This is a genomic window from Streptomyces sp. Sge12 (assembly GCF_002080455.1).
In the GTDB taxonomy this organism is placed as follows: Bacteria; Actinomycetota; Actinomycetes; order Streptomycetales; family Streptomycetaceae; genus Streptomyces.
The window spans coordinates 1020665-1136007 of sequence record NZ_CP020555.1 but is presented as its reverse complement, the minus strand read 5'-3'; the positions used below and the strand labels follow the sequence as shown (position 1 = coordinate 1136007).

The 115343-nt window shown below is 71.5% G+C and carries 104 protein-coding genes and 3 pseudogenes (2 of these 107 running past the window's edge); 55 read left to right on the top strand and 52 right to left on the bottom strand.

Translation table 11 applies throughout. From position 1 onward, the window contains the following. The 4 genes from B6R96_RS05275 to B6R96_RS37940 form a co-directional block, all read left to right on the top strand. Positions 1–375: the 3' portion of a succinate dehydrogenase gene (locus tag B6R96_RS05275; protein WP_081521776.1), read on the top strand. 330 nt of this gene lie to the left of the window's left edge; only the last 375 of its 705 coding nucleotides appear in the window; its start codon lies off the left edge, out of view; the stop codon is at positions 373–375. A gap of 2 nt (positions 376–377) precedes the next feature. Then, positions 378–2381, top strand: a complete 2004-nt coding sequence (locus tag B6R96_RS05270; protein WP_081521775.1) for a fumarate reductase/succinate dehydrogenase flavoprotein subunit — start codon at positions 378–380, stop codon at positions 2379–2381. After that, positions 2378–3124, top strand: a complete 747-nt coding sequence (locus B6R96_RS05265) for a succinate dehydrogenase/fumarate reductase iron-sulfur subunit (RefSeq protein WP_081521774.1) — start codon at positions 2378–2380, stop codon at positions 3122–3124. The genes B6R96_RS05270 and B6R96_RS05265 overlap by 4 nt, the downstream gene beginning before the upstream one ends. 118 nt (positions 3125–3242) lie before the next feature. Next, a complete protein-coding gene (locus B6R96_RS37940; protein ID WP_081521773.1) occupies positions 3243–3893 on the top strand; it encodes a histidine phosphatase family protein in 651 nt (216 codons plus the stop codon). 3 nt (positions 3894–3896) lie between these two features. Here the strand turns inward: B6R96_RS37940 and B6R96_RS05255 are convergent, their stop codons facing one another. From B6R96_RS05255 to B6R96_RS05245, 3 genes are all read right to left on the bottom strand, one after another. Further along, complete coding sequence (locus B6R96_RS05255; RefSeq protein WP_081521772.1) at positions 3897–4223, bottom strand: hypothetical protein; 327 nt, start codon at positions 4221–4223, stop codon at positions 3897–3899. A gap of 10 nt (positions 4224–4233) precedes the next feature. Then, complete coding sequence (locus B6R96_RS05250; RefSeq protein ID WP_081521771.1) at positions 4234–6654, bottom strand: excinuclease ABC subunit UvrA; 2421 nt, start codon at positions 6652–6654, stop codon at positions 4234–4236. A 119-nt stretch (positions 6655–6773) separates the two neighbouring features. Continuing rightward, positions 6774–7784 carry an LLM class flavin-dependent oxidoreductase gene (locus B6R96_RS05245; protein WP_081521770.1) on the bottom strand — a complete coding sequence of 337 codons (1011 nt, stop codon included), beginning with the start codon at positions 7782–7784 and terminating at the stop codon, positions 6774–6776. Positions 7785–7843: 59 nt separating this feature from the next. On the opposite strand from B6R96_RS05245, the gene B6R96_RS05240 reads away from it, so the two are divergent. Then, positions 7844–8335 (top strand): phosphatase domain-containing protein, encoded by a 492-nt coding sequence (locus tag B6R96_RS05240; RefSeq protein WP_081521769.1) that lies wholly within the window; start codon positions 7844–7846, stop codon positions 8333–8335. A 36-nt stretch (positions 8336–8371) separates the two neighbouring features. Here B6R96_RS05240 and B6R96_RS05235 read toward each other — a convergent pair whose 3' ends face one another. Then, positions 8372–8587: a dodecin gene (locus B6R96_RS05235; protein WP_030387528.1), complete on the bottom strand. Its 216-nt coding sequence runs from the start codon at positions 8585–8587 to the stop codon at positions 8372–8374. Between the two features lie 164 nt (positions 8588–8751). Here B6R96_RS05235 and B6R96_RS05230 point away from each other — a divergent pair, with 164 nt between their 5' ends. The 3 genes from B6R96_RS05230 to B6R96_RS05220 all read left to right on the top strand — a co-directional run bounded on the left by B6R96_RS05230 (position 8752) and on the right by B6R96_RS05220 (position 12036). Further along, positions 8752–10014: an extracellular solute-binding protein gene (locus B6R96_RS05230; protein WP_081524987.1), complete on the top strand. Its 1263-nt coding sequence runs from the start codon at positions 8752–8754 to the stop codon at positions 10012–10014. Positions 10015–10192: 178 nt separating this feature from the next. Next, positions 10193–11044 (top strand): GNAT family N-acetyltransferase, encoded by an 852-nt coding sequence (locus B6R96_RS05225; protein WP_037860513.1) that lies wholly within the window; start codon positions 10193–10195, stop codon positions 11042–11044. Then, positions 11041–12036, top strand: coding sequence for a lysophospholipid acyltransferase family protein (locus B6R96_RS05220; RefSeq protein ID WP_159396286.1), 996 nt, complete (start codon positions 11041–11043; stop codon positions 12034–12036). Before B6R96_RS05225 ends, B6R96_RS05220 begins: the two co-directional genes overlap by 4 nt. On the opposite strand, the gene egtD is transcribed toward B6R96_RS05220, so the two are convergent. The 4 genes from egtD to egtA are packed head-to-tail and all read right to left on the bottom strand — an operon-like array spanning position 11919 to position 16343. Continuing rightward, positions 11919–12893, bottom strand: coding sequence for an L-histidine N(alpha)-methyltransferase (egtD, locus tag B6R96_RS05215; protein ID WP_081521768.1), 975 nt, complete (start codon positions 12891–12893; stop codon positions 11919–11921). The two genes, B6R96_RS05220 and egtD, sit on opposite strands and share 118 nt — an antisense overlap. Beyond that, complete coding sequence (egtC, locus tag B6R96_RS05210; RefSeq protein WP_081521767.1) at positions 12890–13648, bottom strand: ergothioneine biosynthesis protein EgtC; 759 nt, start codon at positions 13646–13648, stop codon at positions 12890–12892. The genes egtD and egtC overlap by 4 nt, the downstream gene beginning before the upstream one ends. Further along, positions 13648–15033, bottom strand: a complete 1386-nt coding sequence (gene egtB, locus B6R96_RS05205; RefSeq protein WP_081521766.1) for an ergothioneine biosynthesis protein EgtB — start codon at positions 15031–15033, stop codon at positions 13648–13650. The genes egtC and egtB overlap by 1 nt, the downstream gene beginning before the upstream one ends. Beyond that, entirely contained in the window at positions 15030–16343 is a 1314-nt protein-coding gene (gene egtA / locus B6R96_RS05200) for an ergothioneine biosynthesis glutamate--cysteine ligase EgtA (protein WP_081521765.1), read from the bottom strand. Before egtA ends, egtB begins: the two co-directional genes overlap by 4 nt. Before the next feature lie 107 nt (positions 16344–16450). On the opposite strand from egtA, the gene B6R96_RS05195 reads away from it, so the two are divergent. Beyond that, positions 16451–17284: a TIGR02452 family protein gene (locus B6R96_RS05195; RefSeq protein WP_081524986.1), complete on the top strand. Its 834-nt coding sequence runs from the start codon at positions 16451–16453 to the stop codon at positions 17282–17284. Between the two features lie 61 nt (positions 17285–17345). Here B6R96_RS05195 and B6R96_RS05190 read toward each other — a convergent pair whose 3' ends face one another. From B6R96_RS05190 to B6R96_RS05170, 5 genes are all read right to left on the bottom strand, one after another. Then, complete coding sequence (locus B6R96_RS05190; RefSeq protein WP_081521764.1) at positions 17346–17810, bottom strand: type II toxin-antitoxin system PemK/MazF family toxin; 465 nt, start codon at positions 17808–17810, stop codon at positions 17346–17348. A gap of 64 nt (positions 17811–17874) precedes the next feature. Continuing rightward, positions 17875–18537 (bottom strand): O-methyltransferase, encoded by a 663-nt coding sequence (locus B6R96_RS05185; protein WP_081521763.1) that lies wholly within the window; start codon positions 18535–18537, stop codon positions 17875–17877. 115 nt (positions 18538–18652) lie between these two features. Continuing rightward, a complete protein-coding gene (locus B6R96_RS05180; protein ID WP_081521762.1) occupies positions 18653–20059 on the bottom strand; it encodes an amidase in 1407 nt (468 codons plus the stop codon). Positions 20060–20120: 61 nt separating this feature from the next. Continuing rightward, positions 20121–20816, bottom strand: coding sequence for an alpha/beta fold hydrolase (locus tag B6R96_RS05175; protein ID WP_081524985.1), 696 nt, complete (start codon positions 20814–20816; stop codon positions 20121–20123). Between the two features lie 105 nt (positions 20817–20921). Then, on the bottom strand, positions 20922–22196 hold the full coding sequence (locus tag B6R96_RS05170) for an MFS transporter (RefSeq protein WP_081521761.1): 1275 nt from the start codon (positions 22194–22196) through the stop codon (positions 20922–20924). Between the two features lie 293 nt (positions 22197–22489). Between B6R96_RS05170 and B6R96_RS05165 the strand changes: the two genes are divergently transcribed. The 8 genes from B6R96_RS05165 to B6R96_RS05130 all read left to right on the top strand — a co-directional run bounded on the left by B6R96_RS05165 (position 22490) and on the right by B6R96_RS05130 (position 32061). Next, a complete protein-coding gene (locus tag B6R96_RS05165) occupies positions 22490–23536 on the top strand; it encodes a LacI family DNA-binding transcriptional regulator (protein ID WP_081521760.1) in 1047 nt (348 codons plus the stop codon). 283 nt (positions 23537–23819) lie between these two features. Beyond that, complete coding sequence (locus B6R96_RS05160) at positions 23820–25019, top strand: thiolase family protein (RefSeq protein ID WP_030387513.1); 1200 nt, start codon at positions 23820–23822, stop codon at positions 25017–25019. A 164-nt stretch (positions 25020–25183) separates the two neighbouring features. Then, positions 25184–26623: an aldehyde dehydrogenase family protein gene (locus tag B6R96_RS05155; protein WP_081521759.1), complete on the top strand. Its 1440-nt coding sequence runs from the start codon at positions 25184–25186 to the stop codon at positions 26621–26623. Positions 26624–26715: 92 nt separating this feature from the next. Beyond that, positions 26716–27141, top strand: coding sequence for a thioredoxin family protein (locus tag B6R96_RS05150; RefSeq protein WP_081521758.1), 426 nt, complete (start codon positions 26716–26718; stop codon positions 27139–27141). A gap of 41 nt (positions 27142–27182) precedes the next feature. Further along, complete coding sequence (locus tag B6R96_RS05145) at positions 27183–28610, top strand: dihydrolipoyl dehydrogenase family protein (RefSeq protein WP_081521757.1); 1428 nt, start codon at positions 27183–27185, stop codon at positions 28608–28610. 222 nt (positions 28611–28832) lie between these two features. Next, positions 28833–29372, top strand: coding sequence for a hypothetical protein (locus tag B6R96_RS05140; protein ID WP_081521756.1), 540 nt, complete (start codon positions 28833–28835; stop codon positions 29370–29372). A 110-nt stretch (positions 29373–29482) separates the two neighbouring features. After that, positions 29483–31204 carry a hypothetical protein gene (locus tag B6R96_RS05135; RefSeq protein ID WP_081521755.1) on the top strand — a complete coding sequence of 574 codons (1722 nt, stop codon included), beginning with the start codon at positions 29483–29485 and terminating at the stop codon, positions 31202–31204. Between the two features lie 92 nt (positions 31205–31296). Continuing rightward, a complete protein-coding gene (locus B6R96_RS05130; RefSeq protein ID WP_081521754.1) occupies positions 31297–32061 on the top strand; it encodes a metallophosphoesterase in 765 nt (254 codons plus the stop codon). On the opposite strand, the gene B6R96_RS05125 is transcribed toward B6R96_RS05130, so the two are convergent. Then, the gene (locus B6R96_RS05125; RefSeq protein WP_081521753.1) at positions 32034–32327 is read right to left on the bottom strand and encodes a DUF2087 domain-containing protein; all 294 of its coding nucleotides are present in this window, start codon (positions 32325–32327) and stop codon (positions 32034–32036) included. The two genes, B6R96_RS05130 and B6R96_RS05125, sit on opposite strands and share 28 nt — an antisense overlap. A 43-nt stretch (positions 32328–32370) precedes the next feature. Then, on the bottom strand, positions 32371–32898 hold the full coding sequence (locus B6R96_RS05120; RefSeq protein WP_081521752.1) for a 2'-5' RNA ligase family protein: 528 nt from the start codon (positions 32896–32898) through the stop codon (positions 32371–32373). Positions 32899–33279: 381 nt separating this feature from the next. Between B6R96_RS05120 and B6R96_RS05115 the strand changes: the two genes are divergently transcribed. Next, on the top strand, positions 33280–33729 hold the full coding sequence (locus B6R96_RS05115) for an SRPBCC family protein (protein ID WP_081521751.1): 450 nt from the start codon (positions 33280–33282) through the stop codon (positions 33727–33729). A gap of 257 nt (positions 33730–33986) precedes the next feature. Here B6R96_RS05115 and B6R96_RS05110 read toward each other — a convergent pair whose 3' ends face one another. Continuing rightward, entirely contained in the window at positions 33987–34262 is a 276-nt protein-coding gene (locus B6R96_RS05110) for an isoamylase early set domain-containing protein (protein WP_081521750.1), read from the bottom strand. A 326-nt stretch (positions 34263–34588) separates the two neighbouring features. On the opposite strand from B6R96_RS05110, the gene B6R96_RS05105 reads away from it, so the two are divergent. After that, positions 34589–34915 carry a hypothetical protein gene (locus tag B6R96_RS05105; RefSeq protein WP_237291326.1) on the top strand — a complete coding sequence of 109 codons (327 nt, stop codon included), beginning with the start codon at positions 34589–34591 and terminating at the stop codon, positions 34913–34915. Positions 34916–35083: 168 nt separating this feature from the next. Next, the gene (locus B6R96_RS05100) at positions 35084–35245 is read left to right on the top strand and encodes a hypothetical protein (RefSeq protein ID WP_030663595.1); all 162 of its coding nucleotides are present in this window, start codon (positions 35084–35086) and stop codon (positions 35243–35245) included. A gap of 353 nt (positions 35246–35598) precedes the next feature. Here the strand turns inward: B6R96_RS05100 and B6R96_RS05095 are convergent, their stop codons facing one another. Both B6R96_RS05095 and B6R96_RS05090 read right to left on the bottom strand, forming a co-directional pair. Further along, entirely contained in the window at positions 35599–36018 is a 420-nt protein-coding gene (locus B6R96_RS05095; protein WP_107475466.1) for an STAS domain-containing protein, read from the bottom strand. A 50-nt stretch (positions 36019–36068) separates the two neighbouring features. Further along, complete coding sequence (locus tag B6R96_RS05090; RefSeq protein WP_443069883.1) at positions 36069–36749, bottom strand: HSP18 transcriptional regulator; 681 nt, start codon at positions 36747–36749, stop codon at positions 36069–36071. A 102-nt stretch (positions 36750–36851) separates the two neighbouring features. On the opposite strand from B6R96_RS05090, the gene B6R96_RS05085 reads away from it, so the two are divergent. The 7 genes and pseudogenes from B6R96_RS05085 (at position 36852) to B6R96_RS05055 (ending at position 42644) form a co-directional block, all read left to right on the top strand. Continuing rightward, entirely contained in the window at positions 36852–37286 is a 435-nt protein-coding gene (locus tag B6R96_RS05085; RefSeq protein WP_081521747.1) for an Hsp20/alpha crystallin family protein, read from the top strand. Positions 37287–37414: 128 nt separating this feature from the next. After that, positions 37415–37780, top strand: a pseudogene (locus B6R96_RS05080) (DUF2267 domain-containing protein); the annotation flags it as partial. Between the two features lie 51 nt (positions 37781–37831). Continuing rightward, on the top strand, positions 37832–38296 hold the full coding sequence (locus tag B6R96_RS05075; RefSeq protein ID WP_081521746.1) for a DUF2267 domain-containing protein: 465 nt from the start codon (positions 37832–37834) through the stop codon (positions 38294–38296). A gap of 117 nt (positions 38297–38413) precedes the next feature. Beyond that, entirely contained in the window at positions 38414–39319 is a 906-nt protein-coding gene (locus tag B6R96_RS05070) for a SigB/SigF/SigG family RNA polymerase sigma factor (protein ID WP_081521745.1), read from the top strand. A gap of 170 nt (positions 39320–39489) precedes the next feature. Beyond that, complete coding sequence (locus tag B6R96_RS05065) at positions 39490–40692, top strand: PP2C family protein-serine/threonine phosphatase (protein WP_081521744.1); 1203 nt, start codon at positions 39490–39492, stop codon at positions 40690–40692. A gap of 269 nt (positions 40693–40961) precedes the next feature. Continuing rightward, the gene (locus tag B6R96_RS05060; RefSeq protein WP_081521743.1) at positions 40962–41348 is read left to right on the top strand and encodes a hypothetical protein; all 387 of its coding nucleotides are present in this window, start codon (positions 40962–40964) and stop codon (positions 41346–41348) included. A gap of 111 nt (positions 41349–41459) precedes the next feature. Further along, entirely contained in the window at positions 41460–42644 is a 1185-nt protein-coding gene (locus B6R96_RS05055) for a zinc-dependent alcohol dehydrogenase (protein ID WP_081521742.1), read from the top strand. Positions 42645–43260: 616 nt separating this feature from the next. Here the strand turns inward: B6R96_RS05055 and tal are convergent. Continuing rightward, a pseudogene (gene tal / locus B6R96_RS05050) lies at positions 43261–44379 on the bottom strand (transaldolase); the annotation flags it as partial. Positions 44380–44715: 336 nt separating this feature from the next. Here tal and B6R96_RS05045 point away from each other — a divergent pair. Continuing rightward, positions 44716–45129: an STAS domain-containing protein gene (locus B6R96_RS05045; RefSeq protein ID WP_081521740.1), complete on the top strand. Its 414-nt coding sequence runs from the start codon at positions 44716–44718 to the stop codon at positions 45127–45129. After that, entirely contained in the window at positions 45129–45710 is a 582-nt protein-coding gene (locus B6R96_RS38740) for a DUF6296 family protein (protein WP_335755474.1), read from the top strand. The genes B6R96_RS05045 and B6R96_RS38740 overlap by 1 nt, the downstream gene beginning before the upstream one ends. A gap of 81 nt (positions 45711–45791) precedes the next feature. Here B6R96_RS38740 and B6R96_RS05035 read toward each other — a convergent pair whose 3' ends face one another. Then, complete coding sequence (locus tag B6R96_RS05035; RefSeq protein WP_081524983.1) at positions 45792–46328, bottom strand: helix-turn-helix domain-containing protein; 537 nt, start codon at positions 46326–46328, stop codon at positions 45792–45794. Positions 46329–46412: 84 nt separating this feature from the next. Between B6R96_RS05035 and B6R96_RS05030 the strand changes: the two genes are divergently transcribed. Then, positions 46413–47270 carry a class I SAM-dependent methyltransferase gene (locus tag B6R96_RS05030; protein WP_081521739.1) on the top strand — a complete coding sequence of 286 codons (858 nt, stop codon included), beginning with the start codon at positions 46413–46415 and terminating at the stop codon, positions 47268–47270. Between the two features lie 245 nt (positions 47271–47515). Here the strand turns inward: B6R96_RS05030 and B6R96_RS05025 are convergent, their stop codons facing one another. The 6 genes from B6R96_RS05025 to B6R96_RS05000 all read right to left on the bottom strand — a co-directional run bounded on the left by B6R96_RS05025 (position 47516) and on the right by B6R96_RS05000 (position 51783). After that, the gene (locus tag B6R96_RS05025) at positions 47516–48166 is read right to left on the bottom strand and encodes a hypothetical protein (RefSeq protein ID WP_030387504.1); all 651 of its coding nucleotides are present in this window, start codon (positions 48164–48166) and stop codon (positions 47516–47518) included. Further along, positions 48163–48600, bottom strand: a complete 438-nt coding sequence (locus tag B6R96_RS05020; RefSeq protein ID WP_081521738.1) for a DUF6114 domain-containing protein — start codon at positions 48598–48600, stop codon at positions 48163–48165. The genes B6R96_RS05025 and B6R96_RS05020 overlap by 4 nt, the downstream gene beginning before the upstream one ends. After that, a complete protein-coding gene (locus B6R96_RS05015; protein ID WP_081521737.1) occupies positions 48591–49223 on the bottom strand; it encodes a DUF6230 family protein in 633 nt (210 codons plus the stop codon). Before B6R96_RS05015 ends, B6R96_RS05020 begins: the two co-directional genes overlap by 10 nt. A gap of 107 nt (positions 49224–49330) precedes the next feature. Then, positions 49331–50137 carry a MerR family transcriptional regulator gene (locus B6R96_RS05010; RefSeq protein WP_234437742.1) on the bottom strand — a complete coding sequence of 269 codons (807 nt, stop codon included), beginning with the start codon at positions 50135–50137 and terminating at the stop codon, positions 49331–49333. Between the two features lie 28 nt (positions 50138–50165). After that, positions 50166–51362 (bottom strand): methyltransferase, encoded by a 1197-nt coding sequence (locus tag B6R96_RS05005; protein ID WP_081524982.1) that lies wholly within the window; start codon positions 51360–51362, stop codon positions 50166–50168. A 70-nt stretch (positions 51363–51432) separates the two neighbouring features. Beyond that, positions 51433–51783 carry a tetratricopeptide repeat protein gene (locus B6R96_RS05000; RefSeq protein ID WP_053702561.1) on the bottom strand — a complete coding sequence of 117 codons (351 nt, stop codon included), beginning with the start codon at positions 51781–51783 and terminating at the stop codon, positions 51433–51435. A gap of 105 nt (positions 51784–51888) precedes the next feature. On the opposite strand from B6R96_RS05000, the gene B6R96_RS04995 reads away from it, so the two are divergent. Beyond that, positions 51889–52854 (top strand): pirin family protein, encoded by a 966-nt coding sequence (locus B6R96_RS04995; RefSeq protein WP_081521736.1) that lies wholly within the window; start codon positions 51889–51891, stop codon positions 52852–52854. Positions 52855–53399: 545 nt separating this feature from the next. Continuing rightward, a complete protein-coding gene (gene uvrA / locus B6R96_RS04990; protein ID WP_081521735.1) occupies positions 53400–55868 on the top strand; it encodes an excinuclease ABC subunit UvrA in 2469 nt (822 codons plus the stop codon). Between the two features lie 19 nt (positions 55869–55887). Here the strand turns inward: uvrA and B6R96_RS04985 are convergent, their stop codons facing one another. Continuing rightward, complete coding sequence (locus tag B6R96_RS04985; RefSeq protein ID WP_237291325.1) at positions 55888–57531, bottom strand: PucR family transcriptional regulator; 1644 nt, start codon at positions 57529–57531, stop codon at positions 55888–55890. 718 nt (positions 57532–58249) lie between these two features. Here B6R96_RS04985 and dnaK point away from each other — a divergent pair. The 10 genes from dnaK (at position 58250) to B6R96_RS04935 (ending at position 70905) form a co-directional block, all read left to right on the top strand. Continuing rightward, entirely contained in the window at positions 58250–60151 is a 1902-nt protein-coding gene (gene dnaK / locus B6R96_RS04980) for a molecular chaperone DnaK (protein ID WP_081521733.1), read from the top strand. A gap of 8 nt (positions 60152–60159) precedes the next feature. Then, on the top strand, positions 60160–60768 hold the full coding sequence (locus B6R96_RS04975) for a nucleotide exchange factor GrpE (protein ID WP_081521732.1): 609 nt from the start codon (positions 60160–60162) through the stop codon (positions 60766–60768). A 6-nt stretch (positions 60769–60774) separates the two neighbouring features. Continuing rightward, complete coding sequence (locus tag B6R96_RS04970; RefSeq protein ID WP_081521731.1) at positions 60775–61722, top strand: DnaJ C-terminal domain-containing protein; 948 nt, start codon at positions 60775–60777, stop codon at positions 61720–61722. Beyond that, complete coding sequence (locus tag B6R96_RS04965; protein WP_031147454.1) at positions 61722–62129, top strand: chaperone modulator CbpM; 408 nt, start codon at positions 61722–61724, stop codon at positions 62127–62129. Before B6R96_RS04970 ends, B6R96_RS04965 begins: the two co-directional genes overlap by 1 nt. Then, positions 62120–64759, top strand: a complete 2640-nt coding sequence (clpB, locus tag B6R96_RS04960; protein WP_081521730.1) for an ATP-dependent chaperone ClpB — start codon at positions 62120–62122, stop codon at positions 64757–64759. Before B6R96_RS04965 ends, clpB begins: the two co-directional genes overlap by 10 nt. Beyond that, positions 64756–65214, top strand: a complete 459-nt coding sequence (gene trxA / locus B6R96_RS04955; RefSeq protein WP_031147458.1) for a thioredoxin — start codon at positions 64756–64758, stop codon at positions 65212–65214. The genes clpB and trxA overlap by 4 nt, the downstream gene beginning before the upstream one ends. A gap of 71 nt (positions 65215–65285) precedes the next feature. Continuing rightward, the gene (locus tag B6R96_RS04950) at positions 65286–65549 is read left to right on the top strand and encodes a UBP-type zinc finger domain-containing protein (RefSeq protein ID WP_031147460.1); all 264 of its coding nucleotides are present in this window, start codon (positions 65286–65288) and stop codon (positions 65547–65549) included. Further along, positions 65549–67306: an FAD-dependent oxidoreductase gene (locus B6R96_RS04945; RefSeq protein ID WP_081521729.1), complete on the top strand. Its 1758-nt coding sequence runs from the start codon at positions 65549–65551 to the stop codon at positions 67304–67306. Before B6R96_RS04950 ends, B6R96_RS04945 begins: the two co-directional genes overlap by 1 nt. Positions 67307–67438: 132 nt before the next feature. Next, positions 67439–68572: a hypothetical protein gene (locus tag B6R96_RS04940; protein ID WP_203351591.1), complete on the top strand. Its 1134-nt coding sequence runs from the start codon at positions 67439–67441 to the stop codon at positions 68570–68572. A gap of 158 nt (positions 68573–68730) precedes the next feature. Beyond that, the gene (locus tag B6R96_RS04935) at positions 68731–70905 is read left to right on the top strand and encodes an FUSC family protein (protein ID WP_081521727.1); all 2175 of its coding nucleotides are present in this window, start codon (positions 68731–68733) and stop codon (positions 70903–70905) included. On the opposite strand, the gene B6R96_RS04930 is transcribed toward B6R96_RS04935, so the two are convergent. From B6R96_RS04930 to B6R96_RS04915, 4 genes are read right to left on the bottom strand one after another with little or no spacing between them, the layout of a single operon-like run. After that, positions 70879–71421, bottom strand: coding sequence for a phosphate-starvation-inducible PsiE family protein (locus B6R96_RS04930; RefSeq protein WP_081521726.1), 543 nt, complete (start codon positions 71419–71421; stop codon positions 70879–70881). The genes B6R96_RS04935 and B6R96_RS04930 overlap by 27 nt on opposite strands. Next, positions 71409–72188 carry a hypothetical protein gene (locus B6R96_RS38625; protein WP_081521725.1) on the bottom strand — a complete coding sequence of 260 codons (780 nt, stop codon included), beginning with the start codon at positions 72186–72188 and terminating at the stop codon, positions 71409–71411. Before B6R96_RS38625 ends, B6R96_RS04930 begins: the two co-directional genes overlap by 13 nt. After that, positions 72179–72607, bottom strand: coding sequence for a hypothetical protein (locus B6R96_RS04920; protein WP_081521724.1), 429 nt, complete (start codon positions 72605–72607; stop codon positions 72179–72181). Before B6R96_RS04920 ends, B6R96_RS38625 begins: the two co-directional genes overlap by 10 nt. Position 72608: 1 nt before the next feature. Next, the gene (locus tag B6R96_RS04915) at positions 72609–73463 is read right to left on the bottom strand and encodes a methyltransferase domain-containing protein (RefSeq protein ID WP_081524981.1); all 855 of its coding nucleotides are present in this window, start codon (positions 73461–73463) and stop codon (positions 72609–72611) included. Positions 73464–74209: 746 nt separating this feature from the next. Here B6R96_RS04915 and B6R96_RS04910 point away from each other — a divergent pair. Next, complete coding sequence (locus tag B6R96_RS04910) at positions 74210–78589, top strand: ATP-binding protein (protein ID WP_159396284.1); 4380 nt, start codon at positions 74210–74212, stop codon at positions 78587–78589. After that, positions 78586–80043: a lipase family alpha/beta hydrolase gene (locus B6R96_RS38515; RefSeq protein WP_107475465.1), complete on the top strand. Its 1458-nt coding sequence runs from the start codon at positions 78586–78588 to the stop codon at positions 80041–80043. The genes B6R96_RS04910 and B6R96_RS38515 overlap by 4 nt, the downstream gene beginning before the upstream one ends. Positions 80044–80159: 116 nt before the next feature. Here the strand turns inward: B6R96_RS38515 and B6R96_RS04900 are convergent, their stop codons facing one another. From B6R96_RS04900 to B6R96_RS04840, 13 genes are all read right to left on the bottom strand, one after another. Further along, positions 80160–80813: a M15 family metallopeptidase gene (locus B6R96_RS04900; RefSeq protein WP_081521722.1), complete on the bottom strand. Its 654-nt coding sequence runs from the start codon at positions 80811–80813 to the stop codon at positions 80160–80162. Positions 80814–80869: 56 nt separating this feature from the next. Beyond that, a complete protein-coding gene (locus tag B6R96_RS04895) occupies positions 80870–82066 on the bottom strand; it encodes an MDR family MFS transporter (RefSeq protein WP_203351766.1) in 1197 nt (398 codons plus the stop codon). A gap of 76 nt (positions 82067–82142) precedes the next feature. After that, on the bottom strand, positions 82143–82931 hold the full coding sequence (locus tag B6R96_RS04890; RefSeq protein WP_081521720.1) for a thioesterase II family protein: 789 nt from the start codon (positions 82929–82931) through the stop codon (positions 82143–82145). Continuing rightward, a complete protein-coding gene (gene argH, locus B6R96_RS04885; protein ID WP_081521719.1) occupies positions 82928–84436 on the bottom strand; it encodes an argininosuccinate lyase in 1509 nt (502 codons plus the stop codon). Before argH ends, B6R96_RS04890 begins: the two co-directional genes overlap by 4 nt. Beyond that, positions 84433–85734 (bottom strand): ATP-grasp domain-containing protein, encoded by a 1302-nt coding sequence (locus B6R96_RS04880; RefSeq protein ID WP_081524979.1) that lies wholly within the window; start codon positions 85732–85734, stop codon positions 84433–84435. The genes argH and B6R96_RS04880 overlap by 4 nt, the downstream gene beginning before the upstream one ends. After that, positions 85731–86789 (bottom strand): PLP-dependent cysteine synthase family protein, encoded by a 1059-nt coding sequence (locus B6R96_RS04875; protein WP_237291323.1) that lies wholly within the window; start codon positions 86787–86789, stop codon positions 85731–85733. The genes B6R96_RS04880 and B6R96_RS04875 overlap by 4 nt, the downstream gene beginning before the upstream one ends. Continuing rightward, the gene (locus B6R96_RS04870; protein ID WP_107475675.1) at positions 86782–87681 is read right to left on the bottom strand and encodes a GHMP family kinase ATP-binding protein; all 900 of its coding nucleotides are present in this window, start codon (positions 87679–87681) and stop codon (positions 86782–86784) included. The genes B6R96_RS04875 and B6R96_RS04870 overlap by 8 nt, the downstream gene beginning before the upstream one ends. Then, on the bottom strand, positions 87678–94913 hold the full coding sequence (locus B6R96_RS04865; RefSeq protein WP_081521718.1) for a non-ribosomal peptide synthetase: 7236 nt from the start codon (positions 94911–94913) through the stop codon (positions 87678–87680). The genes B6R96_RS04870 and B6R96_RS04865 overlap by 4 nt, the downstream gene beginning before the upstream one ends. A 33-nt stretch (positions 94914–94946) precedes the next feature. Then, complete coding sequence (locus B6R96_RS04860) at positions 94947–96212, bottom strand: ATP-grasp domain-containing protein (RefSeq protein ID WP_081521717.1); 1266 nt, start codon at positions 96210–96212, stop codon at positions 94947–94949. Positions 96213–96244: 32 nt separating this feature from the next. Beyond that, a complete protein-coding gene (locus B6R96_RS04855) occupies positions 96245–97402 on the bottom strand; it encodes a GNAT family N-acetyltransferase (RefSeq protein ID WP_081521716.1) in 1158 nt (385 codons plus the stop codon). After that, the gene (locus B6R96_RS04850) at positions 97399–98040 is read right to left on the bottom strand and encodes a cysteine peptidase family C39 domain-containing protein (protein ID WP_159396283.1); all 642 of its coding nucleotides are present in this window, start codon (positions 98038–98040) and stop codon (positions 97399–97401) included. Before B6R96_RS04850 ends, B6R96_RS04855 begins: the two co-directional genes overlap by 4 nt. Before the next feature lie 23 nt (positions 98041–98063). Next, positions 98064–99353 carry an MFS transporter gene (locus B6R96_RS04845; protein ID WP_081521714.1) on the bottom strand — a complete coding sequence of 430 codons (1290 nt, stop codon included), beginning with the start codon at positions 99351–99353 and terminating at the stop codon, positions 98064–98066. Next, positions 99338–100327, bottom strand: coding sequence for a D-alanine--D-alanine ligase family protein (locus tag B6R96_RS04840; RefSeq protein ID WP_159396282.1), 990 nt, complete (start codon positions 100325–100327; stop codon positions 99338–99340). The genes B6R96_RS04845 and B6R96_RS04840 overlap by 16 nt, the downstream gene beginning before the upstream one ends. A 382-nt stretch (positions 100328–100709) precedes the next feature. Here B6R96_RS04840 and B6R96_RS04835 point away from each other — a divergent pair, with 382 nt between their 5' ends. The 3 genes from B6R96_RS04835 to B6R96_RS04825 are packed head-to-tail and all read left to right on the top strand — an operon-like array spanning position 100710 to position 102973. After that, positions 100710–101231: a helix-turn-helix domain-containing protein gene (locus B6R96_RS04835; RefSeq protein WP_237291322.1), complete on the top strand. Its 522-nt coding sequence runs from the start codon at positions 100710–100712 to the stop codon at positions 101229–101231. After that, positions 101228–101746, top strand: a complete 519-nt coding sequence (locus B6R96_RS04830) for an ImmA/IrrE family metallo-endopeptidase (protein ID WP_081521712.1) — start codon at positions 101228–101230, stop codon at positions 101744–101746. Before B6R96_RS04835 ends, B6R96_RS04830 begins: the two co-directional genes overlap by 4 nt. Positions 101747–101755: 9 nt before the next feature. Further along, positions 101756–102973 carry an MAB_1171c family putative transporter gene (locus B6R96_RS04825; RefSeq protein ID WP_081521711.1) on the top strand — a complete coding sequence of 406 codons (1218 nt, stop codon included), beginning with the start codon at positions 101756–101758 and terminating at the stop codon, positions 102971–102973. A gap of 346 nt (positions 102974–103319) precedes the next feature. Here B6R96_RS04825 and B6R96_RS04820 read toward each other — a convergent pair whose 3' ends face one another. Beyond that, a complete protein-coding gene (locus B6R96_RS04820) occupies positions 103320–103979 on the bottom strand; it encodes a response regulator (protein ID WP_081521710.1) in 660 nt (219 codons plus the stop codon). Further along, positions 103976–105232, bottom strand: a complete 1257-nt coding sequence (locus B6R96_RS04815; RefSeq protein WP_203351590.1) for a sensor histidine kinase — start codon at positions 105230–105232, stop codon at positions 103976–103978. The genes B6R96_RS04820 and B6R96_RS04815 overlap by 4 nt, the downstream gene beginning before the upstream one ends. A 133-nt stretch (positions 105233–105365) precedes the next feature. On the opposite strand from B6R96_RS04815, the gene B6R96_RS04810 reads away from it, so the two are divergent. From B6R96_RS04810 to B6R96_RS04795, 4 genes are all read left to right on the top strand, one after another. Next, on the top strand, positions 105366–106277 hold the full coding sequence (locus B6R96_RS04810) for an ABC transporter ATP-binding protein (protein ID WP_081521708.1): 912 nt from the start codon (positions 105366–105368) through the stop codon (positions 106275–106277). After that, positions 106274–107191, top strand: a complete 918-nt coding sequence (locus B6R96_RS04805; protein ID WP_081521707.1) for an ABC transporter permease — start codon at positions 106274–106276, stop codon at positions 107189–107191. Before B6R96_RS04810 ends, B6R96_RS04805 begins: the two co-directional genes overlap by 4 nt. 223 nt (positions 107192–107414) lie before the next feature. Next, entirely contained in the window at positions 107415–107906 is a 492-nt protein-coding gene (locus B6R96_RS04800) for a hypothetical protein (protein WP_081521706.1), read from the top strand. Then, positions 107903–108223 (top strand): transcriptional regulator, encoded by a 321-nt coding sequence (locus B6R96_RS04795; protein WP_079406923.1) that lies wholly within the window; start codon positions 107903–107905, stop codon positions 108221–108223. The genes B6R96_RS04800 and B6R96_RS04795 overlap by 4 nt, the downstream gene beginning before the upstream one ends. Before the next feature lie 506 nt (positions 108224–108729). Here the strand turns inward: B6R96_RS04795 and B6R96_RS37630 are convergent. Both B6R96_RS37630 and B6R96_RS04780 read right to left on the bottom strand, forming a co-directional pair. Next, on the bottom strand, positions 108730–109299 hold the full coding sequence (locus B6R96_RS37630) for a hypothetical protein (RefSeq protein WP_203351589.1): 570 nt from the start codon (positions 109297–109299) through the stop codon (positions 108730–108732). A gap of 479 nt (positions 109300–109778) precedes the next feature. Next, positions 109779–110480 (bottom strand): DUF4232 domain-containing protein, encoded by a 702-nt coding sequence (locus B6R96_RS04780; RefSeq protein ID WP_081521705.1) that lies wholly within the window; start codon positions 110478–110480, stop codon positions 109779–109781. 427 nt (positions 110481–110907) lie between these two features. Here B6R96_RS04780 and B6R96_RS38510 point away from each other — a divergent pair, with 427 nt between their 5' ends. After that, positions 110908–111030, top strand: coding sequence for a hypothetical protein (locus B6R96_RS38510; RefSeq protein WP_257789485.1), 123 nt, complete (start codon positions 110908–110910; stop codon positions 111028–111030). Between the two features lie 250 nt (positions 111031–111280). Further along, complete coding sequence (locus B6R96_RS04775; protein ID WP_081521704.1) at positions 111281–111577, top strand: DUF2188 domain-containing protein; 297 nt, start codon at positions 111281–111283, stop codon at positions 111575–111577. Between the two features lie 27 nt (positions 111578–111604). On the opposite strand, the gene B6R96_RS04770 is transcribed toward B6R96_RS04775, so the two are convergent. Further along, on the bottom strand, positions 111605–111904 hold the full coding sequence (locus tag B6R96_RS04770) for a hypothetical protein (protein WP_081521703.1): 300 nt from the start codon (positions 111902–111904) through the stop codon (positions 111605–111607). 483 nt (positions 111905–112387) lie between these two features. Between B6R96_RS04770 and B6R96_RS04765 the strand changes: the two genes are divergently transcribed. Continuing rightward, complete coding sequence (locus B6R96_RS04765; protein WP_030387455.1) at positions 112388–112837, top strand: hypothetical protein; 450 nt, start codon at positions 112388–112390, stop codon at positions 112835–112837. Positions 112838–113159: 322 nt separating this feature from the next. Here the strand turns inward: B6R96_RS04765 and B6R96_RS04760 are convergent, their stop codons facing one another. After that, entirely contained in the window at positions 113160–113468 is a 309-nt protein-coding gene (locus B6R96_RS04760) for a hypothetical protein (protein WP_081521702.1), read from the bottom strand. A 53-nt stretch (positions 113469–113521) separates the two neighbouring features. Beyond that, positions 113522–113719 (bottom strand): annotated as a pseudogene (locus B6R96_RS37920) (IS110 family transposase); the annotation flags it as partial. Between the two features lie 308 nt (positions 113720–114027). On the opposite strand from B6R96_RS37920, the gene B6R96_RS04750 reads away from it, so the two are divergent. Further along, on the top strand, positions 114028–114501 hold the full coding sequence (locus tag B6R96_RS04750) for a nuclear transport factor 2 family protein (RefSeq protein ID WP_081521701.1): 474 nt from the start codon (positions 114028–114030) through the stop codon (positions 114499–114501). Between the two features lie 770 nt (positions 114502–115271). On the opposite strand, the gene B6R96_RS04745 is transcribed toward B6R96_RS04750, so the two are convergent. Beyond that, positions 115272–115343, bottom strand: the final stretch of a protein-coding gene (locus B6R96_RS04745; protein ID WP_053173478.1) for a fatty acid desaturase family protein. It continues 1047 nt past the right edge of the window; 72 of the gene's 1119 nt are visible here — the last part of the coding sequence; its start codon lies off the right edge, out of view; its stop codon occupies positions 115272–115274.

Below are 115343 nucleotides of genomic sequence, written 5' to 3'. Positions count from 1 at the left end.
GCCCACAAGCGCCGCCGCGCGAGCTACGCCACCCGCACCATGCGCTGGGGCGGGATCATCCTCGGCCTGTTCATCGTCTGGCACCTGCTCGACCTGACCACGCTCACCGTGAACGAGCGCGCTTGGGCCGGCCACCCGTACGAGAACGTCCTGTCCACCTTCTCCACCTGGTACGGGAACACGATCTACATCGTGGCGATGGCCGCCCTCGGCCTGCACGTCCGGCACGGCTTCTGGAGCGCGGCGCAGACCCTCGGCGCCGGCAGCGCCCGACGCGACCGGACCCTGAAGTTCCTGGCCAACGGGCTGGCCCTCGTCCTCTTCGCCGGCTTCGTGTCCGTCCCCGTAGCCGTCATGACCGGAGTGGTGAACTGACCATGAGCGACCCGCAGCACGCCCAGCGACCCACCCCGCAGCACGACCACACGCCCCACCCCCGCTTCGCCGGCTACACCACCGGTGAACCCGTCGCCGACACCAAGGCCCCCGAGGGCCCGATCGCCGACCGCTGGGACCGCCGCCGCTTCGAGGCGAAGCTCGTCAACCCGGCCAACCGCCGCAAGCACACCGTCATCGTCGTCGGCACCGGCCTGGCGGGCGGCGCGGCCGGCGCGACCCTCGCCGAACAGGGCTACCACGTCGTCCAGTTCTGCTTCTCCGACTCCCCGCGCCGCGCCCACTCCATCGCCGCCCAGGGCGGCATCAACGCCGCAAAGAACTACCGCAACGACGGCGACTCGGTGCACCGCCTCTTCTACGACACCGTCAAGGGCGGCGACTTCCGCGCCCGCGAGTCCAACGTCCACCGCCTCGCCCAGATCTCCGTCGAGATCATCGACCAGTGCGTGGCCCAGGGCGTCCCCTTCGCCCGCGAGTACGGTGGCCTCCTCGACACCCGTTCCTTCGGCGGCGTCCAGGTGTCCCGCACCTTCTACGCCCGCGGCCAGACCGGCCAGCAGCTCCTCCTCGGCGCCTACCAGGCACTCTCCCGGCAGATCGCCGCCGGCAACGTCGAGATGCACGCCCGCACCGAGATGCTCGACCTGATCGTCGTGGACGGAGTGGCCCGCGGCATCGTCGCACGCGACCTGATCACCGGCGAGATCTCCACCTACTACGCCGACGCCGTGGTGCTGGCCAGCGGCGGCTACGGCAACGTCTTCTACCTCTCCACCAACGCCATGAACTCCAACGCGACCGCCGTCTGGCGGGCGCACCGGCGCGGCGCGTACTTCGCCAACCCCTGCTTCACCCAGATCCACCCCACCTGCATCCCGCGCACCGGCGACCACCAGTCCAAGCTCACCCTGATGAGCGAGTCCCTGCGCAACGACGGACGCATCTGGGTCCCCCGGGCGAAGGGCGACACCCGCGCCGCGGCCGACATCCCCGAGGCGGAGCGCGACTACTACCTGGAGCGGATCTACCCCTCCTTCGGCAACCTCGTGCCCCGCGACATCGCCTCCCGCGCCGCGAAGAACGTCTGCGACGAGGGCCGCGGCGTGGGCCCCGGCGGCCAGGGCGTCTACCTCGACTTCGCGGACGCCATCCGCCGCATGGGCCGCGACAAGGTCTCCGAGAAGTACGGGAACCTCTTCGACATGTACGAGCGGATCACCGCGGAGAACCCGTACGAGGTCCCGATGCGGATCTACCCCGCCGTGCACTACACGATGGGCGGCCTGTGGGTCGACTACGACCTCCAGACCACCGTGCCCGGCCTGTTCGCGATCGGCGAGGCCAACTTCTCCGACCACGGCGCCAACCGCCTCGGCGCCTCCGCCCTGATGCAGGGCCTCGCCGACGGCTACTTCGTACTCCCCTCCACGATCAACGACTACCTGGCCCGCCACCCGCACCGCGACACCGTCGACGACACCCACCCCGAAGCCGTGTCCGTCGTGCACGAGACCCGCGAGCGCCTCACCAGGCTCCTCGCCGTCGACGGCGACCGCACCCCCGACTCCTTCCACCGCGAGATCGGCGAACTCATGTGGGAGTACTGCGGCATGGCCCGCAGCGAGGAGGGCCTGCGCAAGGCACTCGAGCGCATCCCCGAGATCCGCGAGGAGTTCTGGCGCCGCATCAAGGTCCCCGGCCGCGGCGAGGAGTTCAACCAGTCGCTGGAGAAGGCCAACCGCATCGTCGACTACCTCGAACTCGCCGAGCTGATGTGCCTCGACGCGCTCCACCGCGCCGAGTCCTGCGGCGGCCACTTCCGCGAGGAGTCCCAGACCCCCGACGGCGAGGCCGCCCGCCAGGACGAGACCTTCTCCTACGCCGCGGCCTGGGAGTTCACCGCCACCGGCACCGCCCCCGTCCTGCACAAGGAAGACCTCGTCTTCGAGTACGTCCACCCCACCCAGCGGAGCTACGCATGAAGCTCACCCTGCGCGTCTGGCGCCAGCGCGGCGCCGACGCCCCCGGCCACATGGCCTCGTACGAGGTCGACGGCATCTCGAAGGACATGTCCTTCCTGGAGATGCTCGACACCCTCAACGAGGACCTCATCCTGCGCGGCGAGGACCCGGTCGCCTTCGACCACGACTGCCGCGAGGGCATCTGCGGCGCCTGCAGCCTCGTCATCAACGGCGACGCCCACGGCCCGGAGCGCACCACCACCTGCCAGCTCCACATGCGGTCCTTCGCCGACGGCGACACCATCGACGTCGAACCCTGGCGGGCCGCCGCCTTCCCGGTGGTCAAGGACCTCGTCGTCGACCGCGGCGCCTTCGACCGGATCATCCAGGCCGGCGGCTACATCACCGCACCCACCGGCGCCGCCCCCGAGGCGCACGCCACCGCCGTGCCCAAGGCCGAAGCCGACTACGCCTTCGAGCACGCCGAGTGCATCGGCTGCGGCGCGTGCGTCGCGGCCTGCCCGAACGGCTCCGCGATGCTCTTCACCTCCGCCAAGGTGAACCACCTGAACGTGCTCCCGCAGGGCTCGCCGGAGCGCGAGACCCGCGTGCTGGACATGGTGGCCCGGATGGACGAGGAGGGCTTCGGCGGCTGCACCCTGACCGGCGAGTGCGCCACGGCCTGCCCGAAGGGCATCCCGCTCCCCTCGATCGCGGCGATGAACAAGGAGTGGCTGCGGGCGGTGCGCAAGGGCCCCCGCTGACCCGAGGCCCGGGCCGCCGCCTCCTCGCGGCCCGCGCACGTGCGCCGATCGGCTGACCGGCGCGGCCCGCACCGCGCCGCACCCCGCCGCCACCGGGGCCGTGGGGGACAGTGACCCCATGTCAGAAGCCCCCGCAGGGTCCGGACCGCGCCGCCGCACGGTACTGGCCGCCGCCCTCGCCCCGCTGGCCGCGGCCGGGTGCTCCGGCGGGGAAGCCCCCCGCACCCCGGCGCCCGGCGCGCAGGCCGGGCCCAAGGACGCCCTGATCATGGTGATCCGGCACGCGGAGAAACCGTACGCCGGTGACGTCGGCCGGGACGCAGACGGCGAGGACGACCCCGGCTCGCTGGCCGGCCGCGGCTGGCGCCGCGCCGAGGAGCTCCCGCGCCTGTTCCCGCCGGCCCGCGGCTCCTCGCTGCCCCGCCCCGCGGTGGTCTTCGCGGCCGGCGGGAAACAGGGCGCCCCCGCGCGGTGCCGGCAGACCGTGACGGCGCTGGCCGCCGCGCTGCGCACCCCCGTCCGTACCGAGTTCGCCGTCGGCGCCGAAGCCGCCCTCGCACAGGCCGCGACGGCCGCGGCCATGCCCGTACTCGTCTGCTGGGAGCACACCGGGATCCCCCGCCTGGTCCGCGCCCTCGGCGCCGCCGAGGTCACCGGCACCCCGGCCACCTGGCCCGACCGCCACGACCTCGTCTGGATGTTCACCCGCAGCCGGGGGCAGTGGAGCTTCCGCGAACTGCCGCAGCACCTGCTCCCCGGCGACGCCTGAGCATCACCAGCGGCTCAGTTCGTTCCCCTCGGAGTCCTCGACGATCGTCACGCTGCCGTTCGCCCAGACCACCAGCATGTCCGCGCAGTACTGCACTTCGAACGGTTCATGGGGTGACCGCGTACCGGACCAGGGCCGGTCGCCGTCCGCCGTACCGATGGTGATCACGGTGACCTTCTCGCCCGGCTCCACCCATTCCTCCGAGCCCCAGGGCTCGAGGACCAGCGACAGCCGATTCCGCCCGTCGTTCGTGATCGGAAGCCGCGCGACCGGCGCCGCCTCGGGAATCGGCAGAGCCGGAGCCTGCGCTCCCAGTCGTTTCCGGAACATGCCACCCAGCCTAGGCCTGCCCGGACGCCCCCTCCCGGTCGGTCCCGAGGGCCCGCGCCAGGTACGGAGCGGTGCGGCTGTCCGCCGACCGGGCCACCTGTGACGGAGTACCGGAGGCGACCACCCGGCCGCCCGCCGTGCCGCCGCCCGGGCCCAGGTCGATCACCCAGTCCGCGCCCGCCACCACCTCCATGTCGTGCTCCACGACCACCACCGAGTGCCCGGCGTCCACGAGGCCGTGCAACTGCCGCAGGAGCACCCGTACATCGGCCGGATGCAGCCCGGTCGTCGGCTCGTCCAGCAGGTACAGCGTGTGGTCCCGGCGCAGCCGCTGCAGCTCCGTCGCCAGCTTGATCCGCTGCGCCTCGCCGCCCGACAGCTCGGTGGCCGGCTGCCCCAGCCGCAGGTAGCCCAGCCCGATCTCCTCCAGTGCCCGCAGGCTCCGGGCAGCCGCGGGAACCTCCGCGAAGAAGGCGCCCGCCGACTCCACCGTCAGGCCCAGGACCTCCGCGATGTTCAGCCCCGCGTAGCGGACCTCCAGCGTCTCGGCGTTGTACCGGGCGCCCGCGCACTCGGGGCACGGGGCGTACGTACTCGGCAGGAACAGCAGCTCGACCGAGACGAAGCCCTCGCCCTGGCAGGTCTCGCACCGGCCGCCCGGCACGTTGAAGGAGAACCGGCCCGCCTTCCAGCCGCGCGCCCGCGCCTCCGGTGCCGCCGTGAACAGCTTGCGCACGACGTCGAACAGCCCGGTGTACGTGGCCAGGTTGGACCGCGGGGTCCGGCCGATCGGCTTCTGGTCCACCTCCACGAGCCGCCGTACGGGGAAGTCCGCGTCCGCGAGCCGCTCGCCGACCTCCCGGGCCAGCACCTGCCCCACCAGCGTGGACTTGCCCGACCCCGACACCCCGGTGACGGCCGTGAACACCCCCAGCGGGAACTGCGCCTCCAGGTCCCGCAGGTTGTGCCGGTCCACCCCGGTCAGCCGCACCGTCCCGGTCGCCGGGCGCACGGCCCGCGGCGCACCGGCCGTCTCCCGCGCCGCGAAGAGGTGCCTGGCCGTCGCCGACTCGGCCACACCGGCCAGGTCCTGCGGCGGCCCGCTGTGCAGCACCCGCCCGCCGTGTTCCCCGGCCAGCGGCCCCACGTCCACCAGCCAGTCCGCGTGCCGCACCACGTCGAGGTGGTGTTCCACGACGAAGACCGTGTTCCCGGCCTCCTTCAGCCGGTCCAGTACGCCGAGCAGCGCCTCGGTGTCGGCCGGGTGCAGCCCGGCCGACGGCTCGTCCAGTACGTACACCACGCCGAACAGCCCCGACCGCAACTGTGTGGCCAGCCGCAGCCGCTGCAGCTCGCCGGCGGACAGGGTCGGCGCGGTCCGGTCCAGGCTCAGGTAGCCGAGCCCGAGCTCGGTGACGGGCCCGATCCGGGAGCGCAGGTCCTCGGCGAGCACCCGCGCGGCCTCCCCGTCCAGGGGCGCGGAGGCCAGTACGGCGTCCAGGTCGGTCAGCGCCAGCGCCGCGAGCTCCGCGATGCTCCGCCCCGCGAAGGTGACGGCGAGGGCCTCGGGCCGCAGCCGCCGCCCCTCGCAGGCCGGGCACGGGGAATCGGCGAGGAACTTCTCCGCGCGGGCCCGCAGGGTGGCGCTCCTGCTGTCGGCGAAGGTCCGCATGACGTAGCGGTGGGCGCTCATGTACGTACCCTGGTAAGGGCGTTGGATCCGGTCGGCATCCCGCACCGGGTGCACGGTCACCACCGGCTGGTCCTCGGTGAACAGGATCCACTCGCGGTCCTTCGCCGGCAGCTCCCGCCAGGGCCGGTCCACGTCGTGGCCGAGGGTCTCCAGGATGTCCCGCAGGTTCTTGCCCTGCCAGGCGCCCGGCCATGCGGCAATGGCACCCTGACGGATCGACAGTCCCGGATCGGGGACGAGGAGCTCCTCGCTGGTGCGGTGGATCCGGCCCAGCCCGTGGCAGGAAGGGCAGGCCCCGGCGGCGGTGTTGGGCGAGAAGGCGTCGGAGTCGAGGCGCTCCGCGCCCGGCGGATAGGTCCCGGCCCGCGAGTAGAGCATCCGCAGGGAGTTGGACAGCAGGGTCACCGTCCCGACCGAGGAGCGCGAGCCGGGGGAGGAGCGGCGCTGCTCCAGCGAGACGGCCGGTGGCAGCCCGGTGACGGAATCCACCTTCGGCGCGCCGATCTGGTGGATGAGACGGCGGGCGTACGGGGCCACGGACTCGAAGTAGCGGCGCTGGGCCTCGGCGTAGAGCGTGCCGAAGGCGAGCGAGCTCTTCCCGGACCCGGAGACCCCGGTGAACACGGTCAGCGCGTCGCGCGGAATGTCCACGTCGACGCCGCGCAGATTGTGCTCCCGGGCGCCCCGGACCCGTACGTAGGGGTCGCCGTGGGCCGAAGAGGCAGAGGGCTGGTGCATTCGTCCCAGTTTAGGGCCCTGCCGACGGAGGCCGGGCCCCGGGGCCCGGCTGCCTCAGCAGGATCGCTCGGCGATGGCACCCGACCCGAGGGGTGCTCCAGGTGGTCGGGCGCGGTTCCTCACAGCGGGTCTGCCGGGCCCCGGATTCCGGTGAGGCGGGCCAGGCGGGCGTAGGAGTCCAGGAGGGCCGTGCGGTCGAAGGTGGAGGTGGTGACCAGGAGTTCGTCCGCGCCGGTTCGCTCCGCGACCTCGGCGAGCTGCTCCGCCACCTGGTCCTCCGTGCCGTGGATGTGGCCGGTGAGGGCGCCCTCGTAGAGCTCGCGCTCCTTCGGGGTCATCTCCAGCGCCTCGATCTCCTCGGCGGGGCGCAGCGGCGGGAAACTGCCCCGGGTGCGGGAGTGCGCGAGGGACCAGGCCTCCGGGATCAGGATGCGGCGGGCCTCCTCCGCGGTGGCCGCGACCGCCACCGTGCCCGAGACCACGACGTACGGCTCCGCGCCGTGGGCGGAGGGCCGGAACTCCTCGCGGTACGCCCGGACGATCTCGCTCACCCGGTCGCGGGACCGCAGGTCGCCCACGACCAGCGGCAGCCCCGCCCGGGCGGCGATCCGGGCGCCCTCGCCGGTGGCCAGGACGTAGGCGGGGATGCGCAGCCCCTCGGCGGGGTGGGCGTGCACCTCGGGGTGGGCGCGCTGGGTGCCGTCGAGCCAGCCCAGCAGTTCGGTCAGCTGCTCCTCGAAGCGGTCCGCGTCACCGGTGTCGCGGCCCAGGGCGCGCCGGATGCCGCCCGTGAAGCCGACCGAGCGGCCGAGCCCCATGTCGATCCGGCCGGGGAAGAGCGATTCCAGGACCCCGAACTGCTCCGCGACCACCAGCGGCTGGTGGTTGGGCAGCATGACCCCGCCCGTGCCGACCCGGATGCGGGCGGTCGCTCCGGCGACGGCGGCGGCCAGGACCGTCGGCGCGGAGCCGGCGACACCGGGCACGCTGTGGTGTTCCGACACCCAGAAGCGGTGGTAGCCGAGCTGCTCGGCCGTCCGGGCCAGCTCCACGGTGTCGCGCAGGGCCTGCGGGGCCGGGTGGCCCCGGCGGGTGCGCGACCGGTCGAGTATCGAGAGTTTTCGGATCACACAGGACTCAACGCCGGGCGGCCGCGAGGATTCCCGTACGGCTCTCCTACGCTGGCGCAATGAGCGAGCACACCACCCGGCCGCTGGCCGTCTTCGACCTCGACAACACCCTGGCGGACACCGGTCATCGCCAGCACTTCCTGGAGCGCCGGCCCCGGAACTGGACGGGCTTCTTCGCCGCGGCCCCGGCCGATCCGCCGCTCGCGCGCGGGGTCGCGCTGGCCGTGGAGAGCGCGGCCGACTGCGAGGTGGTGTACCTGACCGGGCGCCCCGAGCGGTGCCGCGCGGACACGCTGGACTGGCTCGCCCGGCACGACCTGCCCGAGGGCCGGCTGTTCATGCGCGGCAACCAGGACCGGCGGCCGGCCCGTACGACCAAGCTGGAGGTGCTGCGGCGGATCTCCCGCGGCCGGGAGGTGCGGATGCTCGTCGACGACGACGAGCTCGTCTGCCGGGCCGCGCGCGCCGCCGGCTTCCGGGTGGTCCTGGCCGACTGGGCGGCGGACGCGCCGGAGCTGGAGACCGCCCAGGAGGTCGACGGCCGTACGTGAACCGGGAGGACCGGGAGGGGGGAAGGCCCGGGGGCCTCAGTCCTCGCCGTCGAGGCGGAAGCCGACCTTGAGCGCCACCTGGTAGTGGGCGATCTCCCCGTTCTCGATGTGCCCGCGTACCTGAACCACCTCGAACCAGTCCAGATTCCGCAGGGTCTGGCCCGCCCGGGCGATTCCGTTGCGGATGGCCTGATCGATGCCCTCGTGGGAGGTGCCGACGATCTCGGTCACCCGGTACGTGTGATTGGACATGGAAGTCTCCCGACAGTGGGTGGCTTTTGCCTGGTTCTACGGTGCCCCAGTAAGTCCGGCTGCGCGAACTTTGGGCGAACAATCCCGAGCGAAAGACCCTTGACCGGCCTATTGGTCTATGCCAATTTCGAGCCATCTGAGATCGAGCCCAGAAGGTGACCCTCTTGAAGATGCGCTTGCTCGCCGTGTGCACCGCCCTCGCGGCGACTGCCGCCCTCACGGGCTGCAGCCAGTCGGCCGACCCGGCCGGAGGGCCGCGAAAGGTCACGCTCTGGCTGATGAAGGGCAGCGCCTCGGAGGACTTCATCGGCAAGTTCACCGCCGCGTTCGAGCAGGAACACCCCGGCACCGACCTGGACGTCAGGATCCAGGAGTGGACGGGCATAGGCGACAAGGTCAACGCCGTCCTCGACGGCACGAGCAAGGAGCGCGCCGACGTCATAGAGGTCGGCAACACCCAGGTCGCCAAGTACATCGAGACCGGCGGCCTCGAGGAGCTCACCCTCGAAGGACTGCGCGAATGGGGCAGCAAGGACTGGCTCAAGGGCCTCGCCGAACCGGGAACCATCAACGGCGCCCAGTACGGGGTCCCCTGGTACGCCGCCAACCGGGTGGTCATCTACCACAAGGACCTCTTCGCCGGCGCCGGCATCAAGACCCCGCCCCGCAACCGCCAGGAGTGGATCCAGGCCACCCAGAAGCTCGACAAGGGCGACCAGCAGGGCATCTACCTCGCGGGCCAGAACTGGTACGTCCTCGCCGGCTTCATCTGGGACGAGGGCGGCGAACTCGCCGTCGAGACCAGCGGCAAGTGGGTCGGCGCCCTCGACGACGACAGGGCGCTGGCCGGCATGGACTTCTACAAGCAGCTCCAGGCCCTCGGCGACGGCCCCGAGGACGCCGACGAGGAGACGCCCCCGCAGTCGCAGGTCTTCGCCCGCGGCGGGGTCGCCCAGATCATCGCCCCGCCCGGCCAGGTCGCCGAGATCGAGGCGGCCAACCCCGCCCTGAAGGGCAAGCTCGGCTTCTTCCCGATCCCCGGGAAGACCTCCGACAGGGCCGGCGCCGTCTTCACCGGCGGCTCCGACCTGATCATCCCGGCGCGGACCGGGCAGCGGAAGGGCGCCGTGGACGTGATCACGGCCCTCGTCAGCGAGAAGTGGCAGACCGAGCTCGCCCGCACGATGAGCTATGTGCCCAACAAGACCACCCTCGCGCACGTCGTCGAGGGCAACGAGGGCGCCGCCGCCATGGCCCCCGGCGCCGCCCAGGGCCGCGCCACCCCGACCTCCGCCCGCTGGGCCGAGGTCGAGGCGAAGAACCCGATCAAGCCCTTCATGACGGCCGTGCTCACCGGGCGCGACGCCAAGCAGGCCGCCCGGGCCGCCTCCGAGGAGATCGGCAAGGTACTCAGCTCCGACCGCTGACGCGGCAATACCCGCCGGGACGGCGGTACCGCCGGGACGGGGGTACCGCCGAGTTCAGCGTCCGCACATCCGAGGGCCGCTGAGCGGTCATGTCGAATCCAGCCGGTCACGGAAGAAGTAAAGGAGCCAGGCCACGCACCTGCGGGCCCGGCCCTCCGTGCCCGGATCAGGAGCCGCCATGACCATCGCACCCCTGTCCCCGTCCCCCCTCACCACCCCGCCGCTGTCCCCGTCGGCCGCACCCTCCACCCGCCTCGCCCCCGCCAGGACCCCGAGCCCGGCGCCCGGCGCGCCGGCCGAGGGCCCGCGCTACGCCGTCCGCCTCGCCCGCGACGAGGACGAGGTGCGCGCCGCCCAGCGGCTGCGCCACCAGGTCTTCGTCGGCGAGCTCGGCGCCCGCCTCGACTCGCCCGAGCCCGGCCTCGACGCCGACGCCTTCGACGCCTACTGCGACCACCTCCTCGTCATCGACGAGGAGGCCGAGCAGGTCGTCGGCACCTACCGGCTGCTGCCCCCGGAGCGCGCCGCCGTCGCGGGCCGCCTCTACTCCGAGGGCGAATTCGACCTCTCGGCCCTCGCCCCCATCCGCCCCGACCTCGTCGAGGTCGGCCGCTCCTGCGTCCACCCCGACCACCGCAACGGCGCCGTCATCGCCCTCATCTGGGCCGGCCTCGCCCACTACATGGACCGCACCGGGCACAACTGGCTCGCCGGCTGCTGCTCGATACCGCTCGCCGACGGCGGGGTCCTGGCCGCCGCCACCCGCGAGACCGCCCTGACCCGCAGCCTCGCCCCCGAGGAGTACCGCGTCACCCCCCACCTCCCCTGGAGCCCCGAGGGCATCACCTTCCCCGACCGCATGGAGCTGCCCCCGCTGCTGCGCGGCTACCTCCGCCTCGGCGCCTGGGTGTGCGGCGAGCCCGCCCTCGACGCCGAGTTCGGCTGCGCCGACCTGTACGTGCTGCTCTCCCTGCGCCGGACCAACCCGCGCTACCTCAAGCACTTCCGCTCGCTCGTCCCGGGCGCATGAGCGTCTGGCTGCCCACCTCGCCCTGCACCCCCGAGGCCTGCGCCGGCCACGAGGGGGACAGCGCGAGCGTCCCGCACGCGGTGCTCAGACTCGCCGCCGCCGTCGCCCTGATCCTGCTGGGGATCCTGGGCGCCCCGCCGGTCCGGCTGCTGCCGGCCGGCCCCCGGCACCGGGTGGTACGGGCCTGGTCCACCGCGCTCGTACGGGCCTTCGGCATACGGATCACCGTGCACGGCAGCCCGGGCCCCGGCGGCGGCCGGCTCCTGGTCGCCAACCACATCTCCTGGCTGGACATCCCGCTCGTCGCCGCCGCCCTGCCCTGCCGGATGCTGGCCAAGAGCGACATCCGGACCTGGCCGGTCCTCGGCCGCCTCGCGGGACGGGCCGGCACCCTGTTCATCGAGCGCGACCGGATCCGCGCCCTGCCCGCCACCGTCGAGGCCATGACCGGCGCCCTGCTGGCCGGCGACCGCGTCACCGTCTTCCCCGAGGGCTCCACCTGGTGCGGGCGCGCCCAGGGCACCTTCCGCAGGGCCGCCTTCCAGGCGGCCCTGGACGCGCGGGTTCCCGTACAGCCCCTGCGGCTCACGTACCTGCTGTGCGACGGGGGTCCGGCCGGAGCGCCCGCCTTCGTCGGGGACGATCCGCTGACGGCCTCGCTGTGGCGGATCGCCCGGGCCCGCGGGGTCCGGGCCGAGGTCAGGCTGCTGCCGCGGATCCCGCCGGGCCGGTACGCGCACCGGCGGGACCTCGCGGCAGCAGCTCAGCGGGCGGTCGTCGGCGCCTGGACCGGCCCCATCGGGACCGGCCCCATCGGGACCGGCCCCATCGGGACCGGCCCCACCGACCCGAACCCGCTACCGGGCATTCCCGCTCAGCCGGCCACCCCGTCGGCGACCGACAAGGACAGCGCGAAGCGGCCCGCCGTGTCCGTCCACCACTGGGTCAGCTCCAGCCCGGCCGCGGCCAGCTCCTTGCGCACGCCCTCCTGACGGAACTTCGCGGAGACCTCCGTCAGGATCTCCTCACCGGCCGCGAACGGCACCACCAGGTCCAGCGCCCGGATCTTCACCACCAGGTCCGACCGCGCCCGCAGCCGCATCTCGATCCACTCCTGCTCCTCGTTCCACACCGCCACGTGCGTGAAGTCGGCCGTGTGGAAGTCCGCCCCCAACTCCCGGTTGATGACCGCCAGCACGTTCTTGTTGAACTCGGCCGTCACCCCCCGCGCATCGTCGTAGGCCGCCACCAGCACGGCCGGGTCCTTCACCAGGTCGGTACCCATCAGCAGCGCGTCCCCGGGCGACAGCATCGCCCGTACGGACGCCAGGAACACCGCCCGCTCCGGCGGCAGCAGGTTCCCGATCGTCCCGCCCAGGAACACCACCAGCCGGGGCCCGGGGGACTGCGGCAGTTGCAGCGCGCGGGTGAAGTCCGCCAGCAGGGCGTGCACCCGCAGCCCCGGATGCTCCGCGATCAGCGTCTCGGCCGCCCCCCGCAGCGCGCTCTCGCTGACGTCCACCGGGACGTAGGTGTCCAGCGCGGGCATCGCCTCGATGAGGTGCCGGGTCTTCTCCGAGGACCCGGAACCCAGCTCCACCAGGGTGCGGGCACCGCTCTCCGTGGCGATCTCCCGCGCCCGCTCCAGCAGGATCTCCCGCTCCGCGCGCGTCGGGTAGTACTCGGACAACCGGGTGATCTCCTCGAAGAGCTCACTGCCCCGTGCGTCGTAGAACCACTTGGGCGGCAGCAGCTTCGGGGTGCGGGTCAGCCCGTGCAGCACGTCCGTCCGCAGCGCCGACTCCGCGGCGTGCTCGTCGAGCGTCCGGGTCAACTGAAAGTCGTTCACGGGGAGTTCTCCTTGAGCGGGGTCAGTTCGACCCGCGTACGGGTGGCGGTCAGCAGGGTCCGGTCGGGCACTTCGCGCCACCGGGTGTCGTCGTCGTACGGCTCGGAGGCCACCACGGTGCGCCGCCGCTCCGGGTCGGCCAGGTACCAGAGCGAATCGCCCCAGGCCGTCGCGGCGATCGCGGCGCCGTCCGTGAGCAGCAGGTTCAGCCGGGAATCCGGCGCGGCCGTGGCCAGCTCCCGCACCGGCTCGGCGAGCGCCGTGCCCAGGTCGTCCCCGGACCGCAGACGGTGCAGGACCAGCGCCCAGATCAGCGCCGAGTCCGTGCGCGCGGCCAGCCGGAGCAGCTCCGCGGCCGACAGGGAGGCCGCGAGCGGTGCGGCGGAGTCCGGCCAGTTCCGCACCGACCCGTTGTGGCTGAACAGCCACGGCCCGTCCGAGAACGGCGCGGCGGCCGCCTCCCCGTCCGCCCCGGGGTTCGTGGCGTCCCGTACGGCGGCCAGTGCGGCCCCGGTCCGGACCACCCGGGCGAGATCGGTGAAGGTCAGGTCGCCCCAGATCGGCCCGGACCGCCGGTAGCGGGCGGGCACCGGGTCGTCCTGCGCGTACCAGCCGATGCCGAAGCCGTCGGCGTTGACCGTCCCGGACACCTGCCGGCGCGGCTCCCAGGACTGGCGCACCAGTGAGTGCTCCGGCTCGCTCAGCAGCTCCCCGAGCGCCACCACCGGGCCCAAGTAGGCCAGATGACGGCACATCAGACGTCCCTCGCGGTCCGGAAGCCGGAGAAGATCTGCCGCCGCACCGGAAGGTCCCAGTTGCGGAAGGTGCCCCGGCAGGCCACCGGGTCCACGGCGAAGGAGCCGCCGCGCAGCACCTTGTGCTCCGGGCCGAAGAACACCTGCGAGTACTCCTTGTACGGGAAGGCGCGGAACCCGGGGTACGGCAGGAAATCGGAGGAGGTCCACTCCCACACGTCGCCGATGAGCTGGCGCACCCCGAGCGGGGAGGCACCGGCCGGGTAGCTGCCCGCGCGCGCCGGACGCAGGTGCCGCTGGCCGAGGTTGGCGTGTGCGGGGGTCGGGTCGGCGTCGCCCCACGGGTAGCGGGTGGAGCGGCCGGTCGCCGGGTCGTGCCGGGCGGCCTTCTCCCACTCCGTCTCCGTGGGCAGCCGCCGCCCCGCCCAGCGGGCGTAGGCGTCCGCCTCGTACCAGCTGACGTGCAGCACCGGCTCCTCCTCCGGCACCGGTTCGACCACCCCGAACCGGCGGCGCAGCCACTGGCCGGCCTCCCGGTGCCAGAACAACGGGGCCTCGATGGAGTGCTCGCGGATCTGCTCCCAGGCCGCCGGCGCCCACCAGCGGGGGTCGCGGTAGCCGCCGTCCGCGATGAAGGCCAGGTACGCGGCGTTCGTCACCGGCACGGTGTCGATCCAGAAGGCCGCGGTGTCCCGGACGTGCGCCGGCCGCTCGTTGTCCAGGGACCACGGCTCGGCCGAGGTGCCCATGGTGAAGGGGCCGCCGGGGACGAGGACTTCGGCGGCGCCCGGTGGATCGTAGGGGGCGTCCGGTTCCGGTGCGGTCAGGACGGGGACCCCGCGGCGCAGCTGATGGGTGATCAGCATGGTTTCGTCGTGCTGCTGTTCGTGCTGGGCGATCATTCCGAAGGCGAAGCCGTCGTCGAGCAGCGTGCTGCCCTCCAGTGGGGTCTTCTCCAGCAGGTCGAAGACCCGGCCGCGCACCTCGGCCGCGTACCGGCGGGCCTCGTCGGGACCGAGCAGCGGCAGCTTGGGCCGCTCGGCGCGCGGGTGCTCGAAGGCGTCGTAGAGCGGGTTGATCTCGGGGCGCATCGATTCGCGTCCGGCGACCCGGCGGAGCAGCCAGAGCTCCTCCTGGTTCCCGATGTGTGCCAGGTCCCAGACCAGTGGGGACATCAGGGGGGAGTGCTGGGCGGTGAGGTCCTCGTCGGTCACGGCGTCGGTGAGGCCGGCGGTCCGTGCGCGTGCCGCGGTCAGGGCGGCGGCCGCCCGCTCCCGCAGGGCGGAGGCGGAGACGGAGTCGGATCCGGAGGCGGATCCGGAGGCGGATCCGGGGTCGGAAGGGGATCCGGTGGGTTCGGTGGGTTCGGTGCGGGCGGTGGTCATCGGCGGGCCTCTTTTCCGGTGAGCACCTCGGTGGACTCGTCGTCGGCCGGACATCGGCCGCGCAGTACGTAGCGTTCGGCGAAGGCGCCGACCACCTCCTGGACGTGCCGGCTCGCGCCCAGCCGGGGCAGGGCCTCGGCGGCGGCCCGGAAACAGGCCTTCGCGGAGGCCCGCAGCTCGGGATCGGCCAGACCGTTGCGAGCCGCCGACCGCCAGAGCGGATTGCGGGGCGCGGGCCGGGTGCCGTAGGTGTCGGCCAGCCCCTTGGCCACCCGGTACGCGGTCTCGGCGGCCTCCGGGTCGTCGAACAGCGCGTGCACGACCGCCACCGGGACCAGCCAGCCGTCGTCACCCGGCTGCGCGTCGATCATCCGCAGTTCCAGGTGGCCGCGCGGCCGGACCGGTGGGAACAGCGTGGTCAGGTGGTAGTCCAGGTCCTCGGCCGTGGGCGCCCGCAGCGCGGGGTGTCCGCCCGTGCGCAGCCAGTCGCGGAAGGTCGTACCGCGCGGGGATTCCCACGGGTCGTCGCCCTCGTACGACCGGACGCACATGACCTCGGTGTCCAGGGCCTGCCGTGTCCACGCGGTCCGGGGATCCACGTCCAGGGGCGGGGCGAGCGCGCGCCGGGAGTCCAGGTCGCTCCAGATGCCCTGGCGGGCACAACGCCAGCCGGCGTACGGGCCCTCGTGCGCGGGGGAGTTGGCGAACGAGGCCACCATGACCGCGCCCAGCAGGTGCGCCAGCCGCCAGCGCCGGCCGTGGCCGAGCACGCCCGGCTCCTCGTACCCGGCGTCCACGCAGACCTGCACGGAGGCGGAGGCGCGCATCATGGCGCGCCCGGCCGGGCCGGTGCGGTCGAAGTAGGCCTCCATCGCGTCGTACCGCGGGCTGTGGAGCAGCCGGCGGTAGGGGAGGCGGGGATCACGGCCGAGGCCGCGCAGGACCAGGCCCTGGCTCAGCAGGGCGGCGCGTACGGCGGTGAGGTCGGCCTGCAGACCGTCCACGCAGCCCGTGAGGGAGGTGGCGGGGGCCGAGCTGAGTTCGAGCTGGCCGCCCGGTTCGACGGTCAGCCGGGAGTTCAGGGGCAGTGCGCGGGCCGCGGTGTGGGCGGCGCGCAGCCGTTCGGGGGGCAGGGGCTGCTCGGGGCGCTCGGCGTCCAGGACCAGCCATTCGAGTTCGGCGCCTATCAGGCGCGGCGGGCCGGTCTTGAAGCAGATGCCGTGGAGGAGCTCCTCTGCCTGCGTCTCGCTGATCGAGGGTGGAGGGATCGGGTCGGGCGCGGGCGGGGGAACGGATGAGTCCTGGGACATGACCGGGTCCTCGTCTCCTGTCGTCGGCCGTGACATCACCCGTGCCTACCCCTCCTCGCGGCACAAATTCCTTTGCCGCCGGGAATCGAACGGTGGAGCATGACGGCGTGAGCAGCAGATTGCGCGAGATCGCGCGGGAGAACGCGCAGATCCTGGCGGCCGGGGGGTACCGGACGCGGTCGGGACGGCAGGTCGAGCTTGCCGCCGCCCTGGCGGAAGCCAAGGCCGGAACCAGGATATATGGACCAAACCGGGTCATTCCAGATGAGCGACTCGTTTCCGGCGGCGGTGTGACGGTCGTCGAGGTCACGGGAGAGAGCAGCACGGTCGCCGCCCGCAGGCTCGCGACCGCCACCGCGGCCGACCCGGATCCCGCTCCCGTGGCGGTCCTGAACTTCGCCTCGGCCCGTAATCCCGGGGGCGGTTACGTCCGCGGGGCCAAGGCCCAGGAGGAAGCGCTGTGCCGCGCGTCGGCGCTGTACGAGACCCTCCTCGAAGCCCCGGAGTACTACGAGATCCACCGCGCGGAACGCAGCACCTTCTACACCGACCGGGTGATTCACTCGCCCGGCGTCCCCGTTTTCCGCGACGACCGGGGCGGGCTGCTGGAGACCCCCTTCCGGGCCGGTTTCCTCACCTCTCCGGCACCGAACGCGGGCACGATCCGGCGGCAGGAACCGGAGCGGGTCGCCGAGATCCCGGGGGCGCTGGCACGGCGCGCGGAGCTCGTGCTGGAGGTTGCGGCCGTGCACGGCTACCGGCGGCTGGTGCTGGGCGCCTGGGGCTGCGGGGTGTTCCGCAACGACCCGGAGCAGGTGGCCGAGGCCTTCCGCGGGCTGCTGGCGGACCGGTTCGCCGGGGTCTTCGAGCGGGTCGTGTTCGGCATCCTCGACCCCGCCCCCGCCACCCGCGAGGCCTTCGCCCGGGCGTTCCCGGCCTGAGGTCCGGCGGGGCCCGGGGGGCCCGGGGGCGGCGCCGGCCGCTCCCGGGGCCGTACGCGCCCTACTGCCAGCCGTAGCGTTCGCGCAGGCGGTCCACGACCAGGCCGAAGCGGCCCCGGTCCAGCGCGCAGGCCTCGCGGCGCATCCCCGACTCGTGCACCCGCAGCACCCGGTCGACGTCCACCCAGGACTCGCGCCCGGCGCTGTCCCACGGGCCCGTCCCGATCGGCACCCACTCCCGGTCGTGGTCGTGCCGCTTGCTCGACAGCTGCACGGCCAGCAGGGTGCGCCCGCCCGCCTCCCGGGCGACGACCAGCACGGGGCGGTCCTTGCCGCGGCCGTCGTTCTCCTCGAATGGCACCCAGGTCCAGACGATCTCGCCGGGGTCGGGATCGCCGTCGGGGTCCGGGGCGTACTCGGTGCGGACCCGGCCGATGGCGCGCGGGTCGGCCTCGGCGGTCGCGGTGTCGCCGTCGCGCCCGGGCTGCTCGGTCCGGCCGTTGCTGTGGTGGGAAAGTGCCGTCATCCGGGCGAGGGTACTGGTTGCGGAGCCCGTGGCGGAGGAGGCGAGCGGGCGACCGCGTCACGGGTCAGTCGGTGACCAGGGCCAGGACGAGGCCGTCGTAGCCCTTGCCGCCGACCGTCTGGAGGGCGGTGGCCGTCAACCGGGGGTGTTCGGCGATGAGTTCCGTGAACCGCCGGACGCCCCGGACGCGCGGGTCGGAACTGTCCGCGTCGACCACGGCGCCGTCGCGGACGACATTGTCGCCGATGATGACGCTGCCGGGCCGGGTCAGTTCGACGGCCCACCGCAGGTACTCGGGGTTGGACGGCTTGTCGGCATCGATGAACACCAGGTCGAACGGTGCCTCGTCGGCGAGGCCCGGCAGCAGGTCGACGGCGCGCCCGCGCCGGATCTCGACGACGGCGTCCAGCCCGGCCCGGGTGATGTTCGCGGCCGCGACGTCGGCGCACCGCGCGTCGACCTCCAGCGTCACCAGCCGGCCGTCGGCGGGGAGCGCGCGGGCCAGCCAGATGGTGCTGTAGCCGCCCAGGGTGCCGATCTCCAGGACGCGGCGGGCGCCGCGGATGCGGGCGAGGAGGTGGAGCAGCTTGCCCTGGTTGGGGGCCACTTGGTGGGCGGGCAGGCCGGCGGCCTCGGAATCGGCGGCCGCGGCGACCAGGGCCGCGTCCTCGTCGACCAGGAGACCGTCGAAGTAGTCGTCGACGGCCGTCCACGTCTGCTGAGCCATGGGTCGCCCTTCTGGATGGTGAGGTGGCGCGGGTTGGTTCCCATTCGGAACTTATATGACGGCGAGGATTTTCAGCAGTGTGTTGAAGTGAGGTGTGGCGCCTGCGCGGCCGGCCCTAACCGGCCGGCCGCAGGGCGGCCCAGTCCTCCGCCGCCTCCACCTGCGCGGCCAGGCCCAGCAGCAGCGGCTCCGAGTGCGCCGGGCCCAGCAGTTGGGCCCCCATCGGCAGGCCGTCGGCCGTGAGGCCCGCCGGGATGTTCACCCCGGGCCACCCCAGAACGTTCCATGTCCAGGCGTACGGGCAGGCGGCGATCATCGCCCGGTCCGTGGCCAGGGCTCCCAGCCCGGCCAGCGCGCCGATCCGCAGCGGCGGCGTGGCCGTCGTCGGGGTCAGCACCACGTCGAAGCGGTGGAAGATCTCACTGACCCGCTGCTGGAGCGCCGTCTCCGCCCGGCGGGAGACCCGCAGGGCGAGCCCGCCCAGGATGCGGGCGGTCCGTACGGCCTCGTGCGTGCGGGGATCCAGCAGCGCCGGATCCGGCACCCGCGCCACCCAGTCCCGTACGCCGCTGGTCGCGCGGGGTACGAAGGTCAGCCCGATCGGGCCGTAGCGGGGGTCCTCCGGGATCACCTCGTGGCCCAGCGACTCCAGCCGCGCGGCCAGCCGCTCCACCGCCGAACGCACCTCCGGATCGAGGGATTTGGGCGTCGCCGTGAAGGCCGTCCCGAAGGAGAGCGCGATCCGCAGCCGGCGGGGCGTACGGCCGGCCGCCTCCACGGCGCGGATGCGCGCCGGGCGGTGCAGGTCCTCGGGATGCGGGCCGCTCGCCGCGTCCAGCAGGAGCGCGGCATCCGCCACGGTGCGCGCCAGGACCCCGTTGACCGTGAGCCCGTGGAAGGACTCCGGCTCCGGCCAGGTGGAGATCCGCCCGCGCTGGGGTTTCACCCCCACCAGGTGCGTCCAGGCCGCGGGAATCCGGACCGATCCGGCCCCGTCGGAACCGAGGGCGGCCGGGACCAGGCCCGCCGCCACGGCGGCCGCCGAGCCGCCCGAGGAACCGCCGGGCGTGTAGGCCCGGTTCCACGGATTGCGGGTCTCGCCGAAGGCCCCGCCCTCGGTGAAGGGCCACTGCCCCAACTCCGGCGTCTGGGTCTTGCCGACGATCACCGCGCCGGCCGCGCGCAGCCTCCGTACCGCCTCGCTGTCGGCGGTCTTCGGGGTGAAGGTCCCCGCGCAGCCGAAGGCGGTCGACTCCCCGGTCACATCCATGTCGTCCTTGACCGCGAGGGGCACCCCCAGCAGCGGAAGCCGCTCGCCCGCGGCCAGCCGCCGGTCCGCCGCCTCCGCCTCGGCGAGCGCGGCCTCGGTCCGTACGCTCCGGAAGGCGTTGAGCTCCGGCTGGGACGCGACGATCCGGCGCAGCGCCTCCTCGGTCAACTGCCGGGACGTGACCGTCCCTTCGGTGAGCGCGCCGACCATGTCCAGCAGGCCGGAGGCCGTCGGGACAGCTGTGTCCGACATCGTGAACCACTCCCCATTACCGATCGGTAGGGAGACCGTAGTGGGGAGTGGTCGCGCAGTTCTAGAGCCAACCCTCCAGGGAGGCCATGAACCCGTCGAAGTCGTCCCGGTGGATGGTGTGTCCGGCCCCCGGGACCGACCGCACCTCGAAGCCGCGGCTCGCCAGCAACTGCGCCCGCTCCTCGGTGATCAGGGTGCTCGGGTCGGCGAGCTGCACGAGCGAGGGGACCGCCGGCGCGGACGGCATCAGGTCGGCGCCGACCAGCGGGGCCAGGCTCAGTGCGGTCTGCTCGTCCCAGACCGCCAGGGTCTCCCGTTCGATGTCGACGTCGATCTCGTCCCAGCGCGGGCTCATCGCCCGCATCTGCTCCCTGGTCGCCGATTTGAACTGCGCGAACAGCTCCGGACCGAATCCCTCGCCGGGGGCGGCCAGGTGCCACGCAGGGTCGGAGTACACCGCCCGGGCCGGGCGCAGCCGGTCCACCGCGAGCGACAGGGTCAGGCCGCCGAGGGAGTGGCCGAGGGCGAGTTCGGCGCCGGCCGGCAGGGTCTCGACCACGTCGTCCGCGTAGAGCGCCGGGCTGTATGCGCCGCGGCCGCTGGCGCCGTGGCCCCGCAGGTCCACGGCGATGACGCGGTAGCCGCGGTCGGCGAGGGCGGGGCCGACCCGGCGCCAGGTCCGGTGGTCGGCCATCATGCCGTGGATCAGGAGGGCGACGCGGTCGCCCTCGCCCCAGGTTCGGGTGTGCAGTCGCACGGTGGTGTTGCCTTTCTTCACGGCTCTTGACGGCGAATTTCGGTCGAAGGTACGGACCAGGAGGTGCGCGTTCGGGTGCGGGTGCGGGTGCGGCGCGGGTGCGGGTCAGCGCACGCTGCGGATCGGCTTCACGGCCAGGGCCCCCGCCACGGCCAGCACGGCCGCGACGACGAACAGCGCGGTGTACCCGCCGCTGATCGAGACGACCAGGGAGGCGATGAAGGGCGCGATGATCTGCGGGCCGGCGTTGGCGATGTTGAGCACGCCCATGTCGCGGGCGGCGTCCTCGGCCTTGGGCAGCACCATCGTCACCAGCGCCGTGTCCACGGCCATGTAGCAGCCGAACGCCAGCCCGTTGACCACGGCGAAGGACAGCATGGCGGTCCAGCTGGTCGACACGGCCGGGATGACGAGCGCGACGGCCGACAGCAGCGCGGAGGCGCCGACGAAGAGCTTGCGGCGGTCGAACCGGTCGGAGAGGTAGCCGCCGAGCACCGTGGAGACGACCATCGCCACGCTGGTCAGCGGCATCAGGACCGCCACCGCGGCCTCCGGCTTCATGCCGTCGGGCAGCGCGGTGTGGTCCTGCAGGACGTAGAGCTGGTAGCCGCTCACGGCGAAGTACCCGAGGACGAGCAGCGCCCGCCCGATGAAGGCCCACCGGAAGTCGTGGTCGCGCAGCGCGCTCGTGAAGGCGGCGAGCTGGGCCTTGACGGGCATCGGGGCGCGGGCCGGGAGCCGCTCCTCGTGGCCGCAGGCGGTGAACAGGACGGCCGCGCCCGCCACGAGCGCGCCGAAGACGAGGTATCCGGTGCGGTAGTCCTCGGCGAAGGCGGCGCCGATCAGGGCGCCGAGGGCGGAGCCGAAGGGCAGGCCGAGGCCCACGGCCGCGGAGGCCTTCCCGCGGGCGTCCAGGGGTACCCGGTCGGGGACCACAGAGGTGATGGCCGCCTGGTAGACGTTCATGACGGCCTGTCCGAGGCACCAGGCGATCGTGATCAGCAGGATCGTGTCGGCGAGGCCGAGCAGGAACATCGCCGGGACGGCGGCGAGTCCACCGCCGAGGATCCAGGGGTTGCGCCGTCCGCTGCGGTCGGACAGGGCGCCGGCGACGGGGTTGAAGACCGTGGCGAAGATCGCCGATACCCCCGCGATCAGGCCGAAGTTCGCGACCTTGGCCGCCGGGTCGATGTCCTCGACCTGGAGGGCCAGCAGGACCCCGGCCACGCCGATGTAGAGGGCGTACATGGCGCTGTTGCCGACGAGCAGCAGGGGCAGCAGGCCGCGCCGTGCGGGGCCGGGCCCGGGGCCGGCCCCAGCCCCGGGGGACGTGCCGGTGGTGGGGGCGGCGGAGCCGGCGTCGGAGGAGGAAAGGGCCACGGTGCCCTCCTGGGCGGATGAGGGTGGACGGGGGAGGTACGGCCTGGTGGAGGCGGTGGTGCAAGCGGTTCGCGGTGGGGCAGGGGTGCGCGCCGCCCCGCCGCGACGGCGGGGGTGCGACGGAGCGCGACGGGGCGGCGGCACGGCGGGGTGCACGGCGTCGACACATCGGCCGAAGGGGGATGTGACACCGTGGTTACACGTGTCAATGACTCGTGTAACCACTGTGTAGCATTCGTTTCCGGCCAACCGCTAGACCTCGTACGCAATCGGTCTGGAAAGATGCCACGGCAATGTCTCAGTCATCGAAATCGCCGCAGCCGCCGACCCCGGCCTCCGGATCGACCACCCCGCCGCCCCCCGTTCCGACGAGCGCCGACGTCGCCCGCCTCGCCGGTGTCTCGCGCGCGACGGTTTCGTACGTCCTGAACAACGCCGAAGCCGTGCGCATCAGCGAACCGACCCGGCGCAAGGTCCGTGAGGCCGCCGAGGAGCTCGGCTACGTCCCGCACGCGGCCGCCCGCAGCCTGCGCGCGGGACACACCAGGATCGTCCTGCTGCCCACCTCACACGTGCCGATCGGGCCGCTCTACAGCACCTTCCTCAACGAACTCCAGTGGGCGCTGCGCCGTCTCGACTACACCGTGGTGCAGTACGGGAGCCTCGGACTCAGCGGGGACGAAGCCGTACGGGCCTGGGCGGAACTGCGCCCGGTGGCGGTCCTGTCCCTCGGCGAGATCTCCCTCTCCGCCCGCAACGTGGCCACCCTCAAGCGGGCCGGGGCCCGCGCGGTGATCACCATGGGGCCGGTCGGCGTGCCCGGGGCGCACGCGCTCGTCATGGACCAGCAGGAGGTCGGCGTCCGGGCCGCCGCCCACCTCGTCGAGCGCGGACGCGGGCGGATCGGTGTGGTCGTCCCGGAGGAGGAGGGCTTGGAGCTGTTCTCCGTACCCCGGCTCAATGGCGCCCGTTCGGTGGAGGGCGCCGAGGTCTCGGCCCTCCCGATGGCCTACTCCGAGGAGTCGGCCGCAGCCCTCGCGGCCCGCTGGCGCGGGCTCGGGCTGGACGCCGCCTTCGCGTACAACGACGAGTACGCGATGCTGCTGATGCGGGCCCTCCAGGACGAGGGGCTCCGCGTCCCCGAGGACGTGGCCGTCGTCGGCGCCGACGACCTGCTCATCGGGCGGCTGCTGCGGCCGAGGCTGAGCACGGTGCGCCTGGAGATGCCGACCGGCGCCCATCTGGCCTCGCTGGTGGACCACGCGGTGCGCGAGCCGTCCGAGGTCACCGAGCGGCACGACCTGATGGCGGCCGCCGCCATTCCCCGGGAGTCGACCTGACGGTGCCCGCGCCCCGGCCCCGGCCGACGGTGCCGCGCCCAGACTGACGGTGCCCGCGCCCGACCACGACGGTGCCCGCGCCCGACCACGACGGTGCCCGCGCCCGGGCCGTGCCGGTCGGGAGCCCGTCGGCCCCGGGCCGCACCGGGGAGCCGTTGACAGGCGGTGACGTGCGGACGGAGACTTCGGGCGCGCCCCACCGGGCGTGCCCGGCGGCGTGCCCCGGTGCCCACACCGGCACCGATGCGCCGCCGCCCGTACGGATCCGCCCAGGAGAGCCCCCATGAGCATCCGCACCGTCCGCGACGTGTACGTCGTCGACGCCGTCCGCACCCCGATCGGCAAGTTCGGCGGCGCCCTCGCCGGGGTCCGGCCGGACGACCTGGCCGCGCACGTCGTGCGCGCGCTCGTGGAGCGCACGCCCGACCTCGATCCGGCCCGTATCGACGACGTCGTCTTCGGTGACGCCAACGGCGCGGGCGAGGACAACCGGGACGTGGCCCGCATGGCGGTCCTGCTGGCGGGGCTGCCCGTGAGCGTCCCGGGGGTCACCGTCAACCGGCTGTGCGGGTCCGGGCTCGAAGCCGTGGTCCAGGCCGCCCGCGCCATCGCACTGGGCGACGCCTCCGTGGCGATCGCGGGCGGGGTCGAGTCGATGAGCCGCGCCCCCTGGGTCGTGCAGAAGCCGGAACGGGCCTTCCCGGCCGGCCACCAGCAGATGTGGTCCACCACCCTGGGGTGGCGGATGACCAACCCGCGGATGCCCGAGGAGTGGACCGGCTCGCTCGGCGAGGGCGCCGAACTCGTCGCCGACAAGCACGGCATCACCCGTGAGGCACAGGACGCCTTCGCCCTGGAGAGCCACCGCAAGGCGGCGGCCGCCTGGTCCGCCGGCCTGTACGACAACGAGGTCGTCCCGTACCCCGGCGTGGACCTGGTGCGCGACGAGTGCATTCGGGAGGGTTCCACGCCCGAGGCGCTGGCCAGGCTGAAGCCGGCCTTCCGCTCGGACGGCACCGGGACGGTCACCGCCGGCAACGCCTCCCCGCTCAACGACGGTGCCGCCGCTCTGCTGTTGACCGACGAGGAGGGCCTGGCGGCCACCGGCCGGGAGCCGCTCGCCCGGATCAGCGCCTCCGCCGTCACCGGGATCGAGCCCCAGCTCTTCGGCCTCGGACCGGTGGACGCCGTCGGCCGGGCGCTCGCCAAGTCCGGCCGCGGGCTCGCCGATCTCGCCGCCTTCGAACTCAACGAGGCTTTCGCGGCGCAGGCGTTGGGGTGCCTCGCGGCCTGGCCCGAGCTCGACCCGGCCGTGGTCAACCCGCGCGGCGGCGCCATCGCCATCGGGCATCCCCTCGGCGCCTCCGGCGCCCGGCTGGCCGGCTCGGTCGCGCACCAGCTGGCGGCGGCGGGTTCCGGCACCGGTATGGCGGCGCTGTGCATCGGGGTCGGGCAGGGCATCGCGCTCGTCCTGGAGCGCTGACCCCGACGCGCCCCACCCGCCCCACCTGGGGGTCGATCGTTTCCGGTCAGCGGCCGTTCTCAACTGCCCAATAACTGAACAGAAGTGGAGCCTCCGGTCTGGCACGATGGCGCGTGCTGCCGCCCCCCGCCACCCCGCCCATCCCCACCCGGAGGCCCCGCGCCATGCCGCTCCTCGACCCGACGCTCTGGCAGGACGGACCCACCCTCACCGGCGGCGCCGCCCCGGTCGTCGAACCCGCCACCGGCCGCACCCTCGCCACCATCGACCTCGCGGCGCCCGCCGATGTCGCGGAGGCCGCCGTACGGGCCCGCGCGGCGCAGCGGGACTGGGCGCGCGCCACCCACCCGGAGCGGGCGGCCGTGCTGCGCCGCGCCGGGGACCTGTTCACCGCCCACGCCGACGAGCTGCGCGATTGGCTGGTCCGCGAGTCCGGCTCGATACCCGGCAAGGCCGACTTCGAGCTGCACGTCGCCGCGCAGGAGTGCTACGAGGCGGCCGCGCTGGCCTCCCGCCCCACCGGGCAGGTGCTGCCGAGCGAAGCGCCCCGGCTGTCCTTCACCCGCCGGGTGCCGGCCGGAGTGGTCGGGGTCGTGGCCCCCTTCAACGCCCCACTGATCCTGTCCATCCGCTCGGTCGCGCCCGCGCTGGCCCTCGGCAACGCGGTGCTGCTCAAGCCCGACCGGCGCACCGCCGTCTGCGGCGGCCTCGCCCTCGCCGCGGTCCTCGCGGCGGCCGGACTGCCGTGCGGGCTGTTGCAGGTCCTGCCCGGCGGCGCCGGGACGGGCGCCGCCGTGGTCGCCGACCCGCGGGTCCGGGTGGTGTCCTTCACCGGATCCACCGCGGCCGGCCGGTCCGTCGGTGAACTGGCGGGCCGTCACCTCAAGCGGGTGCACCTGGAGTTGGGTGGCAACTCGGCGCTCGTCGTGCTCAGCGACGCCGACATCGAGTCCGCCGTCGCCCAGGCCTCCTGGGGCTCCTTCTTCCACCAGGGCCAGATCTGCATGACGGCCGGGCGCCACCTCGTCCACGCCTCCCTCTACGACGAGTACGTCGAGCGGCTCGCCGTACGGGCCGAGGAGCTCGCCGTGGGGGACCCGTACCGCGAGCAGGTCCACCTGGGCCCGCTGATCGACCGCGCCCAGCTGGAGCGCGTACACGCCCTGGTGGAGGCCAGCACCGAGCGGGGTGCCAAGCTCGTCGCCGGCGGCACGCACCGGGACCTCTTCTACCGGCCGACCGTCCTGGCGGGCGTCACCGACGACACCCCCGCGTACACCGAGGAGGTCTTCGGCCCCGTCGCGCCCGTACGGTCCTTCGCGACGGAGGAGGAGGCGGTCGCACTGGCCTCGGCGGGCCCGTACGGCCTCTCCCTAGGGATCGTGACCCGGGACGCGGCGCGCGGGCTCGACCTGGCCGAGCGGATCCCGACCGGGATCGCGCACGTCAACGACCAGACGGTCAATGACGAGGCCGTCGCCCCGTTCGGCGGAGTCGGCGCCTCCGGCACCGGCGCCCGCTTCGGCGGCGAGGCGAACCTGGACGCCTTCACCGAGCTGCGCTGGACCACGGCCCGCAGCACCCCGGCCGCACACCCGTTCTAGGGAGTGTCCTGCCCGTCCCCCTCCGGGGCGGAATGCACGGGACAGGTCGTTCGTTCAAGGAGCAGACGGCTCAATCAGGAGGTCTGGAAACCGTGGCTACAGTCGAGCTCACCAAGGAAAACTTCGACCAGACGGTCAGCGAGAACCCGTTCGTGCTGATCGACTTCTGGGCGGGCTGGTGCCGGCCGTGCCTGCAGTTCGCCCCGGTCTACGAGCGGGCCTCCGAGGCGCACCCGGACCTCGTGTTCGCCAAGGTGGACACCGAGGCGCAGCAGGAGCTGGCCGGGGCCTTCCAGATCACCTCGATCCCGACGCTGATGATCGTCCGGGACCAGGTGGCGATCTTCGCGCAGCCCGGCGCACTGCCGGAGGCGGCGCTGACGGACCTCATCCGGCAGGCACGTGATCTCGACATGGACGAGGTCCACGCCAAGATCGCCGCGGAGCAGAAGGGCGCCGAGGGCACCGGAGGAGCCGGAGGAGCCAGTACGGAGGCTCCCGGCACGCCGGAGGCCTGAGGATCCGCCGCAGCGGCGGGCCGACGGAGACACTGGTCCGTATGACTGAAGCGGTGGAGTACGACGTAGTGGTCCTCGGCGGGGGCCCGGCCGGCGAGAACATCGTCGACCGGACCCGTGCCGCCGGACTGAGCACGGCGCTCGTCGAGAGCGAACTGGTGGGCGGCGAGTGCTCGTACTGGGCCTGCGTCCCGAGCAAGGCGCTGCTGCGCCCGGCCCTGGCCCGGGCCGACGCCCGCCGGGTGCCCGGGCTGGCCGGGGCCGTCCAGGGCCCCCTGGATGCGGCCGCGGTGTTCGCGCACCGCGACTACTGGACCGGTGACTGGAAGGACCAGGGGCAGATCGACTGGATCGAGTCCACCGGGGCCCACCTGTACCGGGGCCACGGCCGGCTCTACGGCGTCCGTAAGGTCGCCGTCACCAGTTTCGAGGGCGAGCACCACATCCTGTCCGCCCGGCACGCGGTGGTCGTCGCCACCGGCAGCCGGGCCGTGATCCCCGACCTGCCCGGTATCGCCGGGGCCCGCCCCTGGACCAGCCGCGAGGCGACCTCCGCGAAGGAGGTCCCGGGGCGGCTGCTGATCGTGGGCGGCTCGGTCGTGGCCGTCGAGATGGCCACCGCCTGGCAGGCCCTCGGCTCGCAGGTCACCGTCCTGGCGCGCGATTCCGGGCTGCTGCCGCGGATGGAGCCCTTCGCGGGGGAGCTGGTGGCGGACGCGCTGCGCGAGGCCGGGGCGGAGGTCCGTATCGGGGTGTCCGTCGAGGCGGTCGTACGGGACGGCTCGACCGGGCCCGTCCGCGTGGTCCTGGAGGGCGGCGAGACGCTGGAGGGCGACGAGCTGCTGATGGCGACGGGCCGCGCGCCCCGGACCGAGGACATCGGCCTGGACACCGTCGGGCTCCCGGCCGGGAAGTGGATCGATGTCGACGACACCTGCCGCGTGCCCGCGCACGACTGGCTTTACGCCGTCGGGGACGTCAACCACCGCGCGCTCCTCACCCACCAGGGCAAGTACCAGGCGCGTGTCGTCGGAGCCGTGATCGCCGCCCGCGCGGCCGGCACCCCGCTGGACACCGAGCCCTGGGGCGAGCACACCCCGACCGCCGACGTCCGCGCCCTCCCGCAGGCGGTCTTCACCGATCCGGAGGCCGCGGCCGCGGGCCTGACCCTGGCCGAGGCCGAACGGGCCGGGTACCGGGTGCGGGCGGTCGACTACGACATGTCCAAGGTCTCCGGTGCCGGGCTGTACGCCGACGGCTACCGGGGGCGGGCGCGGATGATCGTCGACCTCGACCGCGAGGTGCTCCTGGGAGTCACCTTCGTCGGACCGGGGGCCGCCGAGATGATCCACGCGGCCACCATCGCGGTCGCCGGAGAGGTCCCGATCCGGCGCCTGTGGCACGCGGTGCCGTCCTTCCCGACCATCAGCGAGATCTGGCTGCGGCTGCTGGAGACCTACCGGGGGTGAGGACCGCCCCGAGGGGCGCACGAGGACACGGCCCGGCTGCGCCCCACGGCGCGGCCGGGCCGTGTCGTTGCCGGCCGCCGCCCGTACCGGCGCGCGTACCAACAGTGTTGACCGACCGTCACGGAATCGGAGATGGCGCAAAGCAGGCGTGCAACCTTGATCGATATTAGGTTAGCCTTACCTCAGTTTTGCGACCTCCTGTGCCTGAAAGGTGTTCCAGTGATGCGTGCTGCCTCCCTGCCCCGTACCGCCGCCCGCGCGGCCGTCGCCGCCTCCGCCGCCGTCGCGATCGCCGTCGGCGCGGCCGGCTCCGCCTCGGCCGCCACTTCGACGCGTACGGTCACCGACGGCGCCACCACCTTCAACCTCAGCCTCACCGCGCCGTCCACCGCCGCCGCGGCCGGCCAGAACGTCACGGTCACCGGCAGCGGTTACAACACCGCCAAGGGCATATACGTCAGCCTCTGCGCCGTGAGCGGCGCACCGGGTGCGAACAAGCCCACCCCGTGCCTGGGCGGTTCGGACCAGTCGGGCACCACCGGCGCCTCGCACTGGATCAACAACGTCTTCGGCGGGACCCTGGCCAACACCTCCACGTTCGGCCCCGGTGGCACCTTCAGCGTCACCATCCACGTCAAGGCGGACCTGGGCGGCGGTCAGATCTGCGGCGAGACGGTCGAGTGCGCCATCGTCACGCGCGCCGACCACTTCAACTCCTCGAACCGGAAGTACGACGTTCACGTCCCGGTGACCTTCAACTGATCCGATCCGCCGATCCGATCCGCCGATCCGATCCGCCGATCCGATCCGCCGATCCGGTGCGCGACCAGCCCGGCCGGGGACCGACTCCCCGGCCCGTCGACGAGGAAGCCATGACACCCCGACACCCCCTCACCCCCGGTCGCGCGGGCGCCGCCTCCGCCGCACTCGCGCTCGTACTGGCCTCGGCCGCCACCGGAAGTCCCGTATCGGCAGCCGGGGGTGAGGGGGCCGACGTGCCCGCGGGCACCGTCGCGTACCGGTCGGTGGCGCAGTTCGCCGGCGCGGGCAAGCCCCGTGACCTGCTGCTGCACCCGGACTCGAAGAAGCTGTACGTCGGCTCGGACGATCTGCCCGACACCGCCGACGTCAACGAGAGCGGATTGCACGTACTGGACCCCGCCGACGGCAAGGTGCGCAGCACCGTCGGCCAGGCGCCCGGACCCACCGGGACACTCGGCCGGCGGGCGGTGCGCCAGCTCCTCGCGCCGCTGCCCGGTGACGGGGCGGTCTTCTCCTATCCACTGCGCGGCATCGGCACCGCCAAGGACGGCGACGCCGCCGCGGCGGGGGCGTGGGTGACGGGTGCGGCCGTCACCCACGCCACGGCCGGGCTCACCCCCTCGACGGTGCTGGTCGCGCAGGGATCCGTGCTCTCGGAGGTGGAGATCGCCACCGCGGCCGTGAAACGCTCCGTCACGCTGGAGGGCGGCGACGGCTTCGCGGTGGACGCGGCGCGCGGCGCGGTGTGGTTCACGGACTTCGGCAACCGCCGCATGTACCGGGTCGACACGGCCGCCTTCACGGTCGCCGCGACCGTCGAACTCCCGGCCGGCGAGGGCTTCGCCGGGTTCACGGAGGTGGACCCCGAGACCGGCGCGGTGTGGGTCGGACTGGACACCTCCGTCGTCGTCCACGACGCGACGGGCAAGCGGCTGGGCATCCTCAAGGGCGGCGCCGACATGCCCCGCGCGGCGAGTTTCGACACGGTCACGCACGAGGCGTTCGTGGTGTGGCAGGACGCGGGCGACAGCTCGCAGCCGGGCAGCGACAACAACGGAAGGCTCACCGTCCACCGCGCCCGCGACCTCCAGGAGGTCGCGAAGCCGGTCGTACTGCCGGGATTCCACACCCAGTTGGGCAGCGCGGCCCTGGCCGTGGAGCCCGGTGGCGCGGTCGTCTTCGTCTCGGACCCGGTCGCCGGGAAGATCACGCGACTGGAACGGGCAACCTCCCCACGGGTCACCAGGGACCCGGCGGACCGGGCGGTCACGGCCGGTACGCGGGTGTCGCTGACGGCGGAGGCCGAGGGGCCCCCGCGGCCCACCGTCGCCTGGCAGGTCAGTACGGACGCGGGCCGGACCTGGCAGGCGGTGGAGGGCGCGAGCTCGCCGACGTACTCCTTCACGGCGGCCGTCTCCGACAACGGCCGCCGATACCGGGCGGAGTTCGCCAACGATGCCGGTACGGTCCACAGCGCCGCAGCCACCCTCACCGTCACCATCGCGGACACCACGACGGGCGGCACCGGATCCACCGGCGCGACGGGCAGTACGTCGGTAGGCTCCGACGGCGGCTCCGACGGCTCCGCCAACGGGTCGGTCGGCGGGTCGGCCGCGACGGGCGGCGGCGCGGGCACCCCCAGCACCTCCGGCACCGTCGGCGGCGCCGGTTCGGCCGGCGCCACGGTCGGCGGCCGTACGAACGCCACCGCCACCGGTGGTGCGCTCGCCTCCACCGGAGCGGCCGTGGCCTCCCTCGCCGGGAGCGCCGTCGTACTCACGGCTGCCGGCTGGCTGCTGATCCGCCGTGCACGGCGGCGCGCCGACGGCTGAGCGGGCACAACCAGCCCCAGGTGGGCGGCGGTTCGGCGTGTTGAATGGGTGTCCGTCCGCTCTCTCGACCGGAGACGAAGGAGACACCGCACGTGATCGTGATCGCCCACCTCAGCGACGTCCATCTCGACGGTGGCAGGCGCGCCGCCGACCGCACCCGCGCCGTCATGGAGTACCTCGACGCACTGCCCCACGACCTGGACGCCGTGCTCGTCAGCGGGGACATAGCCGACCACGGCAAGGACGCCGAGTACGAGCAGGCCGCCGAACTACTGCGCTCGCGCCACCCGCTGGTGGTCTGCCCCGGCAACCACGACGAGCGCGCCGCGTTCCGCCGCGGCCTGCTGGGGGAGGCGTCCGCCTCCACCGCGCCCGTCGACCAGGTGCTGCGCGGCGAGGGCTTCGTCCTCGCCGTGTGCGACTCGTCCGTTCCCGGCGCGGACCACGGCCTCCTGGAGGACTCCACCCTGGCGTGGCTGGACGGCGTACTGACCGGCACCCCGCGGCAGACCCCGGTCCTGGTCGCCTTCCACCACCCGCCGGCCCCGCTGCACACCCCGTACGTGGACGAGATCCGCCAGTTCGGGGAGGAGCGGCTCGCGGCACTCGCCGAGCGCCACCCGCACCTGACCGCGTTCCTGTGCGGGCACGCCCACACCGCCGCGGCCACCACCTTCGCCGGGCGGCCGCTGCTGGTGGCGCCCGGCGTCGTCTCCACGCTGCGGCTGCCGTGGGAGACGCAGACCGGCCCCGACCACCACGTCCACCTCGGCGAACCGCCGGCGCTCGCCTTCCACGTGATCGGTGACGACGGCCGGCTGACGACCCACTACCGGGTGGTCGTCGACCGGCGGTAGCAGCTGCCGTCGCGGGTCCGTGTGAGCAGACCCGAGGTGATGAGGTAGCGCCGCAGCGCCGAGGAGTCCTCGTGCACGGTGTGCAGCGCCTCGTTCACCTCGGGTTCGGAGTACCCCCGTCCCTCCTCGAAGAGGGTCTGCGCGAGGTGGACGAGCACCTGCTCGCGCCGCGCGACCTTGCGGGGGATCGCGGTGAGGCGCCCGCCGGAGAAGAGGTCGTTGACGTCCCGGGTACGGGCGGGCTGCTGTTCAGTGCTCTGTGCCATGTGTGGAAGACTCCCCCGGCGCCGGCGCGGGGGCAACGCAATTTCAGCGGCCGTCCGGGACGCCGAGCGGCGCGGTCAACCGCGGCCGCCAGCCTTCCTCCGTCAGCACCACCAGCTGGACCGCTGCCGCGCGGGTGCGCAGCGGCAGCAGGCTGCCGACCGCAGCGCGGACGTGTGCGGAGGCCGCCGGGTCGTCCGCGCCCATGGCGACGGTGACATGAGCCGCGGGCTCTGCCCCGAAGCGGCCCCCGTACGGGCGCAACCCGGGCCACCGGGCGCGGAACGCATCGACGATCGGCTGGAGTTCCGCAACGGTGACGCCGACGAAGCCGGACGCCGTCACGAGCTCCTCCAGGACCAGGTCGGCAGCCGGAAAACGCGCCGCCAGGGTACGCACGCTGCGCTCGTCCCGACCGGTCAGCGCCGGCTCCGGCACGAACGGGTAGAGGAGCGAGACGTGCGCCGGCACCCCATGGCGCACGAGGGCCGGATCGATACGCCGCGCCGCATCGAGGAGCGGAGCGGCATCGGGCAGGAGAATGACGACGGCAGTGGTTCCCGGCTCTGGCACTCCGTCATCATCGCAGGCCCCCGAGGACGTGAGTGTGTGGCTGCAGGCGGACGCCCCGGCCCGACAGGGAGCTGGGCCTGCCCGGTACGTGAGGCGCGCACACCCGCAGAAGGACGGCGATGGAAGGCCGTGGCGCGCGTGGGGCGCGTGTGCCCGCCCCGGTTGGTCGGCTCTTTCGTACCAGCCCTTCAGGGTTTCGCCCGGGTCGCGACTGCTGGGGGCTGCCTGGTCCGGGAAGTGGGCTCGTTCGGGGAGTCACGACCTGGTTGGCGGGGCAGGCGCGCGACGGGAGGGCACGGATACGGGTGCCCCTTCGGGAGTCGGGCAGTCCCGAGACCGCCCCGCTCCCGCTTCACCACCCCCGATCGAAGGAGACAGGTCATGTCACATGTCAAGGAGTCCATCGAGGTCGATGTTCCGGTCCGTACGGCGTACGACCAGTGGACGCAGTTCGAGTCGTTTCCGCAGTTCATGGATGGGGTGGAGCGGATCGAACAGCGCACGGACACGCTCACGCACTGGGTGACGAAGATCAGCGGTGTCGAGAGGGAGTTCGACGCGGAGATCACGGAGCAGATCCCGGATACCAAGGTGGCGTGGGTGACCGTCGGAGGCGAGAGCGAGCAGTCCGGCCTGGTGACCTTCGAGTCCATCGATCCCACCCATACGCAGGTCACGCTGATGATGGACTTCGATCCCGAGGGGATGGCGGAGAACATCGGCGACAAGCTCGGCTTCGTCGACCGACAGGTCAAGGGTGATCTGAAGCGCTTCAAGCACTTCATCGAAGACCGAGGCACCGCCACCGGACAGTGGCGGGGCCAGGTCTGACAGTACCCACCGAACCCGCCCCTGCACGGGCGGGTTTCCCCGGGGACAGAGCCGGGCGGCCGCCGCGCAGGACACGCGCGGCGGCCGCCTGCGCGCTGGGTCGAGGGGGGGCAGATCCTCAGTCGGCCGGAGCGGCCGGACGTCGGCGAGGTGCTCCTTGAGGGCGGGTCACGGTACTGATCTCCGGCCTCTCGCGCAGATGATGCAGGGCGGCAAGCGAACTCTCCGGAAGAGCGATCGGGTGGCCGGCAAGCCGCTCAGGTGTGGAGGCGGCTGTTGGTGCCGTCGTGGCTGTCTGCGTGCTCGTCGTCGAACCAGCAGTCGCCGGCCGCGAGGTAGCGGAAGGAGTGTGTGCTGTTGGCGGGGAGGGCGACGGTTGCGGCGCGGGTGCCGTCCCCGCGGGGCTCCAAGGGGTGAGCGGCCGGGTTCCAGTGGTTGAAGTCACCGACCACGCTCACGGGCCCGTCCGGTGTGTCCTCGGGCAGGACGAACGTGACCTTCGTACGGCCCTTGAGCTGCTTGCGTTCGAGCACGGAAATAACTCCAGCCACGAGGATGGGGACTCGGCCTGTGCATCCTCGCGCCGACGCGCATGTCGTGCGGCGGCACAGCGCCGTGGGCTGGGCGCAGGTCACCCGGGTGGCCGCGAGCCGCCCGCCACCGGGCCTGACCCGACCTCCGCTGTCGACGCTGTGCAGCACGACTACCAGCGCCGCATGGTTCCCCCTGCCCGAAGGCCGGCCGGCGGACCGCCCGCAGGTACGGCAGTCTGCACGCGGGTTGTTCCGACGGGTGGTGCCGCCGATGGTGGTGTCAGTGGCGGCTCGTAGGGTGCGCTGGTATACGACGAGGGGGTTCCATGGGTTTTTCCGGTCATCTGGTCTTTGCGTGCAGCGAGCGCCCACTGCTGGAAGCACCCCTGTTCAACAGCACCGATCCAGGGCTGAGGGACGACGTGCATGAGTGGCAGCCGCGATCGGGCGGCTGGCAGACCCTGCAGCTGGAACAAGGCATCTGGGAGGACGAGTACCTGGCCACCTTGGTCGAATGGACCGGTGCACCGGCCTGCGTCGCCGACGTCTCCGACAGCAGCGTCGCCCTCGTGACCGGCCTGGACGCCAACGGGAACCGCTGGCAGGCATGGCTCAACCTGGACAGAAGAACTGTTCGACGCGCTGCTGGATGAGCTGGGCTTCCCTGAAGCCGCCCACTTCGCACCGCAGCCGTGATTCTCGGCGGGGCGCCCCGGGTACGGCCCAGTTCTGCTGCCCGCCTGCACGGATAAGAAACCCGTAAAAGTCATGTGCATGGCCAGGCAGAGGCCGGGCAGGCGGTGCTTCGGAGGTTGATAACTATGGTTCCCCTGCTTCTCGTTCTTCTGCTCGTTCTGATCCTGTTCGGTGCCGGCTTCGCGGTGAAGATCCTCTGGTGGGTCGCGCTGGCGGTGCTGGTGCTGTGGCTGATCGGTTTCGTCGCCCGTCCCAAGGGCGGTAGCGGCCGCTGGTACCGCTGGTAGTTCTCTCGGCGGCGGCCCAGCCGCCGGCCTCATGGCCTGCCACCCCCCATCACGACGGGGGTGGCAGGCCATGGCCGTGTCTCGGCCCTGCAGCGGGAACGGGCCAGCTGCGGACCCGCCATACGCGCGCACGGACCGAAAACGGGTGAGGGCGCGCATCGGGGGTACGCGGGCTGTGGCCGGGCCGGTCGTCGTGACGCAGCAGGGAACCTGCTCACCTCCACCGATCGGCGGCCGTCCCGGTCCGTTCCGTCGGCCGGCCCCGGAGTGGAAGGGGGGTGACAGCAGCCGGGGAACCGGTTCTGGGCGGGCGCCGACGAATCCGCCCTCACCGCCGCAGCCGTCGGATCCGCTCAGGCCACCGTTCCTCGGCGGCGTGGTGAGGTCCGAGCGTCGGCCGCAGGTGTGCCGGTCGAGGCGGGCAGATCGTCTTCTCGAGGGAAGAGGGAAGCTGCGCCGGCTATCTCCAGCAGGCGTTGCAGCTGAGGAGCCGGGTTCGCCAGGTGGACCGCGGCGCCGGCCTTCACCGCTTCCAGCCGAGCGGCGAGGAGCGCGTTGAGCCCCGAGGAGTCGCAGAAGGTGATGCGGCTGCAGTCGGTGACGATGCGATCGGCTTGCGGGGCGCTGACGTGCGCGAAGGCGTAAGCCAGAGCGCGGCTCAGCAGCGGTGCGGTTGCGATGTCGATCTCGCCGACGGGCCGGACCGCGACCGCGCGGCCGACGATCTCGACGACGGGTTCTGCACCGGTCTCCCGGTCGGGTCGGTCGGACACGGGGTACCTCCTCGGTTGCGGCCTGCACGCGTTGGGCCCGAAATCGGCGCTCAGGAGTTGCGCTGGTCGTTGCTGTCCCGGCGGAGCCGGTCGGTGTGGCGGGTCATGGTGTCAATACGGTCGGCGAGTTCGGCGTCGTCCGGCCCGAGATGGGGTCGGGTGCCGGCCAAGGGGCCGACCAAGAGGGCGGCGTCGTTGTCGGCGAGGGCCATGTTGAGCTCGCCGACGGCTCCCCCGGCGCTCGGGGGGAGGTCGGTGAGGGAGACGACCTGTCCTGCGAGGCGGCGCAGGTCTGCTGCGTTGTCGCGGGCCCAGGCGGTCACGGTGCGGTCGGCCGCCCGCGAGTCGCGGGTGGCCTGTACTCGCTGTTCGCCTGTGCTCCCGGCCGCGCCGGGGCGCAGCCGCAGGTAGCGGCGTTCGGCGGCCTGCCGGCTGGCGACCCCCAGAGGCCCGGCGAGTTCGGCCCAGCTGGCGCCCTGGCTGCGGGCGGTTTCGATCAGAACGCTTTCCCAGCCGGTGAGCTGTTCGCGGACCTCGCGGAGCATCAGCAGGGCGGCCAGGGCCTGCTGCGGACCGAAGGGTCCGGTCGTCGGTGCGCCGGGGGAGGGCTGATGGGCGTCCGCGACCGCCTGGTGGATGGTCTGCAGCGCCGCGGCGGCATCAAGGGCGCGGACCGGCGGTCCGGGGGAAGAGGTCTCGTGCACAGCGCCCTCCAAAGGCATGTCATCCATCCGGTGACATTCTGCTTGTCATCGTCTGGATGACATGTTACAACGGAAGCACGTTGAAGCGCATTGGCAGTTTCTGCCTGAACCAACTGGAGGTGTTTCGCGATGTTGATGCGCACCGACCCGTTCCGTGAGATGGACCGGATCGTCCAGCAGCTGTCGGGTGGGGCCGGGACCTGGTCGAAGCCGTCCGCCATGCCGATGGACGCCTACCGCGAGCGCGACGTGTACGTGATCGCCTTCGACCTCCCCGGGGTCAGCACCGACGCGATCGACATCGACGTCGAGCGGAACATGCTGCGGGTGAAGGCCGAGCGCCGCCCCGCGGCGAAGACGGAGAACGTGCAGATGGAGCTCTCCGAGCGGCCCCTGGGTGTCTTCTCCCGCCAGATCGTCCTGGCCGACACCCTCGACACCGAGCACATCCAGGCCGACTACGACGCGGGTGTCCTGACCCTGCGCATCCCGATCGCCGAGCGCGCCAAGCCCCGCAGGATCAGCATCGGTGGCGCGGCCGACCGCAAGCAGATCTCCGGCTGAACCTGCCCGCATCAGCCGGCAGCGGAGGGCGGGACGAGCCGACCCCCCTCCGGCACTCGCCCTCCGCTACCCCTTGGAACCTTCACCCCTCCCCGTAGGTGACGTGATGCCGATACGCAGGGAGTCGCCACGTCCAGGAACGCGGCGAGTACAGGACAGCGGAGGAAGCCGATCGCGCTGCCCGCGTCGTCCTGGCCCTGCTGGGCGCACACCCGGTGGGTACCGTGCGGGCCGAACTCGCCGCCCGGCTCCCCGAAACGTACGCCCTGATCCTCCTGAACCCGTTGCAGGCCGCGGAGCTGCTCTCGCCCGACCGGTTCGTCCGCGCGACCGCGGCCCGGATCGAGGGCGCCACCGAGAAGACAGCCCTGTGGGACATCGGCGCGGTGCTGTCCACCACGGCCGCCGCCGCGGGCGACGTCCTTGTGCGTGAGGCCCTCCTGCAGCTCCCGCCCGGCTACGACCTCCTCTTCGGCCACTCCCGGCACACCTGACCACCGCCGGCCGAAGGCCGGACCCTTCGCAGAGAAAGGGCAACCGCAGCCATGTACGACCAGCCTCGAGCGAACCCGTCCCGGACCGCCATGACGTTCGACCGGATGCTGGAACGCGTGCGCTACGAAGGCGCCTACCCCACCCGCGAACGCGCCGCGGAAGCCGTCCACCAGGTCCTCGCCGCCCTTGGTCGCCGGCTCACCGGCGAGGAACGCGTCGACCTCGCCCAGTGCCTGCCCGTCGAGGCCGCCCTCACCCTGACCGCCCAGATCCCCGACACCGAACACGTCACCGGCTGGGGCTTCGTCAAGGACCTGGCCGAACGCACCGGCGCCACCCCGGCCACCACCCGCTGGAACACCGGCGCCGTACTCACCGTCGTCGCACGCCTGGCCGGCCCCGACCTCCTGGCCCGCATCCTGCGCCGACTTCCCAGCGGCTTCGCCCTCCTCTTCGGCCAGGCAGAACTACGCCAGCCACAGCCACAGCCCCAGCTGCAGGTTGCGGCCGCCTGAAGCGCGCCGGCCCGCGATGCTGCAATCGGACCCACGAACTGAAGTCCGTCTGATTGGGATTCCGTTTGTGTGGGCACACGGCCCCGCAGGCCATTCGTTCAGGGGAGGAACGGTTTCATGTCTCACATCGCCACGACCACAACTTCGGCGCAGGGCACGGTCCCGGACGCCGTGCCCCCCACCGCCGAATGCCTCGCGGCGCCCTTGCCGCAGATCACCAACGCGCGCGAGATGGCGCCCGCGGACGCGCGCGAGATGTCGCGTCTGTTCCTGGCGCGTCTGAAAGAGCTCGAGGAGGGAACTCGCGAGTACCAATACGCGCGCAACACCCTGATCGAGATGAACATCTCCCTCGTCCGCTTCGCCGCCCGCCGTTTCACCGCCCGCATCAACGCCGGTATCGAGCTCGACGACGTCATCCAGGTCGGCACAATCGGCCTGATCAAGGCAATCGACCGCTTCGACCCCGACCGCGAGGTCGAGTTCTCCACCCTCGCCCTCCCGTACATCACCGGCGAGATCAAGCGGTACTTCCGCGACACCACCTGGGCCGTGCATGTCCCCCGCCGCTTGCAGGAACTGCGCGTCGAACTCACCAAGTGCCAGGAGACACTCACCGAGGTACGCGGACGCACCCCGAGCGTCAAGGAGATCGCCGCGCACCTCGAGCTCCCCGAAGAGGACGTCATCGAAGGGCTGGTCGCGGCCAACGGCTACACCAGCGCCTCCCTGGACTCGACCGCCGGCACCATGGAACGCCCGGCTGCCCACTGCGAGGGAAGGCCGCTGGCGGACACGGTCGGCGACATCGATCCGGCGATCGCTCTTTTCGAGGACATCCATACCCTCGCGCCGCTCCTGCGCGAACTCGACGGGCGCGACCTGCAGATACTCCGGATGCGTTTCGCCCAGGAGATGACCCAGGCCGAGATCGGTGGCGAACTCGGCCTCTCGCAGATGCAGGTTTCTCGCCTCCTCACCCGCATCCTGACCCGCCTGCGCAGCGGCATGCTCGCCGCCTAGACAGGTCGTGCGCCGCAGTCGCCCGCCGGCACGGGGGAGACGGTTCCCCTGTCGCTGCCGGACGAGCATCGCTGCCCGCCGCCCGACCCGCGCCCACAGCGCGCGGACATGGAGCGGGGCCGGGACCGTGGTTTCACGGGAAGGAGTCTTGTAACCCCCGGGAGGCTGATGTGGCGGATGATCGGATCGGACTGGCCGATGTGCTGGCGGCGGCGGAGGCGGCCGCGCCGGTGGACTCCCTCGATGTCGTGGCGCGCAATCTGCGGGACCGGTTCGGGGCGCAGTCCGTGTCGTTCCTGTTCGTCGACGTGGTGGGCCGACGCCTGCTGCGCGTTCACGACACCGCAGCCACCCACCATGAGGAGCGCGCCGGAGAGGTCCCCCTCCCCGGATTCAGCGCGTACGACGAGGTCCTGCGCAGCCAGCGCCTGGTACTGGCCGCGGACGGCGAGTTCGGGCACAGGGTCCTCGCCCCGGTGACGAACCGGGGCGACACCATCGGTGTCCTGGAACTCTTCCTCGCCGACGTCACCGCGGACGTGCTGGAGCAGGTGGGGGAGGCCGCGCACGCGCTGGCGTACATCATCGTGACCGACCGCCGCTTCACCGACCTCTACCACTGGGGAAACCGCACCGCGAAGGTGAGCCTCTCGGCGGAGATCCAGCGACAACTCCTTCCCACGGCTTCTTCCTGCGAAGCACCGCAGTTCGCCCTCGCCGGCGCCCTGGTCCCGGCCAGCGACATCGCCGGCGACACCTACGACTACAGCCTCGACACCGGCACCCTGCACCTGTCGATCACCGACGCCATGGGCCACGACGTCAATGCGGCACTCATGGCCACCCTCCTCGTCAACGCATCCCGCGGCGCCCGCCGCGCCGGGGTGGACCTCGCCGAACAAGCCCGCCAGACCCACCAGGCCCTCCTCGACCACGGCCGGCACAGCCTCGCCACCGGCCAGTTGCTGCGCATCGCCCTGGACGGCGCCACCGCCCGGCTCGTCAACGCCGGCCACCCCTGGCCGCTACGACTGCGCGACGGCGTGGTCGACGAACTGCGCCTGGCGGTGAACCTCCCCTTCGGCCTCCCCGAACAGGGCTCGTACCAGGTCCAGAACCTCGACCTGCGCCGTGGCGACCGCCTTCTGCTGCACACCGACGGCATGCAGGAACGCGAAGCGGAAAGGGTCGACCTGCCCGCCCTGCTGCGCAAGACCGCCGCCGAGCACCCCCGCGAGGTCGTACGCACACTGGTCGGCGCGGTCGTCGACGCCTACGACGGCCGCCCGCCCAGGGACGACGCCACCGTCCTGTGCCTGGACTGGTACGGGCCCCGTACCGGAAGCGGCCCCACCGGCCCTGCGGACGCCTGACCCTGCACGCGACCGAGCCCTCCCGAGCAGGGCCCGGACCACGGCCGCCTCACACCCGCCTGGCGGGAAAACGTTCCCGGGCGGGGTGGGCGGAGAAGCCCGTACCGGAATGAACTCCCACGGTGGCCGGTAGGGCGGCCGATCGCGGGTAGGGGCCGGGCATGACTGCCATCCGAACCCGCGCTGCGGGCCAGCGGAGGGATTGATGCGTCCAGCTGGACGGCTTGTGCGCCGTCCAGCTAATCCAGCTGAAGACAGCAGGTCAAGCTATGGCCAAGCATCCGAAGTCGTCCGACCCCTCGCAGGAGGGAACGAGCCGGTTCAAGGGGACCGAGCAGCACGGTTGGTCGCCGGACGTGGACGAGACCAAGCAGCAGGACAATCCAAGCGCCCACCGCTCATTCCACGCGGAGGAATACGCCCCTGCCAAGGGGCCCGGCCGGACCGTTTCCAAGCAGGAAGCGGGCAATCCCCACGGCCGGCCTTCCAGGAGCACGGGCAAGCGGGGTGAGGAACAGGAGAAGGGCTCCGGTGACCAGGGGATGCACGACCTGGGCCCGAAGGGCCGCTCGCGGCGTCCCAGCGGAACCAAGGACGCCTCAGCCACCACCGGGGTCGACCCTCAGGACCCTCGCGGCTCCCGCAGCGCGGGATAGCCGCTGCCACAGGCTGCTGAAGGCTGGCCCACCCCCCTGAGGGCAGCCGCCCGGTGGAGGCACGCGGCGCAGTGCGCGACGCCCGGGTCGAGGTACCGGCAAGGAGGCTTCATGAGGGCACTCACCTGGCACGGCAAGCGCGACGTGCGCGTCGACACCGTGCCCGATCCGAAGCTCCACGACCGGGATGATGTCATCATCAAGGTCACCACCACCGGCCTGTGCGGCTCCGACCTCCACCTCTACGAGGTCCTCGGCGCTTTCCTCGACCCCGGCGACATCCTCGGGCACGAACCCATGGGGATCGTCGAAGAGGTCGGCCCGGACGTGACCGCCGTGAAACCGGGCGACCGAGTGGTCATTCCCTTCAACATTTCGTGCGGCACGTGCTTCATGTGCGGCGCAGGCCTGCACTCACAATGCGAGACCACCCAGGTCCACGCGTACGGAACCGGCGCGTCCCTCTTCGGATACACAAAACTCTACGGTCAGGTTCCCGGCGGCCAGGCCCAGTACCTCCGCGTCCCCTTCGGTAACACCCTCCCCATCCGGGTCCCGGACGGGCCCTCCGACGAACGCTTCGTCTACCTCTCCGACGTCCTGCCCACGGCCTGGCAGGCCGTCGAATACGCGGCTGTCCCGCCCGGCGGAAGCATCGCCGTCCTGGGTCTCGGACCCATCGGAGACATGAGTACGCGCATCGCAGCCCACCGCGGCGCCGGCACGGTCATCGGGATCGACCTCGTACCGGAACGCCTGGAACGCGCCCGGCGGCGCGGCACCCGTGCCCTTGACCTACGCGAGTACGGCGACGACCTGACCGACGTGGTCCGCGGCCTCACCGGCGGGCGGGGACCCGATGCGGTCATCGACGCCGTCGGCATGGAAGCCCACGGCAACCGCCTCGCCTCCGCGGCCCAGGCCGTGACCACCCGGCTGCCCGACGCCCTCGCCGCCCCGATGATGAAACACGCCGGAATCGACCCACTCGCCGCCCTCCACACGGCGATCGACCTGGTCCGACGAGGCGGCACCATCTCCGTGTCCGGGGTCTACGGCGGCGCGATCGACCCGCTGCCCCTGCTGACCATGTTCGACAAGCAGCTCCAGCTCCGCATGGGCCAGGCCAACGTCCACCGCTGGGTGGGCGACCTCCTGCCCCTGCTGACCGACGAAGACCCCCTCGGCGTGGACGACTTCGCCACGCACCGCCTGCCCCTGGAGCACGCTCCGGATGCGTACGCGATGTTCCAGAAGAAGCAGGACGGCGCCGTCAAGGTCCTCTTCCTCCCGTGATCGCGAACGAGCGCCCCACCATCGGCACTTCCACGTTGTCGTGGCCTGCGCGACGTGCGGTGCCTTCGGATCACGGTGTGGGCGAGGACCGGGCGTGCAGGACCCGCATGACTGCCGCGCTTCGCAGTTCTTCCAGCAGCCCTGCCTGCTGGTGGGCGCGCTCCAGCAGCGTGTCGAGGGCCGCGGCGGAGAGACGGTCGTCGGTGTCGGCCAGGGCCCGGAGGGTCCGCCAGCCCGCCGCCTTGCCGTGGACGGCCACGAGCATCGACTCGGCTTCCACGATGTCGCTGAGCGGGGAGCGGGAGATCACGTGGCCGTTGGGCTTGAGGCGGCCTGCCTTCTCCGCGAGCCAGCCCATGGCGACCTTCGAGTGGCTGACGGGCACGCCCAGGTCAGCCATGATCTGTGCCAACGAGGTCCGGTCCTCCTCGGCCCGTCGGGCCAGGCCGGAGAGCACTTCGCCGTCCTCCTCGCCTGCGCTCGCCCTCGCGGCCCGGCGGAACAGCTCCAGGCCGCCGGTTGCGCCGGAGTAGTGGTCGTTGAGGTAGATGGCCATCAGACCGGCGCGATCGGGACCAGCGCTACGCCCCCCGTCGTCGTTGCCGACCCGGTCGTCCTTGGCGGCCATCGCGCGCTCCACCGACGCACCGAGCTCCTCCCAGCTGCGCTCGAACTTGCCCAGGCCTTCGCGTTCCAGCGTGTCGGTGACGTCCCGAAAGTCGACGCCGGCCTGTTCCAGTGCTTCGAAGTGGGCGGCGGCGGCCGCGAATTCGTCTGCCGCCACGGGCGGTCCGGGGAGGGCGCCGTGGTCGGCGTACGCGGCCAGCGTGGCGCCCGGCATGGTGTTCACCGTTCCGGCGATGACGAGTTCGCTGACGTACCTCGTGTCGGGGTAGGCGGGGTCCTTGACCCCGGTGGACGCCCACAGCGGGCGCTGCATACGCGCTCCGGCCGCGGCAAGGACCTGCCAGCGCGGAGCCAGAAGCATCTGCTCGTATGCCTGGAACGCCAGGCGGGCGTTGGCGATCGCGGACTTTCCCCGCAGCGCCCGGGCCTCCGGCGTGCCGAGGGCATCGAGCCTGCGGTCGACTTCGGTGTCGACGCGGGAGACGAAGAACGAGGCGACCGAGTGGATGTCCGCCAGGGAGCGTCCGGCGGCGTGGGCCTGTTCCAGACCGCTCTGGTACGCGTCCATCACCTCGCGGTAGCGGTCCTGGGAGAAGATCAGTGTGACGTTGACGCTGATGCCCCCGGCGATGGCGGCGGTGATCGCCTCCAGCCCCGTGCTGGTGGCCGGGATCTTCACGAACAGGTTCGGCCGGTCGACGGTCTCCCACAGCGTGCGGGCCTGCTCGCTGGTGGCGGAGGCATCCTGTGCCAGGCGCGGATCGACTTCGATGGAAACACGCCCGTCAACGCCACTGGTGCGTTCGTGGACGGGAGCGAAAACGTCGCAGGCGTCGCGGACGTCGTCGGTCGTGAGGGCGAGGACAGCGTCGTCGACGCCGGCACCCGCGGCCCCGAGGCGGCGGAGCTGCACGGTGTAGCGGTCGCCCTTGGACAGGGCCGAGGCGAAGATCGTCGGGTTCGTCGTCACCCCGACCACGTGTTTGTCGTTGATCAACCCTTCGAGCTCACCGCCGGCCAGAAGCTCCCGGGACAGGTCATCGAGCCAGACCGAAACCCCTGCGGCGGACAGAGCGGCAAGCCGGTCGGTGGCGGTGGAACCGGACATGGACGACCTCCAGGAGAGTGCGGCGCCGCCGGCTGATCACGCTGCGGCGCCCGGCACCGTTCCTTTCGCGTCTGCCCGTCACATCCCTCATCACGCACGCGGCGCATGGCCAGGACGCCGCCACAGGATCCGGAAGGTCCGAAAGGCTCCTCGGCCACGCTTCGGTGCGGCATATGTGCGTGTATGTGAGTGGAGTGGGGGAAGAAGCGGGTTGTGCCGCAGCCCATCGGGAGCCGCAGGTAACCAGAGGCTCAGCCTGCCGCGGCGCACCAGGTCGCTCGCCTGCCGTTCCGGTACGAAGCGGTGGGCGAGGGTACGACAGCAAGGAGGCCGGTCATGACGGCCGCAACAGCCCGAAGCGCAAGCACTGCTCAGCACGCCGTCGCCCACCCGGTTCCCTGTGTGATCCGCGTGCACGGGGTGATGGACCTGGACCACTCGGCAGAGCTGAGCGACGCTCTCCGCACCGGGATCGAGCTCGCCCACAAGGAGCGCCGTACTGACCTGGTCGTGGACCTGACGCACTCCTCGTTCTGCGATTCGTCCGGCCTCGGTGTCCTCTTGCAGGCGCGTTCGGCGGCAGCCGATCAGGGGCTCACTGTGCGACTGGCGGCCCCCAGCCATCAAATGCTGCGCCTGCTCGAGCTGACCGGCATCACAGAAGTCTTTCCCCTCCTCCCGGCTTGTCCGGCGGCTGCCGCGGTGGTGGCGGGCCGCGTTGTCCCCGCGACGATCGGCCCGTCGCGCTGATGCCGTCTACGAGATCGCGGCGGACGTGGCGCGAGATGCGACCTCAGTCATCCCCCTTCCCGCAGGCTCGACACCGGGCTCGACAAGGGGCAACCGCACAGGCAGGAAGCACCATGGGAGAAAAGGCTCGACGCACGGACCAGGATTCCCCGCGGTATTCGCCGCTCCAGCACCAGGGCGGTATGGCCGATGACCACGGCCGGCTACCAGGATCCCCGTCCAGAACGGCGACGGGGACGGCGGCACTGCCGGCGGATCCTGAGCGCGTCCGTGACGCCAACACCCGGGAACACCGCGCGGGCGGACCCGACAATGCGCACCGGACCGGCGCGCGCCCCGCCGAACCAGGAGATCGACCTCGCCAGAGATACGAGCTGGCCTTCCCCGACGGGTTCGACGGTGCCCAGGACCGTGTGGTGGTGAGCATCACCGGCCGCACGGGAGCGGGCGGCCACCCCGTCTACGAGGATGCCTCCGGCATCATCCAGGCGGAGATCAGCGACCGGGCCGAGGTACGGATCCTGACCACGGGGGCCCTCCAGGAGCTGGCCCACGGGGTGACGGCGCACCCCCTGGTCTGACCACCGCGGCCGTGGGCCCGGCGCCCTGGGAGGGTGTGCGCGAGGTACTGGCCGGGGGTGTTGTCGATGCCGGTCGGCGGTTCAGGTACCGAGGTGGCTGCGCTGCCCGTTGTGGTCGAGGATGATCAGGATCTCAGCGGGGCCGCGGTCACTGCGCAGGGCGTGGGGGGTCATGGTGGAGAACGAGGCGGCGTGTCCGGCCTCGACGCGGATGACGCGTTCGCCGAGGTAGAGGACCACCGTTCCGGACAACACGGTGAACCAGTCGCGACCGGGGTGGACGCCCAGGTCGTCGGGGCCGATGTCGCCGGCCTGGTCGGTGATGCGCATCTTGCCCACGGTCAGGCCGTGGGGCCCGTCGTCCTTGCTGAGCAGCCAGGTCGTCAGGCCGCGGCGCTCGTCGCGCTCGGGCCGGATGACGACATCGGAGTCGTCGGGGGATTCGACGAGCTCGTCGAGGGACCTGCCCAGCGCCTCGGCGATCGCGGTGAGCTGATCGAGACTGAGGCGCCGGTGACCGGTCTCGATGCGGCTGAGCTGGGAGGGGCTGATGCCCGCCCGCTCCGCAAGGTTGTCCAGTGACCAGCCCCGCGCCTTGCGCAGGGACCTGATCCGCATCCTGACGGCGGCGTCCAACGTCGTTTCTTGCTCCACCGGCAAGACCATATGCGATGGTGGCAAGGGCCGTTCTACCGTCGAGGCATGAACACACACCAAGACGCTCACGGCCACATCGGGCACGAGCAGGCGGCGGATTCCGCCGTCGCGTTGGCGAAGCTGCTGGTGCTGGACGGCGAGGTCCTGGCTTCCTACTTCTCGGAACTGACCGGCCGGCTCGCCGAACTCGCCGACCCCGTTCCGGCCCGGATCCTGGATCTGGGCAGCGGTCCCGGCACCGGCAGCTTCGCACTGGCCCGCCGGTTCCCGGCGGCGCACGTGACGGCGGTGGACATCTCTGGGCAGATGCTGCACCGCGTGAGCGAGCAGGCCGCTGCGCACGGGGTCGCCGACCGGATCAGCACGGTCGAGGCGAACATCGACGAGTCCTGGGCCGAGATCGGTGAGGGCGGGCCGTACGACCTGATCTGGGCCGCCGCCTTCATGCACCACGTGGCCGACCCCGCCCGCACCTTCGCCCGGGCTTTCGATCAGCTGCACCCGGGCGGGCTCATCGCCGTCACCGAGATGGACTTCTTCCCCCTGTACCTGCCCGAGGACACCGGCGTCGGCCGCCCCGGTCTGGAGACCCGCCTGCACGCCGCCACGAACACCCGGCCGCCCCACGAATGGACCGGCCACCTCCGGGATGCCGGGTTCACCCTCCAGGAGCGGCGCCCCTTCGACATCCGCCTCGACGCCACGCAGGCAGGCCCGTCCCTGAGCGCCTACGCCCAGGGTTCGCTGGCCAAACTGCGCTCCCACGCCACGGAAGTCCTCGACGCGGATGACCTGGCCGCCCTGGACGTCCTGCTGGACGAAGAGCACCCGCACAGCGTCGCGCGGCGTCATGACCTGAGCGTGCGCACCACCCGCACCACGTGGATCGCCCGCCGCCCCTGAACCCACAGGACAGTGCGCCTGGTGACGGGCAGAGACGCCCGACGGCCAACGAGGGGAGTTCGGGGGTTCGCGGGGACTCGAAGCTCGGATGGTCGTCGAGTCGGCGGGGCGGGCCCGATGTACCCACCCACCGGGGCTCTGTCGTGCTCCCGGGCGACGTGCTGGAGGCAGACAGATCCTGAGCGGCCCGCCCGGTCCCGGACTGCTCCGGGAACGGACGGGCCAGGGGGTGCCGGTCGGCCGGGTCAGGGGCCGACGGTGATCTGCTGCGCCGGATCGGTGGTGTCGGTCACCTTGTAGACCGCGTTGAAGACGGACGTGGTGGCACTGGTCGGGCAGCCGAACCCGCCGGTGACCGTGACCGGCACGGAGGCGTTGGTGAAGGTCAGGGTCGACGGAGCGCCGTTGGACCAGGTGCCGCCGACGGTCGCCGGGGCGGTGGGGGCGGCGGTGACCGTGCAGGAGGCGAGACCGCTCGTCTGGACCACCAGACCGCCCACCGGCAGGCCCATGGTGGTCGTGATCGGGGCGCCGTTCTGCATCGACACCGACCAGGCGCCGCTGGTAGTGACGGTGGGTGTCACGCCCCACATGCTCGAGGTGCACGAGCTGTACGTGGGCGCCGATATCGGCGCCGATACGGGCCCGGCCGGGTTGCTGTTGCCGGGGGCTCCCGGCACGCTGCCGGTGGCGGCGGAGACCGTACAGGTGATGGTGACGGAACCGGCCTTGAAGGTGGCCTTCCCGCTGAGGGTGGCCTTGAACGCGTGCCCGGCCGGGGTGACGGTGGTCGACCCGGCCAGCGGTAAGGGTGCGGCGGAGGCGGTGACCGAGGCGAGCGCGATGGCTCCGGCGACGGCCGTCCCGAGGGCGAGCGCGGTGCGCGTACGGCTCATGGCTGTGCTCCTTGGGGATCGTGGTGCGGGGTGGGGGGAGGGGATGCGGCCACGGCGGACTCCGCTTTCCCGGCACGCCGGTCGGCGTACGGCTGCCAGGCGAACATCAGGCCGCCGCCGAGGATGCCGAGCAGGGTGCCGATCAGGAACCCGCCGAGGTTCGACAGGACCAGAGCGGCGGTGGCGATCAGGGTGGTGAGGACACCCACGAGAGAACGCTGAGGGGGAGAGAACCAGGCGGTGAGCCCGAGCACGATCATCACGATGCCCATCAGGACGGACGGGATTCCCGCCACGCCCTGCTGGAGCATGATCTTCAGCGGTGCCAGCGGCAGGACGCAGATCCACGACCCGGCCAGGATCGCGAACAGCCCGCCCCAGAAGGGTCTGCTGCGTCGCCACCGCCGCCACCGCTGCCAACGGCTCAGAAGCATTCCTTCTTGCCCTTGCTGACGTTCATGCTGAGGCCGGAGAGCTTGAAGGTGCCGGCGTTCGTCGCCCACGCCGTCTGCTGGAGATCGGTGATGCTGACCGTGTCGGCCTGCTGGGCGAAGAGGTCCTGCATCCCCTGGGCCTCGGCCGGGCCCTTGTCGAGGGTGGAGGCGTCGCGCCCGATCTCGATATTGCTGAAGACGGCGTCGCCCGAGAGCTGGGTGGCGTCGACGAAGAGGTTGCTGGCCTCCACCGGGGTCTTCTTCCCGGCGGTGAGGTTCAGCGAGATGTCCCCGATCACCGGGAGCGAGGTGACCACGGACTGGCAGAGGCTGTGGAGCTTGGCCTCCCTGATGGCGGTGACCGCCACCGGGATGAGCTCCTGGCGGGCGTTGACGTCCACGCTGCCGTATTGCGCGAAGCCCTCGCCCTCCAGGCTGCTCGCCGAGACCTTGAACTGCTGTCCCGACACGGCGAACGAAGCGGCCAGTACGCCCTGCGCGAGGGCGATGCCGAGGCCGGCGGTCACGGCCACGGCGGGGAGGGTCAGGACGGCGAACCGGCGCCAGCGCACACGCCCGGAGTCATCGTCGGAAGGGTCGGATAAATGCGGGGAACCGGTCATGGCTGCGTCCCTTATATCGGCTGTGCACCGTTGTTACCGACGAGTTGAATGTAAGAGTGCCAATGGGGGTTGGCAAGGTTGTGCGAGCGCACCCTTTGAGCCGACTCCTACTGCTCCGTACGCAGCAGTTCGGCGACCTCCGTATCCACCCGCCGGGCCATCGCCCGCGCGAACTCCGAGGTCACCACCTCGCCGGCCACCGGCCGCAGCGCCGCCACCGCGGCCGTGATGTGCTGAAGCTGCGTGGCCGAAAGCCGTTCCAGGCCCTCCAGGCCGTCCGGACCCGCCGCATCGATCACATAGCGCCGGAACAGCCCCACGAACCGGTCCGCCACCGCCGCGGCCTGCGCCTGCACGAACTCCCCGGCATCCAGGATTTCCACGAGCGGCACCCCCTGCCGCACCAGCGTCAGGGTCGCCTCCAGCAGCCGCCGGTTGGGGTAGGTGACCAGGTCGCCGTCGATCGTCACGTAGCCGAGCTCGGCCGCCCGCCGGGTGTCGTCGGCCGTCGCCGTTGGGCCGAACAGCTCCCGCAGTTCGGCCCGGGACAGCGTCACCGGTTCCTCCTGGACCCAGTCCCGGGTCATCTCCCGTTCCAGGCCCAGCAGTTGGGGCAGGCCGCCGCCTTCCTCCCACGCGTGCAGCAGCTCGGCGATGCCGTTGACCGTGTAGCCGCGGCCCAGCAGGTCGCTGATCAGGCGCAGCCGGGTCAGGTGGTCGTCGGAGTACCAGGCGATCCGGCCCTCCCGCCGCGGCGGCGGCAGCAGCCCGCGCTCCTGGTAGTAGCGCAGGTTGCGCACCTTGACGCCGGCCGCCCGGGCCACGTCTTCCCGGCGGTAGCGTGCGCCACGGCCTGCGCCCTCGCCCGTGCCGCCGCTCCCGCCACCGCTCTGGTTCTCCACCTGGCTGCTCACGCGCCAGAGTGTAGGACGTACCGGCAGGTCACATGGGGCGGGGACGATCCTGCTTGACCGCCCGCAGGACCACGAACTTCGGCTCGCTCGCGACGACTTCGCTGTTGCCGAAGAGCCGGCGCAGATGGGTGTGGTAGCCCATGTGCCGGTTGGCGACGATCCACAGCTCGCCGCCCGGGCGCAGCACCTTGCGCGACTGCGCGAACATCCGCAGCGCCGTCGCGTCCGTCGTGGCCTGGTGGGAGTGGAAGGGCGGGTTGCTCAGCACCAGGTCCACGGAGCCGGGGGAGAGCATCGCGACCCCGTCGCCGACGTGGAACTCGGCGGTGCGCCGCCCCTCGCGGACGTTCGCCCGGTAGGTCTCCCGTGCCGAGGCGACCGCCTGGTAGGACTCGTCGGTGAACACGACCTCGGCGTCCGGGTCGTGGACCTGGACGGCCGTGCCGACGACGCCGTTCCCGCAGCCCAGGTCCACGACCCGGGCACCGTCGGTGTTGGTCGGCAGGTTCTGCAGGAAGAAGCGGGTGCCGACGTCGAGCCGGTCGGCGCAGAAGATCCCGGCATGGTTGACGACGGACAGGCCGGAGCCGGAGCCCGCGTCCTCGTCCACCGTGTACGTCAGCGGCCACGGCCCGGCGGAGGTGGGGCGGGTCGCCCCGGGCGTGCCCGGCGTGCAGAAGATCAGCCGGGCCTTCTTCTCGGCGAGCGAGGTCTTCGTCGGGCCGAGGATCTTCTCGAAGAGGCGCAGCGTGGAGGTGTGGATCTCCTTGACCATGCCGGTGCCGACCACGACCGTACCCGCGTGCACGTGCGGGGCCAGGCGGTACAGCTGGTCCTCCAGCAGCGCGAGGCTCTTGGGCACGCGCACCAGCAGGACGTCGATCCGCTCCGGTGGCGGGTCCTGCGTCGTCAGCAGGGTCACCGTCGACTTCGAGGTCCCGATGCCCGCCCGGTCCAGGTTCGCGGCGGTGGCGGAGCGGGTCAGCGCGGAGTCGGTGATCTGCGTCGGGCGGTACGCGGCGAGCGCCGTCGTGAGCGTCCCCCAGCGGTCCCCGAGCACCGTGATCCGGCCGGCGGAGGCGGCCAGGTCCACCGGTCCCCGCTCTCCGGTACCGGAGTCGAGGTGGCGCAGCAGGTACTCGTCCGCGGCGTCCCAGGCACGGAGCCGGTCGCGCGGGTCCTCGGGGAAGCGGGTGAGCTCGTAGGAGCCGAAGGGTGTGGTCAGGCGGTTCATATGCGACCCAGGCTATCGGAGCCGGAGGCCCGACCCCGCATGCGCGGGGCCGGGCGGCGCACTACTCCGGGAACTCGCCCGCCATGGCGGCCGCCATCCGCAGGTGGGGGCGGGCCTCGGCGGCCCGGCCCAGGCGCTCCAGGGTGCGACCGAGCATCAGCTGTGCGTAGTCCTCCACCGGCCAGCGCTCCAGGATGGCGCGCAGCTCGTGCTCGGCGCGGGAGAGCTGGGCGGAGTGGTAGTAGGCGCGGGCCAGCAGCAGCCGGGGGGCCAGCTGCTCGGGGGCCTCGGCCGCCAGCCCGCCCAGAATGCGGGCGGCCGTCGTGTACTCCTTCGCGTCGAAGAAGAGCTGGGCGCGCGCCCAGCGCTCGGCCGCCGTCCCGTGCTCGAAGTACGCCGTCGGCGCGTTCATCGCTTCCCTTCCGCCGTTCAGGTGGTCCGTCCGCTGCCTCCAACACGCCCTGGCCGTGGAACATTCCGCTCTCCGGCGCCGCCCGCACGGGGCTAGGTTGTCCACATGAGCAATCTCGATCGCCAGCCCGCTCTCTCCGCCTGCGGCGGCCGCGGCTTCGTCGTGGCCGAACCGGTGCGCGAGCTCCTCAGCCCGCGCACGGTCAAGCTCGGTGAGTCCACCGAGGTCCGCCGACTCCTGCCGAACCTGGGCCGCCGCATGGTGGGCGCCTGGTGCTTCGTGGACCACTACGGCCCGGACGACATCGCCGACGAGCCCGGCATGCAGGTCGCACCGCACCCGCACTCCGGCCTCCAGACGGTGAGCTGGCTCCACGAGGGCGAGGTGCTGCACCGCGACAGCGTGGGCAGCCTCGAGACGATCCGGCCCCGGGAGCTGGGCCTGATGACCTCCGGCCGCGGCATCAGCCACTCGGAGGAGAGCCCGCGCCCGCACGCCCGCTTCCTGCACGGCGCCCAGCTGTGGGTGGCCCTGCCGGACGCCCACCGGAACGTGGAGCCCCACTTCCAGCACCACGCCGACCTCCCGCGGGTGACGGCCCCGGGCCTGACGGCGACGGTCATCCTGGGCACCCTGGACACGGCCACCTCGCCGGGCACGGCGTACACCCCGATCGTGGGCGCGGACCTCACCCTCGCGTCGGGCACCGAGACCCGCCTCCCGCTGGACCCGGACTTCGAGTACGCGGTCCTGTCGATGTCGGGCGAGGCCCACGTGGACGGCGTCCCGGTCCTCCCGGGCTCGATGCTCTACCTGGGCTGCGGCCGCACGGAACTCCCCCTGCGCGCCACGTCGGACGCGGGCCTGATGCTCCTGGGCGGCGAGCCGTTCGAGGAGGAGATCGTGATGTTCTGGAACTGGATCGGCCGGAGCAACGAGGAGATCGTCCAGTTCCGCAAGGACTGGATGGAAGGCACCCGCTACGGCGAAGTAAAGGGCTACGACGGCCCTCCGATCCCCGCTCCGCAGCTCCCGCCGGTACCCCTGAAAGCACGCGGTCGGGTGCGCTGACCTGCACCTCTATGGAGTAGCTGACTTTGGTGACAGTTCGTCAGCTCGCTTCATCGTTTCCGGGGGTCGTGAAGGAGTCCTGGGCGGGGGCCTCGGACGCGGTGCGACGGGTTGTACGGAGCGTAGGCGTCAGAGGTTTCGTCGCATGGCCTGGATGCAGCGGCTGCCTGCGGCGTTCGACTGGTCACTCGGGTAGGCCGCTCCGACATTCATGCCGCTGTCGGTGTCTATCGAGTGTGGTCGTCGGCCTCGGATCGCGCATACGAGACGATGCGCCGCGTGCAGCATGCCGAGCGCCATGCGAAGGCGGTGCGCGCGCCAGTAGGCGCCGGCCCTGTCGTGCCAGACGCATTGCCTGCCCGCCCGCCCGCCCGTCCATCCAGGGCGCCGGTATCCCCGACGTAATGCCGGTGGGGCCGGTCAGGTCCGCATGCGGCTGTTGGGTCCATTGGAATGGAGCCAATGACCCCGGACGCTCGTATGAGCGGGGCCCCGGTGACGGCGCCTGTCGCGCGGTTCCCGGCGCGATCAGGTAATCAGGAACGGTGAACGAGGACGCGATCGACCCCTTCGTGCATGTCCGGGGTGCCAGCGAGAACAACCTGCGGAACATCGACGTCGACGTTCCGCGGGACGCGATGGTCGCCTTCACCGGCGTCTCCGGCTCGGGCAAGTCCTCGCTCGCGTTCGGCACGCTCTACGCGGAGGCCCAGCGGCGCTATTTCGAGTCCGTGGCACCGTACGCCCGAAGGCTGTTGCAGCAGGTCGGTGCACCGCACGTGGAGGAGATCACCGGACTGCCCCCGGCCGTGGCCCTGCAGCAGCGGCGCGGGTCGCCCAGCTCGCGCTCGACGGTCGGTACCCTCACCACGCTGTCCAATCTGCTGCGCATGCTGTACTCCCGCGCCGGCACCTATCCCCAAGGGGCGGCCCGGCTGGAAGCCGAGTCGTTCTCACCCAACACCACGGCCGGCGCCTGCCCCGAATGCCACGGACTGGGCGTCGTGCACGACGTCGCCGAGGACCTGCTCGTCCCGGACCCCTCGCTGAGCATCCGCGAGGGGGCGATCGCCGCCTGGCCGGGCGCCTGGCAGGGAGCCAACCTGCGCAGCGTCGTGAGCGGCCTGGGGATCGACATCGACCGGCCGTGGCGCAGGCTCAGGAAGAAAGACCGGGACTGGCTGCTGTACACCGACGAGCAGCCCTCCGTGTACATCGAGCCGGAGGAGGACCGCGTCGACTACGGCTACCAGGGAAAGTTCTGGAGCGCCCGCAAGCACGTCATGCACGTCCTCACCGACTCCAAGAGCGAGAAGATGCGCGAACGGGCGCTCCGGTTCGTCAGGAGTGTGCCCTGCCCCGAGTGCCACGGCAGTGGACTGCGGCCCGAGGCGCTCGCCGTGACCTTCGCCGGACGTTCCATCGCCGAGATCAACGCGATGCCGCTCACCGAGGTCGTGGGGCTGCTGCGGCCCGTCGCGCAGCGGTCCGAGGCCGACGCCACCACCTCGACCGCCCGATCCGGGGAGACGACCGAGGTCGCGGTCCGGATCTGCGGCGATCTGGTCGCGCGGGTCGACGTACTGCTCGACCTGGGCCTCGGATATCTCGGCCTCGGGCGCCGCTCGACGACCCTGTCGCCCGGCGAGGCGCAGCGCCTGCGGATCGCCACCCAGCTGCGCTCGGGGCTGTTCGGCGTCGTCTACGTCCTCGACGAACCCTCCGCCGGCCTGCACCCGGCTGACGCGGAACCGCTGCTGGACGTGCTGGACCGCCTCAAGGCGGCGGGCAACTCGCTGTTCGTCGTGGAGCACGACATGGACGTCGTACGGCGGGCCGACTGGGTGGTCGACATCGGCCCCGGCGCGGGCGAGGGCGGCGGGCGCGTGCTGTACAGCGGCCCCGTCGCCGGTCTGGAGCAGATGGCGGAGTCGGCCACGAGCCAGTACCTGTTCGGGCGCGCCCAGCCGCTCGACCACCGCCCGCGCACCCCGCAGGGCTGGCTGCACCTGAGCGGCGTCTCCCGCCACAATCTGCACGACGTGTCCGTCGACGTACCGCTGTGCGTACTGACGGCGGTGACGGGCGTGTCCGGTTCCGGAAAGTCGACCCTGGTGACGCAGGTGCTCGCCGAGGTCGTCCGCGGCCACCTCGGACTCGCACCCGAGGGGCCCGATGAGGCGCAGCTGGTCGTTGACGTCCAGGACGCGTCGGGGGTCGAGTCGTTCGACCGGCTGGTCCGGGTCGACCAACGGCCCATCGGCCGAACTCCCCGTTCCAACCTGGCCACGTACACGGGGATGTTCGACGCGGTGCGCAAGCTGTACGCGTCGACGGACGAGGCAAAAGCGCGCGGCTACTCGGCCGGGCGGTTCTCCTTCAACGTGCCCGAAGGACGGTGCGAGACCTGCCAGGGCGAGGGATTCGTCGCGGTGGAACTGCTCTTCCTGCCCGGCACCTACGCACCGTGCCCGACCTGCCAGGGAGCCCGGTACAACGCCGAAACGCTGGAGGTCACCTACTGCGGCAAGAACATCGCGGACGTGCTGGGGCTTTCCGTCGACGCCGCCGCTGCGTTCCTGTCCGCCGTCCCGGCCGCCTCCCGCAGTCTGGAGACGTTGCGCGAGGTGGGACTGGGGTACCTGCGGCTGGGGCAGCCCGCGACGGAGCTCAGCGGTGGTGAGGCGCAACGCATCAAACTGGCCACCGAACTCCAGCGGGCCCGCCGCGGCCACGCGCTCTACCTGCTCGACGAGCCGACGGCGGGGCTGCACCCCGCGGACGTCGCGCTGCTGCTCCGACAGCTGCACAAGCTCGTCGACGCCGGCAACACGGTCGTCCTCGTGGAGCACGACCTGGACACGATCACCACCGCCGACTGGGTCATCGACCTCGGGCCGGGCGGCGGCGACGCGGGCGGGAGGGTGGTCGCGGCAGGCCCGCCGGCCAAGGTGGCGAAATCCCGCCGCAGCATCACCGCGCCCTACCTCGCGGCCCGGCTCGCGCGCGGGTGATCGATCTGCCGCATCGCGTTCAACGACGCCGTTCTCCTGCTTGTTCGCCCAGCACGATCTTCCACACTCGGGTCGCCACCTGGAGGTTGAGCCGGTCCTCGACGTCGGCGAGGTCGTTGCCGCTGATGTCGCGGATGCGCTGGAGCCGATAGCGCAGCGTGCTGCGGTGGATCGCGAGGGATTCGGCGGTCTCGTCGTAGTTGCCGCCGCAGTCGAAGTACTGGGACAGCGTCTCCACCATGGCCGTGTGGTGCCGGGAGTCGTAGTCGATCAGCTGCCCGAGCCACTCGTGGACGAACGTCTCCAGTTCCCGGTAGTCGTTGCCGGGTCCCAGGATGCGGTAGAGGCCCAGCTCGTCGAAGAACGTCGTGCCGTAGTGCTCGCGGGAGTGCCGGCGCACTTCCAGGGCGCGCTGCGCCTCCTGGTAGCGGTGGGGGATGTCGGCCAGGGAGTCGCAAGGCGGGCTCACCCCGATGGTCCCGGACCGTGTCCCGGTCTCCCGGGCGAGCGCCTCGTACAGCGCGCGGGCGTGCGGCCTGTCGTCGGTGACCAGGACCACGTGGTCGGAACGCCGGGTCAGCAGCGAGTGCATGCCCACGGCAGAGGCCGCCCGGCCCACGGTCTGCGCGAAGGGACCGTCCGCGGTCCGGTTCGACCACTGCACCACGACGACGTAGTGGCGGCGGTGCAGGTCGTGTCCGACTGCCTCGGAACGGGCGTAGGCGCTCGCCTCGTCCGTGCCTGTCAGAAGGTCGTCGGCCAGCTCGCGGTGCAGCTTCGACTCCACTTCGGCCAGATTGCGCAAGTGCGCCAGCTCCGGGGCGAGTGACGCGGCGCCGTCCTCCAGCGCGCGCAGGGTGTGATCGTCGGCCTCGCGCCGGGCGTCGACCAGGGCCAGCACGCCCAGGATCTCGCCGTGCGGGCGGACCAGGGTGACCAGCCGGTCCTTCACGCGCACCGGCCCGGCCTGACGGCCGACGGCGCACAGCATTGCGTCCTGGCGCACGGGGTCCGGTTCGGGATAGGGGTCGGGGCGATCGGGACCGGTCCAGGACCGCAGCCGACCGAAGCGGTCCTCGACCAGCGCGGGGAGTCCGGTGAGCCCGTGCAGTGCGCGCGTGATGGCTTCCTCGCCGCCGCCCGAGGCGGCGACGTCGGCCATGAGCGCGTGAAGGGCTCGCTGGTACCCCAGCTCGGCGACGACGGAGATCAGCTGCCCCTGGAGGGCTGTCCGCTCCTCCCTGAGCCGGTACAGCTCCAGCGCGTCCTCGCGTCGGCGGCGGTGTGCGAAGGCGGCCGAGAGTGCGGCGGCGGTGTGCCGGACCAGGGTGGCGAGCAGGGACCGCTCGGCCTCGGTGGGCCGGGAGCGGGACGTCACCACGAGGTAGCCGTGGAGCCTCTCGTGCCCGCGCAGCCCCAGGGCCCGGGCCCTGGGCAGGCCGGGTACGGTCACGGTGCCGTCCTCCCCGGCCAGCTCCCGCACCCTCCGGTCCACGGCCAGGGCGTGGACCTGCCCGTTCCTCCGGCTGGGGACCAGGGCGCCGTCCACCGTGAGGTATCCGGCCTCGGCGCCGTACGGCCCTGCGGCGGCTATGTGGTCCATGGCCAGGCCCAGGATCTCGCCTTCGTCCAGGGTGTCGAACAGCGCGCTGGAGAGCGTCATCAGTGCGTGGGGGACACGGTCGGCCTGGGTGGGAGCAGGCGGGCGGGGCCCTCGTCCCGCGGCGGTGGGGCGCCACCCGCTGCCGCGGGGTGGGACGGACCCTCTCCGCGCGGCCATGGGGAGCCGCCCGCCGCTGTCCCGCGGAAGGCTTCTCTCCCGGTCGCAGCGGCGGCGGTACAGATGGTGCGGCCGGCTGCTCGCCATGGGATCACTCCGTTCTCTTCGAGCCTACCGCCGAGCGGCGGTGCTGGTCGGGTCGGCTCATACGAGAGGTTCGGATTCTGCCTCTCGTACTCGTGGGGCGACCGGACCCGTGCTTTTCCGACTTGCCAGGCGCAGGCGTGGAGCCACTGGGCCCGCCACCCTGGGGAGTGTTCGAAACCGTCCGCGCACCGGTAGGTAGCGCCGGGCGGTGACCGAGCAGCTCCGCAGGCCGGCTGCCTCGTTCACGACGTACGGGGAAGCCGCACACGCCGTTGAGCACCTCTTGGGCCACGGGTTTCCCGTGGAGAGGGCCCCGGTGTCCTGCTCGACGGCTGTTCGGCTCGGTGAACCGGCTCGACCCCGTCGTCTCCGCCCTGCTCCTCGTCGAGGAGGTCTCCGACGAGGCCGCAGGGCTGATCTGCGGGCTGCAGACCACTGGCAGAGGTCCCCGCCCGTACCTGAACGAACGTGATCCGGACAGTCGGCGCAGGCGCCGTACCGGGAGGAGTTCCTCATGGCCAAGGCAGTGGGCATCGACCTGGGCACCACCAACTCGGTGATCGCCGTGTGGGAGGGCGGAGAGCCGTCCGTCGTGCCCAACAGCGAGGGCAACCGCACGACACCGTCCGTGGTGGGCTTCACCGATACCGGGGAACGTCTGGTGGGCCAGCTGGCCCGGCGCCAAGCGATCCTCAATCCCAAGGGCACCATCTACTCGGCCAAGCGGTTCATCGGCCGGCATTTCGACGAGATCTCCGACGAGGCCAGGGCGGTGGCGTACGACGTCGTCGAGGGCGACGGCGGGGCGGCCCGCTTCAAGGTGCGCGACAAGCTGTACGCGCCCGAGGAGATCAGCGCACAGGTGCTGCGCAAACTCACCGACGACGCCTCCAAGCAGCTCGGGGAGCGGGTCACGGAGGCGGTCATCACGGTGCCCGCCTACTTCAACGACGCCCAGCGCACCGCCACCAAGGACGCCGGACGGATCGCGGGACTGGAAGTGCTGCGGATCATCAACGAGCCGACGGCGGCCGCCCTCGCGTACGGCGTGGACAAGAAGGAGCACGAGACCGTCCTCGTCTTCGACCTGGGCGGCGGCACCTTCGACGTGAGCATCCTCGACGTCGGCGACGGCGTGGTGGAGGTGCGCTCCACCGCAGGCGACAGCCACCTGGGCGGCGACGACTTCGACCGGCGCCTGGTGGATCACCTCGCGGACGACTTCCAGAAGGAGAACGGCATCGACCTGCGACAGGACGCGCAGGCGCTGCAACGCTTGTTCGAGGCGGCGGAGAAGGCCAAGACCGAGCTGAGTTCGGTGACGCAGACGCAGGTCAGCCTGCCGTTCATCACTGCCGACGCCGCCGGGCCCAAGCACCTCACCGACTCGATCATGCGGTCCACGTTCGAGCAGATCACCGGCGACCTGGTGGAACGCTGCCTGGGACCGGTCGAGCAGGCCATCGCCGACGCCAAGGTCGGCGAGAGCGACATCGACGAAGTCATCCTCGTCGGCGGATCCACCCGCATCCCCGCCGTCCAGACCCTGGTCCGCCGACTGACCGGCGGCAAGGAACCCAACATGAGCGTCAACCCCGATGAGGTCGTGGCCCTCGGTGCCGCGATCCAGGCAGGGGTGCTCAAGGGTGAGGTCAAGGACGTCCTGCTGCTCGACGTGACCCCCTTGTCGCTGGGCGTGGAGACACGCGGCGGAGTGATGACCAAGATCATCGAGCGGAACACCACCATCCCGGTGCGCCGCAGCGAGACCTTCTCCACCGCCGAGGACAACCAGCCGGCCGTCGACGTGGTCGTCCTCCAGGGCGAGCGCGAGCTGGCCGCCGACAACCGGGTGCTGGGCCGGTTCCAGCTCACCGACATCCGGCCGGCGCCGCGGGGCGAAGCACAGATCGAGGTCACCTTCGACATCGACGCCAACGGCATCCTCGAGGTCAAGGCCCGTGACCGGGACACCGGCAAGGAACAGGGCATCACCATCAGCGAGAGCTCCAACCTGGACCGCAGCGAGGTCGAACGCATGGTCCAGGAGGCCGAAAGCAACCAGGGCCAGGACAAGGCACTCCGCGAGGCCGTCGACGCCCGCAACGAACTCGATGCCGTCGCGTACCAGGTCGAGAAGCGTCTCGCCGAACTGGGCGACGCAGCGCCCGCGCACGAGAAGGCACGCGGCGAGATGCTCGTGTCGGACGCCCGGGCGGCGGTCAAGGAAGAGGCGGGCGTGGAACGCGTGCGCCCCCTGACCTCCGAACTCCAGCAGGTGCTCGCCGGGCTGGCGGCCCACCAGGGCGCCGCCACCACGGGCGGAGGTCCCGCCCAGGACGCCGCCACCGGCGGTCCCACGAGTGGCGGTGGCGGTGACGATGATGTCATCGACGCCGAGTTCGACAAGGGCTGAGGCGCGCCATGCCCACCTACCCCCAGGAACCCGACCGGGCCGGGCCGGATCCGGCCGAACCGGTCCCGGAAGGAGCCGGACCCCCGCCTCGCGGGGACCTGCCCCAACCGGGCCCGTCCCGGCACGGAGCGGCGAACGGCGAACCGGGACCCGATGCCGCCGGCCCCGCGTCCGCCGAGGACGAGTACACGACCGCGATCCAGGAACTGGAGGACCGTTGGCGGCGCGCACTCGCCGACCTCGACAACCTCCGCAAGCGTCACGCCAGGGAACTGGAGCGCGAACGGGCGGTGGAGCGCGCCCGCACGGCGGCCGCGTTCCTGCCCGTCCTCGACAACCTCGAACTCGCCCTGACCCACGCGGGCGCCGATCCGGGCGCGATCGTGGAGGGCATCCTGGCCGTACGCGACCAAGCGGTGAACGTCCTCGAACTGCTCGGCTACCCGCGACACGCGGAGACCGGCGTCCCCTTCGACCCCGCCCGGCACGAGGTGGTCGGCGTCGTCCAGGACCCCGACGCCGCACCGGGCACTGTCGTCCAGGTACTGCGCCCCGGCTACGGGGACGGCGAGCGGCAGCTCAGGCCCGCCGCCGTGACCGTCGCGAAGCGGGAGTGACCGGTCATGGCGCAGGACTACTACGAGGCGCTCGGGGTGTCGCGGTCCGCGAGCCAGGACGAGATCCAGCAGGCATATCGCAAACTCGCCCGCAGGCACCACCCCGACGTCAACAAGGACCCCGGGGCGGAAGAGCGCTTCAAGGACCTCAACGAGGCATACAGCGTCCTGTCCGATCCCAAGACCCGGGCCCGCTACGACCGCTTCGGCGAGGATTTCCGCAAGATCCCGGAGGACTACGACGAACGGGTCGCGGCGGGAGCGGGCGGCGGCTTCCGCGGTCGGACGACCGCAGGCGGCGGCGGTCCGCGGGTCCGGTACGCCGGCTTCGGCGACGACTTCGCAGCGGAGGGCATCGACATCGAGGACCTGTTCGGCTCCATGTTCGGAGCCGGCGCCGCCCGGGGGAGCGTCCCCGGAGCGGACCAGGAGGCCGAACTGTCGCTCACCGTCGAGGAGGCGTACCGAGGCGGCCGTCGCACCGTCACGCTCGCCGGTCCCACCGGGCAGCCGCGGCGGTACGAGGTCGACGTGCCGCCGGGCGTCACCGACGGGCAGCGCATCCGGCTGGCGGGCGAGGGCGGCCGGGGCAGTGGTGACGCCGCCGCGGGCGACCTGTACCTGCGCGTGCGTATCCAGCCCCACCCCCGATTCCGGCTGGACGGCCGCGACGTGCACGTCCAGGTCCCGGTGACCCCCTGGGAGGCGGCCCTGGGCGCGACCGTGCCGGTGCCCACCCCCGGCGGCGGCACGGCCAAGGTCACGGTGCCCGCGGGCTCGTCCAGCGGCCGGCGGCTGCGGCTGCGCGGCGAGGGCATGCCGAACCCGCGCGGCGCGAACGGCGACCTGTACGCCGAACTCCGCATCGTGGTGCCACCCACCCTCGGCGACCGGGAGCGCGAACTGTTCGCGGAGCTCGCCGCCGCCTCCTCGTACGACCCCAGGAGGACGTGATGAACGAACCACCCGTGGGAGCGTCAGGCCCCGGCCGGGCCGGCGCGGGCAACCGTCCGGTACGAACGGGCGCCGACCTCACCGCCTCGACGGCCGTCCGGTACGCACTCGTGCCCGCCCCCAGGCTCTCCCTCGACGCCGTGTCCCGTCGCTCGGGCCTCCACCCCGATCTGATCCGGCGGTTCGTCGCCCTCGGCCTGATCGACGCCGGACGCGACGCCGCGGGACACCTGGTGTTCGACCCCACGGCCCCGGCGGTCCTCGCCCGCATCCAGCGGCTGCGCACCGGACTCTGCCTCAACTACGCATCCATCGGCCTGGTGCTCGACCTGCTCGACCGCATCAGCCTGCTCGAAGCCGCCCTGCGCGGCCGCGGCACGAGGAGTGAAACACCCCCATGGACATGAACCGTCTCACCCAGAAGTCCCAGGAAGCCCTCCAGGAGGCCCAGACCGCGGCCGGCCGCATGGGGCACACCGAGGTCGACGGGGAACACCTGCTGTTCGCACTCCTCGATCAGGAGGACGGTCTGATCCCGCGGTTGCTGGAGCAGGCCGGCAAGGAGCCGAAGGGACTGCGCGAGGCCGTGCGCGAGGAACTCTCCCGCCGCCCGAAGGTCACCGGCCCCGGCGCGGCACCGGGCCAGGTCTTCGTCACCCAGCGCCTCGCCCACCTGCTCGACGCCGCCGAGCGGGAGGCCAAACGCCTCAAGGACGAGTACGTGTCCGTGGAACACCTCCTGCTCGCCCTGGCCGAGGAGAGCTCTTCGACCGCCGCCGGGCGACTGCTCAAACAGGCCGGCATCACCAGGGACTCGTTCCTGAGCGCGCTCACCCAGGTCCGCGGCAACCAGCGCGTCACCTCCGCGAACCCCGAAGTGGCCTACGAGGCACTGGAGAAGTACGGACGCGACCTCGTCCTCGAGGCCCGGTCCGGTCGGCTGGACCCGGTCATCGGCCGTGACGCGGAGATCCGCCGCGTCACCCAGATCCTCAGCCGCAAGACCAAGAACAACCCCGTCCTCATCGGCGACCCCGGCGTCGGCAAGACCGCCATCGTCGAGGGCCTGGCCCAGCGCATCGTTCGCGGCGACGTCCCCGAGGGCCTGCGCGACAGGACGGTGTTCGCCCTGGACATGGGCTCCCTGGTCGCCGGCGCCAAGTACCGCGGCGAGTTCGAGGAACGCCTGAAGGCCGTACTGTCCGAGGTGAAGGCCGCCGAAGGGCGCATCCTGCTCTTCGTCGACGAACTCCACACCGTCGTCGGCGCAGGCGCCGCCGAAGGAGCCATGGACGCGGGCAACATGCTCAAGCCGATGCTGGCCCGCGGCGAACTCCACATGATCGGCGCCACCACCCTCGACGAGTACCGCAAGCACATCGAGAAGGACGCCGCCCTCGAACGCCGCTTCCAGCAGGTCCTGGTCGAGGAGCCCAGCGTGGAGGACACCATCTCCATCCTGCGCGGACTGCGCGAACGCCTCGAGGTCTTCCACGGCGTCAAGATCCAGGACACCGCGATGGTCTCCGCGGCCACCCTCAGCCACCGTTACATCACCGATCGGTTCCTGCCCGACAAGGCCATCGACCTCGTCGACGAGGCGTGCGCCAGGCTGCGTACCGAGATCGACTCGATGCCCGCCGAACTCGACGAGATCACCCGTCGTGTCACGCGACTGGAGATTGAGGACGCCGCCCTGTCCAAGGAGACCGACCCCGCCAGCAAGACACGCCTGGAGGAGCTGCGCAGGGAACTGGGCGACCTGCGCGGTGAAGCCGACGCCAAACGCGCCCAGTGGGAGGCCGAACGGCAGGCGATCCGCCGCGTGCAGGAACTGCGCCAGGAACTGGAACAGGTCCGCCACGAGGCCGAGGAGGCCGAACGCGCCTACGACCTCAACCGCGCCGCCGAACTGCGCTACGGCCGCGTCCGCGACCTGGAGCGCCGACTCGCCGCGGAGGAGGAGCAACTGGCCGCCAAACAAGGGCAGAACCGGCTGCTGCGCGAGGTCGTCACCGAGGAGGAGATCGCCGAGATCGTCGCCGCCTGGACCGGCGTCCCCGTCGCCCGCCTCCAGGAGGGCGAACGCGAGAAGCTGCTGCGCCTCGACGAGATCCTGCGCGAGCGCGTCATCGGCCAGGACGAGGCGGTCAAGCTCGTCACCGACGCCATCATCCGTGCCCGCTCCGGCATCCGCGACCCCCGCCGTCCCATCGGCTCGTTCATCTTCCTCGGCCCCACCGGCGTCGGGAAGACCGAGCTGGCCAAGACCCTCGCCCGGACCCTGTTCGACTCCGAGGACAACATGGTCCGCCTCGACATGAGCGAGTACCAGGAGCGGCACACCGTCAGCCGGCTCATGGGCGCACCGCCCGGATACGTCGGCTACGAGGAGGGCGGCCAGCTCACCGAGGCCGTGCGCCGCAAGCCGTACTCGGTCGTCCTGTTCGACGAGGTCGAGAAGGCGCACACCGATGTCTTCAACACGCTGCTCCAGATGCTCGACGACGGTCGCATCACCGACGCGCAGGGCCGCACCGTCGACTTCCGCAACACCGTGATCATCATGACGTCCAACATCGGCTCCGAGCACCTCCTCGACGGCGCCACCGCCGAGGGTGAGATCAAGCCCGACGCCCGCGCCCTGGTGATGGGCGAGCTGCGCGGGCACTTCCGCCCGGAGTTCCTCAACCGCGTCGACGACATCGTGCTGTTCAAGCCGCTCGGTGAGCGGCAGATCGAGCGGATCGTGGAGCTTCAGTTCGACGAGCTGCGGCGGCGGCTCGCCGAGCGCCGCATTACCGTCGAACTCACCGACGCTGCACGGGTGGTGATTGCCCATCAGGGCTACGACCCGGTGTACGGGGCCCGGCCGCTGCGGCGTTACATCTCCCACGAGGTCGAGACGCTGGTCGGACGCGCCCTCCTGCGCGGCGACGTCCAGGACGGTGCGACGGTGCGCGTCGACGCCGAGCACGGAGAGCTGGTGGTCACCTACGACCAGCAGGAGGACGACCGGGAAGCGAGGGCGGCGTGAACACCACCCGGACGACCACGGTGACCTGCCCGAACTGCGGTCGCGGCAACCGGATTCCCGTGGCCGCCGAGGGACGGCCCCGATGCGGCCACTGCAAGCAGCCCCTGCCCTGGGTCGTCGACGCGGGCGACGGCGACTTCGCCGAGGTCGCCGACAACGCCACGGTGCCCGTCGTCGTCGACCTCTGGGCCACCTGGTGCGGCCCCTGCCGCATGGTCAGCCCAGCCCTCGAACAGGTCGCCCGGGACCTCGCCGGACAGATCAAGCTCGTCAAGGTCGACGTCGACCAGAACCCACGGCTCAGTCGGCGGTTCGAGGTGCAGGCGGTGCCGACCCTGCTCGTCCTGGACCGGGGCGAGACGCTCGCCCGGCAGGCCGGCGCGGCACCCGCGCCCGTCCTGCGCTCCTGGGTCGAGCAGGCGGTGGCGGGCCGGCAGACCACTGCGGGAGGGTGAAGGCGACTGTGCTGAGGAAGACCATCGCCGGCCGCGGCCGATCAGGCCCACTTCACGGAAGGAAAACCCTCATGGCCACGATTCCCGACCCGCACTTGGCGATGGTTCGCCCAGTGACGCCGCGTACCCCGCAGGGCTGCGAGGAGTGCCTCAGGGAGCAGTCCCCGTGGCTCCACCTGCGCCTGTGCCTCACCTGTGGGCACGTCGGCTGCTGCGATTCCTCCCCCCTCAAGCACGCCAGGCGGCATGCGGGGAGCGTCGGTCACCCCGTCGTGCAGTCCTTCGAGCCGGGAGAGGACTGGCGCTGGTGCTTCGTCCACGAGGCGCTGGTCTGATGAGCAGGGCCGAGCACGAGAAGGGTGCGGTCCGCGAGACACCGGACCGGTACGGGGCGTTCCCGCGCCTCACGCCGGAGCAGCTCGAGGACCTGAGTGCGCACGGTGAGCGCCGCAGGACCGCCGAGGGCGAGGTGCTGTACCGCGAGGGCGAGCCGTTCCGGGAGTTCCTCGTGATCCTCAGCGGGACCGTCGAAATCCTCAGCGACCAGGGCGGCCCCGACGAGCGCACGGTCGCGGTCCACGGACCCGGCAGGTTCCTGGGCGAACTCGGACTGCTGGAAGGCCAGGCAGCGTTCAACACCGCCGTGGTGCGCGAGGCCGGCGAGATCCTTGCCGTACCGGTGGAGCGGCAACGCGCCCTGGTCGGCAGCGACCCCGTCCTCGGCGACCTGATCCTCCGCGCCTACCTGGGCCGCAGGTACCTGCTCATCGGCCTCGGCGCCGGCTTCCGGATCCTGGGGTCGTGCTACTCACGGGACACGCTGCGGCTGCGCGAGTTCGCCGCCCGCAACCGGCTGCCCCACCGCTGGGTGGATCTGGAGAGGGACAAGGAGGCCGAGGCACTGCTGCGCCGGTTCGCCATCCGTCCCGAGGAGACACCGGTGGTCCTCTGGCAGGGCGAGCGGCTCCTGCGCAATCCGAGCAACGCCGAACTCGCCCGGCTCATCGGGCTGCCCGCCCCCGCCCCCTCGGCCGAGAACGAACGGTGCGAGGTCATGGTGGTCGGTGCGGGCCCCGCAGGACTCGCCGCCGCCGTGTACGGCGCCTCCGACGGCCTCACCACGGTCACCGTCGACGCCGTGGCCACGGGAGGCCAGGCCGCGACCTCGTCCCGCATCGAGAACTACCTCGGCTTCCCGTCCGGCATCTCCGGGGGCGAACTCATCGAGCGTGCGGTGCTCCAGGCGCACAAGTTCGGCGCCCGCCTGATGGTGCCGGCGGAGGTCAGCGCGCTCACCCCGCAGGACGATGAGTACATCGTCACGTTCACAGACGGCTCCCGGACCCGGGCCGGCGCCGTGGTGCTCGCCTCGGGCGTGCGGTACCGCAGACTCGAAGTGCCCGGCATCGACCGCCTGGAAGGGATCAGCGTCTACTACGCGGCGACGGTCCACGAGGCCGGCCTCTGCCGCGCCGACCCGGTCGCCGTGGTCGGCGGCGGGAACTCCGCCGGACAAGCGGCGCTGTTCCTCGCCCAGCACGCGTCCGAGGTCCACCTCCTCGTCCGGGGCAGCGACCTCAACGCGGACATGTCGCGCTACCTGGTGGACCAGGTGGAGCAGCACCCCAAGATCGAGGTGCTGCTCCACACCGAAGTACGGGGCGTCGCCGGCAAGGAGAAGCTGGAGTCGCTGACGGTGGAGGACAACGCAAGCCATGAGCGCCGTGAGCTGCAGACCGCGGCGCTGTTCGTGTTCATCGGCGCCCGGCCCCGCACGGAATGGCTGGGGGGCGTGCTGGCCCTGGACGAGAGAGGCTTCGTCCTCACCGGCGCCGACGCCGGGGCGGTGGCCGATACGAACCGGTGGGCCTCACTGGGCCGCGATCCGATGCTGCTGGAGACCACCCTGCCCGGGGTCTTCGCCGCCGGCGACGTCAGGAGCGGCTCGGTGAAACGGGTGGCCTCGGCGACCGGTGAAGGCGCCATGGCGATCCGCCTCGTGCACGAGCACCGGGAACGGAAGGGAAACCTGGTCACCGTCGGCCCCGAGGGACGCCGGCCGGAAGCGGGCGGGCCCGTGTCCTCGCGCTGACCCGGCCCCTGACGGACCCGACACATGGCCCCACCCCGTACGGACAGCGTGTCACCACGGCTTCGCCTCCACCCCGGGGCATCCTGTGAACCCTTGCAATCGCGGAGGACAGCCGAGGAGGATGGTCCGGTCGTGCGGGAGTCGTCGCAGGGCGTCACGGTCGTAGCTCTCCTGGCCGATCCGGACGCGCCCACGGACGTCGCGCGGCGCATCGCCCGGATGCTTCCTGACCGGCTCGCCGAAAAGGCGGGCCAGGGACGTCGCTTCGACGTCAAGGTGGTCAGCGAGCCCTTCACCTCGGGGACCGAGGACCCGCACACCTTGATGCGCCGGGTCATGGAGCGCGCAAGTGCGGAGAACTGGGACATCGTGGTGGCCCTCACCGACCTTCCGCTGCACTCACACGGGCGCAGGATTCTTGTGGATCTGAGTCACGAACACGGCTTGGCGCTGCTGTCCCTTCCTTCCCTGGGGGGCTTGCGGCTGCAGACGAGGGCCCGGCGGGCCGTGGAAGAAGCCGTGCTCGGCTTGGCCGGTCCGCAGGCCACCGGGGCGGAGGGGCTTCCGCGGAGTCAGCCGCTTCCGGGCCCCTTCGCCGGTCGTCTCGCGCCTGTCCACCGGGGCCAGGTCGGTGACGAGGAGGCTGCCGATCTCCGGTACATCGTCAGCGGGCCGCGCGGCTACCTGCGGGTGCTCGTCGGTATGGTCCGCGCGAACCGGCCTTGGCGCTTGGTGTCGGGCCTGTCGAAAGCCCTGGCGGCCGCACTCGCCACGGGAGCCATCGCCACCCTGGACTCCACCACCTGGAGCCTCTCCGGTGCCCTGAGCGCGCCACGCCTCGTGATCGCCATGGTCGGGTCAGTCGGGCTCATGATCGGCTGGCTGATCGTGGACGGGGAGCTGTGGCACCGATCGACGGAGGGATCGCCGGAGGCGAGGCAGAGGGCGCGGCTCTACAACACCTCGACGGTCCTCACCGTCGGTATCGGGGCGCTCGTCTGCTACGTGGGATTGATGGTCATCAACTTGGTGTGGGCGCTGTTCATCCTCAACGACCGGGTGTTCGCTTCCACGACAGGAACCCCGCTGCACGCCACGGAGTACTTGACGTTGTCCTGGTTCGTCGCTTCGGTCGCCACGGTGGCCGGCGCGCTGGGATCGGGCTTGGAGAGCGACGAGGCGATCCGCGCAGCCACCTACTCCACGCGCGAAGAGCAACGTCGCCACATGCTCCAAGGCGACCACGGTGATCAGCTGATGACCTGAGTCGGAGATGCGTCGCTGGTTGGTGATCGTCAGGGCCCGACGACATCGCCGGTCGATCGGCGGCCCCCGGGGGCCACGAGGACCCCCGCCTCACGCTCAACGTTCTCGGCGGCGTGGCCGGCACGACCCGGGAGCGGGGCCGGGCTAGGCTCCTGCCCGTGACGTGGCTGCGGGCCCTCCGGGAAGTCGTGCGATCCGGGCTCACGATCGAGGAGGCGCGACTGGAGCCCCTGCTCGCGCTGCGCACAGCTGTGGGGGTGGCGCTCGTCATCGGGCCGGCGCTGTGGCTCGCCTCCCCGGCGTACGCCGCGTCCGCCGCCCTCGGCGCCTACTCCGCGGGCGCAGCCACGTTCCAGCGCACCTGGCGTCCCCGCAAAGTCATCGCGCTCGGCGCGGGCGTAGGTCTGGCACTCGGCACCTTCCTCGGGTATCTGGCCGCGGGGCGACTCACGACGTTCCTCCCACTGCTGGCCGTATGGGCCTTCGCCGCAGGGATGGCGTGGGCCGTCGGATCGACCGCCGGGATCGTCGCGGCGACGACGGTCGGCAGCATGCTGGTGACCGTCACCCTGCCCACGAGCATCGGGCAGGCTCTGGAGCACGCCGGGATCATCGCGCTCGGGGGCGTGGCGCAGGCCCTGCTGATCCTGCTGTTCCCGATCCGCCGTTGGGGGGCGCATCGGGACGCGCTCGCCGACGCCCTGGCCGCCGTGGCGGACTACGCCCGCCGGCTGCGGCACGACCCGACCGCCCCGTTCGACCCGGAACCGTTGATGACGGCCCGGGACGCGGCCGCCGTGACGCCGTCGCAGGCCCGCACCCGTCCCTCCGTCCTGCACGGCCCCAGGGGACTCGCCGAGCGCATTCGGCCCGTCGTCGCCGCACTCGCCGACCCGGGCGTCGGCGCCCCGCCGGAGGGGCCCGGGCGGGACCGGGCAAGGGAGTTGCTCGACGCCGCCGCCGAGGTCCTGGATGCGGCCGCCCGTTCGATCCGCCGCGGCACTCCCGCCGAGGTGTCGCCCGGAAGCACGGACGCCCTGTGCGTCGACGAGGAGCACGAGGTGCTGGAGGGCCCCGCGCGGCAGGCCGCCGAGCGGCTCGTGGAACTGCTCGGCGAGGCCTTGGAGATCGCCCGGTGCGGCACGCCCGGGAGGACGCCCGCGACGCCCGTCCCCGAGGACGCCCAGGTCCTGGTGCGCCCGACCATGTTCCGGCTGGTCCCGGTCGTGGTCCGGGCGGTCCGACGTGAGCTCCGCCGGGACTCGCCCGTGTTCCGGCACGCCGTCCGCCTGGCGGCGGTGGCCACCCTCGGCTACCTGATCGCCGCCCGGCTTCCGGTGGGCCACGGCTACTGGGTGCCCATCACCTCGGTGATGGTGATGCGGCCCGACTTCCACCAGACGTACGCGCGGGCGGTGGCCCGTCTCGCCGGGACCCTGGCGGGGGTCGCGCTCGCCACCGGGATGGTGCGGGCCCTGGGCCCGGACGCCCAGGTGTTCGGCCTGCTGGCGGTGGTCTCGGCGGGCCTGTCGTTCATGCTGAACCGTACCGGCTACGCCTACTCCCAGTGCTTCACTGCCGCATACGTCGTCTTCCTGCTCGGCATGGGCGGCCAGGCGTGGGAGCAGACGGTCCCGGAGCGGGTGGTGCTCACCCTGCTCGGCGGGGCCCTCGCGATGCTGGCGTACGTGGTGTTCCCCGCATGGGAGACACCCCGGCTGCCGGGCCGGCTTGCGGACTGGCTCGCCGCCGAGGGCCGTTACGCGGCCGCGGTGCTGCGCAGCTACGCCGAACCGACCCGGGAACACCACGCCGACCTGCGCAGAGCACTGCTGGCGAGCAGGGAGGCACGTGCCGCCTGGCAGGAGACGTACGACCGGGCGAGACAGGAACCGGTCCGCCCCAGGGGCCTGACGTCACGCGAGGCGGAGGAGGCGCAGGAGGCGCTCAAGGGCTTCGACCGGGCGGCGATGCTCATGGAGAGCCACGTCCCGCGGGCCGACAGCCGTCCCGTCCCCGAGGCGGAGCGGCTCGCCGAGGCTCTGGAGGCGGACACTGCGCAGGCGGCGGTCGATGTGCGCGAGCACAGGAATCCGGACTGGGCGCGCGTGGAGGAGGCGCTCCACGCGTGGGAGGGCGCCGCCGCCGGAGACGGGAGCCCGGTGGTGCGGCGCGGGGCGGAAATGCAGAAGCAGGCGTTGGAGGACCTCGCGACGGCCGTGAGCCGTACACCCCTGGAACGGGACGTCGGATCCGCTCGCGAAGAGCAACGGGTGCGGGCGGCCGCAGCGACGGAAGGTGCCGGATCAGGATCCGCCCACCGGGGTGGGTGACGGCTCCGGCGACGGAGGAGCGCGCCGCGCCTCCTGGAGCGGGAAGTAGTCTCCCGGCCGCGTCGAGCGACGCCACACGTACCCCGCTGTCGCCATCACGAGGATCAGACCTGCCAGGACGAGCAGTTCGACCCCCTCGACGTTCCACCGGAAGGACTTCTCCGCCTCGGCCGTCACGATGAGCACCTTGCGGATGCCGGCAACCAGGCCGACGACGAGGAACGGCTCCGCGTCGAGGGTCTGGTTCCTGATGGTCAGGCGGACGGTGTGGAGCAGCTCGGCCACGATGAACAGCACAAGGCTGTTGTCCAGGGCGGACAGAACGACCGCCTCCTCCTCGTACGGCCCCTGGATCGACCTGACGACGTCGTGGACGACCCCGACGGTCAGGATCCCCGCGAGCAGTACGAGGAGCGCCGCGACAATGAGGTGGATGCCGTCCTCGAGGAGTTGCAGGAGGCCCTGTACCCGGCCCCCGCCCTCGGTCTTCGGGAGTTTGGGTCTCACAGTCGCCATCCTAGGGGCGCCCCAGGCCAGCGGGCGCGGCTCGCTGTGCTGCCAAACGGGTGGACGAGGGACTCCTCCCTGGTGGCAGCCTGCTCGGCCTGGCCACGCCCGTCGTGTACTTCGACAACGGCTTTCCGGGCTCCGGCAACAAGCCTCGGCTGGATGACCTGACCCGCGCGATACGCATGGGACGACACCGGGTCGTCCTGCTGCCAAGCCTCTGGGCGCTGTCCACAGACCACGCGACCCCCCGGAGGGACATCGACCTGCTTGCTGATGCGGGCTGTCAGCGCATCCACGTCCTGCCGCCCCAGCTTCGTCCTGCCAGGCATGCGTCCCTGGTCACCCGCGGCCCGCGTCCGACGGGTCCACGCGGGCCGGGCATCGCCCGCAGCATCCTGTAAGGCACCTCGGCCTGCGCCGCGAGGTTGTGCCTCGCGGCTCCGGCCGGACGCCTCGGCCTGCGCCTCCTCCAGACCCGCCAGTGCCGCCAGTGCCGCCAGGAGTTCCTCGGTGGCCGGTGCGGCCAGGACGGCGGCGGCCTGCACCACCGCCACCGCCTCCGGGGCCAGCACCGCGACCCGGCTGTTCAGCGCCTCCTGCAACGCCCGGGGCACCCCCATGTCCTCCAGGGCCTTCGCTCCGGCGGCCGGGGAACGGGCGAGCCGGTCGGCCACCGTCAGCAAGTCCTCCTCCGCCACCAGCGGAAGCCCCTGACTGCGCTCGAACAGCCTGCCGCCGAGCGCGGTGGCCGCGGCCGGCCCGATCACCGACACGGCGGCTCTCGCACCTCACTCTCGGTGAACGGGCTGAGGGTGATCTCCGTGCCCCCGACGCCGACCGGCCGCCGGTACGGCGCGCCCAGCGCATTGCCGTGCTCCGGCAGGTCCTCCGCCCGACAGGTCAGGACCAGATACGGTGCCAGCGCAGCGGTGGCGGCGCTGAGCTTCGCCTGGGAGTCGATGTGCAGGTCGGCGGAGCGCAGCGCGTCGATGACCGGGCCGAACGGCAGCGGCTCACGCAACGGGTGGCACCCACCCCACATCACGGTTGCGCTCTCGAGCCGGCCCGTGGCCTCCCTGAGGAGCCGGGACTTTCCGATGCCGGCCTCCCACTTGACCAGCACCACGGACGGCCCGACCCGCAAGGCCTGCACCAGTGAGCAGGCAGCGCAGCGCCGGATGCCGGCGCCCACTTCACCGCGCGGTGAGCGAGTACGCGGTGAGCGCGCGGTTGTTGCGCGACTTGGCGATGGCCCGGAGAACGTCGACCTGGCTCAGGACGAGCTGTCGTACCGCCTCGGGCAGTGTCGCCAGACGCTCCTCCGTTCCGGCCAGTTCGAGGCAAGCAGCGATTTCCCAGTCACCGTCCTGAAGCTCTTCGGTATCGACCGGCCCGCTGCCGTCGGCCGTCCAGCCAACCTCGGACAGGAGACGCAGCATCCCCTCACGGGAGAAAGGCGTGCGGACGTTGCCCTCACCGTGCGACCCTGCGGCCTCGATCTGCCCCTGGATCAGCACGGCGAGAAGGTGCGCCAACTGGTCGCCGGACGCAGGCGTCAAGTCCCACTCGGTGAACCACAGTCGCCGCGCCCACGGCCGTACCCGGGCCAGTGTGTCCCGCAGTTGTCCCAGCGATGCGAAATACCAGGAACAATGTGCGAGCACCACGTGGTCGAAGGCACCTTCGGGGAAGCCCACCGATGGGTCGAGGACGTCGGTGCCGAAGCGGAAGTCGATGCGCGGCCCGAGGGGGCCCGCCGCGAGGTGGGCTGCCGATTCCCCGAGCGTCACCGGCGCCCCGTAGGAGGGTTCGGCCACGTCGACGGCAACCACGCGCCCTTCGGGCCCGACCGCCTCTGCCAGGACGGCGGTCATGTCGCCCTGCCCGCAACCCAGTTCGAGGACGGTTGAACCCGGCGCGATGCGCCAGCCCGCCACGAGCGCGGCGCGGTGGCGAGTCTGGGACAGCTGGCTGTCCGGGCTGTGATCGGCGGCGGCCATGCCGGCCGCGAGCGAAGGGGCCTTGGCGCGAAGATCGGAGAGGTTCACAAAGTCCTTGGTGATACTCGTGGGGTCGGTGCTGGCCGATGGTATGAGACGCGGGCGCAGCACACCTCCCATTTCCCGGGCGTCCCGTATGGCCGGGTTGAATGCGATTGGCGGCGGGGTCGCGGCGGACGATGTGCAGGTCGATGCCGAGGGTGGCGACCCGTTCGATGAGGGTCTGGCCGGCGACCGGACCCTGCACCCGCTCGGCGGTGACCACGACGCCGACCGCCGATGTGGGCGGTTTCGTAGAACCGATCGCGGTGTGCCGGCGCCACTCCGGTGCTTGCGTAAAATCCGAGCGAGTCAGGGCTCCTGAGAAGCGCGCCGCCCGCCCGGAGTCGATTTCCTCTGGCACCGTCATGCCCGGCTCCGCATCACCGGCGCGCGGCCCGGCCGGTCCGACTGGCGATGCCGCCATCACAGGTTTGTGATCTTGTGCCGTGAGGGGGTCAGCATGCCTGGTGCGGGTAGGCGGGTAGGCGGGTATGCGGGTGTCCCCCGGTGGACCGCTGTTCGATTCGGACGCGTGATGGTGATGCCCAATGGTCCGTAGCGGTTGTTCCTGCTGGGCTGTTGCACAGGCTGGCCGATTCCGGGGAACGACTCCTCTACGATGCGAGCTGCTTCTAGGATGGACAGGCCGAACCGGATTGGGGGGAGACATGAATCCGGCACTACTTGCGGCAGCGTCCGCGTCCATTGTGGGAGCGTTGACCACTGAGGCGTGGCCACAGCTGCGTGACCGCATGGCACAGCTCTTCCACCTGCGGCCGCAAGAGGCTGGTGATGTCACGGAGGAGCTCGATGAAGCCCGCGAGATGATTCTCGCCGTCGAGACCGACGAGAGCAGGCACATCGAGCACGAGGCGACTGTCGTTCTGCACAGACGCCTGCACGACCTGGTCCACGACGACTCCTCGGCCAACGAAGAACTCCAGGAGATTCTCATTGGCTTGTTGGCGTCGCCGTCGACGGCCTACGACGCCCCTGACCCCCGCTCCTTGGCGCTGCTTCGGCTGGTCGACGACGCCACTCCTCCACCAGGCGTATCTCGACGTGCGATGGGAAACATCATTTCCCGGCGGTCGCCCCGGGACGAAGGCCTTCAGAGCGTAGCCACGGTGCCAGTGCCCGTGCCGCTGGGAACGGCCCGTATGCTCCCGCAGGACCTTCCGTCCTTCACGGGCCGGGACCGCGAACTGCGCTACTTGCTCGATTCAGGAACAAGGACTGGCGAATCGCCGGTGGTCCTCTTGCACGGAATGCCCGGCGTGGGGAAGACCGCGTTAGCCGTCCATGCAGCACACGCTCTGGCGGACCGCTTCCCGGATGGCCAATTGTTCATCAACCTTCGAGGCCATGCACCCGCGGACGATCCCGCCGCACCCCTGCAGTTGCTCGGTTCTCTGCTCGTGTCAGCGGGCATCCCGTTGTCGGTGCAGCCGCAGAGCGTTCATGGACGTGCAGGACTCTGGCGCAGCTGGCTGGCCACCCGAAACGTCCTGCTCATCCTCGACGACGCGGCAGATCTGCCGCAGGTGCAGCCGCTCCTTCCCGGATACCCCGGCTGCCTCACGCTGATCACCAGCCGGGTGCGGCTGGAGGTGCCGGAGACCACTCACTCGCTGCCCCTCGACGTGCTGAGCCCCGAGGAAGCTGCCGCGCTGTTCAACCGGATGCTGCGACAGCGAGGCGTAACGACCGGATCCCGGCACGCAGCCCAGGTGGCTCGGCTGTGCGGTTACCTGCCGCTGGCCCTGGCCATGGTTTCCGGACTTCTGGCGGCACACCCCACGTGGACTGTGACCGACCTGGTCGAGGACCTTGACCACTTCGCGCGGCGGCTCATCAGCCCGGGTACGGGCATGAGGTCCGTCGGCCAAGCCCTCGGCACCTCCTTACGCAGCCTGGAACCCTCTCAGCAGACCTTTCTCCGCAGACTCTCGCTCCACCCCGGGCCGGATCTGGAAAAGCGAGCCTGCTCCGTCCTGACGGGCGTCACCATTGACCGCGCCGACGAATACCTGGAGAACTTGTACCAACGCAGCCTGCTCAGCGAGGTGTCGCCAGGGCGTTTCCGCATGCACGACCTGCTGGTTTCCTACCTGGATGCCGAGCCTGAGGAAGAAAATACCGACCGTGAGACGGCACAGGAACGCGATCAGCGCCTGCAGCGGCTGGTCGACTACTACCAGCGCACCGCGACGGCCGCCTATCTCATGGAAGCCCACCTGCAGCCGGCCGAGGAGCTCCGCAACTCCCTGCCTGATTCCGCCCCTCCGCTGAATGATGCCGACCAGGCTGCGGACTGGCTCGCCGCTGAGCTGGACAACCTTGCGGCCTGCACGCAGTTCGACGCAGATCACCCGGATGCCGTAGCGCGGATTTCCACGGTAGTCACTGCCCATCTCCTAAGACTGGGCCGTTCCGCCGTGAATACCGCCGAGCACGTCATCGATGCGGGCAGACAAAGGGCTGTCGAGCGTCGTGACCTCCGCGCCGAGGCGCTCTTCACGCACCTGTCAGGGATCATTGCGGTGGCACGAGACGATCTGCCCCGGGCGCTCGCCAGCCTGGGCCGGGCCCGTACGCTCAGTGCCCAGGGCGGGTGGCGGTTGGGCGAGGCCCGAGCCCTGTTCACTCTCTTCATCGTGCGGCGCCTCAGCGGTACCACGGACGAGGCTCGCGACGCCTTGAACCAAGCGCGGGCACTCTTCGCCGAAGCGGAGGATCAGCGAGGCCTGGCCAGGGTGGTTGAGCAAATCAGCCGACTGGAATCGAGCGAGGCACGGGACCTGGCGCAGCTGACCGAGCAAGCAGGCCAACTGCCGGCGCAGCTGTCGCTCGAGGACATCATGGAACAGCTCGAGCAGCTGGCGCTCGCGCTGTACTTGGAGACTCTTGCCGCCACTGATCAGGAGCCTGCCGACGGCCGCCCGGAGCACCTTGCTGCCGGCGATCGGGTTCACAGCGAGCTGCCTGCCGGCGACGAGACCCCTGCAGCGGACGCAGGCGGTCAGGGCGGCAGCGGGGGACTGCCGCCCGAACCTCCGGTCCCCGGCGAAGTCCCCGACGAAGACCCGGAGGAACGTCCCGCTGGAGACGTCACGTCAGATCCCGATCCCTCGGTCACCGTCGAGGATCTCGACGCGATCGACGAACAGGTCATCAACTTCTGGTTCACCGACGCGGCCCCTGATGACCGGCCACTGCTGGTGGACACGCCCTACACCGGGTGCTTCCAGGTCGGTCCCGACCATTGCGAAAACCTGGCGGCCGGTGACCGCGCCATTCCCGTGGACATCATTCCGCCGGCCGGTCTGCCCACACAGTGGTACGTCATGTCCAGGACGTGCAAGCTCGCCCTCGCAGGAGAATCCCGTGACGAGGAGCCTCCCACAGCAGGGGAACAGCCGGAATGGGCGGTCGAATTCGACCTGCTGGTCCTTCCCCACGCGCCTTCCGAGGAACGTCTGGTCTCCGTCACGCCCACGAGCCCGGGAACCTGCCGCATCGACGTCCTCGTGATGGTCGACGGCGACCTCTACCGGGAGCTCACGATCGAGTTTCCTGCCGAATCAGCGACTCCATCGCCGGCAACCCCCGCACAGGGGACGCCTGCAACGGAAGGACCACACAGCCAGGAGTTAGCACCACTGCCCGGGGCGCGTAACGAGGCCGCCCCGCCGGCCCCTGCGTCCGCCAAGGCGGAAGCAGGTTCCGCGCGCGCTGCGTTACCGGCGCGCAGGCCTCCCAACCAGCGCTCCTCCAGCACGAGGGTGACCGTGCGCAGCACCCACAACGTGCTGGCAAGACACACGGCGCTGCAAGTTCCGCACGACTGGCAGCAGCCGGCCAGCACGCTCACTCTCAACCTGATGCCTCCGCAAGCCATGTGGAAGCTGGAAGTCGAAGGCAAGCCCGGCCAGGAAAGCCATGGCTTCGTACCCTGGCAGCCGGAAACCGACGCGGCTCAATGGGTGCGCGAGGCGCAAGAGGCCCTGGAGTCCTACCGGCAGCACCACGCCGGCCGGTACAACACCATTACACCCGACGACATCTCCACCAGGCTGCAGCGATTCACAGCAAACGCCGACTGGGCAGCTCCCCACACACTGGCCACCGCCGACGACCAGCAGAAGTGGAACGGCGTCGCCAACAGCCCACAGCTACGAGAGCTGGCCATGGCCGGCAGCCAGCTGTTCACAGCACTCTTCCCCAGCGAGCACCGCTTCCACGACCTGATCAAAAACCTGGCACCGGGCGACAGGCTCCGCATCCACTGGAAGGACGGCGGCCCCGACCACATCCCCTGGCCACTGCTGTACCGCGGATCGCTCCCCAGCGCGGGCCACCCGATCCAGGCAAAGGACTTCTTCGGCCTGCATCTGCGCACTTCTCACATCGCCCGCTCTGCAGAGACCGTCCGGGTGCTGTCGGCCGACGCGGCACGCGCCCACCTCATGTACTGGGGCGGCACGAACGGCGACGAGACCATGCGGGTGTCGCTCGAGCACATCGACGAACTCAACCAGTGGAAGCCCCTGGTCCTGCCCCAAGGGCACAAGCAGCGCAAGGAAGAGATCTCGGCATACCTGTGCAACCCGGATCCGATCTCGCTGCTCTACGTCTTCAGCCAGGCCTACAGCAAGAACGGACAGGTCCGCGGCCTCCGCTTCGGCAGTACGGTCGAGCCCGACGACGTCGTCCTCCTCTCAGAGATGGGAGAACAGCCGCTGAAGGACCAGCCACTGGTATTCATGAACGCCTGCGAGACCTCGTCCGCGAACCACCTGTACAGCAACATGCTGAAGAACCACTTCGTCAGACGCGGCAGCCGCGCCTACATCGGCAGCGAATGCAAGGTACCCGCAGGCTTCGCAGCACGCTTCGCCCACGTCTTCTTCCACTTCCTCTACTACCGCTCCCACCGCAACCAGCCCACAGCTGCCGGCGAGGCCCTCGCCCAGACACGCAAGTTCTTCTGGGACCAGTACCGCAGCATCGGCGGCCTCTTCTACAGCTACGTCAACGACGACCAGCTCTTCGTCGCCCGCCCCGGCGAAGTCGAGGCCATGCACAACCCCCGTCGGACAGCGCCCCTGACAGCAGCGAGGCAAAGGTGACAACACCCCAGGACCCCCAAGACATCGGCGATCAGTTCCTCCAGGGCGATACGGCGACACGGCTGTCGCTCCTGCGCTCTCCGGACCACACCGGCGCCCTGCGCCGTTTCCTGGGGGCGCGTGCCTACTCCGAACTGGTCGACCTGGCCGGCCCCTTGCCACAGGAGCACCTGTCCACCACGGCCGGATCCAGCCTCGTCTTCGTCCCCGGCGTCATGGGCAGCGTCCTGGTCAGCAGAGGTCTCAGCGGTGTCTGGTGGCTCGACCTGAAGAACCGCCGCCGTATCGACAGCCTTGCCCTGGCACCCGACGGCGTCAACGACGCCCACGCCTCATTCAAGATCACACCCGCTGCCCTGGACATGCTCTACGAGGGCTTCCTCATCGCCGCCGCCGCCCACCAGGCCCACGACCCGCACGACTTCCCGTACGACTGGCGCAAGCCCCTGGCCACCAGTGCCGACGAACTCCACCAGGCCATCCTCGCCACGAGCGCGGTCAAGCCCGGCCAGCCCGTTCACGTCGTCGCCCACAGCATGGGCGGCCTGGTCGTCCGCACTGCGCTCATGCGCCACCCCGACCTGTGGAACCACGTAGGCAAGATCGTCTTCATCGGTACACCGCACTACGGTTCGCCCGCCATCGGCGGCTACCTGAAGAACCACCTCTGGGGCTTCGAACTCCTCGCCCTCCTCGGCCGCTACCTCTCCCGCGACACCTTTCGCAGCCTCACCGGAGTCCTCAGCCTCCTGCCTGCCCCGGCCGGCACCTACCCCTCCAGCACCGCCGAGCCCGGCGAGCGATACGACCACCCCTGCGCAGACTTCGACCTCTACGACGCCACCGCCTGGCACCTCAAACTCACCCCCGCACAACAGCTGCAACTGCAAGCCCGACTCGACGATGCCAGGCGGAGCCACCAGGACCTGCACCTGTGGCACAGCACCCTCGACCAGGGCCTGCGCGACCGGATGGCCATCATCGCCGGCACCGGATTCAAGACCCTCTTCCGCCTGGCGTACACCAAGCGCGGCAAGCTCTGGCACCAGATGGACCGCATCACGAGCCGGCGCCCCGGAGACCCGCACCGCGACGGAGACGGCCGTGTTCCGCTTGCCTCGGCGACGCTCACCTCCATCGCCGAGATCCGCTACATCAACGGTGAGCACGCAAGCCTGCCCAACCTCCCCGACGTTCAGCGAGACGTCTGGAACTTCCTGGCCGACCGGCCCATGCGCCTGGCGGAGACGCCGGCAGCCGCCCTCGAGGAGCACCTCGGCGACGTGGGACAGAAGACGTCCGCCCTCGCCCTGCCTCACATCCCCGGACAACGCCCGCTTGACGACCCTGGCTACCTCAACTTCACAAGCCCCACCACAGCTGCCATGACTGAACTGGAGAGGCTGCTGGAAGTCGGCGAACTGCCGGACTTCATGCGCACCCGCCTCCTTTAGAACCTGCTGGAACGCGTCACGGAGCAGCCTCGCCGGTGTACGGCGTGCTGAGGTGGGCGTAGAGGCCGGGACAGCGGCGGCCTGCCGGCGTGGCCGTCCCGGCGGCGCCCTCCGCTTCACACCAGTTCGTGCGGGCCGTAGATCGCGTGTGCCGCGCCTGTGGCGAGGGCCCAGTAGCGGTCGCCGTAGGACCAGTGCCACCACTCCGTCGGGTAGTTGACGAGGCCTGCCTCGACCAGTGCCGCGGACAGGACAGTCCGGTGGGCGCGCGCGGATCCGGTGATGTGGGGGGCGTGGGTGTAGCAGCCGCCGTCGCTCTCCTCCGGGGAGGCGTTCATGCGCGTACCGAGGTCGAGCTCGCGGCCGTCGGCGTCTGCCAGGGTCACGTCCACGGCCGCTCCGGCGCTGTGCGGTGCGATGTCGGGAGGCGAGACGTAGCGGCTTGCCGCCGCATGCACTTCTCCGGGAAGCCAGTCGGTGTGGGCGGCACGCACCGCGTCCGCGTACTCCTCGAAGTACCGCTTCTGCAGCGCCAGCGGCCGGTAGCCCTCGACGAAGAGCAGCCGCAGGCCGGCGGGCAGCAGGGTCTGAGCGTGGAGCAGCCGCTCCAGGACACCTGTGCGGACGTGACAGAACGCTCCTGCGTCGTCCGTCTTGCGGAGGTCGAGCAGCAGGCGGCGCTCGGAGCGGACGTCGGTGAGGGCCTCCCCGCACTCCAGGACGGGGAGGGCCGCGACCCTCGGGTCCGACATCAAGATGATCTCGTTCATGGAGGCATCACTGCCCGCGTCGATGCCCCCAAACCCACCTTTCGGCGCGAGGGGCGTCACACGGGACGTCGCGTGAGCGCCCAGAAGCCGCCGGCTGCCACCGTGCCCGCCACCGCGCAGGCACCCCACACCACCCCCGTTCCGAAGGCGTCCGTCGCCGCCCCGCCGGCCGCCGGACCCACGAACGACGCCGCCGCCCACGCCAGCGCGTAGACACCCTGGTAGCGGCCGCGCGCCCGCAGCGGCGACAGGCCGGCCACGGCCGCCGCGGACGCCGGCGTATAGACGATCTCGCCCAGCGTCCACACGGTGACGCTGAGGGCGTAGACCCAGACGGACCCGGACGTCCCGCCCGGACCCGAGGTCCCGGCGAAGGCCGTCAGGCCGAACCCCCACCCGAGCAGCAGGGCGCCCAACGGCAGCACGACGCCCGTTTCCCGCTTGCCCGCCCATCGGGCCAGAGGTATCTGGAGCAATACGATCAACAGGCCGTTCAGGGCAACCACGCGCCCGTAGTCGGCGGCATCGAAACCGGATCTGCCCATGTCCACCGGCAGCGTCGTGAACGCCTGCTGGATGATCGTTCCCAGCAGGAAGGTCAGTGCCACCAGGGCCATGAAGGGCCTGTCCCGGCACACCTGTGACAGGCCGATCACCAGCGCTGTGCCGCCGGTCCCCGCCTCGGAAGGGCGTGTCTCGGGTACGCGTGCGAAGACGACCACCGCGCACAGCAGGGTCGTCAGCGCATCGCCGAGGAACAGCCACACCCACCCGTGGGCGGAGATCAGACCGGCTACGGCCGCCGAGACGCCGAAACCCACGTTGACGGCCCAGTAGTTCAACGATTGGGCCCGCATCTGGTCCTCCGGGGCGACCAGGTCGGCCATCATCGCGGAGACCGCAGGACGGGACGCGTTGCTGGCCAGACCCACCGCGCACGCCGTCACGGCGATCACGGCCGGCTGGGTGACCAGACCCAGCACTGCCGTGCTCGCCGCCGTGGCCAGCGACGCGGCCAGCAGGGTCGCGCGTCGGCCGATCCAATCGCTCAGCACACCGCCGATCACCGCGGCCACCGAACCGCCCAGGCCGTAGAGCGCCGCGACCAGACCGGCGTACGAGGCGGAGAAGCTCCGTTCGACCGTCAGGTACATCGCGAGGAAGGTGACGACGAAGCCGCCCAGCCGGTTGACCAGCGTGCTCGTCCACAACCACCAGTAGGCGGCGGGAAGTCCGGAGAACGTCTCGCGCACGGCCCGTCCGGCACCTTGCACGGCGCTCAGACGAGGACCGCGTAGGCAGCGTTGTCGTCTTCGAACGGGTTGGCGGTCATGGCATGTCCTCGGTCGGAGCGGCTTCGACGGTGCGGGGGGTGAGGTCCAGACGGGCGAAGAGGTCGTCGAGTACCTCCTGCGCGTGATCCACGAGGTAGAAGTGGCCTCCCTCGAAGCAACGGGTGTCGAAGGTGGATCGCGCCACGGTCGACCAGGCCTCGACGGCATCGCGGCCCACGCCCGGATCCGCCTTGCCGTGGTAGACGACGACGGGTGCGCTCACGCCGGTGAGCGTGTGCGGCGACGCCCAGTACTGCTCGATCAGCCGGTAGTCGGCGCGTATCGCCGGCAGTACGAGCTCCCGCAGCTCCGGGTCCTGTAGGGCCGCGGCCTCCGTGCCGCCCAGCAGGCCGATGCTCTCGATCAGCTCGGCATCGCCCTGCTGCGCGCGCGAGCCCTCGGGGGGCACGTGCCCGGGACCGGGCTGACTGGAGACGACGAGCGATGCCGGCGGGACGCCGTACCGCGTCTCCAGGACCACGGCGACCTCGTGGGCGATCGAGGCGCCCATGCTGTGGCCGAAGAGGACCAGGGGCCGGTCCAGGAGGGGGAGGCAGTCCCGTGCGATCGGCTCGACGAGCTCCCGCATGGTCGTTGCGGGCTCCTCCAGGAGCTTGTCCTCCCGCCCCGGATAGCGAACGGCGTGGAGTTCCACGTCGCTCGGCACGGACGGGGCCCACGACCGGAAGAAGCTCGCCGTGCCGCCGGCATGGGGGAAGCAGACGAGTCGCGCGCGGGGGCCGGCACCGCGGCTCAGCCTCCGCAGCCACGTACCGCGGGTCATCGGGACGTCACCCGCCCGACCGCCGCATCGAGGAGCACCGCACCGTGCGCCCAATGGTCCCGCCTGGCAGTGAACTCCGCGCGCAGTCCATGGAATTCGGCGGTCATCCCGGCAAGCGCCCCGGCGCGGGAAGCCGGGCCCGGACCTCCTCCGTACGCGTTGGCCCGGGCGACCGTCGCCGGATCCAGCCAGTGTTCGATGTCGTCGTGCGGCGCGACCCGGGCGATCTCGGGGGTGTCCCTCACGGCGTCGGCGAGGGGCAGGGAGGCGTTGAGGGCACGCAGAACGACACGGCCCACCAGATGGTGGGAGCTCCGGAACGGCATCCCGGACGACACCAGTTGCTCGGCCAGATACGTCGCCGAGGTGTGGCCCTCGACGGCGCGCCGCAGCATCAGCCCGGCGTCGGGTTCGGCGCCGGCCAGCACCAGCCGGAGCAGGGTGACCGCATCGGTGGTGTTCCGCAGCCCGGGCCAGACCTGTCGCAGCGCCTCGTTGGTGACGGCGATGGAGTTGGTGTAGGGCGCCGTGGCCATGGCCGAGGCGGCCGCACTGAACGCGCCGAGGCTCGCGGTCGCCCGGCCCTGGATGTGTTCGAGCAGGAACGGGTTGCGCTTCTGCGGCATCATCGAGCTGGATCCGACCAGGTCGTCGGCGAGCCGTAGCAGCGCGACCTCCTCGGAGGTCCAGGCCGCGAGATCGCGCGCCGCTCGGGAGACGGCGACCCCCAGCACACCGGAGGCCGACAGCAGCCGCAGTCCGAAGTCACGCGAGGCGACCGCGTCCACGGAGTTGGCGGCGGGAGCGGTGAACCCCAGCAGCTCACTGGTACGTCCGGTGTCGATGGCGACGGAAGTGCCGCCGACCGCGCCTGCCCCCAACGGGTTGGTGTCCAGTTCCATGCCCGCGTGCAGGAGGTCGGCGAACGCGCGCAGGACTGCGCAGCCGAGCCCGGCCAGGTAGTGGCCGTAGGTGATGGGCACGGCCGGCTGGCCGTGGGTGTACGCCGGCATGGTGACCTCGCCGTGCTCCTCGGCCTTCGCCAGCAGGACTGCGGCGAGGCCCTCGACCGACTCGAGCAGCCGCCGGTAGACATCGCGGCCGCGCAGCCGGGCCGTCGTGGCGTTGAGGTCGTTGCGCGAGCGGCCGGTGTGCAGCACCCCGCCGACGTCGTCGCCGAGCCGCTCCGACAGCCAGGACTCGTAGGCGAGGTAGACCCCGCGCGGCATGGGCCTGGAGCGGACCGGTGCGAAGCCGTCCCGGCGCAGCCCGTCGACGGCATCGAGCAGTGCGGCGGCGCGCGGGGCGTCCACGATGCCGCACTCGACGAGCATGACCAGATGAGCCCGGTCGACCTCGCTGATCAGCCGGAGTTCCTCGCCCACGGCGTCCTCGGAGTCGCCGGCCGGCAGGTACTGGTCGTAGACGATGGCGTGTGCCTCGGGATGCAGTGCGGTGCCGAGGCGCCCGGTGTCGACGCCCGAGCGTGTCGTGTCCGATGTCATGGACGTGTCTTCCCCTTCGTTCGGGCGGCGTTCGTCCCGCCTCGGTCCGTCCCGCCCCGGTTCGAGTGGTCCAGGGCCGTGGACAGTTCACCGAGGCCCTGGGCGGCGGCACGGGCGGCGGCGGAGGTGTCAGGCGCGACCGCGATGACGTGGCCGATGCGGCCGCGGAAGTCGTGTGCGGGGGCGACCGCTTCCCCGGGCCCGCGGTAGAGGGCGGCCGCTTCGACGCCTGCGGTGGCGAGGGCCGCGTCCAGGGCGGCGGTCCGCGCGTCCGCACCCGCGAGCGCCCCCGGAGCGTCGGCGGTGAGGAAGCGGATGGCGGCGGCGCGGGGCGTACCTGCCGGCCGGAGCGCAGGAGCGAGCCCGACGGCCGCGCGCACCTGGCAGGCCACCAGGTCGACGCCGAGGGCCCGGCCGGCCAGATCGGGGATCATGCCGCCGGCAAGCCGGGGATTGACCTCGATCACGTGGACGTCGTCACCGTCCTGGCGCAGTTCCACGTGCGCCGCACCCCAGCCCAGACCGAGCGCCTGTACGGCCCGTACCGCCGTGTCCCCCAGGCGGCGGGAGTCCCCGGCCGGCAGTGCGGCCGGCAGTACGTGCCCGTACTCGACGAAGTCCGGCAGCGGTCCCAGCTGCTTGGCGACCACGACCACGACCGTACGGCCGAACACCTCCACCGAGTACTCGGCGCCCCGCAGGTACTCCTCGACGAGCACGTCGCGGGCACTCGCCGCCACCCGCCCGTCGACGGCCGCCGAGGTCAGGGCCGCTGCGTGCGCCGCAGCCGCGTCCGGGTCCGCGCACAGCCGTACGCCGAGGCTTCCCGAGCCCAGCACCGGCTTGAGCACCACCGGGTAACCGATCTCCTCGGCGGCGAGGACCGCCTCGCGCTGGTTGCGTACGAGGGCGAACCGAGGCACCGGCACGCCGCCTGCCTGCAGCAGGGCCCGTTGGCGCCCCTTGTTGCGGCAGGCGCGCACGGCAGCTGCGTCCGGACCCGGCAGGCCGAAGGCCCGCGCGACGGCTGCGGCGGTCGCCACGAAGTACTCGGAGCTCGACGTGACGCCCGCGAGCCCTGCCTCCCGGTCGAGAGAGCGCGCGACGGCGAGCACCGCGCGCTCGTCCGAGGTGTCCGCGACCTCGACGCGCAACCCGCCCTCGGCGGCGTAGGGGTAGCGGCCCGGGTCTGCGCCGACGAGGACCGGCCGGAGCCCCAGGTCCGCCGCGCAGCGCGCGAACTGCCTGCCGCTGCCCGTCGTGTTGCTCTCGACGAGGAGCAGGACGGGCCGCGTCACGAGGCCACCGCCGGTGCGACGGCGGTCGCGCGGCCGCGCCGGTCCCACAACAGCCTCGACCACGTCCGGCCGGCGTCAGCGGGCTCGTCGACCAGACGCGGACCCCGGTCGCCGGGAGCGGCGACGATGCCCTGCGCGCGGAGCCAGGAGTCGTCGTAGACGGTGGACTGGTAGCGGTACCCCTCGTCGGGCAGCACCATCAGCACCTTCTCGGCCGGGTGCTGCCGGGCCCACCAGGATGCGACCTGGAAGGAGGCACCGCTGGTCGGACCCATGAACAGGCCGTGCCGGCGGTACAGCTCGCGGGTGGCGTGGAAGGCCTCGCCGGGCGCGACCCAGTGGACCTCGTCGTACGCCGCGTGCTCGACGTTGCCGGGGACGATGCTGCTGCCGAGGCCCCGCAGGACCCGGTGCCCCTCGGGGGCGCCGAAGATGACGGAACCGTGGGTGTCCACGCCTATCAGGCGCGGATCGTGGTCGCCGCGTCGCAGGGAGGCGGCGATCCCGCACGTCGAGCCGCCCGAGCCCACCGGGCCGACCAGGCAGTCGAGGGCACCGAGGGACTGGGCGACAAGGTCGCCCACGGCCGCGTACGCCGCCGGGTTGTCGGGGTTGTCGTACTGGCCCGGTACGAAGCTGTCGGGGTGTTCCCGCCGCAGCTCCGTCACGCGGGCCAGGCGCGCGCCCTGGATGCCGCCGGCCTGCCCTTCGTCGTGGACGATCACGACCTTCGTGCCGAGCATCTCCAGCCGGTTCCGCAGGTCGCGGTCGATCGCAGGGTCGCCGACGATGGTGAGTGGATAGCCGCGCTGTGCGCAGACCATCGCCAGTCCCAGGGCGAAGGTGCCGGACGACGTCTCGATGACCGGTGTCCCTGGGGTGAGGAGTCCGGCGCGTTCGGCCCGGTCGACGATGAAGCGGGCCGGCAGCAGTTTCATCAGGCTGAAGGCGGCCGCGTAGAGGTTGTCGGTGACGTGGATGATGCGGGGCAGCTCGGTGGCCTCGATGATCGATGCGTATGCCTTCGGGGCATGAGGTGATGTCGTCTCAGTCATCGGTGGAGAACTCCCAGTGCTCGATCATTCCGGCGTCGCGCAGGAGTCCCTGCGCGTGCATCGTTCTGCTGTCGACGGCGAGGTCGTCCCGGTCGAAGAGGAGGCCGGCGATGTCACCGCTGTGGGCCGTCTGCACACCGACCGCTCCGGCTTCCTCGGCGATCGACAGGAGGCGTTCGAACCGGGGGATCGGGAGACGGTGCTGATTGATCCGGGCACTGGCGGTCGCCACCTCCCCGAGGAGTCCGACGTCCTTGGTGAGGACGGCCCGGCGCAGCACCGTCCGGAGTTCGGCGAAGCGCCGCACCTCCTCGGGGCTGTACCGGGTGGATGGCAGGGCCAGCGTGTCCACCCCGTCCCCCGTGGAGCCCGGAGCGGAGCCGAACCCCAGGACACGCAGAGGCGGCAGGGGATAGCCGAAGTCCTCGATGACCTCACCATCACGGTGCGCGAAGAGCACCGTGGTGGACGTGAACATCACGGAGTCCGAGGCCCCCTCCGCCTTGACGGCCAGCCGTGCGACCGTCGCTGTGGGCAGCGGCGAGGAGAACGCTTCCTGGACCGCGCCGATCGAGGCCAGGACGTCCCCCGTGGACGAACCGAAGCCACGGCGCAGCGGCACGTCGTCGGAGACCCCCAAGTGCCCGTGTGCCGGCAGTCCGAGTTCGGCGAGGGCGAGTTCCGCGGCCCGTTTCGCCTTGCTCTTCCACCGGGGGAACACGGTCAGGCAGGCTCTGCCCGGCGTGAAGGACGCCCGGACGGAATACAGGGCACAGGGGAGCGTGACCAGGCCCCTGTGCAGGTTCCCCTGGTGGGCGAAGACACCCTGGAGTATCTCCCCGTGATGTACGGGGGCGGAGGCGCGGCCTGTCCGCCCGTCGTTGCCGCTCACGCCGCCAGCTCCGCGACGGTGGGCTTCTCGAACAGGCTCCGCAGGCTGAAGTCCGGCTCCAGTTCGGCGCGGATCAGGGAGGCCAGCCGGATCGCCAGCAGAGAGTGCCCGCCGAGATCGAAGAAGTTGTCGTGGACTCCGATGCGGGGCAGGCCGAGGACTTCGGCGAAGAGGGTGCACAGGATCCGCTGGCGTGGGGTCGTGGGGTCGTGGTGCGTCGTCGCGGCGGGGAGGGACTGCCGGCCGGTTGGTCCACCGCGTGCGCCGGGTGGCAGGTGGTCGTGGGTCCCGAGGCCCGGGGGGACGGGCCGGACGGGGGAGTCGGGTGCCGTTTCGAGGGCGTCGACGACGGCTTCGGCGGCGTCGCGTACCAGCTCGCACACCGTCTCCGGGGAGACCGGCGCCGTCACCTGGGCCGTGAGGCGGAAGCCTGTGCCGAGGTCGTCGACCGACAGGGTGAGCGGGTAGTTGGTGCGCTCACCGGCGTACAGCGTTTCGATCCCGTCGATCCCGTCGACGCCGGATGGTGCTTCCTCGCCGGGGCCTCTGGTGTAGCGGTAGTTGAGGAGCGCCGAGAAAAGCGGGGTCCGGGCGTCGAGGCCGGCGGACCGCTGGGCCAGGACGAGCGGCGCGTGCTCGTGGGACAGCAGTTCCGCCATCTGCACCTGCATGGCGCGGACCGTGTCCGCGAGGCCCGCTGCGGCGGTCCGTACCCGGACCGGCAGGGTGTTCATGAACAGGCCCGGGACACGGTCCGCACCCGTACCGGCGTTCATCCGGCCGAAGAGCACCGTGCCGAAGGTGACGTCGTCACGTGCGGACGCCTCCGCGAGGACCCGCGCCCAGATGACGTGGAACACCATGGCGGGGCTCGTACCCAGTCGGCGTGCCTGTTCCCGCAGGCGCCGTGCGAGGCCCGGGTCGAGCGGTGCGATGGCCTCGGCGGCATCCCGGCCGTTGCCGTGGACGTCCGTCAGCCCGAACGGGGTCGTCGGCTCCGTGACGTCGCCCAGCAGTCCGGCGAAATATTGCTCGTGCTCCCCGGCGGTGACCTGCTGGCGTGCCCCGGCCATGGCCTCGCGGGGTGACAGCGGGGCGGGCAGCCGGTCACCCGTGCCCTTCAGGAAGGAGCCGACCTCGTCCATGATCAGCTCCAGGCTGGTGTGGTCCAGGGTCAGCTGATGGAACTGCAGGACCAGGAGCCAGCGCTCGGTCCCCGGTTCGGCCGCTGCGTACGCTCCCAGTACGGGCGCGCGCCGGGGGTCCACCGGACGGTCGGCGAGGTCCAGCAGCTCGGCCACGCTGTCAGATGATCGGTCGCTCAACGTGACTGTTTGCAAGGGGAGTTCCGTCCTGCGGAGCACCACTTGGACGGGCTCGCGCAACCCCTCCCAGTGCACTGCCGTGCGCAGGGCGTCGTGACGGGCGATCACCTCGCCGAGGGCGTGCAGAAAGGCGTCGAGGCGAGCGCGGGAATCGAAGCGCATCACCGTCGGCAGGACGTACACATCGTTGCCGTGGCCCTCCTCCATCAGGTGGTGGAAGAGGATGCCTTCCTGGAGCGGAGTCGGGGGGTGGATGGCGGCGACATTGGCGGGACCCCCCGGAACAAGGTCGCTGATGCGCGCGATCTCCGCATCGGTCAGTCCCGACAGGGGCACCACGTCGGCGGTGCCGGCATCGATGTCCTCCGGAGCCGCGGCCACGGGCGTCGCGCTCTTCTCCCGGACCGCCTGCGCGGCGATTCCGGCCACGGTCGGGGAAGCGAACAGCGTCCGTACGGCGACGGACAGACCGTGTGCGCGCAGCCGTCCGACCAGTGACACGGCGAGGAGCGAGTGTCCGCCGAGTTCGAAGAAATTGTCGTGGATCCCGACCTCGGGGAGGGCGAGGGCTTCGGCGAAGAGGGTGCACAGGAGCTGCTGGAGCGGGGTCGTGGGGTGGTGGTTCGTTGAGGCCGGGGTGGGGCGGGGGGCGGGGAGCGCCTGCCGGTCGAGCTTTCCGTTGGGCGTCAGGGGCAGGTCGTCCAGAACGACGAAGGCGGTGGGGACCATGTAGTCCGGCAGAGTGGCCGAGAGGTGCGCACGCAGGGCGCCGGTGTCCGGCGCACAGGGCGAACCGGTTCCGGTTCCGGTGCCGGCCGGCGGCGTGGGGACGAGGTAGGCGACGAGGGTCTGGTGGCCCGGGCGATCTTCGCGGGCGATGACAGCGGCCTGGGCAGTCGAGGGGTGTGTGGCGAGTGCGGATTCGATCTCGGCGGGTTCGACGCGGAAGCCGCGGATCTTGATCTGGTTGTCGGTGCGGCCGAGGTACTCGAGATTGCCACTGCTGTCCTGGCGGACCAGGTCGCCGGTGCGGTACATCCGCTCGCCCGGGGCGCCGAAGGGGTCGGCCACGAAGCGCTCGGCGGTGAGGCCGGGCCGCCCGAGATAGCCGCGGGCCAGTCCGGGTCCGGCGAGGTACAACTCGCCGGGTACGCCCGGGGGGACGGGCTGCAGAGCAGCGTCGAGGACGTAGGTGCGGGTGTTGCTGATGGGCCGACCGATGGGGATGGTGGCGGTGTGGGGGACATAGGTCCAGTGGGTGACCTCCACCGAGGCCTCGGTGGGGCCGTAGAGATTGTGCAGTGGGATGCCGAAGCGGTCGTGGAACCGGGCGGCGAGGGTCGAGGGCAGGGCTTCGCCCGAGGCGAGGACGCGGCGCAGGCTCGTGCAGCCGGCGGCAGTGGGCTCGGCCAGGAAGGCGTGCAGCATCGACGGGACGAAATGCACGGTGGTGACCTGCTGGGTGCGGATCGTCTCCGCGAGCTGGACGGGGTCCTTGTGCGCCTCTGGGGCGGCCACCACGATGGCGGCGCCGGTGCTGAGGGGCCAGAAGAGCTCTCTGACGGAGACGTCGAACCCGACAGGCGTCTTGAGCAGGACCCGGTCGTCCGGCCGGAGGCGGTACGCGGACTGCATCCAGGTCAGCCAGTTGACGACGCCGCGGTGCGCGACGACGGTGCCCTTGGGCCGTCCGGTGGAGCCCGAGGTGTAGATCACGTAGGCGGGGTGGGCGGGATCGACCGGCGGCAGGTCGTCGGCAGGGCCTGGGCCTTGTGCGAGGTCCGCGGCCGCCAGCCAGGCCTCGTCGATGGTCAGGGCGGGCCGCGCGTCGGCGAGGACGTAGGCGAGGCGGTCGGCAGGGTGGTCCGGGTCGAGCGGCACGTACGCGCCGCCTGCCTTGAGCACAGCCAGGACGGCAACCACCAGGTCGGCCGAGCGGTGCAGCTTGACGGCCACGTGCTCCTCCGGGCCGACGCCCCGGGCGGCGAGCCGGTGGGCGAGGCGGTTGGCGCGTGCGTTGAGCTCCGCGTAGGTCAGGCGTTGGCGGCCGCTCACCACCGCGAGGGCGTCGGGGGTCCGGGCCGCCTGTGCCTCGAACAGCTGGGTGAGCGTCACGGCCGGGAACTCCGTCGCCGTGCCGTTCCACTCCACCAGCAGCCGGTGCCGCTCCGACTCCTCCAGAACGCCCACCTCACCGACCCGCTGCTCGGGATCGGCGATCGCGGCCGTCAGGACACGTACGAAGCGGGCGGCCACGGACTCGGCGGTCTCCCGGTCGAACAGGTCGGCGGAGAAGTTGACGGTGCCCGCGATGCCGTCGGGGTCCCCGGTGCCGTCGAAGCACTCGACCAGGGCGAAGTCCAGGTCGAACTTCGCCGGCAGCGTGACGGGCGGCAGCGGGTCGCACCGCAGACCCCGTAGCTCCAGGTGGTCCTCGGCATGGTTCTGCAGTACGAGCATGACCTGGAACAGTGGATGGCGGGCCATGGACCGGACCGGTGCCAGATCCTCCACGAGCCGCTCGAAGGGCACATCCTGATGGGCGAACGTCGTCAGGCTCTCTTCCCTCACCCGCTCCAGCAGCCGGGCGAAGGTGGGGTTCCCGGTCAGATCGGCGCGCAGGACCAGGGTGTTGACGAAGAATCCGACGAGATCGTCCAGCGCCTCGTCCGTACGGCCCGCGACGGGTGTGCCGATGGGGATGTCGGAGCCGGCGCCGAGCCGGTGGAGCAGGACGGCCAGCGCCGACTCCAGCACCATGAACGGCGTCACCCCCCGGGACCGGGCCAGAGCCACCAGCCCGCGGTGCACGGCGGCCGGGATGCGAAAGGCGACCTCCCCGCCCCGGTGGCCGGCGATCGCCGGCCGGGGCCGGTCGGCCGGCAGCCGGAGTTCCTCCGGCAGGCCCGCCAACGCCGTACGCCAATAGGCCGACTGCCGGGAGAGAAGGCTGTTCGCATCGCTCTCGTCACCGAGGAGTTCCCTCTGCCACTGCGTGTAGTCCGCGTACTGCACCGGCAGGGGCGTCCACCGCGGGGCCTTCCCCAGGCAGCGGGCCGCGTACGCGGTGGACAGGTCCCGGTTCAACGGACCCATGGACCACCCGTCCGCCGCGATGTGGTGGACGACCAGCACCAGCACGTGATCGTCCGGGGCCGAGGTGAACAGCGTGGCCCGGAAGGGGATGTCACGGGACAGGTCGAAGGGCGCAGTGGCCGCCGCCTCCAGTAGCTTCTGGAGACCGGCAGCACCCTCACCCGGGCCGACGGGGGCAAGGACCGCCGTCGGGTCCAGCTCGTCCACGGCCAGGACCTTCTGGTACGGCTGCCCGTCGACGGCGGGGAAGACCGTGCGCAAGGTCTCGTGCCGCGCGAGCACGTCCACCAGGGCGGACCGCAGCGCCTCCTCGTCGAGGCTGCCCGTCAGACGCACCGCCACGGGCAGGTTGTAGGTCGCGTTCGGCCCCTCCAGCTCCTGCAGGAACCACTGGCGGCGCTGCGCGAACGACAAGGGCAGCACGTCCGGTCGCTCCCGGGGCGTCAATGCCGGCCGCGCCGCGCCCGACTGACCGAGCTGGGCGGCCAGTCCGGCGACGCTCGGGTTCTCGAACAGGGCGCGGATGCCCACCTCCAAGCCCAGGGCGGAGCGGATGCGCGAGACCAGCCGGGTCGCCAGCAGCGAGTGCCCGCCGAGGTCGAAGAACCCGTCGTCGACCCCGACGCCCTCCAGACCCAGGACGTCGGCGAACAGGTCGCAGAGCACCTTCTCCTGCTCGGTGGCGGGTTCGCGTCCTGAGCCCGTGGATGCGACCGCCGGGGCGGGCAGGGCCCGTCGGTCGAGCTTGCCGTTCCCGGTCAGCGGCAGACCGTCCAGAAGCACGAAGGCCGCGGGGACCATGTACTCGGGCAGCGCGGCCGCGACGTGGGCGCGCATGGCAGCGGCATCCGGCTGCCCGTCGGCACCGGCCGCGGAGTCCAGCCCGTCGGCACCGGCCGTGGCACCGGCCCGCGCGACAGGGACGACGTACGCGACGAGCCGCTTGTCCCCGGGGCGGTCCTCGCGGGCGACCACGGCTGCCTGGGCCACCGACGGGTGGGTGGCCAGCACCGACTCGACCTCACCGGGTTCGATGCGGAAGCCGCGGATCTTGACCTGCTCGTCGACCCGGCCGAGGTACTCCAGCCGGCCGTCGGTGCGCCAGCGCACCACGTCCCCTGTGCGGTACATCCGCTCGCCCGCGGCACCGAAGGGATTGGCTATGAAGCGCCCGGCGGTCAGGCCGGGCCGTCCGAGGTAGCCTCGGGCCAGCCCGGCCCCGCCGATGTAGAGCTCCCCGGCGACGCCCGCGGGAACCGGCCGCAGCGCCGGATCCAGCACGTAGACCTCGGTGTTCCAGAGCGGACGGCCGATGGGGACGAGCGACTGCGGTACGGGGTCCCCGGCGTGCAGGGGGTTCACGGTGGAGAACACCGTGGTCTCCGTGGGGCCGTACTCGTTGGCCACGACGGTGCCGGGGCAGGCATCGAGCACCCGACGCACCGCCGTGGGGGAGACCACGTCGCCGCCCGCCCAGATCTCCCGTACACCGGCGAAGCATTCGGGGTGCTCTTCGGCCAGTACGCGGAACAGGCCGGCACTGACGAAGAGGCCGGTCACTGCCTGTTCTGCGACGACGGCGGCGAACGCGGCGGCGTCCAGCCGGCCGGGCGGGGCGACGACGACCCGGCCCCCCGTCAGCAGCGGGGTCCACATCTCGAAGGTCGAGGCGTCGAAGGCGTACGGCGAGTGCATCAGGACCCGCTCGTGGTTGCCGCCCCGCCAGTACCGGTCGGCCGCGAGGTGCACGACGTTGCGATGCGTGTTGGCCACGCCCTTGGGCGTGCCGGTCGAGCCCGAGGTGAACATCACGTAGGCGGCCTGCTGCGCATGGACGATCTTGCCCGGAGCGGCCTCGGGGCCGTCCGCCGTGTGCTGGCCTCCGTCCACGCGTAACACCGGCGCCCCGACCCTGAAGCCGATCCGGTCCGAGTCACGGTCGGTCACCAGGGCCACCGCCGAGGTGTCGCGGAGAATGAACTCCGAGCGCGAGGCGGGCTGGTCCGGGTCGATCGGCACGTACGCCGCACCCGCCTTGAGTACGGCGAGCGAGGAGACCACGACGTCGGACGAGCGCTCCAGGAGGACCGCGACCCGGTCCTCGCTGCGCACGCCCAGCTCCAGCAGCCGATGGGCCAGCCGGTTGGCCCGGGCGTCGAGTTCGCGGTAGGACAGCTCGGTCCGCCCGGAGACGACGGCGACGGCGTCGGGAGTACGTGCCGCCTGGGCTTCGAACAGGGCGTGGACGGTGGCATCCGCGGGGAAGCCCACCGCAGTGTCGTTCCACTCGGCGAGCATCCGATGGCGCTCCGCGCCGTCCAGGATCTCCACCCGCCCGACCTGCCGGTCCGTATCCTCCGCCAGGGCCGTCAGCACCCGGAGCATGCGGTCCGCGTGCGCGGCGACCTGCCCGGCGTCGTGCAGTGCCGGGTCGGCGTCGACGTCCAGGAGCGCAGCCCGTCCGCCCCGTTCCTCGCGGACGAGGACGGTCAGGTCCGCTCCGGTCAGCCGGAGTGCGCCACCGAGCACGTCCGGTTTCCGCCGCAGCGCCTCGCGCACGGCGCCGTCGGTCTGCCGGACCAACGCGGTCAGGCTCTCACCGGGCCGTACCGTCAGGCGCAGCGGCAGCCCCAGGGTGACCTCGTCCGCTCCCGTCAGGTGGTGGGTGTAGAGGGCCGCTGCTGCCAGGGTCAGCGTGGACCGGCCGACCTCCAGCCGACGTGCCGTGGACTGCAGCGCGTCGGTGAGCCCGTCGGACAACGTGATGGAGTGGCGCAGGCGTGTGGGGGTCTCGGGGCGACGTTCCGCCATGTCAGCGCTCCCGGTGTGTCGGCGTTCCGGCGTTCATCGCTCTCGGATCCCGTAGGAGATGCGCGACGCCGACTCCACGGCGATCGCGTACGACTCCTCGCGGGAGCGTCCGACGGCGTGCACGTAGCCGATGTACTGGCTGTTGGACTCGATCCCACTGCTGACCTCGTCGCCGAGGGCGACGTAGAGGCCGGCAGCCCGGCAGCCCTCCACGGCCACCGCTTCGTCCAGCCCGTGCACGTCGTCCAGCCGTCCGGAGGACGGAGCCGTCAGGTACAGCTCCGTGACCGCTCCCTCGAAGGCGAATTCGGGCACGGGGCTGCCCGTCAGCTTCGCCACCAGCAGGTCGGCGGGCAGGACACCCGTCAGCTCGCCGATGGCGTGCTGAACGCCGGCGCCGACGAAGCGCGGATTGAGTTCGACCAGCCGCGGCCCGTCCTCCGTCAGAATGAACTCGAGGTGGAAGGCGCCGAAGTCGTACTCCAGGGCTGCCAGCGTCTGCGCCACGTAGTCGTCCGCACCGGGGAAGGGGCGCTCGGCGGAGAAGCGGACAGCGAGTTCCACGAACCGGGGCGGAGCGGACATCACGCGGTCCGAGTACCCGATGATGCGCAGCTCGCCCGCGTCAACGAATCCCTCGGCGCTGAACAGCGGGCCGACGAGGACCTCCTCGAACAGCAGCCTGCGCTGCGGGCGCACGCGCCTGCCGTACGCCCGCTCCAGGTGCCGGGCCGCCACGTCGCGCACGGCGTGCACGTCCTCGGCCAGGACGACGTCCCAACTGGAGGCACCGTCCACGGGCTTGACGATGCACGGGTAGCCGATCGGCGACTCCAGGTCCTGGGCGTACGCGGACTTGACCCCCCACCGGATGTCCGGGAGCCCGGCCGAGGCCAGGGCTGCCCGGGCCACCGCCTTGTCCCGGGCGATGCCGGACCCCAGCGGCTGGGGTCCGGCGAGGCCGAGCTTCGCGGCGACCGCGGCCGCCGTCCGGACGAAGCTGTCCACGGAACTGAACACGGCTGCGATCCCGCCGGTCAGTACCTTGAGCACGTGTACGACGGTGGCGGCGTCCGAGGTGTTGGTCACCAGCCATGCGTCGACCACGTCATCGAACTGATTGCCGTAGCTGGTTGTGTCGGATGCGGCGACCGCTGTGCGGAAACCGAGTCGCCGGGCTGCCTCGAGCTGGGCACGGGCGGGAGCCGTGATGGCACCGCCGGCCGCCAGCCGACCGCTGCCGCCGCCGGGCAGCGTGTGCAACTCCACGAACACGACCCAGGCGTTGTGCGCGGGCATGATCTGCCTTTCTCTGGAATATGGATCAGACGTCACAGCGCATCGGCGAGGAAGCGGGATGCGGATGCGGTCCGCTCGGCGGCGCCGCCCATGTCGTCGGCGAGCTGCTGCCACCGGACGGCGTTGCGGGCGCGTGCCGTCCCGGAGTCGCCGCCGTCGGCCACCCCGGTCCGTACACCCCACAGCAGGGAGACCTCGGCGCCGCGACGGATCTTCGGCTGCAGGGTGCCGATTCCCAGGTGCAGGCGGGACGCGCCGGCCCGATAGGCCGCTTCCATCGGCCGGTAGTAGAGGAGTTCGAAGTACTCGGCCGCCACCGCGGGGCGCCGGTAGTCGAACCCGTAGGCCCTGGAGGAGACTTCGTGGGGCGTCACATAGGTGAGGGTGCAGCCGACCATCCCGCCGTCCTTGCGGCAGGCGTGCACGACACCGGCGTCGGCGGTCGCCTCCGCCTGGCCGCGCATCAGGGCACGGATGAAGTCGGTGCCGGACCGCTCGCCGTGGTGCTGCTGGTGGGAGGCGATGAGGGGACTGATCTCGTCCCAGCAGGCGGAGAACGGAATCTCCGAGCAGGTGTAGCCGGCCGCACGGAACGCGTCGCGGTCCTTGCGGATCTGCCGTCTCATGTTGCTCGATCCGGACTGCAGGTAGTCCTCGAAGGACGTCCCGGGCAGCGCGATGGCGCAGTCCGCGGCGAGCAGCCTGGGCGGAGATCCCGCACCGAACGACAACAGGGCTTCGGCATCGGCATCGCCCAGGTACAGCCACCACGCGTGCCCGTCGGCCTCTTCCGCCGCGATCCGGTTGACGGCGTCGACGAGCTGACCGGTGAGGTGCCGCTTCCGCTCCGGATCCGCGTCCGCTCCGGCATCCGTGAGGATGCGGTTGGCGTAACCGCGCCGGTTACCCGCCAGCACGGTGCGTCCCATGGCCCGACTCTGCTGCGGCAGGTCGGGAAACAGCCGTGCGGGGTCGTACATGGCGCTCGCCTCGGAGTCCACGAGGTACACCGGGACTCCCGCGACGAGCTGACCGTCGCCCTCACGGACCAGCACGTAGCGCACGGACGATCCGGGATCCGCCTCCTGGTACCTCGTCCAGGCATGCCCCGCATAGAACGAGCCGCCCGACAGGGCGTCCCATGCGTCCCTGTCGACACCGTCGAGACTCTTCACCACGTCGATGTTCACCGGGCCTCCCCGACCAGCGCCTCGGACCCGGGAGAGATCCCGAGCAGGTCCGCCAGGTCCGGACCGACGGCGTCGGCGATCCACGCGGCCGGCCGGTCCTGCGGCCACAGGACCACGGCCCGGCCCGTCCAGCTCGCCCAGAACCGTTCGGCGGGCAGCTCCGTGTGGTCGGCACCCCAGCGGGACGGGTCGGCGAACGCCGCGTACCGTTGGCCGTCCTTGACGGCCTCGCCGCGGAACACCACGAGATGTCCGCCCTTGCGGCCGTCCTCGGGAAACCGGAAGCTGGCCGACACGATGCTCGGCAGTCCCGCCTCGGCGATGCTCTGCAACTGCGCGGGGAAGCTGAAGGGCACTGCCGCGCCGGACAGCCCGTGCAGGCCGGCGACATCGACCAGGCCGCGGTGGATCCACCCCTTGGGCGTGTAGGCGCCCTGCTCCAGTCCCTCCCTCAACAGGTGCCGCTGGGACGGGACCGGCAGGCCGTGGTGGTCGAGGATCATGCGCAGACAGGCGAGTCCGCAGCACTTCTCCCCCCAGACCTCCGGACCGCCCGAGGGCCAGGGAAAGGCGGTGTCGGACTGCTCCGCGGCGGTGAAGTGCTGGGGATAGCGCTGGACGGGAAGGGGTGTGGTCACCTTGGTGCTCCGTGCTGGGGACTTCACGAGGACGGGACGCTCCGATCTGAGGGCAGCGTCATGGGGGTGGCGGCCGGACGTCGAAATGCGTGCCGGTTGCGGTTCGCGGCCAGTGCCGCCGTCGACGCCAGGAAGCCGGACACGACGAAGAACCCCGCGAGCACGATCCATCCTGCGGTTCCGTTCCCCAGGATCAGCGTGGCGAGCAGGGTCGGGGCGAGGGCGCGCATCACGCCCGGCCCCAGTGCGAAGACGCTCTGGTAGGCGCCCTGTGCGTCGTCGGAGGCCAGCTCGAACCCGAAGCAGAACTCCGCGGACGTCTGCCACAACTCGCCGGCCGTGTAGATCACGGTCCACAGGAGGAGAACGGCGATGCAGAGGACGGGCCCCAGGGACTCCGTGGCCGCCAGGGTCAGGCAGGCCGCAGCGAGCACGACACCGGTCAGCCGCGCCATCCGGGCCGCCTGGGGTACGGCACTCGCCCGCCGGCTGACCCGAACCTGGAGGAGGACCACGATGACCGTGTTGACGATCATCACCATGGCGATGGACCACTTGGGTGCGTCGGTGTGGTCGGCGACCCAGAGCGGCAGAGCGAAGCTCAGCACGCTGGCGTGCAGCGCCAGCAGTCCGTTGGCCGCGGTGACGGCGAGATAGCGGGTGTCGCGCAGCGGGCCCGGTGCGCGGGCGCCGACCGCTGCGGCGCGGGGCCCCCGGTGGTGCGCGACGTGCACTCCGGCCAGCATCGAGGCGGCGGCAGTGAAGAGGACGGCGTTGCCCGCCACCACGAACGTGTAGGCCTGCGGAGTGTCCACCAGCAGTGCGGCGCCGGCGATCAGCGTGCCCAGCCCCAGCCCGACGTTGGTGGCGGTCCTGAGTTGCGCCCTGGCGGTGATCCGGTTGCCGCCGTCGCTCATGGCGTGGATCAGGGAGCCGACGGTGCCGGAGATGCCGCGATCTGCGATGCCGCTGATGGTGGCGACCACGAGAAACCAGGAGAAGCTGCGCACCTGGGTGAACACGGCCATCATCGCGGCCTGGACCACCAGCAGCGACACGTAGACGAGCTTGGGCCCGAACCGGTCGGCCAGCCGGCCGAACACCATCATCAGGGCGAGCCCCACTCCGGTGCCCACCGTCAGCCCGAGGGCCGTTTGCTCGACGCTCAGTCCGACGGTCCTCGTGAAGAACAGGGTGCCGCCGGTGATGTACAGCCCGCTGCCGACCGTGTTGATGAGGTTGGCAACGGCGAACCGGCGTAATCCGCCCGGAGGTGGCAGCAGTTGCAGCTTGGCGATCACTCGGCTGTCCATGGAGCGGGTGCGGCATTCTCGACGGCGTTCACCAGAAGAGACGTGATGAGTTCGGGGTAGGTGATGCCCTCGAGGCGGCAGGAAACGGGCAGATTGCTCTGGTCCTGCAGGCCCGGAATGGTGTTCACCTCGAGGGCGTAGGCGACGCCCTGATTGTCGATCATGTAGTCGATCCGGACGGCTCCGCGGCAGGCGAGGAACTCGTAGACCGCCTTCGATTTCTCGGTCAGGTCCTTGAGTTCGTGGGGCGGCAGGTCCGGCACGCGGTATTCGACGTGCGGCGCCCCGGAGCCCCCGAGTTTCGTCGACTCGTCGTAGTACTCGGACTCGGTGACGAACTCGAGCGGCGGCAGTGCTGTCGGGCCCGACTCCGTGGCCATGACGCTCACGGTGACGGCCCGGCCGTGGATGTATTCCTCGAGGAAGAGCCGGTTGAACCCTCGGCTGTTGAGGACTTCGGCCTCGTGGGGCAGGTCTGCCGCGGCGCCGACCAGGGCCATGCCGACGCTGCTGCCGCCGTCCACGGCCTTGAGCATGGCGGGGAACGAGAAGTCGCCCGGCACCTCGGCCGCCCGGGAACGGGGGACGGGCACAGCCCGTGGGACGGGTATTCCGAGGTAGCTGAACACGGCCTTGCTGGCGAGCTTGTCCATGCCGATGCTGCCGGCCAGGACACCGGAAGAGGTATAGGGGATCGAGAGGTAGTCGAGCAGCCCCTGGAGCCTGCCGTCCTCGCCGTACGGGCCGTGCACGTTCAGGAAGGCAACGTCGAAGAGCCGGATGCGCTCGATGAAGTCCGTGTCTGTGGGATCCACATGCTCGGCGTGCAGGCCGAGGCCCTCAAGGGCGCCCAGAATGCCGGCGAGTGACCACTTCTCGCGCGGTACGTTGCGAATGTAGAGGCTGTCCTCTTCGGAAACGGGGCCGTACACCACGGCAATCCTCTTGTGGCGTAACAGCTCGGCCTGTAACACATTGACTCCTGTCTGGCGTTTTCCGTCCGGACGGGAAGGCGCGCCGGACGCACTCGGCGCTCCTGGCAACCCCTCCGGTTCCTGGCAGCCCGCTGGGCGTCCCAGACGGCCGGGCAGGGTGGGGGACGGTAATCGGTCAAGTTTTGAGGGAGGTTTCGCGCGCAGGTCTGCGCGGACGTGCGCCTGCGGCACCGGGGTCCCGTGAGGGCCCCGCACCACCACGACAACGGGGGACACACGGTCCCCACGGTTGGACAGCCGGAGGGAATCCCGCCCCGGTCGCCCCGGCTGCCGCGTTGTCTCAGGGCGATCGGTGTGGCTGGTTTTCCCCGACGATGATTGGCCAGTTCGATTAATCTCAGCTAACGGGCCTGAGTCTGGCATGATCGTGGCAGGTCGTCAACCAACATTAATCCCGCTGCTCAGGGGGGCTGTTCTGTCCAAGGAAGCGTTCAGAGAGAGACTCGACAGGCTCTTCGAGACTGTTCATCCGCCGGGTCGGGGCCCCTACTCGAACAAGGAGGTCGCGCAGCTGCTGCAGGAACGCGGGGGGCCAGGGCTCTCCCACGTCTACCTGTGGCAACTGCGCACCGGACGGCGGGACAACCCGACCCGGCGGCACCTCGAGGCGCTCGCGGAGTTCTTCGGGGTGCCCGTGGCGTACTTCTTCGACGACGACACCGCAGGCAGGATCGACGCCGAACTGGACCTCGTTCGGCAACTGCGCGACAGCGGAGTGAAGAGGGTCGCGACACGCGTTGCCGGGCTGTCGCCGGCGAGCATGGAGCAGATCCTCGCCGCCGTCGAGCAGCTTCGGATGAAGGAGGGCCTTGCATCCGATCCGTCCGAAGGGGGGAGGAGCGGGAGCGGCGCGGCCGACGAGGACGAGGGGGAGGGTTCGTGAAGTACTCGGATGACGTGCGGCGCCACAGCCGCCGCTTCGTCCGCAGTCTCCGGCTGCCGCCGGTCGACAGCGTGCGGGACCTGCTGCCCGCCGTGGAGGAGCGCTCCGGGTATCCCATACGGATTGTTCCGTCGCCCGCGGACAACGTAGGGGGCGTGTGCGGCCTGTGGATCCGGATGGCGGAGGGCGTCGACTACGTATTCGTCGACGAGAAGACGAGCCGCGCCCATCAAGACCACATCATCGCCCATGAATTGGCGCACATCCTCTGCAACCACCGCGGCTTCGCGGCCTTGCCGCAGGCGGCCCCGGACTCCGAGCGCCTCGTCCCCACGCTCGACCCGTCGGTGGTGAGGATGATGCTGGGTCGCACGGACTACGCCCACGGCGACGAGAAGGAGGCGGAGCTGGTCGGCACGTACCTGCAGCGCCACGTCCACCGGCCCCGAGTCCGCATCAAGCAGCACGACCGGGCCGCGGAGACGTTGTTGGGCGGCCACGACATGAGGAAGTGAACAAGGAACGTGCAGCAGCTCCTCCATCCGGTGTGCCTGGCGCTGGCCGCAGCCGGATTCCTCCTGCTCCTGGCCTCCCCGCAACGTCTGCGGCAGGATCGGGCGCGTGCCGCCCTCGCAGGCGTCTACGGCTTTTGCGCATGCTCCTTCCTGGTTTCCCTGGAACCCGTCTGGCAGTTCGTGGGCGGCGTCACGGGCCGCCCCTCGATCGGCATCCTCATGGCGTTCGGCTTCGTGACGGCGCAGGTGGCGCTGCAATCCGTCGTCCTCGCCCACTGGGCGCTCTCCCCGGACCGCGCACGGGCCCGGGCCCGGCTGTTCCTCACGGCCGGCGGAGTGGTCGTCCTGGCACTGACCACCCTCTTCTTCCTGCTACCCGCCGGCGGTCCGACGACGCCTCAGCAATTCACGGCCACGTACATCCGCTACGGCGTCTACCAGACGTACCTGGTCCTCTACGTGGTCGCGTACGGCATCGGGCAGGGCGTCCTCGGCGTCGGCTGCTGGAGAGCCGCCGGCCGCACGGAAGAGGTGTGGATCGCACGCGGACTGCGTGTCGTCGGCACCGGGGCCCTGCTCACGCTCGGCTACAGCGCCATCCGACTCGCCGCAGTCGCAGCCGCAGCAAGCGGAAGCGGCGGACCGTCGGCGGCCACCGAGAGCCTGGCGTGGGTCTTCGCCGACATCGGTAACCTGCTCGTCCTCACCGGATTCTTCATCCCGACGCTGGCCGTTCACACCGTCCTGCGCATGAAGACCTGGTTGCGCACGCACCGCGACTACCGGGCCCTGGCACCCCTGTGGAGCGTGATGCACGACGTCGTACCCGGCATCGTGCTCGAACCGCAAGGGTCGGTCACGGCGACCCGCTCGCCGAGCTGGGGCACGGCGTGGCGTCTGTACCGCCGTGCCGTGGAGATCCGGGACGGCCAGTGGGCCCTGCGGCACTACCTGGAGGAGTCGGTGCGCCGTACGGCCGAGGAGCGCCATCGCGCCGCCGGACTCGTGGCGGCCGAGCTGGCTGCTGCCGTGACGGCCGACCAGCTCCACTCAGCAGTGGCCGCCTATGTCCGCGGGGATCCCGCACTCGGCCCGGCCGAATACGCCGATGCCCGCACGCGCGAGTCGCTCCGTACTCCGGACGACGACGTCCGCGCCCTGCTGCGGATCGCCGCTCGCTTCAATGCCGGCGCTGCCACCGAGGAAGCAGCGCCCGCACGCACCTGACAGGACAACAAGTGGTGCCCGTCGCGGGGCCGTTGCGTGAACGAGTGGTCGCTCGACGCTCCGTTCTCCACGCAGAGGAGTCGCCTCACCGGGTCTCGGCGTAGGTTGCCGGCTGAGGAGGCGGGCCTGGCCCGCCACCCCGTCGGTCGGCTCACCGCGGCCGAGCTGCCCCTGCGCCTCTACGCCACGGCGTTCGAGCAGGCCCTCGCCGGCATCTCGGGCTGCTACGGCACCCCCCGCTACCGAACGCAGTGCCCACGCCGTCAGGCCGGGACCGCCCCTGCTCCAGCCGACCAGGTGGCCGCCGTCGTCGGTCCGGCAGGTCCGTTCGCTTGGGCGGAGGCGCTCACCGGTGCGCTGCCACCAGGCCTGCCTCGTAGGCCAGGATCACCAGCTGTACCCGGTCGCGGGCATCGAGTTTGGCGAGCAGGCGGGTCAGGTAGGTCTTGGCGGTGGCGATGCTGATGCAGAGCTCGCCGGCGATCTCCGTATTGGACAGGCCCTTGCCGACGAGGGTCAGCACCTCGCGTTCTCGGGCGGTGATGCCATCGAGCTTCGCCTGCCGCGGCGGTGACGCTGCGGGTCGGGCGATGAAGTCCTTGATCAGCCGGCGTGTGACGGCCGGGGCGATCAGGGCGTCCCCGGCGGCAACGATCCGGATCGCGGAGAGGATGTCGTCCAGGGCCATGTCCTTGACGAGGAATCCGGATGCGCCGGCGTGCAGCGCCCCGTAGACGTACTCGTCGTCGTCGAAGGTCGTGAGGACGACGACGCGTGCGGATCCGGTGCTCTGCGTGATCAGCCGGGTGGCTTCGATGCCGTCCATACCGGGCATCCGGAGGTCCATCACGACGACGTCGGGGGCGAGTTCCTCCGTCAGCCGTACTGCTTCCGCGCCGTCTCCGGCCTCGCCCACCACCTCGATGTCCGGGGTGTCCGTGATGACCATCTGCAGTGCGGCGCGGACCAGGGGCTGGTCGTCGGTGAGTACGACACGGATGGTCATGTGGCTCCCGCCTCGGTTGTTGCCGGTAGCGGCAGTCTGACCGCCACCAGGAAGCCGCCCCCGGGACGGGGCCCGGCCGTGAAATCGCCGTGCAGCAGGGTGACCCGCTCGCGCATGCCGATCAGTCCGTATCCGCTGCTTGTGCTGGTGCCGCTGCCTGTGCTGGTGCCGCCGCCTTTCCCTCGGTCCGAGACCTCGACCGCGAGTTCGTCCGCGCGGTAGTCGACGAGCACGAGGCAGGAATCCGCCCCCGAGTGCCGTACGGCGTTGGTCACCGACTCCTGGACGATCCGGAACGCCGCCAGGTCGATGTCGGCGGGCAGCGGGCGACGTCTGCCCTGCCGGCGCACCTCCACGCGGACACCGGCGGCCATGGCCGTCGCGGCGAGCCGTTCCACGTCCGACAGGCCGGCCGGCTGCAGCGACGCCCGTGTACGCCCGTCGTCCTGGCCGGGGCCTTCCTGATCCTGGTCGGCCTCACGCAGGGCTCCGAGCATCCGCCGCAGCCCGGACAGCGTCTCGCGCCCCGCCTTCTCCACGTTGAGCATCGCCTCCCGGGCCCTGGCCGGCTGGGTCTCGACGACCCGGGCTGCGGCGCCGGCCTGCAGGGCGATGATGCCGATGCTGTGGGCCACGGTGTCGTGCATTTCCCGGGCGATGCGCAGCCGTTCGGCGGTGACGGCCTGCGCGGCGGCCCGTGCGTACAGCTCTGCGGTGTGGGCGCGGGCCTGACGGGCCGAGTTGCCGATGAGCCAGGCGATGACCACGGTCAGGGCCAGGAAGGGCTCAGGGGCGATCCCGGAGTCGTCCCCCACGAGCAGCCGCAGCATGAAATAGCAGGTGAGCACGCCGAGTGCCGCCGCGGCCGCCGTGAGCGAGTTCCGCCGGGATCGGACGGCCGCGATGTAGCAGAGGGCCACATCCACGGCCAGGAACTGCAGGGGCGGGATCTCGTCCTGGCGCCAGGCCGCCGTCGAGGCGACCGTACCGGCGATCACCAGTGCGTACGCCGGCGAAGTCCTGCGGCGCAGCACCGCACTACCGGCCAGGACCAGCACGAAGGCGAGCGCAAGCAGAGCCCTGGCGCCAACCGGATCGAGCCCGTCCCGGGGAAAGTTGAGCGAATACGTCGGCCCCGGCGGCATCACGACGTACTCGACGATGGGCGCCACCCCTGCCGCCGACCACGCCAGCGCCGTCCACAGGCCCGGCGGTATGCGCTTGAGTAGCGGCAAAGACACGGAGGCAGACATCCGGTGATCGTAACCGTGTGCCGTTGAGGAGCCATCGACCCCCGGTTGTACAACCGGGGTTGACACGCGCGCGCGGCGATTGTCAACCCCGGCCCGATGAGCGGCGAGGCCGTCGCCCGGCACCGTTGTCCCCGTGATCGAAGTCAATGAACTCACGAAGCGATACGGCGGCACGACGGCTGTCAACGACCTGACCTTCGCCGTGCGGCCCGGCCGGGTGACCGGCTTCCTCGGGCCGAACGGCGCCGGCAAGAGCACCACGCTGCGGATGATCCTCGGCCTCCACGAGCCCACCAGCGGCACCGTCACCATCGACGGGCGCCCCTTCCGTGACCGCGCCCGCGGCCTGCGCCACATCGGCGCCCTCCTCGATGCGCACGACGTGCACGGCGGGCGCAGCGCGCGGGCGCAACTGTCCGCGCTGGCCCGCAGCAACCGCATACCGCAGCGCCGGGTGGAGGAGGTGCTGCGGGAGGTCGGCCTCGCCGACGTCGCCGGCCGCCGCATCGGAGGATTCTCGCTCGGCATGAAACAGCGGCTCGGCATCGCCTCCGCCCTGCTCGGCGATCCGCCGGTCCTGCTCTTCGACGAACCGCTCAACGGCCTCGACCCGGAAGGAGTGAAGTGGGTGCGCGACCTGTTCAGGCGGCTCGCCGCCGAGGGCCGCACCGTGTTCGTGTCCAGCCATCTCATGTCCGAGATGGAGCACACCGCAGACCAGCTGATCGTCATCGGCCGCGGCGAACTGATCGCGGCGGAAAGCCTCACCGAGTTCTCCGCCCGCGGCACCCGGCAGAGCGCCGTGGTCGGCACCACCGCCGCGGTCGCCCTGAGAGACCTGCTGACGGCCGAGGGCGCCGTCGTACCCGCCCAACAGGGCGAGTTGCTCACCGTGACCGGGCTGACCGCGGTCCGGATCGGTGAGATCGCCCTGGAGCATCGCATTCCGCTGCACCACCTCAGCACCCGGTCCGCCTCCCTGGAGGAGGCGTTCATGGAGCTCACCGCCGAAAGCGTCCAATACCTCGCAGGAGACCCCCGGTGACCCCGACCCCGACTCCGGCCACGACTCCGGTTCCGGCCACGACTCCGGTTCCGGCCACGACCACGACCGCGACCGCGACGTACGGTCCCGCCGGCGGACTCGGCCCCGCCGAACCCCGCGCCCGCTTCCACGACCTGGTCGCCGCCGAATGGATCAAGATCCGGTCGCTGCGCTCGACCTGGATCGCCTATGGGGCCACCGCCCTGGCCGTCATCGCGTTCAACGCGGGCACCGCCTACGACACGTACAACTACTGGCCTCAGCGGACCGCGGCGGACCGGGCCGACTTCGTCCGGGACGGAATTCCCCTGCAGGAGGCGTTCACGGCGAACGCCGCCATGGTCATGATGCTCGCCCTCGGTGCCATCGGCGCCATCGCGATCATCGGCGAGTACAGCACGGGCACCATCCGTACGACGTTCGCGGCCGTTCCGGCCCGCCGTTCGGTGATGGCGGCCAAAACGGTCGTCGTCGCGGCGGCCAGCACCGTCTTCGGCGCGATCGTCGCGGGGGCCTCGTTCGCCCTGACGCAGGCCATCCTCGACGGCCGGGACGCGGGCATATCGATCAGCCACCCGGGCGCCCTGCGCGTCGTAGTGGCGTCCGCCCTCCTTGCGCCCGTGTGCGCGGTCGCCGGCATGGCCATCGGCTCCGTCATCAGGCACACCTCGGCCACCATGATCGCCGCGGTGGTCGTCATCCTCGTGCTGCCCCTCGCCTTCACCGACGGCCGCCACTGGTCGGCGGTCGCCGGGCACGCCACGCTCTACCAGGCGTGGTCACGGCTCGTGCAGGTCGGCTCCCCGCACACCGACTTTCCGTGGACGACCGGCGGAGCCTGGACCGTGTACGCGGTGTGGGCGCTCACCGCAGCCGTGCTCGCGGTCACCAGCGTGCAACGGCGCGACCAGTGAGAGGTGCCCGGTCGGCCAACCGCCCGGGCGGCACGACGGCCGCCCGCACGTGGATGGTTTCGGGAGAACGATCAGGTCGCCTGATCGCGGCTTCGTCAGCGGCCGGGGTGCGGCCGGGCCGCGGCCGGGGCGAGGTCGGGGAGAGGTCGCTTCGACGTAGGGACTTGCCGTACCGGAAACTCATCTCTTTCCGCATCGGAAACTAAGCGCTACTCTTTCCGGCATGGAAACCGACGCGGTACGCATGACTCCCGAGCAGGCCCGTTCCGCCCTGGCCGACACCGAGCACGTCCGGGCGTCCACCTCGGCGCTGGCGGCCACGCCGTGGCCGAACTGGTTCTTCATTACGCTCACGCTCTACGCCGCCGCGTTGCCCGTCATCTACGGCGGCGTCACGGCCGACTCGGACTGGCTGCTGCCGCACTCGGCCTGGCTGGGCATCATGCTGGCGAGCGCGGTGGCGTACTGGGTGCTCTTCGTCGTCGCGGCCAAGGCCTGGCGCGACAAGACCGGGGTGGCCCTGCGGTTCGACGTGTTGCCGAAGCGGGCGACCTTGCCGCTCGCGGTGGGCCTGCCCGTGCTGGTGGTGGGAGCAGGGTTCGCGTTCCGCCTCACGGGGCGGCCGGCGTGGCTGATCGCGGCCTCGCTGATCAGCGCGGCCGCGTCCGTCGGCTTCCACCTGGCCTTCGTCCGCCTGCATCGGAAGACCGTGTGAGCGCCGGGACCCCGGACCCGCTGGCGGGTTTCGACGCCACCATCCACGCCCCGAACCGGCTGCGCATCTGCGCGCTGCTGGACGCCGCGGGCGAGGCGGAGTTCGTCCTGGTCCAGAAGCAACTCGACGTCTCCGCCTCGGTGCTGAGCAAGCACGTCGCCGTGCTGATGGACGCCGACTACGTCGAGCAGCGCAAAGCCGTCCGCGACACCCGGCAACGCGTGTGGCTCCGTCTGACCCGGCAGGGCCGCGAGGCCTACCAGGGGCACCTCGCGGCGCTGCGGGCGATCGTGGGACCGCCGGATCCGACTCCCTGATCACGGTCGGGGAGAGCGGTCGGGGCGGTCCTGGGCGGTCCTGGGCGCGCCGGGACGCGCCCCGCGTGCCGCTGGAGTGCCCGGCCACGTGCACGCGGTCGATGCCGAGGCGGTCGAGGCGCGCGACGGCACCGGCCAAGAGCTCGCCGACCTCGCCGGGCTGGAACAGGCCCAGCCCGAAAGCGATTTCCTGATCAGCGAACGCTCCCGGGCTGTCGGCCTCGGAGGCCGCGACCGGCACGCCGACACGCCGGTACGGCTCACCGGAGCTCGGCGCCCACCTCGACCGCACGATCCGTACGGGCACCTACTGCGCCTGCCTTTGCGACCGGTCCAAGTGCAGGCGGCACACGTTCGTCGAACGGGTCCACGGGTGTCGTGGCGGGTCCGGACCCGCTTCTGCGCCGCCGCCGGCCCGTCCGCACGGGAGTACGCGCCGAGCTTCGCCGATTCCCGCCTTGCCGTCGTCAGCGGTGACGAGCAGGCCGCGGCCCCCGGCGGCGGGGTCATTCGCCGCGCAGAAACCGCTCGGCCTGGAGCCGCAGAGCCGTGGGAGCGGCGGGCCAGGCCGGGGTCCGCATCAGCTGGCGCAGCTCGACCTTCTTGACCTCCCGCGGAGCGTCCGCACGCAGTCCGACGTGCGGCCACACCCGGTCAAGGTCGTCGTACGGCAGGTACCAGTGGGAGCCGAAGGCGGATTCGGCGTCGCCGGACGGTTCCACGGACGGGACCAGGACCTCGTCGGCGGTGGCGGCGGGGGTGATCTCGACGGTGGTGAGGCCGAGCCGGTCGATGGCCGCGCGGAACAAGGCCCGGTGGTCTTCGACGGTGTCCGGGGAGGGCCGTTCTCCCGGGTAGAACAAGGTGAACACCCAGCCGGACCCGCCGGTCCGGGCCACGTCCAGGACGAGGCGGGTCCCGTTGTCATCAGCGAAGGAGCGGTGCGCCATGCTCCCGGCCGCCCCGGGCCCCTCGGTGCGGGGCGTCGCGTCGAGCCGGAACGTGCCGAGCAGCCATTGCTGCTGGTCGGGTGTCAGCTTCCCGAGGGAGTGCGCGCGGAGCGCGGGCCACAGCATGAGGTGGGGTCCCTTCTGGCGGTCGACGGCAACGTGAGGCTTCAGGATCGCTGCTGCGTGGGGGGCGGTGCGGCCGAATTGGCCCTCGCCCACCTGGAGGCCCGGAGCACCGTCGGTGGGCCGACGGGAGCGCTTCCGGGGCGAGGGGCTCGGCGCGCCCCTGGACCGAGGCCACGCAGCCGGGCGGATCCTGGGGCGGGACGTGCGCGTCGTCGGCGGCGTAGGCGTTCAGCCGGCGTCCACGGTTGAGGAGGACGTCGGTCAGGTGCCGGCTGTCGCCCCGGTGCTCGCGCTCCGCGAGCGAGCGCCTCGTACACCTCGACTGCCTGGGCGGCGCCCAGACCCTCATCATCGGCGGTGGTGAGCAGCGAAGCCGCCGGGTGGGCCGTGCCGATGGACGCACCCGCCGCCCGTGCCCGGCACGCCAACTCCGGTCCGGCCGTCCCTCCCGCCCTCCCGGCCACCCGCGCCGCGTCCGGTCAGAGGGTGTCGAACGAGTCGCGCGCGGTGAAGTGGTAGAGCCCGACCCTCGGCTTGGCGACGGTACCCGTGGTGGCGAGCGGCAGGCTGACGCCGTCCGCGTTCGGCATGTGGCTCGGGTCGGCCAGGATGTTGATCTCGTCGGCCACGGGACCGCCGCCGCCCGAGGGGTTGAGGTCCACGGCCGCGTACGTGGTCGCCCCGGGCCGCACCGGGTGCGCCGGGGCGCCGCCCAGACCCTCGGGCGGCGTGGCCTGGATGCCGAGGGGGGAGCCCTTCGCGCTGAAGCCGACGGCGGGGTGGAAGTCGAGGCCGCACGTGCTGGAACCGTTGTTGGTCACCGTGACGACCCGGACGGTCTCCGGGAAGCCCTGCGGCGAGGTGACCTTGACGGTGAGGTTCCTGGCGGAACAGGGGTGGGTGTAGGCGTAGGCGTCCTCGGTGGTCGCGTCGGCGCCGCCCGTCACCTGCCCCTTGCCGTCGGGGCCCGTCGGCGTCGGGCCGGCGGCGCCCGCCGGATCGCCGGTGCCGCTCGGACCGGCCGCCGTCGCAGTCGCAGACGCCGTACCGGAAGCGGCCGGGGTGCCGGAAGCCGCCGGCGTGCCCGTGCCGCCGGTCCCCGCGCCCCCGCAGCCGGTCAGTGCCAGGACGAACCCGACGATGCCGGCAAGGGCCGCAGCACGGCTCCGGTGGATGCGCATGATAGAACTCCCCGTCTCGTACGTTCGGACGAAAGCCGCCCGAACGGCAAACAATATGATCTACGCGGTCCGGTGAGCGGGGACCGACACCCACGACCGGCGCCCCCGGGCGACCGACGGCCCGTGCGATGGCCACCATCTCGGAGTCGAACTCGTGGTCGGGGTCGATGTCCACGGCGGGCGAGCCCGTGTTTGATCCGGGCGGCGCCGATGTCGGGGAGGTTCGCGATCAGAGCCAGGGCGGCGTCATCGTCGTCCAGGTGGGCCTGGGCGATCGGGCCGTGAAGGCGCTGGTGCATGCGCACCGTACGACGCATCGGCGGCGGCCGCCGAGGTCGTCCCACCCACCCCTTCACCCCTCCACGCCTCCACGCATTTCGATGCAGCCACAGGGCATCTGCGGAACATCCGACCGAAGGGGTATGCCGTGTCGACGGACAGCCTGCTCGCATACAAGGGACTCGAACTGATGCCTTCATGGTTCGTGATCGCCCTCCTTGTGCTCGCTCTTGTCGGAATCGGGCTGGCGATCAGCCGCAGGCGGCGCTGACCCGCCCGCAAGAAGGCCGAGAACGCCGATGTGCCGGGCACCGGCGTCCGGCTTCCGCCGCGCGGGCGAGCACCTCCGTGGACGGGAGCCCCACGCGGGCCGGCGGCCGCTGCACCTTCGCAGATTCGGGTATCGGCCGTCTCCGAGCCGGTGTCACCGGGAAACCGGAGGGGAATATTCCCTTCAGGTCAAGGCTGCGCCTGGTGCTGGAACTGCCCCGGAGCGCACCTGATGGGCGAGGAGAAGGACCATGGCAGGGAGAATGACCGTCTACCACGTCTCGCCGTCCGGTGACCGGGCGGCCGCCGCAGGCGTGAAGTGGCAGGTCGAGGGCAGAGAAGGCCGTCGGCTGTTGCACGAACCGCACCGCACCCAGAAGGACGCGATCGACGCAGCCCGCCGACACGCCAGGGAACACGAGCCCGCGCAGATCATCGTCCACGCCCGCGACGGTCACATCCGCACCGCCTACACCTACGGCGAGGCCCCTACGGCATCCCCCGACGAGCGTGGCCGCAGGGCAGGGGAGCGAGGGGGCCTCTACTGAAGCCCCGGTGACGAACGGCAGCCGGACCTAGACCATGGTCAAGAGGTGTTCCGTGGGGCTGTAGTCGATCTTCCAGCCGGCATGGATCCCGCAGAATCCGTCCTTGACGCACCGCAGGCCAACGGTCACCCAGCGGACCGATCCGTCGCCGCCGAGTGAGAACGCGACCGCGGCCTCGAACTCCTCGCTCCCGCAGGGGCAGCCGGCCGCACCGGGCTCGTCGTCCTCCCAGGACTCCTCGTTCCAGCACTCCTCGCTGTCCGCGACGAACGCGCGGCTGCTGCAGCCAGAGCACTCCCGTTCCGCTCCGGTCGCATTGACCCCCACGGTCGAAGACGTTCAGGCGCGGGGCGCGGACGTCTGTCACCGCACTACCTGTGACTCCCTGCCGCCCCGAGGCGCCAACGGCATCGTTCCCGTGCTGCTCGCAGACTCACCCCTCTTGGTACTCGACGACGCGGGTGTGGGGCCGGCTACGGCCTGAGGGCCAGCTGCACGAGAAGGGGCTCTGCCAACGCCCGCTGCCCGGGTCATGACCACCCCGGGGCCGTGGGCGTTGTCGTCGTGTCGCGGGTTCCCCCCCTCCCCGCACCCGCGCAATCTTCCGGCGGCTGCCGGACGCCCACCGCCGGACACCCGCCGCCGGGACTCTGCCGACCCGGCCCTCTAAGCGTCCTGGGCCCGGGAGCGGCGAGAAGCCGCCAATCAGGTGGCCGGTCGCACCTTTTGCGCACGATGCGCAACCGTTCCGTCGTCCTTCACGTCACACCATGCAGGAGCGACCAACTCCGATGACGACCAGGGGGAAACATGAAATTCACCCGTTCCGTCCTTGCCACCACCGCATTCGCCGCCCTGGCCCTGGGGGCCACGACCGCGCTGGCGGCGCCCGCAACCGCCGCGCCCAACACCACGCCGCAGAAGGTCTGCGGCAGCGCCTACAAGACCGTGAACTCGGCCGCCATCGGCTCGCTGGGCACCGTCTACCTGACGTACAACGCCTCGAACGGCAAGAACTGCGTCGCGACCATCCGCAACAACCCGGGTGCGGCCGTGGACATGGCCCTCTGGATCGAAGTCCCGGCAACCTGGGAGCGGGGCGAGGACTACGGCCGGTACACGTCGTACGCGGGCCCGGCCTACGTGTACGGCAAGGGCCACTGCGTCGACTGGGGCGGCGGCATCAGCAACGTGCACGTGCAGGTGTACAACTCCAACTGTGGCGCGCTCAAGGAGCACCGGGTCACCGAGGTCCGCTGACCCGGGCTCCTCCTGACCGCGACGTCCTGTGCCGTCGCGCGGTCGTCGGGGGCAGGACCTGCGACCTGACGACCGCACGGGAACCGCCGTAGTGGTCCGGCTCGCCCCGGCAGACTCGCCGAGTTCTGCCGGGGCGAGGGCGCGTCCTGCCTCCTCCCTCGGGTGCGCGGCCGTCCGGTCGGCGCGTCGCCGCAACCGGGGGACCTGGAGCAGATGCGGTCCCGGCCCGGCCGACAGCAGAAGGACCGCTACGAAGAGCGGAACGCGCCGCTCAGTGCATCGGAAGACACCTCATGTGGCTAACAGGTCAAGTTGACCTTGGTCAGCCAGCTGAGAATGCGGCCAGTAGTGTGTCCGCCCGGACTTCCAGTTCGGGCGTCAGAGTTCCGTTCACTGCCACCATGAGCTCGTCGCCGCCGACCGCGCGGGCAAGCCGAACCTCGACTTGCCGGTGCTCACCGACCAAGGGATACGAGTACCAGCCGTCGGGCTGCTCGTCGTCGGTCGCCTCGACCGCCAGGGCCACCGTCTCCCAGTCGGTGGCATCGAACCCGTAGCCCACGTAGTGCGACAGCAACTCCAGGAACGACCGCAGATTGCGCTCCCAGATCCATCCACCGACCTCTGCCATGGCTCTCCCTCAGTGCTCAGAAGACACAGCCTGTCATGGAGAGATCTCAGTGATCACCCTGCGGCAGCAGGACGGGGAAACGCGACCGCTTCGTCGAAGGGGACGCGTGCCTGGAGGCAGTGGTGCAGCTGCCCGAGCATCCGGTTGAACAGGTGCCGCAGGGCCTGCATGTGCCAGTTCCCGCCGGTCCGTCGGCGCCGGTAGTGGGCATCGGCACCGGCCGATCCGCCGAGGGAAGCGAAGGCCCAGAGAAGCATGTCGACAGCGGCCTTGGCTGGTCGTCGCTCGCGATGTTCACGACCACAGCCTGCCACTCCGGGTCCCACCTGTTCGAGGCCGGACGTTGAACGGCAAGCTCAAAGAGCGTTTCATTCCCGGCCAGGGTGTTTGAGAATTGGCCGAGTTGGCTATCGGGGCTCGCCACGTGACCTAGCGCTTGCGGATGGGGCTTCACTCGTAGGCCACCGGAGCCGTTTCCACGACCTCGATGGGCCAGGTTGGAAACGGGCCGCAGCTCGGGAGTCTGCCTCTTCCATGCGTGACCTGATATGAGTTGATCATGAATGCTGAAACTCTTGACCCGGTGGAACGTCTGCTCGCAGAGCGGGCCTGTGAGCGGCTGACCGTCGAGTTCGTTCACCGGCTCGACCTCGGGGACCCGAGCTCGGTGGCGGATCTGTTCACGCAGGATGGCATGTGGGAGTGGCCCGCCGGCGATCGCCGCATAGCGGGTCACGATGCCCTGCGCGCCTACTTCGGCGGGCGGCCGGCGGACCGGCTGTCACGCCGTATTTGCACCAACATCCTGGTCACCGTGACCTCTGCGGACACGGCCGCCGCCACCACCTACTTCACGACCTACCGAGTCGACGGCTACACCGAAGGCCTCGTACCACCCCGGCCCCCGGTTCAGGTGGGGCACTACGAAGACACGTTCCGCAAGGTGGACGACACCTGGCTGCTCTCCACCCGGACTCTGTTCCTCTCCTTCGCCGGCCCTACGGAACGCCTCGACGACCCTGGCCAGCCATGATCCTCGGATGATCAGCCCGAGCACCCGGAGTGACACTTCACAGAATTTGAGCCAGAGCCAGAGCCAGAGCCAGAGCCTGAGAACGATGAACGCTTGTAGCAGCTCACCGAGCCGTGCTCGACGGCAGGAGCATGGCGGACGTGCTGACTCGTGATGCGGACGCCGCCGTCCAGGCCGCGGGGCGCGACCTGGTGACCGCAATCGACAGTCACGCCTGCGAGTCCTGCCGTCCGGCCTAACGGCAGCCCGTACGGCGTTGGTGGAGGATCGCGTTCATGATGTCCCACATGGCGTAGGCCCCCTGGTGCCCGCGGACCGTGACCGAGCGGTGCCGGTTTATTCACGCAGTCATCACCGGCTCGATCAGAGCCCCTTGGCCATGCCGCAGGGGTGCGCCATTGCACCGCCAAGCCGAGCCTCCTGCCACAAGCCGGCAGGAACATGGTGTCGCGGACGTGAGGGCGGCTCCGGTCAGGCGATCGTCCAGCGCTGCACTGTCTCTTGGTCGTGGGTGAGCCATGTGCCGTCGCCGAGCGGCGCCCGGCCGTCATCCGGTGGCGGCCTCCGGACCCGCCTTCACCGCCGCGGGAAGCCTTGCGCCGGGCTCGAAGACCGCTTGGTCGCCTTGGGTCTCGTGTGCCTGCGCCCATGCGGCTACAGCACAGGTTGGCGCCTGGAGGCCCGCGCCGCAGGCGCAGGCCTGTTCCACCGCGGCTGACCGGACCAGCGGCGGCGCCGGTACGGCCGAAAGACCTGAACCAGTAACGGGGTCAGGCCGCGACGAGCTCCTGCTCGCGGTCCGGCGTTTTGACCTTGGGCTTCTTGTTCGGCAGTGAGAGCCG

Coding starts and splice junctions, on each gene's coding strand:
- B6R96_RS05145 (WP_081521757.1), top strand. CDS start 27,183: ATGACTGAAGCGGTGGAGTACGACGTAGTGGTCCTCGGCGGGGGCCCG.
- B6R96_RS05180 (WP_081521762.1), bottom strand. CDS start 20,059: ATGTCGGACACAGCTGTCCCGACGGCCTCCGGCCTGCTGGACATGGTC.
- B6R96_RS04875 (WP_237291323.1), bottom strand. CDS start 86,789: ATGACTGAGACGACATCACCTCATGCCCCGAAGGCATACGCATCGATC.
- B6R96_RS05015 (WP_081521737.1), bottom strand. CDS start 49,223: ATGACCGGTTCCCCGCATTTATCCGACCCTTCCGACGATGACTCCGGG.
- dnaK (WP_081521733.1), top strand. CDS start 58,250: ATGGCCAAGGCAGTGGGCATCGACCTGGGCACCACCAACTCGGTGATC.
- clpB (WP_081521730.1), top strand. CDS start 62,120: ATGGACATGAACCGTCTCACCCAGAAGTCCCAGGAAGCCCTCCAGGAG.
- B6R96_RS04835 (WP_237291322.1), top strand. CDS start 100,710: ATGATCGTGGCAGGTCGTCAACCAACATTAATCCCGCTGCTCAGGGGG.
- B6R96_RS04950 (WP_031147460.1), top strand. CDS start 65,286: ATGGCCACGATTCCCGACCCGCACTTGGCGATGGTTCGCCCAGTGACG.
- B6R96_RS05250 (WP_081521771.1), bottom strand. CDS start 6,654: ATGCACCAGCCCTCTGCCTCTTCGGCCCACGGCGACCCCTACGTACGG.
- B6R96_RS04845 (WP_081521714.1), bottom strand. CDS start 99,353: ATGGACAGCCGAGTGATCGCCAAGCTGCAACTGCTGCCACCTCCGGGC.
- B6R96_RS05060 (WP_081521743.1), top strand. CDS start 40,962: ATGGCCAAGCATCCGAAGTCGTCCGACCCCTCGCAGGAGGGAACGAGC.
- B6R96_RS05075 (WP_081521746.1), top strand. CDS start 37,832: ATGTACGACCAGCCTCGAGCGAACCCGTCCCGGACCGCCATGACGTTC.
- B6R96_RS05220 (WP_159396286.1), top strand. CDS start 11,041: ATGAGCGTCTGGCTGCCCACCTCGCCCTGCACCCCCGAGGCCTGCGCC.
- B6R96_RS05240 (WP_081521769.1), top strand. CDS start 7,844: ATGAGCGAGCACACCACCCGGCCGCTGGCCGTCTTCGACCTCGACAAC.
- B6R96_RS04860 (WP_081521717.1), bottom strand. CDS start 96,212: ATGCCCGCGCACAACGCCTGGGTCGTGTTCGTGGAGTTGCACACGCTG.
- B6R96_RS04815 (WP_203351590.1), bottom strand. CDS start 105,232: ATGTCTGCCTCCGTGTCTTTGCCGCTACTCAAGCGCATACCGCCGGGC.
- B6R96_RS38740 (WP_335755474.1), top strand. CDS start 45,129: ATGCCGTCTACGAGATCGCGGCGGACGTGGCGCGAGATGCGACCTCAG.
- B6R96_RS04820 (WP_081521710.1), bottom strand. CDS start 103,979: ATGACCATCCGTGTCGTACTCACCGACGACCAGCCCCTGGTCCGCGCC.
- argH (WP_081521719.1), bottom strand. CDS start 84,436: ATGACATCGGACACGACACGCTCGGGCGTCGACACCGGGCGCCTCGGC.
- B6R96_RS05160 (WP_030387513.1), top strand. CDS start 23,820: ATGAGCATCCGCACCGTCCGCGACGTGTACGTCGTCGACGCCGTCCGC.
- egtC (WP_081521767.1), bottom strand. CDS start 13,648: ATGTGCCGTCATCTGGCCTACTTGGGCCCGGTGGTGGCGCTCGGGGAG.
- B6R96_RS05225 (WP_037860513.1), top strand. CDS start 10,193: ATGACCATCGCACCCCTGTCCCCGTCCCCCCTCACCACCCCGCCGCTG.
- B6R96_RS05190 (WP_081521764.1), bottom strand. CDS start 17,810: ATGACGGCACTTTCCCACCACAGCAACGGCCGGACCGAGCAGCCCGGG.
- B6R96_RS04945 (WP_081521729.1), top strand. CDS start 65,549: ATGAGCAGGGCCGAGCACGAGAAGGGTGCGGTCCGCGAGACACCGGAC.
- B6R96_RS05025 (WP_030387504.1), bottom strand. CDS start 48,166: ATGAGCCGTACGCGCACCGCGCTCGCCCTCGGGACGGCCGTCGCCGGA.
- B6R96_RS04975 (WP_081521732.1), top strand. CDS start 60,160: ATGCCCACCTACCCCCAGGAACCCGACCGGGCCGGGCCGGATCCGGCC.
- B6R96_RS04930 (WP_081521726.1), bottom strand. CDS start 71,421: ATGGCGACTGTGAGACCCAAACTCCCGAAGACCGAGGGCGGGGGCCGG.
- B6R96_RS04970 (WP_081521731.1), top strand. CDS start 60,775: ATGGCGCAGGACTACTACGAGGCGCTCGGGGTGTCGCGGTCCGCGAGC.
- B6R96_RS04865 (WP_081521718.1), bottom strand. CDS start 94,913: ATGGCGGAACGTCGCCCCGAGACCCCCACACGCCTGCGCCACTCCATC.
- B6R96_RS04965 (WP_031147454.1), top strand. CDS start 61,722: ATGAACGAACCACCCGTGGGAGCGTCAGGCCCCGGCCGGGCCGGCGCG.
- B6R96_RS04900 (WP_081521722.1), bottom strand. CDS start 80,813: ATGAACGAGATCATCTTGATGTCGGACCCGAGGGTCGCGGCCCTCCCC.
- B6R96_RS05270 (WP_081521775.1), top strand. CDS start 378: ATGAGCGACCCGCAGCACGCCCAGCGACCCACCCCGCAGCACGACCAC.
- B6R96_RS37940 (WP_081521773.1), top strand. CDS start 3,243: ATGTCAGAAGCCCCCGCAGGGTCCGGACCGCGCCGCCGCACGGTACTG.
- B6R96_RS05265 (WP_081521774.1), top strand. CDS start 2,378: ATGAAGCTCACCCTGCGCGTCTGGCGCCAGCGCGGCGCCGACGCCCCC.
- B6R96_RS04780 (WP_081521705.1), bottom strand. CDS start 110,480: ATGCGCATCCACCGGAGCCGTGCTGCGGCCCTTGCCGGCATCGTCGGG.
- B6R96_RS05100 (WP_030663595.1), top strand. CDS start 35,084: ATGGTTCCCCTGCTTCTCGTTCTTCTGCTCGTTCTGATCCTGTTCGGT.
- B6R96_RS04995 (WP_081521736.1), top strand. CDS start 51,889: ATGAGCAATCTCGATCGCCAGCCCGCTCTCTCCGCCTGCGGCGGCCGC.
- B6R96_RS04910 (WP_159396284.1), top strand. CDS start 74,210: ATGGCACAGCTCTTCCACCTGCGGCCGCAAGAGGCTGGTGATGTCACG.
- B6R96_RS04800 (WP_081521706.1), top strand. CDS start 107,415: ATGGAAACCGACGCGGTACGCATGACTCCCGAGCAGGCCCGTTCCGCC.
- egtA (WP_081521765.1), bottom strand. CDS start 16,343: ATGTCCCAGGACTCATCCGTTCCCCCGCCCGCGCCCGACCCGATCCCT.
- B6R96_RS05140 (WP_081521756.1), top strand. CDS start 28,833: ATGCGTGCTGCCTCCCTGCCCCGTACCGCCGCCCGCGCGGCCGTCGCC.
- B6R96_RS05085 (WP_081521747.1), top strand. CDS start 36,852: ATGTTGATGCGCACCGACCCGTTCCGTGAGATGGACCGGATCGTCCAG.
- B6R96_RS04890 (WP_081521720.1), bottom strand. CDS start 82,931: ATGACCCGCGGTACGTGGCTGCGGAGGCTGAGCCGCGGTGCCGGCCCC.
- B6R96_RS05185 (WP_081521763.1), bottom strand. CDS start 18,537: ATGGCTCAGCAGACGTGGACGGCCGTCGACGACTACTTCGACGGTCTC.
- B6R96_RS04765 (WP_030387455.1), top strand. CDS start 112,388: ATGAAATTCACCCGTTCCGTCCTTGCCACCACCGCATTCGCCGCCCTG.
- B6R96_RS05035 (WP_081524983.1), bottom strand. CDS start 46,328: ATGCGGATCAGGTCCCTGCGCAAGGCGCGGGGCTGGTCACTGGACAAC.
- B6R96_RS05070 (WP_081521745.1), top strand. CDS start 38,414: ATGTCTCACATCGCCACGACCACAACTTCGGCGCAGGGCACGGTCCCG.
- B6R96_RS05000 (WP_053702561.1), bottom strand. CDS start 51,783: ATGAACGCGCCGACGGCGTACTTCGAGCACGGGACGGCGGCCGAGCGC.
- B6R96_RS05055 (WP_081521742.1), top strand. CDS start 41,460: ATGAGGGCACTCACCTGGCACGGCAAGCGCGACGTGCGCGTCGACACC.
- B6R96_RS37630 (WP_203351589.1), bottom strand. CDS start 109,299: ATGCTGTGGCCCGCGCTCCGCGCGCACTCCCTCGGGAAGCTGACACCC.
- B6R96_RS04750 (WP_081521701.1), top strand. CDS start 114,028: ATGAATGCTGAAACTCTTGACCCGGTGGAACGTCTGCTCGCAGAGCGG.
- B6R96_RS05125 (WP_081521753.1), bottom strand. CDS start 32,327: ATGGCACAGAGCACTGAACAGCAGCCCGCCCGTACCCGGGACGTCAAC.
- B6R96_RS05090 (WP_443069883.1), bottom strand. CDS start 36,749: ATGGATGACATGCCTTTGGAGGGCGCTGTGCACGAGACCTCTTCCCCC.
- B6R96_RS05105 (WP_237291326.1), top strand. CDS start 34,589: ATGGGTTTTTCCGGTCATCTGGTCTTTGCGTGCAGCGAGCGCCCACTG.
- B6R96_RS05030 (WP_081521739.1), top strand. CDS start 46,413: ATGAACACACACCAAGACGCTCACGGCCACATCGGGCACGAGCAGGCG.
- B6R96_RS05045 (WP_081521740.1), top strand. CDS start 44,716: ATGACGGCCGCAACAGCCCGAAGCGCAAGCACTGCTCAGCACGCCGTC.
- B6R96_RS04985 (WP_237291325.1), bottom strand. CDS start 57,531: ATGACGCTCTCCAGCGCGCTGTTCGACACCCTGGACGAAGGCGAGATC.
- B6R96_RS05255 (WP_081521772.1), bottom strand. CDS start 4,223: ATGTTCCGGAAACGACTGGGAGCGCAGGCTCCGGCTCTGCCGATTCCC.
- B6R96_RS05020 (WP_081521738.1), bottom strand. CDS start 48,600: ATGCTTCTGAGCCGTTGGCAGCGGTGGCGGCGGTGGCGACGCAGCAGA.
- B6R96_RS04760 (WP_081521702.1), bottom strand. CDS start 113,468: ATGGCAGAGGTCGGTGGATGGATCTGGGAGCGCAATCTGCGGTCGTTC.
- B6R96_RS05235 (WP_030387528.1), bottom strand. CDS start 8,587: ATGTCCAATCACACGTACCGGGTGACCGAGATCGTCGGCACCTCCCAC.
- egtB (WP_081521766.1), bottom strand. CDS start 15,033: ATGACCACCGCCCGCACCGAACCCACCGAACCCACCGGATCCCCTTCC.
- B6R96_RS04775 (WP_081521704.1), top strand. CDS start 111,281: ATGGCAGGGAGAATGACCGTCTACCACGTCTCGCCGTCCGGTGACCGG.
- B6R96_RS05155 (WP_081521759.1), top strand. CDS start 25,184: ATGCCGCTCCTCGACCCGACGCTCTGGCAGGACGGACCCACCCTCACC.
- B6R96_RS05115 (WP_081521751.1), top strand. CDS start 33,280: ATGTCACATGTCAAGGAGTCCATCGAGGTCGATGTTCCGGTCCGTACG.
- B6R96_RS05165 (WP_081521760.1), top strand. CDS start 22,490: ATGTCTCAGTCATCGAAATCGCCGCAGCCGCCGACCCCGGCCTCCGGA.
- B6R96_RS05135 (WP_081521755.1), top strand. CDS start 29,483: ATGACACCCCGACACCCCCTCACCCCCGGTCGCGCGGGCGCCGCCTCC.